The organism is Duganella caerulea, assembly GCF_040362985.1.
GTDB lineage: Bacteria > Pseudomonadota > Gammaproteobacteria > Burkholderiales > Burkholderiaceae_D > Rugamonas > Rugamonas vulcania.
Window position 1 is genome coordinate 1 of record NZ_BPWJ01000001.1, and the last position, 114,227, is coordinate 114,227.

93 protein-coding genes (1 of these 93 running past the window's edge) are annotated in these 114,227 nt (G+C 66.1%); 56 read left to right on the plus strand and 37 right to left on the minus strand.

Annotated features, from left to right (window positions below; translation table 11 throughout):
• The 3 genes from ACUJB0_RS00005 to ACUJB0_RS00015 all read left to right on the plus strand — a co-directional run.
• Positions 1-590: TolC family protein (locus tag ACUJB0_RS00005; RefSeq protein WP_444843388.1), on the plus strand; the 590-nt coding region annotated here is incomplete at its 5' end.
• The gene (locus ACUJB0_RS00010) at positions 587-1,744 is read left to right on the plus strand and encodes an efflux RND transporter periplasmic adaptor subunit (RefSeq protein ID WP_444843389.1); all 1,158 of its coding nucleotides are present in this window, start codon (positions 587-589) and stop codon (positions 1,742-1,744) included. The genes ACUJB0_RS00005 and ACUJB0_RS00010, both read left to right, overlap by 4 nt.
• Positions 1,734-4,823 (plus strand): efflux RND transporter permease subunit, encoded by a 3,090-nt coding sequence (locus ACUJB0_RS00015; RefSeq protein WP_444843390.1) that lies wholly within the window; start codon positions 1,734-1,736, stop codon positions 4,821-4,823. The genes ACUJB0_RS00010 and ACUJB0_RS00015 overlap by 11 nt, the downstream gene beginning before the upstream one ends.
• A 58-nt stretch (positions 4,824-4,881) precedes the next feature.
• Here the strand turns inward: ACUJB0_RS00015 and ACUJB0_RS00020 are convergent, their stop codons facing one another.
• The 4 genes from ACUJB0_RS00020 to ACUJB0_RS00035 all read right to left on the minus strand — a co-directional run bounded on the left by ACUJB0_RS00020 (position 4,882) and on the right by ACUJB0_RS00035 (position 8,491).
• Positions 4,882-5,250 carry a YXWGXW repeat-containing protein gene (locus ACUJB0_RS00020; protein ID WP_444843391.1) on the minus strand — a complete coding sequence of 123 codons (369 nt, stop codon included), beginning with the start codon at positions 5,248-5,250 and terminating at the stop codon, positions 4,882-4,884.
• 151 nt (positions 5,251-5,401) lie between these two features.
• Positions 5,402-5,929, minus strand: coding sequence for a glycine zipper 2TM domain-containing protein (locus ACUJB0_RS00025; RefSeq protein WP_444843392.1), 528 nt, complete (start codon positions 5,927-5,929; stop codon positions 5,402-5,404).
• Positions 5,930-6,749: 820 nt separating this feature from the next.
• Positions 6,750-7,655, minus strand: coding sequence for an alpha/beta fold hydrolase (locus tag ACUJB0_RS00030; protein ID WP_444843393.1), 906 nt, complete (start codon positions 7,653-7,655; stop codon positions 6,750-6,752).
• A gap of 44 nt (positions 7,656-7,699) precedes the next feature.
• Entirely contained in the window at positions 7,700-8,491 is a 792-nt protein-coding gene (locus tag ACUJB0_RS00035; protein ID WP_444843394.1) for an SDR family NAD(P)-dependent oxidoreductase, read from the minus strand.
• A 145-nt stretch (positions 8,492-8,636) separates the two neighbouring features.
• Here ACUJB0_RS00035 and ACUJB0_RS00040 point away from each other — a divergent pair, with 145 nt between their 5' ends.
• The 4 genes from ACUJB0_RS00040 (at position 8,637) to ACUJB0_RS00055 (ending at position 14,351) form a co-directional block, all read left to right on the plus strand.
• Positions 8,637-11,606 (plus strand): sensor histidine kinase, encoded by a 2,970-nt coding sequence (locus tag ACUJB0_RS00040; RefSeq protein ID WP_444843395.1) that lies wholly within the window; start codon positions 8,637-8,639, stop codon positions 11,604-11,606.
• A gap of 59 nt (positions 11,607-11,665) precedes the next feature.
• A complete protein-coding gene (locus ACUJB0_RS00045) occupies positions 11,666-12,292 on the plus strand; it encodes a response regulator transcription factor (protein ID WP_444843396.1) in 627 nt (208 codons plus the stop codon).
• Positions 12,293-12,406: 114 nt separating this feature from the next.
• Positions 12,407-13,621: a hypothetical protein gene (locus tag ACUJB0_RS00050; protein WP_444843397.1), complete on the plus strand. Its 1,215-nt coding sequence runs from the start codon at positions 12,407-12,409 to the stop codon at positions 13,619-13,621.
• Between the two features lie 19 nt (positions 13,622-13,640).
• Positions 13,641-14,351 (plus strand): hypothetical protein, encoded by a 711-nt coding sequence (locus ACUJB0_RS00055; protein ID WP_444843398.1) that lies wholly within the window; start codon positions 13,641-13,643, stop codon positions 14,349-14,351.
• A gap of 6 nt (positions 14,352-14,357) precedes the next feature.
• On the opposite strand, the gene ACUJB0_RS00060 is transcribed toward ACUJB0_RS00055, so the two are convergent.
• Together ACUJB0_RS00060 and ACUJB0_RS00065 are read right to left on the minus strand one after the other, a co-directional pair.
• Positions 14,358-14,753: a VOC family protein gene (locus ACUJB0_RS00060; protein ID WP_444843399.1), complete on the minus strand. Its 396-nt coding sequence runs from the start codon at positions 14,751-14,753 to the stop codon at positions 14,358-14,360.
• Positions 14,753-15,310, minus strand: a complete 558-nt coding sequence (locus ACUJB0_RS00065) for a tautomerase family protein (RefSeq protein ID WP_444843400.1) — start codon at positions 15,308-15,310, stop codon at positions 14,753-14,755. Before ACUJB0_RS00065 ends, ACUJB0_RS00060 begins: the two co-directional genes overlap by 1 nt.
• 72 nt (positions 15,311-15,382) lie before the next feature.
• Between ACUJB0_RS00065 and ACUJB0_RS00070 the strand changes: the two genes are divergently transcribed.
• The 10 genes from ACUJB0_RS00070 (at position 15,383) to ACUJB0_RS00115 (ending at position 25,797) form a co-directional block, all read left to right on the plus strand.
• On the plus strand, positions 15,383-15,997 hold the full coding sequence (locus ACUJB0_RS00070; RefSeq protein WP_444843401.1) for a TetR/AcrR family transcriptional regulator: 615 nt from the start codon (positions 15,383-15,385) through the stop codon (positions 15,995-15,997).
• Positions 15,998-16,115: 118 nt separating this feature from the next.
• Positions 16,116-18,035 carry a TAT-dependent nitrous-oxide reductase gene (gene nosZ, locus ACUJB0_RS00075; protein ID WP_444843402.1) on the plus strand — a complete coding sequence of 640 codons (1,920 nt, stop codon included), beginning with the start codon at positions 16,116-16,118 and terminating at the stop codon, positions 18,033-18,035.
• Positions 18,036-18,092: 57 nt separating this feature from the next.
• On the plus strand, positions 18,093-20,282 hold the full coding sequence (locus ACUJB0_RS00080) for a 4Fe-4S binding protein (protein ID WP_444843403.1): 2,190 nt from the start codon (positions 18,093-18,095) through the stop codon (positions 20,280-20,282).
• On the plus strand, positions 20,279-21,577 hold the full coding sequence (locus ACUJB0_RS00085; protein WP_444843404.1) for a nitrous oxide reductase family maturation protein NosD: 1,299 nt from the start codon (positions 20,279-20,281) through the stop codon (positions 21,575-21,577). The genes ACUJB0_RS00080 and ACUJB0_RS00085 overlap by 4 nt, the downstream gene beginning before the upstream one ends.
• Positions 21,558-22,514 (plus strand): ABC transporter ATP-binding protein, encoded by a 957-nt coding sequence (locus ACUJB0_RS00090; protein WP_444843405.1) that lies wholly within the window; start codon positions 21,558-21,560, stop codon positions 22,512-22,514. The genes ACUJB0_RS00085 and ACUJB0_RS00090 overlap by 20 nt, the downstream gene beginning before the upstream one ends.
• Complete coding sequence (locus tag ACUJB0_RS00095) at positions 22,498-23,322, plus strand: ABC transporter permease subunit (protein ID WP_444843406.1); 825 nt, start codon at positions 22,498-22,500, stop codon at positions 23,320-23,322. The genes ACUJB0_RS00090 and ACUJB0_RS00095 overlap by 17 nt, the downstream gene beginning before the upstream one ends.
• Positions 23,319-23,837 carry a nitrous oxide reductase accessory protein NosL gene (locus ACUJB0_RS00100; RefSeq protein WP_444843407.1) on the plus strand — a complete coding sequence of 173 codons (519 nt, stop codon included), beginning with the start codon at positions 23,319-23,321 and terminating at the stop codon, positions 23,835-23,837. Before ACUJB0_RS00095 ends, ACUJB0_RS00100 begins: the two co-directional genes overlap by 4 nt.
• A gap of 91 nt (positions 23,838-23,928) precedes the next feature.
• Positions 23,929-24,255, plus strand: coding sequence for a c-type cytochrome (locus ACUJB0_RS00105; protein WP_444843408.1), 327 nt, complete (start codon positions 23,929-23,931; stop codon positions 24,253-24,255).
• Positions 24,256-24,298: 43 nt separating this feature from the next.
• Entirely contained in the window at positions 24,299-25,324 is a 1,026-nt protein-coding gene (locus ACUJB0_RS00110; protein ID WP_444843409.1) for an FAD:protein FMN transferase, read from the plus strand.
• A gap of 86 nt (positions 25,325-25,410) precedes the next feature.
• On the plus strand, positions 25,411-25,797 hold the full coding sequence (locus ACUJB0_RS00115) for a VOC family protein (RefSeq protein WP_444843410.1): 387 nt from the start codon (positions 25,411-25,413) through the stop codon (positions 25,795-25,797).
• A 12-nt stretch (positions 25,798-25,809) separates the two neighbouring features.
• On the opposite strand, the gene ACUJB0_RS00120 is transcribed toward ACUJB0_RS00115, so the two are convergent.
• Positions 25,810-26,088: a helix-turn-helix domain-containing protein gene (locus ACUJB0_RS00120; protein WP_444843411.1), complete on the minus strand. Its 279-nt coding sequence runs from the start codon at positions 26,086-26,088 to the stop codon at positions 25,810-25,812.
• Positions 26,085-27,155: an HD domain-containing phosphohydrolase gene (locus tag ACUJB0_RS00125; RefSeq protein WP_444843412.1), complete on the minus strand. Its 1,071-nt coding sequence runs from the start codon at positions 27,153-27,155 to the stop codon at positions 26,085-26,087. Before ACUJB0_RS00125 ends, ACUJB0_RS00120 begins: the two co-directional genes overlap by 4 nt.
• A gap of 217 nt (positions 27,156-27,372) precedes the next feature.
• Here ACUJB0_RS00125 and ACUJB0_RS00130 point away from each other — a divergent pair, with 217 nt between their 5' ends.
• The 6 genes from ACUJB0_RS00130 to ACUJB0_RS00155 all read left to right on the plus strand — a co-directional run bounded on the left by ACUJB0_RS00130 (position 27,373) and on the right by ACUJB0_RS00155 (position 35,164).
• The gene (locus tag ACUJB0_RS00130; protein WP_444843413.1) at positions 27,373-27,993 is read left to right on the plus strand and encodes a response regulator; all 621 of its coding nucleotides are present in this window, start codon (positions 27,373-27,375) and stop codon (positions 27,991-27,993) included.
• Between the two features lie 99 nt (positions 27,994-28,092).
• On the plus strand, positions 28,093-29,772 hold the full coding sequence (locus ACUJB0_RS00135) for a sensor histidine kinase (protein WP_444843414.1): 1,680 nt from the start codon (positions 28,093-28,095) through the stop codon (positions 29,770-29,772).
• Entirely contained in the window at positions 29,769-30,134 is a 366-nt protein-coding gene (locus ACUJB0_RS00140) for an Hpt domain-containing protein (protein WP_444843415.1), read from the plus strand. Before ACUJB0_RS00135 ends, ACUJB0_RS00140 begins: the two co-directional genes overlap by 4 nt.
• Positions 30,131-32,350, plus strand: coding sequence for a hybrid sensor histidine kinase/response regulator (locus ACUJB0_RS00145; RefSeq protein ID WP_444843416.1), 2,220 nt, complete (start codon positions 30,131-30,133; stop codon positions 32,348-32,350). Before ACUJB0_RS00140 ends, ACUJB0_RS00145 begins: the two co-directional genes overlap by 4 nt.
• A 152-nt stretch (positions 32,351-32,502) precedes the next feature.
• Positions 32,503-34,650, plus strand: coding sequence for a putative bifunctional diguanylate cyclase/phosphodiesterase (locus ACUJB0_RS00150; RefSeq protein ID WP_444843417.1), 2,148 nt, complete (start codon positions 32,503-32,505; stop codon positions 34,648-34,650).
• Positions 34,651-34,759: 109 nt separating this feature from the next.
• A complete protein-coding gene (locus ACUJB0_RS00155; RefSeq protein WP_444843418.1) occupies positions 34,760-35,164 on the plus strand; it encodes a bacteriohemerythrin in 405 nt (134 codons plus the stop codon).
• A gap of 19 nt (positions 35,165-35,183) precedes the next feature.
• Here the strand turns inward: ACUJB0_RS00155 and ACUJB0_RS00160 are convergent, their stop codons facing one another.
• The 5 genes from ACUJB0_RS00160 to ACUJB0_RS00180 are packed head-to-tail and all read right to left on the minus strand — an operon-like array spanning position 35,184 to position 39,563.
• The gene (locus tag ACUJB0_RS00160) at positions 35,184-35,648 is read right to left on the minus strand and encodes a DUF4405 domain-containing protein (protein WP_444843419.1); all 465 of its coding nucleotides are present in this window, start codon (positions 35,646-35,648) and stop codon (positions 35,184-35,186) included.
• A gap of 3 nt (positions 35,649-35,651) precedes the next feature.
• Complete coding sequence (locus ACUJB0_RS00165; RefSeq protein ID WP_444843420.1) at positions 35,652-36,476, minus strand: FAD:protein FMN transferase; 825 nt, start codon at positions 36,474-36,476, stop codon at positions 35,652-35,654.
• Positions 36,473-37,009, minus strand: a complete 537-nt coding sequence (locus ACUJB0_RS00170; protein WP_444843421.1) for an FMN-binding protein — start codon at positions 37,007-37,009, stop codon at positions 36,473-36,475. The genes ACUJB0_RS00165 and ACUJB0_RS00170 overlap by 4 nt, the downstream gene beginning before the upstream one ends.
• A 1-nt stretch (position 37,010) precedes the next feature.
• Positions 37,011-38,324: a putative porin gene (locus ACUJB0_RS00175; RefSeq protein ID WP_444843422.1), complete on the minus strand. Its 1,314-nt coding sequence runs from the start codon at positions 38,322-38,324 to the stop codon at positions 37,011-37,013.
• 15 nt (positions 38,325-38,339) lie between these two features.
• Positions 38,340-39,563: a cytochrome-c peroxidase gene (locus tag ACUJB0_RS00180; protein WP_444843423.1), complete on the minus strand. Its 1,224-nt coding sequence runs from the start codon at positions 39,561-39,563 to the stop codon at positions 38,340-38,342.
• Positions 39,564-39,831: 268 nt separating this feature from the next.
• On the opposite strand from ACUJB0_RS00180, the gene ACUJB0_RS00185 reads away from it, so the two are divergent.
• From ACUJB0_RS00185 to ACUJB0_RS00195, 3 genes are all read left to right on the plus strand, one after another.
• Complete coding sequence (locus tag ACUJB0_RS00185) at positions 39,832-42,048, plus strand: TonB-dependent receptor (protein WP_444843424.1); 2,217 nt, start codon at positions 39,832-39,834, stop codon at positions 42,046-42,048.
• Between the two features lie 10 nt (positions 42,049-42,058).
• On the plus strand, positions 42,059-43,144 hold the full coding sequence (locus tag ACUJB0_RS00190; protein ID WP_444843425.1) for a metallophosphoesterase family protein: 1,086 nt from the start codon (positions 42,059-42,061) through the stop codon (positions 43,142-43,144).
• A 98-nt stretch (positions 43,145-43,242) separates the two neighbouring features.
• A complete protein-coding gene (locus ACUJB0_RS00195) occupies positions 43,243-44,007 on the plus strand; it encodes a substrate-binding periplasmic protein (RefSeq protein ID WP_444843426.1) in 765 nt (254 codons plus the stop codon).
• Here the strand turns inward: ACUJB0_RS00195 and ACUJB0_RS00200 are convergent.
• Positions 43,991-46,216 carry an ATP-binding protein gene (locus ACUJB0_RS00200; protein ID WP_444843427.1) on the minus strand — a complete coding sequence of 742 codons (2,226 nt, stop codon included), beginning with the start codon at positions 46,214-46,216 and terminating at the stop codon, positions 43,991-43,993. The genes ACUJB0_RS00195 and ACUJB0_RS00200 overlap by 17 nt on opposite strands.
• A 9-nt stretch (positions 46,217-46,225) precedes the next feature.
• A complete protein-coding gene (locus tag ACUJB0_RS00205) occupies positions 46,226-47,377 on the minus strand; it encodes a pyridoxal phosphate-dependent aminotransferase (RefSeq protein ID WP_444843428.1) in 1,152 nt (383 codons plus the stop codon).
• Positions 47,378-47,515: 138 nt separating this feature from the next.
• On the opposite strand from ACUJB0_RS00205, the gene ACUJB0_RS00210 reads away from it, so the two are divergent.
• A complete protein-coding gene (locus tag ACUJB0_RS00210) occupies positions 47,516-48,664 on the plus strand; it encodes a branched-chain amino acid ABC transporter substrate-binding protein (protein ID WP_444843429.1) in 1,149 nt (382 codons plus the stop codon).
• Positions 48,665-48,805: 141 nt separating this feature from the next.
• Here the strand turns inward: ACUJB0_RS00210 and ACUJB0_RS00215 are convergent, their stop codons facing one another.
• Complete coding sequence (locus ACUJB0_RS00215; RefSeq protein WP_444843430.1) at positions 48,806-51,049, minus strand: TonB-dependent receptor domain-containing protein; 2,244 nt, start codon at positions 51,047-51,049, stop codon at positions 48,806-48,808.
• Positions 51,050-51,201: 152 nt separating this feature from the next.
• Here ACUJB0_RS00215 and ACUJB0_RS00220 point away from each other — a divergent pair, with 152 nt between their 5' ends.
• The 4 genes from ACUJB0_RS00220 to ACUJB0_RS00235 all read left to right on the plus strand — a co-directional run bounded on the left by ACUJB0_RS00220 (position 51,202) and on the right by ACUJB0_RS00235 (position 54,441).
• A complete protein-coding gene (locus tag ACUJB0_RS00220; protein ID WP_444843431.1) occupies positions 51,202-51,591 on the plus strand; it encodes an OsmC family protein in 390 nt (129 codons plus the stop codon).
• A 95-nt stretch (positions 51,592-51,686) separates the two neighbouring features.
• Entirely contained in the window at positions 51,687-51,953 is a 267-nt protein-coding gene (locus tag ACUJB0_RS00225) for a hypothetical protein (RefSeq protein WP_444843432.1), read from the plus strand.
• Positions 51,954-52,003: 50 nt separating this feature from the next.
• Positions 52,004-53,032, plus strand: a complete 1,029-nt coding sequence (locus ACUJB0_RS00230; RefSeq protein ID WP_444843433.1) for a choice-of-anchor J domain-containing protein — start codon at positions 52,004-52,006, stop codon at positions 53,030-53,032.
• Positions 53,029-54,441, plus strand: a complete 1,413-nt coding sequence (locus ACUJB0_RS00235; protein ID WP_444843434.1) for a PA domain-containing protein — start codon at positions 53,029-53,031, stop codon at positions 54,439-54,441. The genes ACUJB0_RS00230 and ACUJB0_RS00235 overlap by 4 nt, the downstream gene beginning before the upstream one ends.
• Before the next feature lie 4 nt (positions 54,442-54,445).
• Here the strand turns inward: ACUJB0_RS00235 and ACUJB0_RS00240 are convergent, their stop codons facing one another.
• Positions 54,446-54,781, minus strand: a complete 336-nt coding sequence (locus ACUJB0_RS00240; protein ID WP_444843435.1) for a PilZ domain-containing protein — start codon at positions 54,779-54,781, stop codon at positions 54,446-54,448.
• Positions 54,782-54,921: 140 nt separating this feature from the next.
• On the opposite strand from ACUJB0_RS00240, the gene ACUJB0_RS00245 reads away from it, so the two are divergent.
• On the plus strand, positions 54,922-56,496 hold the full coding sequence (locus tag ACUJB0_RS00245; protein WP_444843436.1) for a RecQ family ATP-dependent DNA helicase: 1,575 nt from the start codon (positions 54,922-54,924) through the stop codon (positions 56,494-56,496).
• Here the strand turns inward: ACUJB0_RS00245 and ACUJB0_RS00250 are convergent.
• On the minus strand, positions 56,387-57,778 hold the full coding sequence (locus ACUJB0_RS00250; RefSeq protein WP_444843437.1) for an MFS transporter: 1,392 nt from the start codon (positions 57,776-57,778) through the stop codon (positions 56,387-56,389). The two genes, ACUJB0_RS00245 and ACUJB0_RS00250, sit on opposite strands and share 110 nt — an antisense overlap.
• Positions 57,779-57,856: 78 nt before the next feature.
• Between ACUJB0_RS00250 and ACUJB0_RS00255 the strand changes: the two genes are divergently transcribed.
• Positions 57,857-58,714, plus strand: a complete 858-nt coding sequence (locus tag ACUJB0_RS00255) for a LysR family transcriptional regulator (RefSeq protein ID WP_444843438.1) — start codon at positions 57,857-57,859, stop codon at positions 58,712-58,714.
• Here ACUJB0_RS00255 and ACUJB0_RS00260 read toward each other — a convergent pair.
• A complete protein-coding gene (locus ACUJB0_RS00260; RefSeq protein WP_444843439.1) occupies positions 58,711-59,625 on the minus strand; it encodes a LysR family transcriptional regulator in 915 nt (304 codons plus the stop codon). The genes ACUJB0_RS00255 and ACUJB0_RS00260 overlap by 4 nt on opposite strands.
• 132 nt (positions 59,626-59,757) lie before the next feature.
• Between ACUJB0_RS00260 and ACUJB0_RS00265 the strand changes: the two genes are divergently transcribed.
• The 3 genes from ACUJB0_RS00265 (at position 59,758) to ACUJB0_RS00275 (ending at position 63,743) form a co-directional block, all read left to right on the plus strand.
• Positions 59,758-60,489, plus strand: coding sequence for an SDR family NAD(P)-dependent oxidoreductase (locus tag ACUJB0_RS00265; protein ID WP_444843440.1), 732 nt, complete (start codon positions 59,758-59,760; stop codon positions 60,487-60,489).
• Positions 60,490-60,500: 11 nt separating this feature from the next.
• A complete protein-coding gene (locus ACUJB0_RS00270; RefSeq protein WP_444843441.1) occupies positions 60,501-60,713 on the plus strand; it encodes a 2-hydroxymuconate tautomerase family protein in 213 nt (70 codons plus the stop codon).
• A 228-nt stretch (positions 60,714-60,941) separates the two neighbouring features.
• The gene (locus ACUJB0_RS00275) at positions 60,942-63,743 is read left to right on the plus strand and encodes an eCIS core domain-containing protein (protein WP_444843442.1); all 2,802 of its coding nucleotides are present in this window, start codon (positions 60,942-60,944) and stop codon (positions 63,741-63,743) included.
• Positions 63,744-63,750: 7 nt separating this feature from the next.
• On the opposite strand, the gene ACUJB0_RS00280 is transcribed toward ACUJB0_RS00275, so the two are convergent.
• Both ACUJB0_RS00280 and ACUJB0_RS00285 read right to left on the minus strand, forming a co-directional pair.
• Entirely contained in the window at positions 63,751-64,416 is a 666-nt protein-coding gene (locus ACUJB0_RS00280) for a Crp/Fnr family transcriptional regulator (protein ID WP_444843443.1), read from the minus strand.
• Positions 64,413-65,132 (minus strand): helix-turn-helix domain-containing protein, encoded by a 720-nt coding sequence (locus tag ACUJB0_RS00285; RefSeq protein ID WP_444843444.1) that lies wholly within the window; start codon positions 65,130-65,132, stop codon positions 64,413-64,415. Before ACUJB0_RS00285 ends, ACUJB0_RS00280 begins: the two co-directional genes overlap by 4 nt.
• A gap of 139 nt (positions 65,133-65,271) precedes the next feature.
• On the opposite strand from ACUJB0_RS00285, the gene ACUJB0_RS00290 reads away from it, so the two are divergent.
• Positions 65,272-67,005 (plus strand): putative bifunctional diguanylate cyclase/phosphodiesterase, encoded by a 1,734-nt coding sequence (locus tag ACUJB0_RS00290; RefSeq protein WP_444843445.1) that lies wholly within the window; start codon positions 65,272-65,274, stop codon positions 67,003-67,005.
• On the opposite strand, the gene ACUJB0_RS00295 is transcribed toward ACUJB0_RS00290, so the two are convergent.
• The 4 genes from ACUJB0_RS00295 to ACUJB0_RS00310 form a co-directional block, all read right to left on the minus strand.
• The gene (locus tag ACUJB0_RS00295; RefSeq protein ID WP_444843446.1) at positions 66,995-68,158 is read right to left on the minus strand and encodes an esterase-like activity of phytase family protein; all 1,164 of its coding nucleotides are present in this window, start codon (positions 68,156-68,158) and stop codon (positions 66,995-66,997) included. The two genes, ACUJB0_RS00290 and ACUJB0_RS00295, sit on opposite strands and share 11 nt — an antisense overlap.
• 35 nt (positions 68,159-68,193) lie before the next feature.
• Entirely contained in the window at positions 68,194-69,375 is a 1,182-nt protein-coding gene (gene hmpA, locus ACUJB0_RS00300; RefSeq protein ID WP_444844217.1) for an NO-inducible flavohemoprotein, read from the minus strand.
• Between the two features lie 105 nt (positions 69,376-69,480).
• Positions 69,481-71,751, minus strand: a complete 2,271-nt coding sequence (locus tag ACUJB0_RS00305; protein WP_444843447.1) for a TonB-dependent receptor — start codon at positions 71,749-71,751, stop codon at positions 69,481-69,483.
• Between the two features lie 73 nt (positions 71,752-71,824).
• The gene (locus tag ACUJB0_RS00310; RefSeq protein WP_444843448.1) at positions 71,825-72,202 is read right to left on the minus strand and encodes a DUF2946 domain-containing protein; all 378 of its coding nucleotides are present in this window, start codon (positions 72,200-72,202) and stop codon (positions 71,825-71,827) included.
• 77 nt (positions 72,203-72,279) lie between these two features.
• Between ACUJB0_RS00310 and ACUJB0_RS00315 the strand changes: the two genes are divergently transcribed.
• Positions 72,280-74,349, plus strand: coding sequence for a TonB-dependent receptor family protein (locus ACUJB0_RS00315; RefSeq protein ID WP_444844218.1), 2,070 nt, complete (start codon positions 72,280-72,282; stop codon positions 74,347-74,349).
• A 7-nt stretch (positions 74,350-74,356) separates the two neighbouring features.
• On the opposite strand, the gene ACUJB0_RS00320 is transcribed toward ACUJB0_RS00315, so the two are convergent.
• From ACUJB0_RS00320 to ACUJB0_RS00360, 9 genes are all read right to left on the minus strand, one after another.
• A complete protein-coding gene (locus tag ACUJB0_RS00320) occupies positions 74,357-74,584 on the minus strand; it encodes a hypothetical protein (protein ID WP_444843449.1) in 228 nt (75 codons plus the stop codon).
• 156 nt (positions 74,585-74,740) lie between these two features.
• Positions 74,741-75,193, minus strand: coding sequence for a DUF29 domain-containing protein (locus ACUJB0_RS00325; protein ID WP_444843450.1), 453 nt, complete (start codon positions 75,191-75,193; stop codon positions 74,741-74,743).
• Between the two features lie 57 nt (positions 75,194-75,250).
• Positions 75,251-77,623, minus strand: a complete 2,373-nt coding sequence (locus tag ACUJB0_RS00330; RefSeq protein WP_444843451.1) for a hypothetical protein — start codon at positions 77,621-77,623, stop codon at positions 75,251-75,253.
• On the minus strand, positions 77,620-78,312 hold the full coding sequence (locus ACUJB0_RS00335) for a hypothetical protein (RefSeq protein ID WP_444843452.1): 693 nt from the start codon (positions 78,310-78,312) through the stop codon (positions 77,620-77,622). Before ACUJB0_RS00335 ends, ACUJB0_RS00330 begins: the two co-directional genes overlap by 4 nt.
• A gap of 100 nt (positions 78,313-78,412) precedes the next feature.
• A complete protein-coding gene (locus tag ACUJB0_RS00340) occupies positions 78,413-79,852 on the minus strand; it encodes a catalase (protein ID WP_444843453.1) in 1,440 nt (479 codons plus the stop codon).
• A gap of 75 nt (positions 79,853-79,927) precedes the next feature.
• Complete coding sequence (locus ACUJB0_RS00345) at positions 79,928-81,253, minus strand: chloride channel protein (protein ID WP_444843454.1); 1,326 nt, start codon at positions 81,251-81,253, stop codon at positions 79,928-79,930.
• Positions 81,254-81,316: 63 nt separating this feature from the next.
• Complete coding sequence (locus tag ACUJB0_RS00350; protein WP_444843455.1) at positions 81,317-81,841, minus strand: OmpA family protein; 525 nt, start codon at positions 81,839-81,841, stop codon at positions 81,317-81,319.
• A 114-nt stretch (positions 81,842-81,955) separates the two neighbouring features.
• Positions 81,956-84,130 carry an ATP-dependent helicase gene (locus tag ACUJB0_RS00355; protein WP_444843456.1) on the minus strand — a complete coding sequence of 725 codons (2,175 nt, stop codon included), beginning with the start codon at positions 84,128-84,130 and terminating at the stop codon, positions 81,956-81,958.
• Positions 84,131-84,133: 3 nt separating this feature from the next.
• On the minus strand, positions 84,134-85,267 hold the full coding sequence (locus ACUJB0_RS00360; RefSeq protein WP_444843457.1) for a LacI family DNA-binding transcriptional regulator: 1,134 nt from the start codon (positions 85,265-85,267) through the stop codon (positions 84,134-84,136).
• 191 nt (positions 85,268-85,458) lie between these two features.
• On the opposite strand from ACUJB0_RS00360, the gene ACUJB0_RS00365 reads away from it, so the two are divergent.
• The 7 genes from ACUJB0_RS00365 to ACUJB0_RS00395 all read left to right on the plus strand — a co-directional run bounded on the left by ACUJB0_RS00365 (position 85,459) and on the right by ACUJB0_RS00395 (position 92,534).
• Complete coding sequence (locus ACUJB0_RS00365; RefSeq protein ID WP_161086343.1) at positions 85,459-86,709, plus strand: Hsp70 family protein; 1,251 nt, start codon at positions 85,459-85,461, stop codon at positions 86,707-86,709.
• 25 nt (positions 86,710-86,734) lie between these two features.
• Positions 86,735-87,355 carry a 3'-5' exonuclease gene (locus tag ACUJB0_RS00370; protein ID WP_117010486.1) on the plus strand — a complete coding sequence of 207 codons (621 nt, stop codon included), beginning with the start codon at positions 86,735-86,737 and terminating at the stop codon, positions 87,353-87,355.
• 55 nt (positions 87,356-87,410) lie between these two features.
• A complete protein-coding gene (locus ACUJB0_RS00375; RefSeq protein WP_444843458.1) occupies positions 87,411-87,755 on the plus strand; it encodes a DUF2946 family protein in 345 nt (114 codons plus the stop codon).
• Positions 87,756-87,830: 75 nt separating this feature from the next.
• Complete coding sequence (locus ACUJB0_RS00380; RefSeq protein ID WP_444843459.1) at positions 87,831-89,348, plus strand: hypothetical protein; 1,518 nt, start codon at positions 87,831-87,833, stop codon at positions 89,346-89,348.
• 9 nt (positions 89,349-89,357) lie between these two features.
• Complete coding sequence (locus ACUJB0_RS00385) at positions 89,358-90,263, plus strand: metal ABC transporter substrate-binding protein (protein ID WP_444843460.1); 906 nt, start codon at positions 89,358-89,360, stop codon at positions 90,261-90,263.
• Complete coding sequence (locus ACUJB0_RS00390) at positions 90,260-91,042, plus strand: metal ABC transporter permease (protein WP_444843461.1); 783 nt, start codon at positions 90,260-90,262, stop codon at positions 91,040-91,042. Before ACUJB0_RS00385 ends, ACUJB0_RS00390 begins: the two co-directional genes overlap by 4 nt.
• 106 nt (positions 91,043-91,148) lie before the next feature.
• Positions 91,149-92,534: a tetratricopeptide repeat protein gene (locus ACUJB0_RS00395; protein WP_444843462.1), complete on the plus strand. Its 1,386-nt coding sequence runs from the start codon at positions 91,149-91,151 to the stop codon at positions 92,532-92,534.
• A 5-nt stretch (positions 92,535-92,539) separates the two neighbouring features.
• Here ACUJB0_RS00395 and ACUJB0_RS00400 read toward each other — a convergent pair whose 3' ends face one another.
• Complete coding sequence (locus ACUJB0_RS00400; RefSeq protein WP_444843463.1) at positions 92,540-94,360, minus strand: GGDEF domain-containing protein; 1,821 nt, start codon at positions 94,358-94,360, stop codon at positions 92,540-92,542.
• A gap of 164 nt (positions 94,361-94,524) precedes the next feature.
• On the opposite strand from ACUJB0_RS00400, the gene ACUJB0_RS00405 reads away from it, so the two are divergent.
• The 7 genes from ACUJB0_RS00405 (at position 94,525) to ACUJB0_RS00435 (ending at position 105,811) form a co-directional block, all read left to right on the plus strand.
• A complete protein-coding gene (locus ACUJB0_RS00405) occupies positions 94,525-95,169 on the plus strand; it encodes a methylamine utilization protein (protein WP_444843464.1) in 645 nt (214 codons plus the stop codon).
• Between the two features lie 14 nt (positions 95,170-95,183).
• The gene (locus ACUJB0_RS00410; RefSeq protein WP_444843465.1) at positions 95,184-97,601 is read left to right on the plus strand and encodes a putative bifunctional diguanylate cyclase/phosphodiesterase; all 2,418 of its coding nucleotides are present in this window, start codon (positions 95,184-95,186) and stop codon (positions 97,599-97,601) included.
• 129 nt (positions 97,602-97,730) lie between these two features.
• Positions 97,731-98,813 (plus strand): DUF5694 domain-containing protein, encoded by a 1,083-nt coding sequence (locus ACUJB0_RS00415; protein ID WP_444843466.1) that lies wholly within the window; start codon positions 97,731-97,733, stop codon positions 98,811-98,813.
• 157 nt (positions 98,814-98,970) lie between these two features.
• A complete protein-coding gene (locus tag ACUJB0_RS00420; protein ID WP_444843467.1) occupies positions 98,971-101,142 on the plus strand; it encodes a prolyl oligopeptidase family serine peptidase in 2,172 nt (723 codons plus the stop codon).
• Positions 101,139-103,631, plus strand: coding sequence for a zinc-dependent metalloprotease (locus tag ACUJB0_RS00425; RefSeq protein WP_444843468.1), 2,493 nt, complete (start codon positions 101,139-101,141; stop codon positions 103,629-103,631). Before ACUJB0_RS00420 ends, ACUJB0_RS00425 begins: the two co-directional genes overlap by 4 nt.
• 100 nt (positions 103,632-103,731) lie before the next feature.
• A complete protein-coding gene (locus tag ACUJB0_RS00430; protein WP_444843469.1) occupies positions 103,732-104,463 on the plus strand; it encodes a PEP-CTERM sorting domain-containing protein in 732 nt (243 codons plus the stop codon).
• A gap of 145 nt (positions 104,464-104,608) precedes the next feature.
• Entirely contained in the window at positions 104,609-105,811 is a 1,203-nt protein-coding gene (locus tag ACUJB0_RS00435) for an ammonium transporter (protein WP_444843470.1), read from the plus strand.
• Here ACUJB0_RS00435 and ACUJB0_RS00440 read toward each other — a convergent pair whose 3' ends face one another.
• Complete coding sequence (locus tag ACUJB0_RS00440) at positions 105,812-106,387, minus strand: helix-turn-helix domain-containing protein (RefSeq protein WP_117010498.1); 576 nt, start codon at positions 106,385-106,387, stop codon at positions 105,812-105,814.
• A gap of 159 nt (positions 106,388-106,546) precedes the next feature.
• Between ACUJB0_RS00440 and kbl the strand changes: the two genes are divergently transcribed.
• Genes kbl through ACUJB0_RS00455 form a run of 3 tightly spaced genes read left to right on the plus strand, consistent with a single transcriptional unit; the run spans position 106,547 to position 110,212 of the window.
• A complete protein-coding gene (gene kbl, locus ACUJB0_RS00445; RefSeq protein WP_161082741.1) occupies positions 106,547-107,752 on the plus strand; it encodes a glycine C-acetyltransferase in 1,206 nt (401 codons plus the stop codon).
• A 26-nt stretch (positions 107,753-107,778) separates the two neighbouring features.
• Positions 107,779-108,750 (plus strand): NAD-dependent epimerase/dehydratase family protein, encoded by a 972-nt coding sequence (locus tag ACUJB0_RS00450; protein WP_444843471.1) that lies wholly within the window; start codon positions 107,779-107,781, stop codon positions 108,748-108,750.
• Between the two features lie 43 nt (positions 108,751-108,793).
• Complete coding sequence (locus ACUJB0_RS00455; protein WP_444843472.1) at positions 108,794-110,212, plus strand: L-serine ammonia-lyase; 1,419 nt, start codon at positions 108,794-108,796, stop codon at positions 110,210-110,212.
• Here the strand turns inward: ACUJB0_RS00455 and ACUJB0_RS00460 are convergent, their stop codons facing one another.
• Entirely contained in the window at positions 110,213-113,341 is a 3,129-nt protein-coding gene (locus tag ACUJB0_RS00460) for a putative bifunctional diguanylate cyclase/phosphodiesterase (protein ID WP_444843473.1), read from the minus strand.
• A 189-nt stretch (positions 113,342-113,530) separates the two neighbouring features.
• Here ACUJB0_RS00460 and thrC point away from each other — a divergent pair, with 189 nt between their 5' ends.
• Positions 113,531-114,227, plus strand: partial view of a threonine synthase gene (gene thrC, locus ACUJB0_RS00465; protein WP_444843474.1) — the 5' portion only. The gene runs 782 nt beyond the window's last position; only the first 697 of its 1,479 coding nucleotides appear in the window; its start codon is at positions 113,531-113,533; its stop codon lies off the right edge, out of view.

The window sequence follows — 114,227 nt, forward strand, 5'->3', positions numbered from 1 at the left end:
CGCTGACCGCGCCGGACGCCGCGCCGCCGGACGACGCCGCGCTGGCGCGCCGCCCCGACGTCCAGGCCGCGCAAGACCGGCTGGAGGCCGCGCGCGCGGCGCGCAAGCTGGCGCTGGCCCAGCGCAGCAGCGACGTCACGGTCGGCGTCCAGTTCGAACACTATCCGGCCAGCGCCGCCAATCCCCAGGGCAGCGGCAACAGCTACGGTGTCGCGCTGCAGATTCCGCTGCAGTGGCGCTACGCCTACCAGGGCGAGATCCGCGCGGCCGAGGTGGCGCTGGACATCGCCGGCGAAAATCTCGAGAAGGCCAGGCGCCAGGCGCGCGCGGAGCTGCTGCTGGGCGCCGAACAGGCGCGCGGCGCGTGGCTGCGGCTGCGCCGCAGCGAGGACGAACTGCTGCCTGCCGCGCGCCAGTCCGCCGCCGCCGCCGAATACGCGTTCAACCGCGGCGCGATGGGCATCATGGATGTGCTCGACGTGCGCCGCAGCGAACGCGCGGCCCAGCTCGACGCGCTGGCCGCCCGCAACGATTACGCCAAATCCCTGGCGGCCTGGCGCGCCGCCCTGACTGAAAGTGCTTTGCCATGACGATCCACCTGACCCTGCGCAAGCTGGTTGCCGCACTGTTGCTGGGCGGCGCGCTGGCCGCCTCCCTGCATTTTGTCTACGCCTCGCAAGAACGGCCGGCGCCGGCCGCGCCGGCGCCGGCGCCATCCGGCCTGGTGCGTTTCGACGCCGGCGCGCCGCAGCTGTCGGCGCTGAAGATCGGCGTGGCCGCCTTGGCGCCGCTGCCGGTGTCGGAACCCGTCAACGGCCGCCTGGCCTACGACGACAACCTGACCGCCCGCATCAGCTCACCCATCGCCGGCCGCGTCACCGCGCTGCATGGCGAGCTGGGCGAACCGGTGCGCGCCGGCGCCGTGCTGGCTGTGATCGACGCGCCCGACCTGGGCACGGCGCAAGCGGACTGGGCCAAGGCGCGCGCCGACGAGCAGCGCAAGCGCCTGGCGCTCGAACGCGCGCGCGACCTGCTGCAGGCCGGCGTATTGCCGCGCAAGGACGAGGAGGCGGCCGACGCCGACTTCCAGCAAGCCCGCGCGGAAACCCTGCGCGCCGCCGCCCGCTTGCGCAACCTGCACGCCGACGGCGGCGGCGCCGAAGGCAGCTTCAGCCTGCGCAGCCCGGTGGCCGGCGTGATCGCCGAACGCCAGATCAATCCTGGCCTGGAGGTGCGCCCGGACCTGGCGGCGCCGCTGTTCGTGGTGACCGATCTGCACCGCCTGTGGCTGCTGGTCGACCTGCCCGAGCGCAGCGCCGCCGCGGTGCACGCGGGGCAGGCGGTTGACCTGGAGACCGATGCCTATCCCGGCCGCCGCTTCGCCGCCGTGGTGCAGCGGGTCGGCCTGACGCTGGACCCGGCCACGCGCCGCATCCAGGTGCGCTGCGCGGTGGACAACGCCGACCTCGCGCTCAAGCCGGAGATGTTCGCGCGCGTGAGCTTCGAGACCGACCGCCGCGGCGCCAGCGCCGTGCCGCTGCCGAACACCAGCCTGTTCATGGAGGGCATGTATGAATCGGTGTTCGTCGAAACCAGCGCCAACACCTTCGCCAAGCGCCGCGTGCACGTGGCGCTGCGCGGCCACCAGGACAGCTACATCGACAGCGGCCTGCGCGCCGGCGAACGGGTGGTGACCGAGGGCGCCTTCCTGCTCAACGCGGAGGCCGGCGACCATGCTCGCTAAGCTGATCGACTTCGCCCTCAAGCAGCGCGTGTTCGTGCTGATCCTGACGCTGGCCCTGCTGGGCTTTGGCTACCGCGCGTTCAGCAACCTGCCGATCGAGGCCTTCCCCGACGTCCAGGACGTGCAGGTGCAGATCGTGACCCAGTATCCGGGCCAGGCGCCGGAGGAGGTCGAGCGCGCCGTCACCCTGCCGATCGAGCGCGAGATGAGCGGCGTGCCGCAGCAGACGCAGCTGCGGTCGGTGACCATCGGCGCGCTGTCGGTGGTCACGCTGACCTTCGCCGACGGCACCGACGATTACTTCGCCCGCCAGCAGGTGCTGGAAAAACTGGGCAACGTCAGTCTGCCGCCGGGCGTGCAGCCGTCGCTGGCGCCGCTGACCACGGCGGTCGGCGAGATCTACCGCTACATCGTCGAGGCCCCGCCCGGCATGCCGATGAACGAGGTGCGCGCGCTGCAGGACTGGGTGATCCGCCCCAAGCTGCGCATCGTCTCCGGCGTGGCCGACGTGGTCAGCTTCGGCGGCACCGTCAAGCAGTACCAGGTGCTAGTCGAGCCGGCCGCGTTGCGGCGCTACGGCGTGACGATCGACCAGGTCAGCGCGGCGCTGGCGGCCAACAGCGCCAACGTCGGCGGCGGCACGGTGCGGCGCGGCGACGAGGGCTTGAGCGTGCGCGGCATCGGCATTGTCGCCAGCCTGGACGACATCGGCCGCATCATCGTCAGCGCGCGCGGCGGCAAGACCGTGCTGGTGTCGGATCTGGGCACGGTGCAGACCGGGTCGCAGCCGCGCTCCGGCGTGGTGGCCTACAACGGCAACGACAACGTGGTCGAGGGCATCGTCCAGATGAGCAAGGGCAGCAACGCCGCCAAGGTGGTCGGCGAGCTCAAGCTGGAGGTCGAGCGCATCAACCAGTCGCTGCCGAAAGGCGTGCGGCTCAAGATGATCTACGACCGCACCGAGCTGATCAACCACACCGTGCGCACCGTCGGCGAAAACCTGCTGGTCGGCGCGGCGCTGGTGATCGCCATCCTGATCGTCTTCCTCGGCAACTGGCGGGCGGCGCTGATCGTCGCCACCGTGATCCCGCTGTCGCTGCTGTGCGCCTTCATCATGCTGGACGCGCGCGGCATTCCGGCCAACCTGATTTCGCTTGGCGCGGTGGACTTCGGCATCATCATCGACAGTGCGGTGGTGCTGGTGGAGGCGCTGATGGTGCGCCTGGCGCTGCATGACCAGCAGGCGGCCAGCGGCCTGGCGCCGGCCGCCTGGCGCAAGCGTACGCTCAAGCAAACCGTGGTGGAGCTGGGCCATCCCATCCTGTTCGCCAAGGCCATCATTATTGTCGCCTTCATCCCGATCTACACCTTCCAGCGGGTCGAGGGCAAGATCTTCTCGCCGGTGGCGTTCACGCTCAGCTTCGCCATGCTGGGCGCGATCGTGCTGACCATGACGCTGGTGCCCACGCTGCTGGCCTGGACCATCCGCCGCCATCCGATGGAGGAGCGCCACAGCGCCTGGATGCAGCGCGCCACCGAGCTGTACCGCCGGGCGCTGACGGCGGCCCAGCGCCACCAGGGCTGGGTGATGGCGGGCTCAGGCACGCTGCTTGTGGCCACGCTGGCGCTGGCGCCGCTGCTGGGCAGCGAGTTCCTGCCCAAGCTGGACGAGGGCAATATCTGGCTGACCATCAGCCTGCCGACCTCGGCCGCGCTGGAGAAGACCGAGCAGGTCGAGCGCCAGGTGCGCGCCATCCTGCGCAGCTATCCGGAGGTGGGCGACGTGATCTCGCATGTGGGCCGGCCGGACGACGGCACCGATCCGAAAGGGCCGAACAACATGGAGATCCTGGCCGACCTGCGGCCGCGCTCGCAATGGCGCTTCGCCGACAAGGACAGCCTGATCGCCGACATTTCCGCGCACATCCGCCGGCTGCCGGGCGTGCCGACCAACTTCTCGCAGGTGATCGAGGACAACGTGGAGGAGGCGCTGTCCGGCGTCAAGGGTGAGATCGCCGTCAAGATCGCCGGCCCCGACCTGGAGGTGCTGACGCAGAAGAGCGAGCAGGTGGCGGCCATCCTCAGCCGCATTCCCGGCGCGGCCGACGTGGCGGCTGTGCGCATCGGCGGCCAGAGCGAGCTGGACGTGGTGATCGACCGCGAGCGCATCGCCCGGCTCGGCATCAACATCGCCGACGTGAACACCGCGCTGCAGGCCGCACTGGCGGGCAACGCCGTCAACACCTTCTTTGAGGGTGACCGCCGCTTCGACATCGTTGTCGGCCTCAAGCCGGAATACCGCGCGGCGGTGGATGACATCGCGGCGCTGCCGGTGCCCTTGCCGGGCGGCGCCGGCACCGTGCCGCTCGGTTCGGTCGCGCGCATCGGCTTGCGCCAGGGCGCGGCGCGCATCAGCCGGGAGGGCGGTTCGCGCAACGCCTCGGTCAAGGCCAACCTGCTGGGCCGCGACCAGGGCAGTTTTGTGGCCGAGGCGCAGCAGCTGGTGGCGCAGCAGGTGAGCCTGCCGCCGGGTTATACCTTGAGCTGGGGCGGACAGTTTGAAAACCAGCAGCGCGCCGTTAAGCGGCTGGCGGTGATCGTGCCGATCACCGTGCTGCTGATCTTCTCGCTGCTGTTCTGGGCGTTCCGTTCGGTGCGGCGGGCGATGCTGGTGCTGGCCATCGTGCCGTTCGCGCTGATCGGCGGCATTGGCGGCCTGGCGCTGGCCGGCCTGCATTTCTCGGTGTCGGCGGCGGTGGGCTTTATCGCGGTGGCCGGCATCTCGGTGCAGAACGGCGTGATCATGGTCGAGCAGATCATCGAGATCGCGCGCGGCAACGCGTCGCTGGCCGAGAGCGCGGTGCAGGGCGCGCTGGCGCGCCTGCGGCCCATCCTGATGACTGCCTTGATGGCGGGCCTGGGCTTGTTGCCGGCGGCGTTGTCGCATGGGATCGGCTCGGAGACCCAGCGGCCATTCGCGGTGGTGATCGTCGGCGGCATCGTCTCGGCGACGTTCTTCACCTTGCTGCTGCTGCCGCTGGCGTTTCCATATTTTAGCGATCGTGCCGAAACCGACTGAAGGCAGCGCCCCGATCCGGTCTGCCGCCTCGCGTGACACCCGAGGCGGGCCGGCTAACTTATCGCTCCCAGTGGCCTCGTGACCATTCCCACTCGTTGTGATGCCAACGCCAGTGCCCAGGAACCCAATAGTGGGCAGGGCTTGGTGCAACAGTGATTTGTTCAACGATGATAGCTGGCATTTGGCGGGCTGAACCCTGATACCAATGTCCCGGTTGCCACTGCCAGCCGTGGTCGTGCCAAGCCCAATGGCCTTGAATCCAGGCATATCCAGATGCAGGCGGCGGGGGAATCACTTCTTGGATAGGTGCTGGAACCTGGCGAACGATTGTGGGCTGATCATGTACCACTACACGCTCTTTGACGACGGTTGTGCAACCGCTCAAGGCGATGGTGACGGCCGCCGCATAAATCAATTTCTTAGTCATTTTCAATATCCTCGCTTCTTAGGTTTGTTGTGAAAAATTTTCGCGATTTTTTTTCGGACTGGAGGCCGGCGTATTTTGGGAGAGTAAGTGAAGTTTTCTTATATGGGCTGGTGATGCTCCTCACGTTCTTTTTAAAGTCGAGTCAATGTCATTAGTGGCCAACGGATTGGTTTTGTTTAGCGATTTCGTTGCCGACATACCCACCACCAATAGCGCCTGCGATGGCTGCCAGCGTGCGGCCGTTGCCGCCACCGACATGACTGCCTACGAGGCCGCCGACCAAGGCGCCAATACCGATGCCAAGCGGGCTGTTTTGCGCGACCGGAGCAGGCTGTTGCTGATAGGCCGGTGCTGGTCGGTAGTCCCGGGCTTGCTCAGTTTGGGCCAGCTGGGTGCGGTCGCCATCATAGGCGGCTGGGCTGCGATGAGGATGTTCGTGGCGGATGACCGTTTCATATCGAACAACCTCGCGTACGACGGGCTCTGGCGTGGACTGCTGTGCAACCGGGGCGTTACCGTTATTCGTCATTTCCGCTGCAGGAATTGTCGCGGCCGCACCATGAGAGTTAGGCAGAAGCCCTGCGATCGCGGCGGCCCCGACCAGGCTGACCAAAGTTAGCGAAACCGCGGCGGCGGCCATCAGTGGATGGATGCGATTCGAGGTAGCAGTAGTTTCCATTTTCATTCTCCGGTATGGCGCTGGCGTCGCGCTGATAAACATATAACGGCTGAACGAGCGAATGGGACGTATGGAAGCTGTATCCGGAGTAAGCGAATGTAACTTGGAAACGGTAGGAGATCCACGGGGCCGTGTATGGCGGTGAGAAAGACCACGACGGATTCTTGCCTGAGGACGCGCTGAAGATGGCGGTCTACTATGCAGCCCATCCGCGCGAGATTACGCTGGAGCACATACAGCAACACACCTCCCGGAAATTACTACTGTCAGACTGCGCGGAATATGGCTCATTGAGGCAATGCAGTTACTCGCCTGAAGACGTTGGCGCCGACGCCGCCGGTCTGCAATCGGTTACGGTTAGCTCTACCACAAGCGGTGTGCCGCGCGGTGGCTTCATCTTATGGCGATTTTCTGAAGTCCCTTGTATTTCCAGTGAAACCGTAGCTCAGTTTGTCGGCAACACAAGTGTTGCCCCCGTATTGCCGCCTACGTTTTACCAGCCCCCGGGAACACCGGGGCCGACGTCTCCAAGCCCGGAGTATCGCACCTACGAATCGAAGACCTGGGATCCGGCAGCAAGAGTGCAGACGGTAACGATGGACTGCCTCGAGATGATCTCATTGAACGCCCAACTTCCGAAGGAGTAATACCTGGTAGGAATTCCCACGCATCCTGCTCAGTTCGTACACGCTGCCATGTAGGAGGCTCAGGCGGCCGGGAAGCCCCCCCTTTTGGCTGGCAGTGTGCACAAATTTTCGGTTGAAAAAAAAGGCCTGTGAGACGCACTCACAGGCCTTTTTATTTGATGCGTCCCGCAGGGTCACTTCAGGAACTGCACCAGCTTCGGCACCACTTCCGCGGTCGCTTCCTCCATCAGCCAATGGCCGCTGTTCTTGATGACGACGCCTTCCACATGGGTGTCGACCAGGCGAGCCTGCTGGATCAGGAATTCGCCCGAGGCTTTTTCGCCGGTGAGCACCAGCATCGGCATCGTCAGCGGCGTTTTCATGTAGCCCTCGAAATCGACGGCATCCTGGGCGAAGGCCTTGAACACCTCGAAGCCCGCGCGCATGTGGCCGGGTTGCGCGTATTCGGCGGTGTAGAACTTGCGGTCGGCCTCGCTCAGGGATTTCGTTTTATCGGCGGCAAAGTCGTTCCAGAAATGCTCGAAGTAGGTGCGCTCCCGGCCTTTGACCAGCGCCAGCGGCGTCTCGCCATAGAAATGGAAGTGCCACAAATCGCGCAGCAGCCACACGTCCTTCCAGTTGCCGACGCCCGGCAGGAAGGCATCCATCAGCACGATCTTGCTGACTTCCTTCGGATACTGGGCCGCATAGGCGTAAGCCACCATCAAGCCGATATCGTGCCCGACGATCTTGGCCGACTTGATGCCCAGACCGGTCGCCAAGGCGTGCACATCCTGGGCCATCACGGACTTGGTGTAGGGGCCGGCGGGCAGCCCGGACTGGCCGAAGCCGCGCAGGTCCGGCGCGATCACCAAGTGGTCTTTCGACAGCTGGGCCATCAGCGGCAGCCACATGTGGCTCGATTCCGTATAGCCGTGCATCAGGATGATGGGATCGCCTTTCCCCGCGCTCAGGTAGTGCAGGCGCACGCCGTTCGCCTCGACAAAATTACTCTTGGGGGCTTCCGCGCGCGCCGGTCCGACGGCCGCGCAAAACAGCAGCAAGCCAATCTGCAGCAACTTGGTGATATTCCCTGACATGGTGTTCTCCTGTGGTTGAATCGATGGAATCTGTATGGCCTTCATCAGAAGGCGCTCTTGATGACGCCGCCGTCGACGCGCAGCGCCGCGCCGGTGGTGGCCGACGCGAGCGGGCTGGCCACGTAGGCCACCAGCGAGGCCACCTCCTGCGGCGTGCCGAAGCGCTTGATCAGCGAAGTCGGGCGCACGTGGTCGAAGAACTCCGCCTCGATCTGTTCGAAGCTCTTGTCGCTGGCGCGCGCCATGTCCGCGACGAAGTCGCCGACGCCGCGCGATGTGGTCGGGCCCGGCAGCACGCTGTTGACCGTGATCCCCGTGCCGGCGACCGCTTCCGCCAGGCCGCGCGATACGGCGAGCTGCGCGGTCTTGGTCATGCCGTAGTGGATCATCTCGGTGGGAATCTGCACCGCGCTCTCGCTGGAGATGAAGATGATGCGGCCCCAGTTCACCCGCTTCATCTCGGGCAGCACCAGGCGCGCGAGGCGCACGCCGCTCAGGACGTTGACGTCGAAAAAGCGCAGCCAGTCCTCGTCAGGAATATCCTCGAACGCCTTGGGCTCGAAGATGCCGAGGTTGTTGACCAGGATGCCGATGCCCGGATGCCTCCGGACCACTTCCTTGGCCGCGTCGGCCTGGCCGAGATCCGCCGCATAGCCGAGGACCGTGCCGTGCGTCTCCGCGCGCATGCGCTCCACGGCCTCGTCGACGCTGGCCTGCGTCCTGCCGTTGACGATCACGCTGGCGCCTTCCCGGGCCAGCGTGGAGGCGATCGCGTAGCCGATGCCGGCCGTGCTGCCGCTGACCAGCGCCAGCTTGCCGTTGAGCTGTAAGTCCATGTCGATTCTCCTTGCGAATGGGGGATGGGTTGATGCAAAGAGAATATCTGGACGTGGTGCGCAGACATACACCCTATCGGGTAGATATCTTCTATACAATCCTCAACATTAAAAGTTGCGAAACCATAACTAGTAATTTATCGGCATGATCATCACGCAATTACCTGGCTATTGCCGCGCAATCCTGGCTTGCTGCGTGCTGCTTTGCGGCGGCGCCTGGCCGGCGGTCTGTCGCGCGAACGGCGCTTCGCCGCCCGCCATCAACTTGCATCACACCAGCTGGAGCGCGCGCGACGGCGCGCCGGAACAGATACTGTCGATAACGCAGACTAGCGACGGCTGGCTGTGGCTGGGCGGGCCGGGCGGACTGTATCGCTACGACGGCATGCAATTCGAGCAGTTCGCGCCGGCCAACGCGGCTTTGCCGACCAAAAACGTCAGCCTGGTGAACGCGGTGCCGGGCGGCGGACTGTGGGTAGGCTATCGCACCGGCGGCGCCAGTTTTATACGGCAAGGGCAGACACGCAATTACGGTGTGCAGGACGGCTTGCCCGACCGTGCCGTCTGGGGCTTGGAGCAGGATGGCGGCGGACGTATGTGGGCGGCCACCTCGCAGGGCATGTTCTACCTGGAGCGCGACCGCTGGCAGAAGCCGGCCGGTTCATGGAGCTTGGCGGATGGCCGCTACAAAACGCTGATGCGCGACCGGCACGGCGTGCTGTGGGCGCAGGGCGATGCCGGCGTGTTTTCGCTCAAGCGGGGCGAGACGCGCTTCGCCAAGGCTGCCGTGGACAGCGGGACCGGCGTGCTGTTCGAGCTCCCCGATGGTAATGTGGTGAGCTGGGATGCGCTGCATGGCCGGCTCCATCAGCTGACCGGCGCTCGCCCGAATACGGTGTACCGGCAATGGGGCGAACTGGGCGATCCTGGCAGCCTGCTGATCGATCGCCACGGCGATCTCTGGGTGGGACAGCTGGAAGCGCTCGAATACCGCACCGCGCGGGGAACCGCGCTGGCGGCGCCTCGGCAGGGCTTGAGCGGTCGCGCCGTGGCCGCCATCTTCGAGGACCAGGAGGGCGATATCTGGACCTCGACCTCGAGCGGGATCGACCGGTTTCGCCACCGGCGCGCGACCAGGCTGGATATTCCGGAAGCGGCCGTCGGCGGCGCGCTGCTTGCCGCCGATGACGGCGGCGTATGGATCGGCAGCTATCATGTCGCCGCCAGCGCGAGCGGCCAGGTCACCGCCAGGCCGCTCTGGACGCAGACCGGTGGCGTCTGGGACAACATCCTGACCAGCCTGGCCCGCACCAGCGACGGCGCCATCTGGGGAGCCGGGTACGGTAACCTGCGGCGGATCCAGGGCAAGGACAGCCGGCTGGTGGACCTGCCCGTCGCGACTACCGGCGTGAGGGTGCAGGCGCTGCTGGCGGACCGGGACGACAGTGTGCTGGTGGCGCTGTTCCAGCACGGCTTGTATCGGCGCGCCCCGCAGGGACAGTGGCAAAAGATCGGCGACGAGGGCGAAGTCAATGTGATGGCCCGCTCGGATGCCGCCGGCCTCTGGATCGGCTACCATCCCGGCCTGCTGGTCCACGCGCAAGGCGCCACGTGGCGTCGCTACGGCCCGGCCGACGGCCTGATGCTGGGAACAGTGATGGCGCTGCATCTGCATGGCCGGCATGTCTGGGCGGGCGGCGAGAAGGGCCTGGCCCTGTTGGGGGAGGACCAGTTCAACCGCCTCACCGGCGTCGACGGCGAGACCTTCGACGGCATCTCCGGCATCGTCGAACTGGCCAACGGCGATCTCTGGCTGAACGCCTTTTCCGGCCTGTTCCGCGTCCCGGGCGCCGAGGTGGCCAAGTTCGAGCAGCAGCGCGATTACCGTGTGCGATACGAGCGGCTGGACCAGCTGGACGGCCTGGAGGGCAGTGCTCCCTACCTCAACCCCACGCCGTCGCTGGTGCTGGCGTCCGACGCGCGCCTGTGGGTAGCGCGCTCCACCGGCGTGTTCCTGCTGAATCCCGCCGAGCCGTTGCCGCCCGCGCCCAAGCTCCCCGTGATCATCAAGACGCTGGGGCCGCCGGGCGCCAGCCAGGTGCTGCGCCAGCCTGTGCGCTTTGCGCCGGGCCGCTCCGCGCTGCAGGTCGATTACACCGTGCCCGCGCTGGCGATCCCGGAGCGCCTTCGCTTCCGCTACCGCCTGCAGGAGGTCGATACGGCGTGGCAGGAGGCGGGCGCGCGCCGCAGCGCCTACTACAGCAACCTCGCGCCCGGCGATTACCACTTCAGTGTCGCCGCGACCGACTACAACGGCAAGTGGTCGGACGCGGTCACCACGGTGGAATTTTCGATCGCCCCGCTTGCCACGCAGACCTGGTGGTTCAAGGCGCTGTGTGCGGTCGGCCTGCTGTCGGCCGCCTACCTCGTGTATCGCTGGCGCATCGCGCGCCTGGGCCGGCAGATGGCTGTCCGCCTGCAGGAGCGCATCAACGAGCGCGAGCGGATCGCCAGGGAGTTGCACGACACGCTGCTGCAATCGGTGCAGGCGCTGGTGTTGCATGTGCATGCCGCGCTGATGAAATTGCCGGCGCGGGACGTGGCCCGCTTGCAGATCGAAACCGCGCTGCGGCAAGCCGACGAGGTGCTCGACGAGGGACGCGAACGGATCCGCGACCTGCGCGGCGAAGACGCCGCCAAGCTGAGTTTCGCGGACGCGTTGCTGGCGGCGGCGGCGCGCCTGCGGCCTGGCGATGCCGAGCCGGTTCGCCTGGTGGTTTCCGGCACCGTCCGCCGGCTCGACGCGACCATCTACGACGAGGCGCTGGCGATCCTCACCGAGGCGCTGGCGAACGCCTGCAAGCACGCCGGCGCTTGCAGGATAGAAGTTCAACTGCACTACGGCAGGCGGGCATTCCGCTGTATCCTGAGCGACAACGGCGCCGGCATCCCCGCCGACGTGCTCAGTGACGGCGGCCGCCGCAACCATTGGGGCATGCGCGGGATGTACGAGCGCGCGGCCGGGATCGGCGCCAGCCTGGCGGTGCGCAGCCGCGAAGGCAGCGGCACCGCGTGGCAATTGGACGTTCCGGCGGCGCTGGCATATACCCGATAGTGTGATGCGCGCCGCCGCCGCAGGTGGTACGTTCGCGCGACAGTTAAAGGAGCATAGTCATGGAGAATGGCCAGATCAGCGTCATGATCGCAGACGATCATCCCTTGATGCGCAGCGGGGTCGCCGCGGTGCTGTCGTCCAATCCGCGCTTCGCGGTGGTGGCCGAGGCGGAGGACGGCGACAGCGCCGTCGAACAGTATCAACGTTGGCGCCCGGACGTCACGCTGATGGATCTGCAGATGCCCGGACTGAACGGCATCGAGGCCACCAGCGCGATTCGCCGCATCGACCCCGAGGCCCGCATCATCATCCTGACCACGTACGGCGGCGACGTGCAGGTGGCGCGCGGACTGAAGGCCGGCGCGACCGGCTACGTGCTGAAGAACCTGGCCCGCACCGTGCTCAGCGACTACATCCTCTCCGTGCACGCCGGCCGGCGGCTGTTGCCGCCGCCGGTCGCGGCCAGCTTGGCGAACAGCTTCCAGCTCGACGCGTTGAGCAAGCGCGAGATCGAAGTGTTGCGCCTGGTGGGGGAGGGCAATTCGAACCAGCGCGTGGCCGACCAGCTGGGCCTGAGCGAGGACACCATCAAGGCCCACATGAAAGCCATCCTGCAGAAGCTCGATGCGCGTGACCGCACACACGCGGTGACGATCGCCGTGCGGCGCGGTTACTGGGAAAACTGAGGAAGGTTCAATACACGATAGGGCGAACTGCACACCAACTTATGGCGGAGCGACCGGCAAGATATCCCATGCCTATACTGCATTTTTGCCATCAAGTGAAAGGAAGGTATCGCCATGAACATCCAATGCCGCTTGTTGTTGAGTCTACTCTTCGCGGCCGGAGCCGTCCACGCGGCGCCGGCCATCCAGTCGGCCGGCAAGCTCAGTTTCGGTGACGCGCAGACGCTGTTTGTCGCCGACTGGAAGGGCGCACGCATCTTTGCGCTGCAAGTGCCCGCGCCCGCAGCCCCGGCCGGCAAGCCGTTCAATCTGATGGACGTCCAGGCGCCGATAGCGAAAGCGCTCGGCGTGGCGCCGGCCGCGCTGCGCTTCGAGGACCTGGCCGTGCAGCCGGACAGCGAACTGGCCTATGTGGCGCTGACCGTGCGCGGCGCCCACGGCCAGGGCAAGCCGGCCATCGTCAGCATCGACGCGGCGGGCAAGGTCCGGCGGCTGGACCTGGCCAAGGCTTCCGGCTCGGCCGCGATCACCGATGCGCCGACGGCCGACGTCACTTTCTGGCGCGACCTGCCGCAACAGACGCTGACCGTGACCGACATGCGCTACTACCAGAACAAACTGTACGTGGCCGGTCTGTCGAACCGCAGCTTCGCCTCGACCTTGCGGGTGTACGACTATCCGTTCAGCGGCAAGGCCAGCGCCACCACGGTGGAGATGTACCATCCGGTGCACAACCAGATCGAAACCCGCGCACCCATCCGCAGCATGACGGTGATGACCCTTGGCGGCGAGCCGACACTGGTGGCGGCCTACACCTGCACGCCGCTGGTGACCATCCCGCTCAAGGATTTGAAGGACGGCGCGCATATCGCGGCCCGGACGGTGGGGGAACTGGGCTGGGGCAGCGCGCCCAATGGGCTGGTGAGCTTCAAGGTGGGCGATGCGGAGTATGCCTTGCTGGTCAATTCGAGCCGCTCGGCCGACCTGCTGAGCGCCGCCGATCTTGCGGGCGCAGCCGCCGCGCCGGGCTTGAATACGCCGATCGAATGGCCGGCCAAGCCCTATCTCGGCGTCAAGGCGGTCATGGCTCCCTTGTCGGCCGTGATGCGGATCGATAATCTGAATCCGCAATTGCTGCTGGCCTTGCGACGCTCGGAGGCGGGTGGCGAGATGCAGCTGGTGTCGATACCCAAGGGTGGCTACCTGCGCCTGAGCGACTTCGTCAACGAGTACGACTTCCCGGATTACCGCTATCCGGACGGCGATAAATTCCGCGACTTCCATAAATATGCGCGCACCATCGAGGGCTATCCTGAACTGGCCCGCTAGCGCGGCTTGGCTGGCGCTTGTGCCAGGGCTGGCCCTGGCCGGCGCCAGCGTGACGCCGTCGGGACCGGAGGTGGCCGAGAACCTGCTGCGCATCGAGCTGCACTTCGACCAGCCGTTGACGGCGCCGCTGGACATGGCCCACGTCACGTTGCTCGACAGCGCCGGCGCGCCCATCCGCGACGCCTTCCTCGACCTGCCGCTGGCCGACCGCAGCGGCACGGAGGCCACGCTGCTGCTGCATCCTGGCCGCATCAAGCGCGGAGTCGGGCCCAATGTCGCGCTGGGTCCGGCCTTGCGCAGCGGCGAGTCGGTGACACTGCGCATCGACGATCCGCAGCTCGGGCGGCCACTGGAGCAGCGTTGGATGGTGATGGCGCCGCTGCGCCAGCGCATCAATCCGCAGCAATGGACGGTGCAAACGGCCAGGCGTGGCGGCCGGGGACCGTTGCGCGTCATCGTGCCTGCCGCGCTGGATGGCGCCGCCAGGGACCAGATTGCCGTGCAGGGGCCGGACGGGCTGCGGGTGCCGGGCGCCGCCACGCTCGCGGCGGGCGAGCGGGAATGGCGGTTCACGCCGGCGCGGAACTGGCGCCCCGGCACCTATCTGCTGCGCATCCACCCACAGCTGGAAGACCCGCAGGGGAATCGCCTGTGCTCGGCGTTTGAGGAGGGCGCGCAAAGCGCCCAGCGGTGCGACGCCGAAGGCAAGCTGGCCTTTGCGATTGATTGAGCGCGCTTAAACCGGACAGTTCAACATCCATTGAACCCCGAACTGGTCGGTCAGCTTGCCGTAGTAATCGCCCCAGACCTGCATCGCCAGCGGCGTGGTGACCGTGCCGCCTTCCGCCAGGCGCGCGAAGAGCTGCCCGGTCTGTTCGCGGTCATCCATCTGCAGGATGTGCGCGGAGCCGCGCATCGGCTCCGCGTCATCGTTGTCGGACGCGTAGAACAGCACGCCAGGCCCCTCGAACTGCGCGTGCATGATCTTGTTGCGCATGGCTTCGTTGGGCACAGGCATGCCGTTGACGCCGAAGCGCAGCACCTCGGTCACCTGGCCAAGGCCGCAGCGGGTGTAAAACTCCAGCGCCTGCTCGCAGGTCGTGGTGAAGAAGAGGTAGTTGGCAAGTCTCATCACGCCGCCTCGGGCTGCGCTTGCCCGCGGCGTTCCTCGGACGGGAATCCATGGGCCTCGCGCACACGCGCCTGCGCCGCCAGCAGGCTTTCGAAGTATTCCGATCGTTCCGGCGCGCCACCCACCACGTGGTTGATTTCGCGGATGCCGATGGTCTGGCCGCTCGCGCCCCAACTGCCGTTCGGCACCTCGTGCACAATTACCCAGTCGCTGGCGCGGTTCGGGAAGCTGCCATCCACATCCAGGGTGTTCGCTATAATCCGATTGATGGTTTCGTGCAGGGCAGTCTTATCCGCCTGGGTGCAGGCGCCCACCGGAAAGACGACATCGAACAGGAAGCGGCCGCCTTTGGGCGGACTCGTGTCGGGCTTGCCGCCGACGTACCAGGAGGTCTTGGGATCGACCTCGTCAAACACCACGTAAGCCAGCGAGCGGCCGGCGGGCGTATCGGCTCCCACTTCGGCGATCAGGATGGCGGAGGTCAGTTCCTCGGCCAGTTGGGCTTTTTGTGCTTCGGTGATGGCGCCGCGCTGGTGGGTGATTCTGAGTAGTGGCATGATCAGTATTCTCCAGGGGTTAGTTGAAAAGCAACTTCAGATTACATTACGATCGTAACACTGTCAATTATTATGTTGCGGTCGTCATATAAAGGATTTGAGATGGTTCGATATACGCAGGGACACAAGGAAGAGAGCCGCGCGCGGATCGTCGACGCGGCCGGGCGGGGCTTCAGGAGCCACGGCTACGGCGGCATCGGCGTCGACGGCCTGGCGCGCGAGGCCGGCGTCACGCACGGCGGGTTCTACGGGCACTTCAGCTCCAAGGCGGAGGCGTTCAAGGCGGCGGTCGTGTCCGGTTTGCAGTCGCTGCGGGCCGGAGTCGAGGCGGTGCGCGCGGAGCAGGGCAAGCACTGGATAGCCGCGTTCGTGGCGTTCTACATGGGCCCCAAGCGCACCTGTACCCTGGCTGACGCCTGCACCTTGCCGAGCCTGTCGGCCGAAATCGAACGGTCGGACCCTGCCATTCGCGAAGCTTATCAAGCCGAACTGCAAGGCGTGATGGAGTCTATCGCGGCGGGCCTGCCGGCGGGCAGCGACAGCGAGCGCACCGCGCAGGCCTGGGTGCTGCTGTCGCTGCTGGCCGGCGGCGTGACCCTGGCCCGCGCCGTGCCGGACCCGGCGGTTGCGGAACAGATCGCGACGGCGGTCCAGCGCGCCGCGATGCTGTTCGCCGAAGCGAAATAGCGATGCCGCTAGAGTGAGCCAGTACGAAATCCCATGATCCACATCATTCTTTAATCCGTGGTGTTACCCCGACAATATGCACTGTTGATCAATGACAACTGCATAGATTGGAGAACAGATGGATAGCAAGGAAAACGGCGTCGATAACGGTGCCGAGCAACGTGGACGCAGGGGGTTCCTGAGCAAGAGCGCGGCGCTGGGCCTGGCGGGCGTGACGCTCGGCCTGGTGGCCTGCAAGGAAGAGGCCGGCGCGGCCAAGGGCGGCGCGGCCGCTCCGCAGAAGGAAGGCGCGAGCAAGGAAATCGCCCCCGGCCAGCTGGACGAATACTACGCATTCATCAGCGCCGGCCATGGCGGCGAGGCGCGCGTGCTGGGCCTGCCATCGGGCCGCACGCTCAAGCGCATTCCGGTCTTCAACACCGACTGCATGGTCGGCTGGGGCGTGACCAATGAGTCGAAGGCGATCATGGGCACCAAGGCCGACGGTTCGCTGAAATACACCACCGGCGACACCCACCACGTGCACGGCAGCTACAAGGACGGCACCTACGACGGACGCTGGCTGTTCGTCAACGACAAGATCCACTCGCGCCTGGCGCGCATCCGCATGGACACGATGGAGTGCGACAAGATCGTCGAACTGCCGAACGTGATGGGCTTCCACGGCCTGTTCACCGACAAGTGCGATCCGGTCGACACCAAGATCAACTACACCACGCGCGTGTTCTGCGGCGGCGAATTCCACGTCCCGCTGCCCAACGACGGCCGCGACCTCGACGATCCGACCAAATGGGGTACGCTGTTCAGCTGCGTCAACGCCGAGACCATGGAACTGAAGTGGCAGTGCCGCATCGATGGCAACAACGACCTGGTCGCCACCAGCTACGACGGCAAGCTGGCCGCCTCCAACCAGTACAACACCGAGAACGCCGCCGACCTGAACGGCATGATGTCGGCCGAGCGCGACGCCTGCGTGTTTTTCAACGTCGAGCGTATTGAAGCCCTGGTCAAGGCCGGCAAGTTCACCACCATCGGCGGCTCGAAAGTGCCGGTCGTTGACGGCCGCAAAGCCGCCAACAGCGATCCGAAAACCGCCGTGACCTGCTACGTCCCGGTCGGCAAGAACCCGCACGGCGTCAATGCCAGCCCGGACGGCAAGTACTTCGTCTGCTCGGGCAAACTGTCGCCAACGGCCACCGTGATCGAACTGAAGCGCGTGCTGGCCTGGTTCAACGGCGAGCTCAAGGAACCACGCGACGCCGTCGTGGCGGAACCGGAAATCGGCCTGGGCCCATTGCACACCGCCTTCGACGGCAAGGGTAACGCCTACACCTCGCTGTTCCTGGACAGCCAGTGCGTCAAGTGGAACGTCGACGCCGCCATCGCGCAATTCAAGGGCGACAAGACGGCCAAGGTCATCATCGAGAAGATGGACGTGCACTACCAGCCCGGCCACAACTACTCGTCGATGGGCGAGACCAAGGAAGCCGACGGCAAATACCTCAACTCGGGCAACAAGTTCTCCAAGGACCGCTTCCTGCCGGTCGGCCCGCTGCATCCTGAAACGGAACAGCTGATCGACATCAGCGGCAGCAAGATGCACCTGGTGGCCGATCACACGGCTTACTCGGAACCGCATGACGGCATCATCGTGCGCCGCGACATCGTCAAGACGCGCCAGATCTACAACATGGACGACTTCCCGAACGCGGTCAAACCGGAGAACGCCGGCATCGAACGCCATGGCAACAAGGTCCATGTGCGCCTGATGTCGCAAGCGCCGGCGTACAGCATGCCGATCATCAAGGTGAAGAAGGGCGACGAAGTCACGCTGACCCTGACCAACCACGACAAGGTGGAAGACTTGACGCACGGCTGCGCGCTGCCGACCTACAACATCAACTTCATCGTCAATCCGCAGGAGACGAAGTCGGTGACGTTCAAGGCCGACCATGCCGGCGCCTTCTGGCTGTACTGCACGCACTTCTGCCACGCGCTGCACCTGGAAATGCGCAGCCGCTTCCTGGTAGAAGCCTGACGGCGGTGAGTGTTGCCGCGCCGCGCGCTGTTGCGCGTGGCGCGGCCTCCTGAGACTATGAGATCCACTACCTCCCTTATTCGTATCCTGCTGGCGTTGTTTGTCGCCTTGCTGTGCGGCGCGCCCGCCGGCGCGGCGGTCTACGACGCCGAACTGTCGCAAGGCCTGATGCACGGCCCCGACCTGTGCGCCAACGTGGCCTGCGCCGATGTGATGCCAGAAGCCACGCGCTTCTCGCAACGCATGGGCTCGCCCCAGTATGTGCAAGCCTTCCGCACCAAGCCCGGCAGCGCTGAACAGCTGATCGGCTATGTCTTCCTGTCGACCGACGTGGTCGATATTCCCGCCTACTCCGGCAAGCCCGTGGTCACGCTGATCGGCATGGACGTGCACGGCATCATCACCGGCGTGCGCGTGCTCAAGCATTCGGAGCCTATCCTGCTGGCCGGCATCCCCGAATCCGCGCTGCTCGATTTCATCCATCAGTATGTGGGCCGCCGTGGCGACGCCAAGCTGGAAATCGGCCGTGGCGGCGACGGCAGCGCGGGCCTGGACGCCATCAGCGGCGCCACCGTCACCGCGATCGCCGAGAATCAGGTGATCTCGCGCAGCGCCTACGAGATCGGCCGCCAGGTCGGCATCTTCACCACCGCCGCGCGGCCGCCGGCGCGTTTCACGCCCATCGACGAGCGCCTGAACTGGCGCAAGCTGGCGGACGAGGGCGCCGTCACGCACCTGCTGATTCCGGCTGCCGAGGTGGGCGTCGATCCCGCCGCCGGCCCGTACCTGGACCTGTATTTCGGCTACCTGAACACCCCAACCATCGGCAACAGCCTGCTGGGCGAGGGCGCCTACAAGCGCCTGATGCAGAGCCTGGGGCCGGACGAGCACGCCATCTTCATCATCGGCGAAGGCCAGACCTCGTTCAAAGGTTCGGGCTTCGTGCGCGGCGGCATCTACGACCGCATCCAGGTGCGCCAGGAGGCGCAGACCTTCACCTTCCGCGACACCGACTACCTGAACCTGTACCACCTGCAACCGGCCGACGTGCCGGCGTTCACCGAATCGGCGATCTTCATCGTGCGCTCGTCCGGCTTCAACCCGGCCTGGCCTTGGACGCTCGGCGTGCTGGCCAACAAGCGCGACGCGGCCGGCGTCAAGACCTTCGCCCGCTTCGACCAGCAGTACTGGCTGCCCGCGCGTTATCTTGAAGGCGGCCATCCAGAGGTCGTGGTGGCGCGTCCCGCCTGGCAAGCGATCTGGCTCGGCCGCGTGCCGCAGATCGTGCTGTTCATTGCGCTGCTAGCCGTCACCGCCGTGCTGTACGCGATGCGCGACCGCCTGGTGCGCGCCTCCACCCGCCGCCACAAGCCGTGGATCAGCCGGCCGCGCCTGGTGCTGTGGATCTTCAGCGTCGGCTTTGTCGGCTTCTACCTGAAGGCGCAACCCAGCGTGACGCAGGTGATGACCTGGGTGCATTCGCTGCTGCACCAGTGGAAGTGGGAGCTGTTCCTGTCGGACCCGTTCATCTTCCTGTTCTGGTGGTTCATGATCATCACCGTGCTGATCTGGGGACGCGGCCTGTTCTGCGGCTGGCTGTGCCCGTTCGGTTCGCTGCAACACCTGGCGCTCAAGCTGGGCAGCGTGATCGGGCTCAAGCGCTGGCAAGGGCTGCTGCCCAAGCGCCTGCATGATCGCCTCAAGTGGGTCAAGTACGTGATCTTCTTTGTCTTGCTGGGTGTATCGCTGTGGTCGATGGAAGCGGCCGAGCGGCTGGCCGAGATCGAACCGTTCAAGACCACCTTCCTGGTCGGCGTGTGGAACCGCACATGGCCGTTCTGGATCTTCATCGGCGGCATCGTCGGCGTGTCGATGTTCAGCGAGCGTCCGTATTGCAAGTACCTGTGCCCGCTGGGCGCAGGGCTTGCATTGCCTAGCCGCCTGCGGATGTTCGGCCTCAAGCGCAAGTCCGAATGCGAGACCTGCCACGCCTGCGCCGCCGGCTGCGGCTCGCACGCGATCGACTCGAAGGGCCGCATCGACCAGACCGAATGCATGTTGTGCCTCGACTGCATGGTGATGTACTACGACGACCATGCCTGCCCGCCGCTGGTCAAGGAACGCAAGCAGCGCACGGCCAAGGGCCAGGCGCTGACCCGGATCGGCGCGGACGGTTATTTCGTCTCGCTGGAAAGCCTGCGCGGCAGCTTGCGCGATGTTTCGGCCTCCGCCAAGGAGCAGCCGTGAACGGCGGAGGCAGGCCCAGGCCCAAGCCCGCGTTTGCGCTGGCGGCTGCGCTGTTGCTGGCGGCCAGCCTGGCGCTGTGCGCCGGCGCGGACGCGGCGGTGCTGCGGGTGCGCGCCGGCGAGTCGATCGCCGCGGCCATCGCCCAGGCCAAGCCGGGCGACACGGTGCGCGTGGAAGCGGGCCGCTACGTCGAGCACCTGCGCATCGACAAGCCGTTGACGCTGCAGGGCGAGGGCCACCCCGTCATCAGCGGCGCAGGCAGCGCCGACGTGATCCGCGTCAGCGCGCCCGGCGTCACGCTGGCCGGGTTGGTGGTGCGCGACAGCGGCATCGACCTCACCGCGCAGAACGCCGGCATCTACGTGCTGCCGGGCAGCCACCACGTGACCATCGCCGACTGCCAGCTGACCGCCAACCTGTTCGGCATCTGGCTGGAACGCTCGGACGACGCGCAACTGCTGCGCAACGTGGTGACCGGCCGCGCCGACCTGCAATCGGCCGCGCGCGGCAACGGCATCCAGGTGTACGACACGCGCGGCGCGCAGGTGATCGGCAACGAAATCAGCGTCACGCGCGACGGCATCTACGTCGACGTCTCGCGCGACGCGCTCTTCCGCGGCAACCGCATCCACCACGTGCGCTACGGCACGCACTACATGAACACCAACCACAGCACCTGGGAAGGCAACGAGGTCTACCAGAACCGTGCCGGCCTGGCGCTGATGGAGGTGCGCGACCTGATCGTGCGCCACAACATCGCCTGGGGCAACGCCGACCACGGCATCATGCTGCGCACCATCCAGGACTCGGTCATCGAGGACAACGTGGTGGCCGGCAACGACCGCGGCTTCTTCATCTACGACGCCGAATACAACATCGTGCGCCGCAACCTGGTGATCAACAACCGCACCGGCGTGCACCTGTCGGCCGGCTCGTCCAACAACCAGGTCGACAACAACGACTTCATCGGCAACGAGGAGCAGGTGCGCTTCGTGGCCGCGCAGGACGTGCAATGGGGCCGCACGGCCGGCAACTACTGGAGCAACTACGGCGGCTGGGACCAGAACGCCGACGGCATCGGCGACCTGCCGTACGAGGCCAACGACGTGGTCGACCGCCTCGGCTGGCAGTACCCGCTGATGAAACTGCTCAGCGCCAGCCCCGCGCTGCAGACGCTGCGTTTCGTCGCGCGCCAGTTCCCGCTGCTGCGGGCGCCGAGCGTGGTCGACAAGCATCCGCGCATGCGGCCCGCCTCCCTTGATTGGAAAAAATGGCATGACATCTACCCACGTTGAACCCGCCGGCGCCGCCGTGTCGCTGGCCGGCGTCGGACAGCGCTTCGGCGCGGTGACGGCGCTGCATGAAGTAACGCTCGACATCGCGCGCGGCGAAATGTTCGGCCTGATCGGCCACAACGGCGCCGGCAAGAGCACCTTGTTCAAGCTGATGCTGGGGCTGATCACGCCCAGCAGCGGCACGCTGCACGTGCTGGGCCAGCGCACCAGCGCCCCGGCGTTCCGCCAAGCGCGGCGCCGCATCGGCTACCTGCCGGAAAACTTCGTCACCTACGACAATCTCAGCGGCAGGGAAGTGCTGCAGCTGTTCGCCGACCTGAAGCGGGTGCCACGCGCCGCCTGCCCGGCGCTGCTGGAACAGGTCGGCCTGGCCGGCGCCGCCGACCGTCCGGTGCACGGCTATTCGAAAGGCATGCGGCAACGGCTGGGCCTGGCGCAAGCGCTGCTGGGCGAGCCGGACCTGATCTTCCTGGACGAGCCGACCAACGGTCTCGATCCGCAAGGCATCGCCGATTTCTACGCCATCCTGCGCGCGGTACGGGCGCGCGGCGCCACCATCGTCATCACCTCGCACATCCTGGCCGAGATCCAGGACCGGGTGGACCGGCTGGTGATCATGCACGGCGGGCGCATCGCCGCCCAGGGCACGCTGGCGCAGCTGCGCAGCGGCATGGCGTTGCGGCTGGGCGTGGTGGCGACCGTGGCCGAAGCGGACCAGACGGCCGCCGTGGCCGCCCTGGCCGCGCTGCCGGGCGACGCTTCCGGCGCGCCGACGCTCGAGCGCGAAGGCACGCGCTTCGACGTGCGCTGCGCCGCCGCGGACAAGCTGGCGGTGCTGGCCGCGCTGCTGCCGCACGCGCGCGACATCGCGCTGCACGAGCCCACGCTGGAACAGGTCTTCCTCGGTTATGGAGGTGCGTATGCCAGCTCCCATTGAATGGCGCCAGGTGTGGATCATCGCCGCCAAGGAATGGCGCGACCGCCTGCGCAACCGCTGGGTGCTGGCGGTGGCGGTGGTGTTCGCCGTGTTCGCGCTGGCGATCGCCTATTTCGGCGCGGTGCAGCAAGGGCAGGTGGGTTTCCACGGCGTCGACGCCACCATCGCCAGCCTGGCCAGCCTGGTCATCTACCTGGTGCCGCTGATCGCGCTGCTGCTGGGCTACGACGCCATCGTCGGCGAGCGCGAGCGCGGGGCGCTGGAGCTGCTGCTGTCGATGCCGATCAGCCGGCTCGAGGTCCTGTGCGGCAAATACCTCGGCCTGGCCGCCGCATTGACCACCGCCACCGCGCTCGGCTTCGGCGTCGGCCTGCTGCCGCTGTCGTCCGAGTTGACGGTGGGCGAGGGCGAACGCTACGCACTGTTCGTCGCCAGCGCTGTGCTGATGGGCATGGCCTTCCTCAGCATCGCCGTGCTGGTGTCCGTGATCGCCCGCGACCGTGTGCGCGCCAGCGGCGCCGCGCTGGCCTTGTGGTTCTTCTTTGTTCTGGTGTTCGACTTGCTGCTGATGGGCGCTCTGGTCCTGAGCCAGGGTGGCCTGAGCAGCGGCGCCTTCGCCGCGCTGCTGATGCTCAACCCCGCCGATGTGTTCCGGCTGCTGAACGTGTTCAGCTCGGACCAGGCGCAGGGCATGTATGGCCTGGCCACCGTCATGCCCCCGGCCTGGACCCAGCCGGCGGTGCTGCTGGCGGTGATGCTGGGCTGGATTGTCGTGCCGTTTTATTTTGCTCACAGGAGATTCCGATGAAACTTACCTATCGCCCGCGCTGGCGTTACTGGCTGGTTGCCGCCGCGTTGGCGGGTTGCGGCCAGATCGCCCCCTTGCCGCAGGCCCAGGAGCCGAGCGCGGACACCGCTTGCGCGCTGGATGGCATGCTGTTGCAGGACTATGCCGGCGCCAAGGGCCAGATCCGCTATGCCGATGGCAAGACCGACTATTTTTGCGATGTGATGGAGCTGCTGGGCGCGATGCTGGCGCCGGAGCAGCATCGCAGCGCCAACGCGCAGTACGTGCAGGACATGGGCGCGGCCGACTGGCATCACCCGCAAGGCAACTGGATCGCCGCGCGCGACGCGGTGTATGTGGTCGGCAGCCGCGCCCGTGGTTCGATGGGTCCGACCATCGTACCGTTCGCCCGGCAGACCGACGCCGCCTCGTTCGCCAAGCGCGACGGCGGCCAGGTGCTGCGCTTCGCCGATATCCGCGCATCGATGCTGAGTGCGGCCCGCACGGCCGCCGCGCATGCAGACATGGCGCATTGACGGCGCTCCCGATCCGGCCGGAGTCGGCCGGGATTTACGTCAGCGCGGCACGCCGCGCTGGTTCAACCACCCGCAACAAAGAGGTTTAAAAATGAAAGCAATCCAACTCTTCGCCGCGCTGCTGGTCGGCGCCGCCGCCACCGCCGCCAGCGCCGCAGCCCCGGCCGCAGCCGACAGCGCCAAGGGCGAGAAGATCTACAAGGCGACCTGCATGGCTTGCCACGGCGCCGGCGTGCTCGGCGCGCCCAAGTTCGGCGACAAAGCGGCCTGGGGACCACGTGTCGCCAAGGGCAAGCCTGCGCTGTACACCAACGCCCTCAACGGCTTCAAGATGATGCCGCCGCGCGGTGGCAATCCGGCCTTGAAGGACGACGAGGTCAAGGCCGTGGTCGACTACATGATCGCAAAGAGTAACTAACCGGTGGGGCGCCTTCCACGGCGCCCCGTCATCGGAGAACAGCATGTTGTGGAATTTTGTCAGGCGCGCCGCCGTGCTGGCGGCCGCGTTGTGGCTGGTGGCGGGCTGTGCGCGGCAGGAGCAGCGCCATGTCACCCAGGGCCATGTGTTCGGGACCACGGTGGAAGTGACGATCTACGGCGGCACGCGCCAGCACGCCGACGCGGCGGCGGCCAAGGTGCTGTCGGAGTTCGACCGGCTTCACCGCAAGCTGCACGCGTGGGAGCCGAGCATGCTCACCGGCCTGAACGCGAGCATCGAGCGCGGCGAGCCGTTCCAGGGCGACGAGGAGATGGTCAGCCTGCTCAAGTCGGCGACCAAGCTGTCGGCCAGTTCGGACCAGTTGTTCAACCCGGCCATCGGCCATCTGATACGGCTGTGGGGATTCCAGAGCAGCGATATCTGCGCCCACGCGCCGAGCGCGGAGGAGGTGCGGCGCTGGGTCGACGCGCGGCCCAGCTTGAGCGACCTGCGCTACGATGGCACCACGATTTCCAGCGTTAATCCGGCGGTGATGATCGACCTGGGCGGCTATGCCAAGGGCTATGCGCTGGACCGCGCCGCCGCCATCCTGCGCGCCGAGCATGTGCAGGCGGCGCTGGTCAATATCGGCGGCAATGTGCTGGCACTCGGCCAGCCGGGCGATCGTCCGTGGCAGGTCGGCATCCGCGATCCGCGCGGCACCGGCACGCTGGCCATGGTGACGCTGCACGACAACGAAGCCATCGGCACCAGCGGCGACTACGAGCGCTACTTCATGAAGGATGGCAAGCGCCGTCCGCACATCATCGATCCACGCACCGGCTATCCGATCGACCTGGTGGCGTCGGTCACCATCATCACCTCGGGCGGCAGCGATGTCGGCCTGCGCTCGGACGGCAACTCCAAGCCGCTGTTCATCACCGGACCGGCGGGGTGGGAAGCGATGTCGCGCCGCCTCGGCCTGAACGAGGTGATGATGGTCGACACCACGCGCCGCGTGCTGCTGACCTCGGCGATGCGCAGCCGCCTGGAAGGATCGGTCCAATAGTCTTGATCGGCCGCCGGCATGAAGGTATTATCGATGAGGCAATAACCGCGCATGACGCGCTGTTTGCCCATCTTTAGGAGCCCTACATGAAACGTGTCACCGGCATAGGCGGTGTGTTCTTCAAGTCACCGGACCCGAAGGCCCTGTCCGAGTGGTACCGAGTCCACCTCGGCGTGGATATCGGACCGTGGGGCGGTGCCGCGTTCGACTGGTCCGGCCCGGACAATCCGGGCGGCAAGGGCACCACCGCGTGGAACGTCTTCAAGGCCGACACCGACTATTTTGCGCCGAGCACGTCGAATTTCATGATCAACTACCGGGTGGCCGACCTGCACGGCCTGCTGGCCGCGCTGCGCGAAGAGGACTGCCGCGTCGAGGACAAGGTCGACGATTCCGAGTACGGCAAGTTCGGCTGGGTGCTCGACCTGGACGGCAACAAGGTCGAGCTGTGGGAGCCGCCCGAAGGCCAGTGACAACGGGCCGCCTCAGCGCATCTGGGGCGGAGTCTCCATCTGCTGGGCGTCCTGCACCATGCGGCGCAATTCGGCCACTGGAATGTTCGCCACTTCATGCAGGCGCAGCAGCAGGGCCGCGCTCACTTCCATGCGGCCGCGCCGTATCTTGCTGATGCGCGGCGGCGCGATGTTCAGGGCCTTGGCCAGCGCGGCGTCGTTCTTCAGGCTGAGATGGTCGAGGATGTTGTCGAGCAGCGGATGCGGGCAGCGCGCGGCGGCCGAGGTCAGTGGGGTTTCGTAGGCGTTCATGCGGCCTCCTTGAGTTGTTGTTGTGGGGATGGGGGGTGATCGTCGTAGCGCTGGCGGATGGCGGCCAGCGCCGCCTCGTCGCGGAACAGCGCGGCCACGCAGGCGGGGTCGAAGTGGCTGCCGCAGCCGGCGTCCATCGCGCTGCGCGCCTGCGCGAAGCTCCAGGCCGGCTTGTAGGGACGGGCCGAGGTCAGCGCGTCGAACACGTCGGCGGCGGCCACGATGCGGCCGTACAGCGGAATGGCTTCGCCGGCCAGGCCGCGCGGATAGCCGCTGCCGTCGAAGCGCTCGTGGTGGCTGGCGGCGATCAGCGCGCCGGCCTGCAGCAGCGGCGAGGCGCTGTCGGCCAGGATGTCGGCGCCGATTTGCGCGTGGCGGCGCATGATCTCCAGCTCGGTGCTGTCGAGCGGACCGGGCTTGAGCAGGATGGCGTCCGGAATGCCCAGCTTGCCGATGTCGTGCATCGGCGCGGCCGCGAGGATGCGCTCGCACTCGTCCTCCGGCAGGCCGAGGTTGCGGGCGATCAGCTCGGAAAAGGCCGCCATGCGCAGCAGGTGGCTGCCGGTTTCCGGGTCGCGGAATTCCGCCGCGCGCGACAGCCGGTAGATCGCCTCGCGCTCGCGCGCCGCGATGTCGGCCGTGGCCTTGCGCACCTCGTCGGCCAGCCTGGCCGCGTGGTGGGCCAGTTGCCGCTGGGCCCGGCGCAGCGCCAGCAGGTTGCCGACCCGGGCGTTCAGTTCGATGAAATTGACCGGCTTGGTCAGGAAGTCGTTGGCGCTCAGGCGCAGCGCCTCATGGCGGATCTTGTTCTGGGTGTCGGCGGTGACCATCACCAGCGGCGTCTGCTCCTTGCCGGGCAGGGCGCGGAAGCGGCGCAGGAATTCCAGGCCGTCGATCTCCGGCATCATGTAGTCCACCAGCACCACGTCGGGGTCGTGATCCGCGCACCAGGCCAGGGCCGCTGCCGGATCGCTCATCGATACCGGCGGACTATCGCACAACATTTCCAGCATGTGCCCGAACAATTCAAGATTGGCGGGATTGTCGTCGACGATCAGAATCTGCATGTTGGCTCTCCTGCTGGGAAATCGGGCTGGCGTGGACCGCAAATCCAGCGAATTTGATTGTTTGCCAAGGCGTTCGCCAAGTTGCCGATTCGGCGGCATAATGGGGATACAACCTTTGGCGCCAAGCATTGCGCTGAATTTTCACCGATTATATTGAATTCGGTAAAAATATGTTGAAATTGATTTTTTTATTTTTTGTTGTGAGGAATATGTGACGATGAAACGCAGCGATACCCCGGCGGACGAGGTGTGCACTACCCAGCGCGCAGCGGAACTGCTCGGGATTTCCGTATCCTCTGTGCAACAACTGGTGGAGTCGGGCGTGATCGAGGCCTGGAAGACCCAGGGCGGCCACCGCCGCATTCCCTTGTCGGCGGTGCTGCGCTACAAGGCCGCGCCGGCGGCGGACGGCGCCGCCCGGCCGGCGCGCCAGAGCGGCGAGGCCACGGTGCTGGTGGTCGAGGACAGCCCGCTGCAGCGCGCCGTGTACCAGCGCCAGTTCGCCATGTGGGACTTGCCGGTCAGCCTGACGTTCTGCGAGAACGGCTACCAGGCGCTGATGGAGATCGCGCGCCGGCGGCCGCAGGTGATGTTGGCCGACATCATCATGGACGGCATCGACGGCTATGAAGTGGTCAAGACCATCCTGGCCGATCCGCAACTGGCGGGCATGCATATCGCCATCGTCTCCAGCCTGACGGCCGAGGACCTGGCCGAGCGCGGCGGCGTGCCGCCCGGCGTGGTGTTTTTCGGCAAGCCGGTCAACTACGACGAGTTGCGCGGCTATATGCGGGCCTGCTGCGCGCAACTGCAGCGGGCCGCCCAGTACGACACCTAATCTAACGAATTAATTGAATTTGACAAATATTTGAGTTTCAGGCAGGATCGCTCCATACCAAAATTTTCCGTTGAGTAATTCTCAGGCGCGGGAGGCAGGATGTGGCAGAAGGTCATGGGGCGATTCGACGTGCGCTGGCTGTTGTGGAGCATCGCTCTGCTGCTGGTGGCCGGCGGCTGGACCTTGACGCTGCATCAGCTCGATGAGTCGAAGCGCCTGCAGATCGACGACGCCCGCCGCGACGCCCAGGCGCTGGGCCGCCTGTTCAACGAGCACGCGGCCCGCACGCTGGAGGCGGCCGACCAGGCGGTGATTTTCCTGCGCCACCGCTACGAGGTGGAGGGCGCGCGCCTGGACATCAAGCGCGAGCTGCAGGACGGCCTGGGGCCGGCCGACATCTTCAACCAGTTCAGCATCGTCGACGAGCACGGGAACGTGACGCTGTCGAGCATGCCGTTCAAGTCCACCAACGTGGCCGACCGCGAGCATATCCGGGTCCACATGAACAGCGACGAGGGCCTGCTGTACATCAGCAAGCCCATTCTGGGCCGGGTGTCGAACAAGTGGTCGCTGCAGCTGACGCGGCGCGTCAACTATCCCGACGGCCGCTTCCGCGGCGTGGTGGTGGCGTCCATGGACCCGCAGTATTTCACCCGCCTGTACCAGGACATCGACGTCGGCCGCCAGGGCTTGATCGCGCTGGTCGGCGCGGACGGCGTCATGCGGGTGCGCCGGGTCGGCAAGGACAGCAGCCTGGGCCAGGATATTTCCGCCAGCCCCCTGTTTGCCGCCATGCGCGCCCAGCGCCAGGGCACGACCACCGAAGCCGGCCCGGTCGACGGCCGCGACCGCATCTACGCCTTTCAGCGGCTGGAGCGCTTCCCGTTGTATGTGCTGGTCGGCATCGACCTGCGGGAATGCATGGCGCGCTACGACGCCAGCCGGCAGCGCACGCTGGCGCTGGCGGCGGGCGCCACCACGGTGATCCTGCTGTGCACGCTGGGCCTGCACATCCTGTTCGGCCAGCTCATCAGGAGCAGGGCGCGCGCGGTGGCCGCCAACCTCGCCAAGTCGCGCTTCCTGGCCAATATGTCGCATGAACTGCGCACGCCGCTGAACGGCATCCTGGGCTACTCCGAACTGCTGCAGATCGAGATGGGCGCCAGCCGCGCCGGCGGTTTCGCCGACGCCATCCACCGCAGCGGCCTGCGGCTGCTGGGCCTGGTGGAAGCGGTGCTGGAGCTGAGCGCGCTGGAGTCGGGGCGCGAGCCGCTGGTGGTCGAGCCCATGGTGATGGCCGATCTGCCGCAGCTGGCGTTGTCGCGCCATCGCGAGGCGGCGGTGCTCAAGGGCCTGGCGCTGAACGCCCAAATGGAGGCCGGCCTGCCCGCCGTGTGGCCGTGCGACCGCGTCAAGCTGCTGCGCATCCTCGACATCCTGCTGCTCAACGCGATTTCCGCCACCACGGCCGGCTCGGTGCTGCTGCGGGTCGCGCCAGGCCCCGGCGGCGGCCTGCGCTGCGAGGTGCGCGACACCGGGCCGGGCGTGCCGGAGGCCATGCGCCGCGCGATCTTCGAGAACTTTTCGCAGGCCGACGACACCGCCAGCCGCGCCAAGGAGGGCGCCGGCCTGGGCCTGGCGATCGCCAGCCGGCTGGCGTCGCTGATGCGCGGCCGCCTGCGCCTGCGGAGAAGCGACAGCGGCGGCGCCGTGTTCGTGGTCGAACTGCCGGCCCAGCGCCTGGAGCCGGACGGCGGCGGTCATCTGGAGGCCGCATGAGCGCCCACTACCGAGCCACCGCGCCGGGCGTGCTGTGGCAGGCCGCGGGCGCCGACCTGCAGACCTTCCGCGCGCTGGCGCAAACCTTCCTCGACCACGCGCCGCCGTTGCAGGCCAGGCTGGAGCAGGCCCTGCGGCTGGGAAGTCCCGCCGCGATCGCCGCCGCCAGCCATGCGCTCAAGGGCATGACGGTGCTGGTGGGGGCGGAGCAGCTGAGCGCGCTGCTGCAGGCGCTGGAACGGCAGGCGCGCGCCGGGGTGGCGCCGGCGCCGGACGCCGCGCTGGCGCCGCTGTTCCGCCAGGTCATGGACGAGGTGGCCCTCAGCATGGTCCGCTACGATGGCGCGGAGGATGGCCGATGACGCGCTGGTCGCTGCGGCGCTACTCGCCGCGCGCATGGTTGCGCGCGCTGCCGGAGGCCAGGCGCGCGCTGGCGTTGATCGGCGCCTCGCTGTTGCTGCTGCTGGCCGTCACCACGTTTGGCGTCGGCTACATCCTGCGCGGCCACGAGATCGACGACTGGCGCCAGGGGCTGGGCAACCTGTCGCGGATGCTGGCGGAGACCACGGCGCAGAGCATGGCGTCCGGCTTCGAGGTGCTGGACAGCACCACCGAGGTCGCGCAGGCGCTGCTGCGCGGCGGCGACGACGAGCACGCGCCGCTGCGCGCGCGGCAGCTGTTCCAGACGATGCGCGACATCGGCACCGGCCTGCGGCAGGTGGATGTCATCAGCCTGATCGATGCCCGGGGCGAGCTGCTCAATTTCAGCCGTTCCTATCCGGCGCCGGCCGTCAATGTGGTGGAGCGCGACTATTTCATCTGGCATCGCGACCACGCCAGCGCGGCGCCCTTCGTCAGCGCGCCGGTGCGCAACAAGGTCACGGACCGCTGGGTGTACTACCTGAGCCGCCGGCTCAACCACGCCGACGGCAGCTTCGCCGGCGTGGTCCTGGTCGGCATCTCGGTGGACTACTTCGTCGACTATTTCCGCCGCGTCAGCCTGGGCCAGCACGCGTCGGTCTCGCTGTACCGCGACGACTACACGCTGATGGCGCGCTGGCCGCAGGCGGAAAACCTGATGGGCACCAAGGTCGCCACCGGCGTCACGCAGGCGGTCATCGCCGACGGGCTGGACGCCGACGTGCGCATCACCCGCGCGCCGCGCGTGGCCGACGGCCTGCGGCCGGTGCTGCGCATGGGCGCGGTGCGGCGGGTGCACAACTATCCGCTGATCATCAACGCCACCATCACCGAGGACCTGCTGCTGGCGGGCTGGTGGCGCAACCTGAAGCTGCTGGCGGCGGTCGCGCTGGCCGGCACGCTGGGCCTGTTGGCCGCGTTCTGGCTGGTGGGACGCCTGCTGGCCCGGCGCGCGCGCGACGCCGAACAGGCGCAGGCCCTGCAGCGCCAAGCCGACGCCGCCAACCTGGCCAAGTCGCGCTTCCTGGCCATGATGAGCCACGAGATCCGCACGCCGATGGGCGGCGTGGCCGGCATGGCCGAGCTGCTGCTGGAGACCGGGCTGGATCCGGTGCAGCGCGGCTACGCGCAGAACGTCTGCCGCGGCATCGGCGAGCTGACCCACATTATCAACGACGTGCTGGACTTTTCCAAGATCGAATCCGGCCACATGCAGCTGGAGCAGCAGCCGTTCGATCCGGCCGCCCAGCTCGAGCAGGTGGTCGCGCTGCACCGCGCGGCCGCCGAGCGCAAGGGCCTGCGGCTGGAGGTCAGCGCCGGCACCGGCCCGTTGTGGGTGCGGGGCGACGCCGCGCGCCTGCGGCAGGTGCTGGGCAACCTGCTCAGCAACGCCATCAAGTTCAGCCCGTCCGGCGTGATCGCGCTGGAGTACTGCGCCGAGGTCGATGGCGCGCAGACCGGCCTGTGGCGCCTGCGCTACGCGGTCAGCGACCAGGGCATCGGCATCTCGGAGGCGGCGCAGGTGCGGCTGTTCGAACCCTACACGCAGGCCGACAGCACCATCAGCGGCCAGTACGGCGGCACCGGCCTGGGCCTGGCGATCTGCAAGCGCCTGCTGGAACTGATGGGCGGACACATCACCTGCGCCAGCCAGCCCGGCGCCGGCGCCCGCTTCGCCTTCGACCTGCCGGTGCGGCTGGCCCCCGGCGGCGCACCGGCCGCGCCCGCCGCGCCGCCGGCCGAGGTCAGCATGTCGCAACGGCGCATCCTGGTGGCGGAGGACAACGAGATGAACCGGCAACTGGCGCGGGTGCTGCTGGCCCGCCAGGGCTGGCAGGTGGACGAGGCGCCGGACGGCCAGCAGGCGCTCGACGCGCTGGCGGCGCGGCGCTACGACCTGGTGCTGATGGATTGCATGATGCCAGTGTTGGATGGCTACGACGCCTGCCGCCGCTGGCGCGCGCGCGAGGCGGCCGAGGGCCTGGCCCGCACGCCGGTGGTGGCGCTGACGGCCAGCGTGATCGAAGGCGACCGCGAACGCTGCGTCGCGGCCGGCATGGACGATTACCTGAGCAAGCCGTTCAGCGCGGCCCAGTTCCACGCCATGGTGATGCGCTGGGGCGGCGCCGGCGCGCCGGACGGCCTTGCCGAAAATTGATATGTATCAAATCTTTTATTGATTTGGATCAGTATCCTTGTGGAAACTATCTTGTATCGAGGCTACTCATGACCCACCACCAGAGACCACGAGCCACGTCACGCGCGGATGGCGCGCGTTGCGATTTTTCCTGCATCACGACGGAGGGGGCGTTGTCGGCGGCGTTGCGGCCGGCGTCGCCGGGGCCGGACGGCGCCTGCCTGGACGCCGCCTGCGCCGTGTTCGACGCGCTGCACGAACAGATCGCCGTGCTGGCCAGGGATGGTGCGGTGCTGGCCGTCAACGCCGCCTGGCGCCAGAGCGGCCAGCTGCTGCCGCTGCCGGGGCAGGCGATGCTGACGCCGGACATCGGCAGCGACTATCTGGCCGCCTGCCGCGCGGCCGAGGGCCTGGAGGAGAACGGCGGCATCAAGGCCGAGGCCGGCGTCGGCGCGGTGCTGGCCGGGCGCAGCCGCCAGTTCCAGATGGAGTACGCCAGCCACACGGCCGACCGGCAGCGCTGGTTCCGCATGACGGTGTCGCCGATGGCGCACAACTGGCAGGGCGCGCTGGTGGTGCACGAGGACATCACCGAGCGCCACCTGGCCGACGCCGACCTGCGCATCGCCGCCATCGCGTTCGAGTCGTCCGAGGGCCTGATGGTGACCGACAGCCGCGGCGTGATCCTCAAGGTCAACCGGGCCTTCACCCGCATCACCGGCTACACGATGGCGGAGGCGGTGGGCCGCACGCCGCGCATGCTCAGCTCGGGCCGCCACGACGCCGACTTTTACAAGGCCATGTGGACCACGATCGCCGAGCAAGGCAGCTGGGCCGGCGAAATCTGGAACCGCCGCAAGAACGGCGAGGTCTATCCCGAGCACCTGAGCATCGCGGCGGTGCGCGACCAGGAGGGCCACGTCAGCAACTACGTGGCGGGACTGAGCGACATCACCCTGAGCAAGGCCGCCAGCGACGCCATCCGCACGCTGGCGTTCTACGATCCGCTGACCCGCCTGCCCAACCGCCGCATGCTGCTCGAGCGGCTGCGCCAGGTGCTGGACGCGAGCAAGCTGCACGACCGCTACGGCGGGCTGATGTTCATCGACCTCGACAATTTCAAGACGCTCAACGACACGCTGGGCCACAACATCGGCGACCTGCTGCTGCAACAGGTGGGCGCGCGCCTGCAGGCCTGCCTGCGCCAGGGCGACACGGTGGCGCGCCTGGGCGGCGACGAATTCGTGGTGCTGCTGGAGGGCCTGGGCTGCGACGAGCCGGGCGCGATCGCGCACGCCGAGGCGGTGGGCGCGAAGATCCTGAGCGAGCTCAACCACCCCTATACGCTGGGCGCGCACCAGTGCCACAGCACGCCGAGCATGGGCGTGACGCTGTTCCACGACGGCTGGCCGGCGCAGCCGGAGGAGTTGCTGATGCAGGCCGACATCGCCATGTACCAGGCCAAGCAGACCGGCCGCAACGGCCTGCGCTTCTTCGACCAGAAAATGCAGGACAGCATCAGCAGCCGGGCGCGGCTGGAGGAAGCGCTGCGCCACGCCATCCTCGAGCATCAGTTCGAGCTGTACTACCAGGTCCAGGTGAACGGGACTGGCAAGCCGATCGGCGCCGAGGCGCTGATCCGCTGGCGCCTGGCCGACCGCAGCTTCATGGCGCCGGACAGCTTCATCCCGGTGGCCGAGGAGACCGGCCTGATCGTGCCGATCGGCCAGTGGGTGATCGACACGGCCTGCGCCCAGCTGCGGCAGTGGCGAAACGAGCCGGGCATGGCGCATCTGGTGATGGCGGTCAACGTCAGCGCCGCCCAGTTCCACCAGCGCGATTTCTGCGAGCAGGTGCGGGCCGCGCTGGAGCGCCACGGCATCGACCCGGCGCTGCTCAAGCTGGAGCTGACCGAGGGCATGCTGCTGGAGAATATCGAGGAAACCATCAACATCATGCAGCAGTTGCGCCACCTCGGCGTGCGCTTCTCGCTGGACGATTTCGGCACCGGCTACTCGTCGCTGCAATACCTCAAGCGCCTGCCGCTGAGCCAGCTCAAGATCGACCGCTCGTTCGTGCGCGACCTGGCCAGCGACAGCAGCGACCAGGCCATCGTGCTGACCATCATCGCCATTTCCCGCAGCCTGGGCCTGGACGTCATCGCCGAGGGCGTGGAGACCGCCGAGCAGGCGGCGCTGCTGGAGCAGTCGGGCTGCCACCGCTACCAGGGCTATCTGTACGGCCGGCCGCTGCCCGCCGACCAGTTCCGCGTGTGGCTGGCCAAGTGCACCGGCGTGCAGGAGCGCGCCGCGATCGAGTGAGGGCAGCCCCGGATTATTTGATCTGCATCATGGATTTGGCCGCGCCAACCGCCCATAGTCATGGTTGGCGGCGCAGCCTGCGCCGGCCCGAACCACAAAGAGGCATATCATGGAAGAAACCGGCTGGACCCCGGACATGGCGCTGGGCATACCGCTGTTCGACGAGGCGCACGAGGCGCTGGCAGAGCAGATCAAGACACTCATGCACAGCAAGGACCAAGACTTCGCCGCCGGGCTGGAGCAATTGGTGGACTGCCTGGAAGCCGACTTCCGCCATGAGGAAACGCTGATGGAGGCGATCGACTATCCCGCCCTGCACAGCCACCGCGAACAGCACGCGCGCGTGCTGAGCAAGCTGAGCCAACTGGACCTGGACGACCTGAAAAACTGCCGCAGCACCGTCGGCCTGGTGCTGCCGTGGTTCCATGCCCACCTGGCCACGGCAGACACGGCGCTGGCCATCGCGCTGCAGATGAGCGGCCTCAATCTGGACGACGCGGCCAAGGCCAACTGACGGCTGGTTCTGACGGCGCTCAGGGGTGGTGCACGGCGCGGCGGCCCAACACCACGTGCGCCACGAACAGCAGCGCGGCGGCCAGCCCGATGGCCCAGTGGATCGCCGACCACACGGGTCGGTCGCTTTCGCCCGCGAGATAGTACAGGCCGAAGCCGCTGGCGGTCAGCAGCGCCATCGCGCCTATCATGCCCCAGCCGGTCGCCAGGTTGCGGCCGGCCTTGAGCGCGCGGCGGATGTGCGCATTCATCAGGCTGCCGATGAAGAACAGCATCGCCATCGCGGCGGCGCCATGCAGCTTCATCGACCACGGTTCCAATGGATTGACGGTTTCGCCGAATTGTCCGACAGGGCGGAAGAAGTAGCGCGCCAGCAGCCATGCGGCGCCGCTCAGCAGCAGCGCGGCGAAACTGGCGTAGATGCAGCGGCGGTGCCAGCGCTCGACGCGCAGGTTGATGTGGGGACGGTGACGGTGTGTATGCATCGGCTAGATTATAAACGCTGCGGCATGCAATCCGGCCAGCGCGGGGTGGCGCGCATCGCCGCTGGCCAGCACCACCTTGGTCAGCGCGTCGGCGATGTCGCAGCGCGGCGCCCGCACCGACACGCTGGCGGGCGTCACCAGCGGCTCGCCGCTGCGGCCGTCGACCAGCGCGCTCACTTGCCGGCCGCCGTGGCGGCGCGCGGAAAAATAGGAGGCCGATGTCGCCAGCGCCTCGTTGCGCAGCACCAGCTGGGCGCCGACGCGCTGCGGCGCCTGCGGATCGCGCACCGCCACCGGCCAGTTACGCTCGCCGAAGGCGCGCAGGTCGCCGCCGGCGTTGACGCAGCCGCTGGCGACGCCGGCGCGCTGCAAGGCCTCGACCGCGAGATCGACCGCGTAACCCTTGGCGATGCCGCCCAGGTCCACCCATCCCGGCGCCAGCTTGCACACCATCGGCGATTGCTCGCAGCGGTACACGGCCAGCGCCGGCTGGTACGGCGGCGAGTCCGCAGCGCCGGGGCGCGGCAGGCACCGCCAGTCCACCAGGCGCGGCGCGCAGGCGATGTTGAACAGGCCGTGCGACAGCTCCGTCATGCGCGCCGCCAGCTGCAGCACCCGCCACGTGTGCGGGTGCAGTTCCAGCAGCTCGCCCGGCGCCGCGCGGTTCAGGCGCGAGACGTCGCTGGCGGCGTCGTGAAAACTCATCAGGCGATGCACCAGCGCGATCTCGGCGAAGGCTTGTGTGATCGACTGTGCTTCCGCCTGCGGATCGCCATCCGCCGTGATATCGACCAGGGTGCCCAGCCAGGGCTGGGCGCGGCGCATCATTTTTTCAGCGCCACCTGGGCCACGGCGGCGATGCGCCGCACGCCGTCGGTCAGGTGGGTGCAGGAGAGGGTGGCGCCGCTGATGTTGGCGATGCCATCGCCCACCGTCAGCCCGCCCGTGCGCGCCGACTTGCCAACGAACTGGTGGCGCCAGGCCGGCAGGCGGATCTCGCCGCCGTGGCTCTCGCGATAGGTCAGGATCTCGATCTGGCGCACGGTGGCGTCGGGATTGAGGCCGACCGCGTACGAGATCAGCTCGAACTTGCCGATCACGTCGTCGAGCACCATGTAGCCCAGCAGCTGGTCGCCGCTGTAGGCGCCGACCACGCGCCAGTTGACCGAGCGTGCGGCCAGGCCGGCCAGCTTCTCCACCTGCTGCATCTGCGCCAGCGACAGCGCCAGGTCCTGCTGGCGGAACGCGGTCGCCTCCGGGAACATCAGCTTCTGCGCCTGTTCCGCGTTCAGGTACTGCGCCGCGAAGGCCGGCGCGCAGGCGGCGCACGCCGCCAGGGGGATCAAGTGGCGGTAGCGCATATCAGTACGAGAAGCCCATGCCCAGGTTCAGGCGGTCGCGCGACTTGTCCTCCTTGAACTTCTGGTAGTCCGCCTTCAGCACCACGCCTTCGCCGACCTTCAGGTTGGCGCCGACGGTGGTGACTTTCTCGTCAGGCGAGGCGGCCACGCCCAGGCCTTGCGGCACGGCGGCGTAGCTCTTGGCGGTGTTGAACTGCTCGTAGCGCACGAAGGGGCTGAGCGTGTAGTCGCCCACTTCCATCAGGCGGTACGCGGCCTGCGTGTACCAGCCGGCAAAGCTCTTCGGCACCGGGGTCGGATTGCCGACCAGCGTTTCGTTGAGCGCCTCGGTGTTGCTGATCTGGCCGCGCGCGTACAGCGCCGAAAGGTCCCAGCGGCCCGGCGTGTAGCGGGTGTGCAGGTCGACCATGGTGATGCGGGCGTCGTTGGCGGTGAAGCCGTCGGCCTTGTGGCCGGCCTTGCCGGTGAAGACGGAGCCGCCCACCAGCAGGCCGGGCACGCCGCGCCAGTTCAGCGCCGCGTGCACGCTCAGGTCGCGCGACTTGGCCTGTTGGCCTTCCTGGTGGATGGAGCCTAGCGGCGATTCGCGGCCGTCGCTGCCGGCGGCGTCCCACTTGCCCAGGTCGAAGCCGGTGGTGATGCCGGTGTCCCAGGTCAGGCCGCCGGCGGTGTCGCCGGACAGGCTCACGCCCACTTCGCGCCAGGTCGACGGGATGATCGCGGTTTCGACGAAGTTGCGCTCGACGCCGTAGTAGGCGGTCGGTTCGTGGTTGGTGTTCAGCAGGCCCATTGGAATCAGGTACAGACCGACCTTGCTGCGCAAGCCGTTGCCGAATTCGCGCTCGACGTACAGCTGTTCGACTTCGCTCTCGCCCTTGTCGTCGGCGGAGACCACCGCGTGCTCCCATTCGAATTCGGCCACCATCTTGGTCTTCTGGTCGAAGCGGTGCTCGACGCCGATCACGGCGCGGCGCACGTCGGCCTGCGCGCCGCTGGCGTTCTTGGTCGGACGGTTGTAGTTGATTTCACCGTAGGCGCCGAAGATGGTCGATGGCGCGGAGGCTGCAACGGCGGGCTCCGTTACCGGTGCCGCTGCCACGGGCGCCGGCGCGGGCGCCGCCGCGGCGATGGCTTGCTGGCGTTGTTCGACCGCTTCGGTTTTCTTGACGCTGGCTTTCAGTTCGGCTTTCAGCTGTTCCAGCTCGGCGGCCATTTTTTCGATACGGGCCATCAGTTCGGCCTCGCCCGCGGTGGCGGCGAGCGGCGCGGCGAGGAAGGCGGCGGCGAGGGCGGTGGCGATCAGGTGTTTGTTCATGTCGGGTCTCTGGAATTAAGGGTTGGATTTGTAGCCGTCGGTCAGCGTGCCGAGGAAGGCCACGACATCGTCGATCTCGCTGGGCGACAGCGCCGGCGCCATGCCGGGCTGGCGGTTGTAGGGCACTTCGGTGGTGTTGACGTTCTTGCGGTACTCCGGCGGCAGGTCGTTAAACTTCTGCACCACGCCGTCGGCGCCGGTCGGATACCACTCTTCAGGATTGGTGTCGCGCCGCACGTAGAACGCCACCACGTCCTTCAGGTTGTCGAAGGCGCCGTTGTGGAAGAAGGTCTGGCGCGTGGCCACGTTGCGCAGCGTCGGCACCTTGAAGGCGCCGCACAAGTCGGTGCGCGCGGTCAGGTCGGTGCGGTCGGGGCCACACAGGCCAAGGTCGAAGTAAGTTGGATCGGCGGTCGCCGCCAGCTTCTTATTGCGCGGCACGCCGAGGTTGTCGAAGGTGAAGTCGGTGAACAGCGGCGGCGCGCCGTTCGCTCCGCGCGCGCTGGTGTGGCAGCCGATGCAGTTGCCTTTGGTCGGATCGTTGAACAGCGCCAGGCCGCGCAGCTCCTGGTCGGACAGCTTCACTTTACCGGCCAGGAATTGGTCGTACTTGGAATCGAAGGGATGGAATTCCGGCGCCTCCAGCTGGAACGCCTGCAGCGCGAAGGTCATGCGGCTGAAGGCCTGCTCGGCGTTGTCCAGGATCGCGGCGCCGAACTGCGCGCGGAACTGCTCGACGTACGGCGCCTTTTTCAGCTTGTCGACCACATCCTGCTTGCTGGCGTTGGCCATTTCGTGCGGCGCCACGAACGGGCGTTCGGCTTGTTCGGCCAGGCTTTGCGCGCGGCCGTCGCGGTCGATGCCGCCGGTCGGCGTGCCGTCCTTGGCGAAGAAGAAGGCCGGGTTCTGGTTCAGGTAGCGCAGCGACGGCGCGGCGCGGAAGCCCTGCACGTCGCCATTGGCGCCGCCCAGTTGCGCGGACAGGTTGTTGGTTGGCCCGTGGGCGTGGTCCGGGCTGTGGCAGGTCGCGCACGACTGCTTGCCGGAGGCGGACAGCGACTGGTCCTTGAAAATCAGTTCGCCCAGCTTGGCGGCCTGACTGAGGCCCGCCTCAACCACGGGCGGCGTCGGGGACGGGGCTGCGGCGGAGGAAGAACCGCCGCCACCGCTGCACGCCGCCAGGCTGGCCAGCAGCAGCGCCGCGGGAAGAAGGAGGGCGCGGGAATATGGTGTACGCATGCGTTTTCAGCTAAATGGGAATGACAACAATTCGCATTATCGCCGATGCGTTGGTTTTATGCCAATCGATCAACGGTTGGTGTGGTTTATTTTTCCTCTTGGATATTGAATGCGCATGAATTTCATTCATGTTTGCGGCTTTAATTCTGCGTTAATGAACGCCCTGCTAGGGAAGGCACCGGCGCAGGCTTATCAAAGCGATTCATACTGTTGTCACAATAGTTTCTTAGACTTTCCGGTTTTTACACCCCGCAAACTGGAAAGCCAAATGAAGAATCCGAAGCAGCACTTGATCTTGTCGACCATGTCGGCCCACGTTCTGGCGGCGCTGGCCTTGATGTCCGGTGGCGTGCAGGCGCAAACCGCCGCGCCCTCCGACGATGTGCCGGTATCGAACACCGCGCTGGATTCGGAGGCGATCAAGAGCCGCGTGGTGATCACCGGTTCCAATGCCGCCAACCGCGCGCCGGTGCAGGCGTCGCTGCAGGCCACCCAGCCGCAGTCCATCATCACCGCGACCTTCATCGAGCAGGCGGTCACGCCGCTGGCGGACTTCAACGCCGTCGCGCGCATCGCGCCCAGCGTCGGTTCGGGGCTGTCGTCGAACGGGCCTGGGCTGGGCGAATCGAAGGTCACGCTGCGCGGCTTCCAGGACGGCGAGTACAACATCACCTACGACGGCATCCCGTTCGGCGACACCAACAACCCGACCCACCATTCGACTTCCTACTTCCCGGCGCGTATCATCGGCGGCATGGTGATCGAGCGCGGACCGGGCAACGCCAGCAACCTGGGGCAGGCCACCTTCGGCGGTTCGATCAACCTGTTCTCGAAGGAGCTGTCGAACGACTTCCGCTTTTCGCCTTACGCCACCTACGGTTCCTGGAATACGAAGATCCTCGGCGCGGAGATCGACTCCGGCCAGCTGGAGCGGTTCGGCGACGCGCGCATGATGTTCAACGCCTCGCGCCTGACCAGCGACGGCTACCAGACCTACAGCAGCGTCAAGGAAGACAACTACCAGTTCAAGCTCCAGAAGCCGATCGGCAAGGACACCATGCTGACGGTGTTCTCGACCTATAACAAGATCCACAGCTATGTGCCGGACAAGGCGGGCGTCACGTTGAACCAGGTCGCGCTGTACGGTAAAAACTACTCGCTCAACAACGACAAGACCAGCCAGAACTACTTCGGCTACAACTACAACGACAAGCGCACCGACTTCGAGTACATCCGCCTGCAATCGAACCTGGACGGCGGCTGGGGCATCGACAACACGCTCTACACCTACGCCTACGACAACAACACCTTCTCCGGCCAGGACGCCAGCGGCGCCACCGCCAACGGCACCAAGTCCGGCGCGGCCGGGAACAAGAACGTCCCCGGCTACAACAAGCTCAATTCCTATCGCGTGAACGGCGACATCTTCAAGCTGACCAAGCGCCTGGATGCGGGCTTGCTGCGCACCGGCGTCTGGCTGGAGAACTCGGACACCGACCGTCACACCTTCGACCTGGATTGGACGCTGAACGTGCCCAATCCGAAGGAGGCGACCGCGCCGAAGGATGTCTCGTACAACCAGAACTCGTCGTGGAAGCAGTATCAGCCCTTCGTCGAATTCGAATGGGCGGTGGCGCCGCAATGGACGGTGACGCCGGGGATCAAGTACGTCGACTTCAAGCGCTCGCTGGACGCGGTGGTCAACCAGGGCACGCGCATCGCGACCAAGGCCGACCAGACCTACAACACGACCTTGCCGTTCCTGACCGCGAACTACGCCGTGAACAAGGAATGGTCGGCCTACGCCCAGGTGGCGCGCGGCTTCCTGGTGCCGGACCTGTCGATGTTCTACGTGAATAACCCGAACCTGAGCACGCCCAAGCCGCAGACCTCCACCAACTACCAGCTGGGCACCGTGCATCAATCGGGCCGCCTGACCTTCGACGCGGACGTCTACTACATCGACTTTAACAACAAGATCGCCTCGACCGGCACCGGCAATGACCTGGTCTACTACAACCAGGGCGGCGTGGTTTACAAAGGCATCGAAGGCGCGGCGACACTGTACATCGGCAGCGGCTTCTCGCTGCACGCCAACGGCTCGGTCAACAAGGCCGAGGCCAAGGACACCGGCCTGCAAATCGCCAAGGTGCCGAAATCGACCGCCGCACTGGGCCTGCTGTACAAGGACCACGGCCTGTATGGCTCGCTGATCGCCAAGACCAACGGCAGCCAGTACGCCAAGGACGGCGAGCCGGCCGCCTACCAGATCGGCGCCTACACCGTGACCGACTTCACGGCCGGCTACCGCTGGCACGTAAGCGGCGGCGTGGTCAAGATGCTCAAGCTGCAGGTCGGCGTCAACAACGTCTTCAACAAGCAGGACGCGACTTCGATCTCGGCCAGCAGCAAGGGCGCGGCGTTCGACCAGTACACCTTCGTGCCGGAGCGCAGCTGGACGGTCTCGCTCAATGCCGACTTCTAAGGCGGCGGGCATGCGCTTATCCACGATGCTGTGCGGCGCCGCGCTGATGCTGTGCCAGGGCGCCGCGCTGGCCGCCAGGCCCGATCCGGTGGTGATGTCGTTCGCCACCGTGGGCGACTCGCGCGCCGACCTGGCCAGCGCCGAAACGGCGCAGGACAAGGTCTACCTGCAGAACACGCGGGCGCTGTCGCGCATCCTGCGCGAGATCCAGGCGGCGCGGCCGAAAGCCTTGTTCTTCAACGGCGACATGATCATGGGGTACACCGCCGACAAGGCTGCGATAGCGCGCCAGTACGCCTACTGGCGCGGCATGACGGCGGGCCTGATGGAAAGCGGCACGTACGTGGTGCCGGTGACCGGCAACCACGAGATGCAGTTCAAGGCCAAGGACGCGGCGGGCAAGACCACCAAGACCGCGCGCCTCGAAAACGAGGAGCTCTGGCGCGAAAGCATGGGCGACCTGATACTGGATACGGCCCGCTGGAAAGCCGTCACAGGCATCGAGGCCACCGCCTTCGACGCCGCCAACGCGCCGCCGGCCGATGGGCCGGATGGCAACCGCACCAGCCAGTCGCAGCTCACGTTCTCCTTCGATGCGGGCGGCAGCCACTTCGCGGTCATCGACACCGACCCTGTCGGCAACGACGGCCACGGACCGGCCCACTGGCTGGCCGAGGACTTCCGCCAGGCCAAGGCACGCGGCGCCAAACGCTTCTTCGTGTTCGGCCACAAGCCGGCCTACACCTACTACTTCAAGGATGGCCTGGAGAAGGACGGCATGGACATCCATCCCGACAACGCTCAAGCGTTCTGGCAGGTGATGGAGGAATACGGCGGCGCGTATTTCTGCGGCCACCAGCACATCTTCAACGCGCAGCAGCCGGCGCGCGCCAGCGGCGGCAAGGCGTGGCAGGTGATGGTCGGCTCGGGCGGCTCGCCGTTCAGCGCCAAGCCGGGAGACAGCGGCAACCCGCAGGACAGGACGTATGCGTGGGCGCTGGTGCGGGTGCGTGCCAGCGGCAAGGTGCGCATCGAGGTGCATGGCTTCGATGAACACTACGGCAAAACACGGCGTCTGAAAACCATCGACTTCTGAGCCGGGGCACCGGCAAATTAGTGACGATCCTGCAACGTAGCGCTACAATGGGCTGATCGCAGCCACCGCCGCCAGCCAGCGGGCCTATTGTGTTACGCATGCCGATTCGGGTTTATGTGCTCAGCGCGATGCTGTCCTTGCTGTCGACGGCGGGGGATGGCTTGGCCGCCACTGAAATCCGCACCGCGGCGCAGCAGGGCACCGAGCCGAAATTCCAGAGTTCAGGCGACGGGCACGTGGCCGGCATCTGCATCGACATCATGCGCGCCGTCGAACGGCTGGACTCCGGCCTCAGATTCACCGGCGACCAGACTTGGCAGCCCTTGCCGCGTATTTACTCCTCGCTTGACCGTGGCATGCAGGATGCATCCTGCGGGCTGTCGCGCAACCCGGAGCGGGAGAGGAAATACCTGTTCATCGGCCCGGCGCTGTTCACCATCCGCTACCACCTGGTGGCGCGCATCGACGACACGGCGGTTGTCGGCAACTGGGACGACCTGCGCCGCCTGGAACCGGACAACGTGGTGCTGGCCAATCGCGGCTTCGCCGGCGTGGGGATACTGGAGCAGGCCGGCGTGACCCGGATCGACGCCGGCGCCGGCGATCCCAAACTCAATCTGCAAAAGCTGCTGGCCCACCGGGGCCGCTTTTTCTTCCACCGCACGCCGGGCCTGAAGTCCTTGCTGGAGCGCGCCGGCGTCGCGTCCAAGGTCAAGATACTGCCGGCCGAGATGGCCGCCAGTCCCTTGTACTTCATGGTGTCCCGGCGGTTCGATCCCGCGCTGGCCGAGCGCCTGCGCGCCGCCTTGCAGACGCTGGAAAAAAGCGGGGAGCTGGAACGGATCGCTAAGTCGTGGGAATAGGCGACGCCAGTCCGGCGATCAAATGCAGCAGCGCCTCGACATCGACCGGCTTGACGAAGTAGTGGTCGAAGCCCGCCTCGCTGGCCTGGTCGCGGTCCTCGCGGCTGCCGTAGCCGGTCACCGCCACCAGCGTCGACCCGGCCGTCTGCGGCAAGGCGCGCAGGCCGCGCGCCAGGTCGTTGCCGCTGACGTCGGGCAGGCCGATGTCGAGCAGGCACAGTTCCGGCGCCTGGCGCTGGGCGATCTCCAGCGCCTCCAATGCGGTGTGCGCGACCAGCACCTCGTGGCCCGAGGCGTCGAGCAGCAGTTGCAGCGTTTGCGCGGCGTCGACGTTGTCGTCCACCACCAGCACCCGCAGCCTTTTGCCGCCGCCTTTCGCCACCCGCGCCGGCGCGGCTGGCGCATGCTGTCCCGGTCCGCCGGGCAGGGTGATGGTGAAGGTACTGCCTTGCATTTCACCCGCGCTGTCGGCGGCGACGCTGCCGCCATGCAGCTCCACCAGCGATTTGACCAGCGCCAGTCCCAGTCCCAGCCCGCCCTGCGAACGGTCCGGATTGCGGTCGGCCTGGGCGAACAGCTCGAACACGCGGGCCCGCAACTCCTGCGACATGCCGATGCCCGAATCGCTGATCATCAGCCGCACCACGCCCGGCCCGCCGCGCACCGCCAGCTTGACGCTGCCGCCGACCGGCGTGTATTTGGCCGCGTTGTTGAGGACATTGACCAGCACCTGCACCAGCCGTTTGTGGTCGCCCTCGATCCGCTGCGGGATCTCGGGCAGCGACAGTTCGAAATGCTGCTGCTTGGCCTGGAACAGCGGCTCCGCCTGTTCGACGGCGTCGGCGACGACATCGGCCACGTTCAGCGGCGCGCGCGTGAGCGTCACCAGCCCGCGCGTGACGCGCGAGACGTCGAGCAGGTCGTCGACCAGGCGCGTCATGTGGTGCACCTGGCGCACGATGATGCCGGCCGTGCGCGCCACGGCCGCCTCGGTGGCGTGGCCGCTTTGCAGCAGCTGGGCGCCGGCGCTGATCGGCGCCAGCGGGTTGCGCAGCTCGTGCGCCAGCATCGCCAGGAATTCGTCCTTGCGCTGGTCGGCCAGGCGCAGCTGGCGTTCCGCGTTCAGGTGCTGCTGTTCCTTGGCCTGCAGCGCCTCGGCCATCGCGTCCAGCGCGCGCGCCAGTTCGGAGATCTCCTCGTTGCCGTAGACGATGCCGCTGCGCGCGCCCAGCGAGCCGGAGGCGATGTTGTTGGCGGTGGTGGCCAGGCGCTTGACCCGGCGCAGCACCAGCACGTCGCCGACGAACCACGCCGCCAATAGCGCCAGCAGCACGGTGACGGCCAGCGCCGCCATGTCCATCAGCTGGTCGCGGCGGGCCACGGCGGTGATGTCGGCGGCAGGGATGCCGATGGTGACGGTGTAGTCGGACAGGCCGTTGTTGCCGACGCGGGCGAAGCGGTGCAGCCGCTCGATGCCGTCCGGGCCAGTCAGCAGCACCGGCTTGCCCGGCTCGCCGGACATGGCGGTGCGCATCTCGGGCCACACCATCTGGCCGTACCACTGGTCGGGATTGGGCTTGCGCGAAATGATCTTGCCTTCGGAATCGGCGGTGAGCAGCAGCGATCCAGGCGGCAGCTTGATGTCGGCGACGAAGCGATCGAGCTTGGTCAGATCCAGCGCGGCGAACACCACCGCCTTGACCTGGTCGTTCTCGCCCATCAGCGGGTAGGTGAGGTTGATGGTGTGCTTGCGGATCACGCGGCCGAACACATAGCCGCCGGCGACAAAGCGGCGCAGGTGGACGGCGCGGCGGAAGTGCGCGCGGTCGGCCAGGTTGACCGGCGCGTCCGACGGGATGGCGCTGCAGGTGACGTCGCCGTTCAGCTGGATCAGGCCGAGGTTGGCGTAGTCCGGATTCTGGCGCTGGATGTTGGACAGCAGACGGCTGCAATGGGCCTGGTCGCCGTTCAGGTCGGGGATGCTGGCCAGGTCGCGCAGGATCTGGCGCGCGCCTTCGATCGACTGCGCCTCGTTGGCGGCGGCCAGGTTGGTCAGGCGCTGCAGGTTCTCTTCCGCCACTTCGATCGCGTGTTCGCGTTCGCGCACGCCGCCGACCAAGGTCATCACCGCGATCGGCGCGATCGCCAGCGCCACCAGCAGGATCAGGCGGCTGCGCAGGCTATTGAGTTGAAAGAGAAGAAATGCCATGCTCGGTGCTTACCGGCTCCGATAGCGTGCGTTGCCAAAGCGGATGATCGCCTGGACGCCGCGCCTCAGCGTGGCGATGTCGTCCGAAATATAGCCGATGCGGATGAATCCTGGCGCACCCAACGCTTCGCCCGGCATCAGCGCCACCGAATGCTCGCTCAGCAGCTGTTCGGCGAACTGGTTGCTGTCCATGGTCAGCGCGGAGATGTCGCCCCACAGGTAGGGGCCGGAGGCCGGGCGGTGCATGGTCAGCCACGGCAGGCCGTGCACCAGGTCCAGCACCAGGTCGCGGCGCTGGCGGTAGTCGGCCAGCATCGCGGCCGGCTCGCCCGATTCGAAGGCCGCGGCCAGCGCCAGCTGGATCAGCATCGGCGCGGCGGCGGTGATCGGGCCCTGCAGCGTCTCCATCGCGGTGACGACGTGGGCCGGCGCCACCGCGAAGCCGGCGCGCCAGCCCATCATCGCGTAGCTTTGCGAGGCGGAATACAGGGTGACGATGCCGATGTCCTGCCAGTCCGGGCGCGCGGCCAGGCTGATGTGGGCGCCTTCGAAGATCAGCTTTTCGTAGCTCTCGTCGACGATGGCGCGCGTGCCCGTGCGCTTCAGCCAGGCGGCAATGCGCTCGATCTCGTCGCCGCTCAGCACGCCGCCGGTGGGGTTGTGCGGGTTGTTGATGATCAGGATCTTGGCCGGCGGCAGGCTGGCCAGGAAGTCGGCGGTGACGGTGGCGGGCAGGTCGACCAGCACCGGCACCAGCCCCAGCAGCTTGCAGGTGGTGACGTAGGCCGGCCAGTGCGGCTTGAAGATGATCACGGCGTCGCCCGGATCGGCCATCACGTACAGCGCCTGGTACAGGGCCTGCTTGGCGCCGTTGGTGACGATGACCTCGTCGGCCGTGGCGGCGATGCCGTTCTCGCGCACGACCTTGGCGGCCAGGCGGGCGCGGATGCCGGCGTCGCCGCCGACCGTGGTGTAGGGCAGGGCCGGCTGCGACAGGGCGTCGCGTGTGGCCCGCAGCACCGGATCGGGCGCCGGGAAATGGGAAATCGCGATGGAGAAGTCGATGACATCCTCGCCGCGCGCTTTCATGGCGTCGACGCGGCCGTGCATGGCGGTGGTGGCCAGCGGCCGGGAGCGGGCAATTCGTTGTGAAAGTTCCATACTAGTGTCTCTATGGCAAATTTTTTATTTTGTCATTTTACTTCAGATACGGAAGTCGGTACGCACGGATGGCGTCGTTATTTGCCGGATGGTATTCTCGTGGAATTTACCAACTAGGGCATACGGAATCTTATGCGGATGATAACAAGTAAACTGGTCCCGGCGCTCGCGCTGGCGTGCGCGGCCACAGGTGCGGCTCAGGCGGAGGATGTGATCCGGATCGGCCACGTGGCGGCCACGACCGGCGCCATCGCCCACCTGGGCAAGGACAACGAAAACGGCGCCCGCATGGCGGTGGACGAGCTCAACGCCAAGGGCGTGGTGATCGGCGGGAAGAAGTACAAGATCGTGCTGCAGGCCGAGGACGACGCCGCCGATCCGAAGCAGGGCACGGTGGTGGCGCAGAAGCTGGTCGATGCCAGGGTCAACGGCGTGATCGGCCATGAGACCTCGGGCACGACGATACCGGCCTCGCGCATTTATCACGACGCCGGCATACCGCAGATCTCGCCGTCGGCCAGCAATCCGCAATACACGCGGCAGCACTTCAACACCGCCTTCCGCAACATCGCCAACGACGAGCAGCTGGGCGCCGCGCTGGCGCGCTACGCGATGCAGAACGTCAAGGCCAAGCGCATCGCCGTTGTCGACGACCGCACCGCCTACGGCAAGGGGCTGGTCGATGAATTCGTCAAGAACATCAAGCGTGGCGGGGCCGCCTCGGGCACCAGCGTGGTGTCGACCCAGTACACCAACGACAAGGCCACCGACTTCAGCGCCATCCTCACCGCCATCAAGGCGACCAAGCCGGACATGGTGTTCTTCGGCGGCATGGACGCGGTGGCCGGGCCGATGCTGCGGCAGATGAAGCAGTTGGCGATCCCGATCAAGTTCATGGGCGGCGACGGCATGTGTTCGGATTCGGTGCCGCGCCTGGCGGGCGACGCCATGAGCGACGGCCAGGTGATCTGCGCCGAGGCGGGCGGGGTCGAGCCGTCGCAGGAAAAGGGCATGGCCGATTTCCGCGTCGCGTACAAGAAGAAGTTCGGCATCGACGTGCAGACCTACTCGCCGTACACGTATGACGCGCTGATGACGATGGTTGAAGCGATGCAGAAGGCGGGCTCGCCGGACCCGGCCAAGTACCTGCCGGTGCTGGCCAAGATCACGCACAAAGGCGTAACCGGCAACATCACCTTCGACGAGCGCGGCGACGTGCAGGACGGCGTGCTGACCATCTACACCTTCCGCAACGCCAAACGCGAAAAGCTCGCCGTAGTTAAATAAAGCAATTTGGGGTCAAGTCTGACATTCGGACACGAGCTCTGCCGTAGAGGCCTTCTACGGCAGAGCTCGTGTCCGAATGTCAGACTTGACCCCAATTTTGTGTCCGGATGTCGGACTTGAGCCTCACTTTATTTGGCGGGCTCAGCCTTCGGATGGGCCGCGGCCGGGGCCGCCTGGCCCGGGGCCTTGTGGCGGGCCGAAGCGTGGTTCGGTGTGGTTGTCGGCGGCGGTCGCCGGGCCGCCGATGCGGTATGACAGGCCCAGGTAGAACACCCGGCCGTCAAAGCGGCGCGTGCTGGTCTCGCGCAGCGTGGCGCTGTTGATGACCGTTTCCATCTTGTTGGTCTTGAACAGGTCGGTGACCGTGCCGACCAGGCTCAGGCGTGGCGTCACGGCCTGGCGCACGCTCAGGTTGAAGGTGTGGTTCGGCGAGCGGTAGCCTTGGCCGGACAAGGTCTTGCCTTGCATTTGCAGGGCCATCTGCACTTGCGTGGCGGCGCTGTACGCATAGTTCAAGCGCACGCGCCCGCTCAGCGAGTTGGCGCTGCGCGTGACCAGCGCGCCGCTGTCGTCCTGCGTGGTCTGCTGGCTGCGCGCCAGGTTGCCGCTGGAGTTGAGCGTCAGCGACGGGGTCAGCTTGCCGCTGACCGTGAACTCCAGCCCGCTCGAATGGCTGCCTTCGCCGTTCTGGCGCGTGGTCAGCAGCACGTTGTTGGCGATGAAGGTGCGGTAATCGACGATGGCGTCGGTGTCCTTGCGGTAGTAGCCGCGCAGATTGGTCTCCAGCGCGCCGAACTTGGTTTCGTAGCCCACTTCGAACGAATCGGTCTTGGTCGGCTTGAGCATCGGATTGCCGGACGAGACGTTGAACTCGTCGCGGTACACCACGTAGGGATTGAGGTCGTTGGCGTTCGGCCGGCGGATGCGGCGCGCGTACGCGAAGCGCATGTTGGCCGTCTCGGTCGCCTTGTAAGTGGCGAAGAAGCTCGGGATCAGGTTGGTGTAGTTGTTCTTGGCCTCGACCCCGCTGGTGATCTGGTGGATGTCCATGTCGGTGTACTCGGTGCGCAGGCCGGCCAGCGCGCCCCAGCGGTCATTGAGCTTGAGCTGGTAGGAGCCGTACAGCGCGACCACGGTCTCTTCCAGGTCGAAGCGGTTGCTGCGCGCCGGATTGACCATGGCCACCGAGGTCAGCGGATTGATGTCGGTGTACAGCGTGTCGAAGTTGTTCTTGTTGGTGGCGACCTTGTAACCGGCCTTGAGACTGCCGCCGGCCAGCGGACGCTCGTAGTCGCCGGTGAAGTCGACGATGTGGGTGCTGTTGTCGTTGCGCTGGTTGGCGCGCGTGTTCGGGAAGCCGCCGGCCGCGTAGTCGTTGGCGTAGGCGCTGTTGCTGTCGTTCTCGGAGGCCGATACGCGCAGGTCGATCTTCAGCGTCTCGTTGGGCAGCGCGCCCTTGTGGTCGTAGCGCCCGCCCCAGCTGAAGTTCTTGGCGTCGCCGTCGCGCGCGGTGGTGCGCACGTAGTCGGTGGCGGGGAAGCCGGCGGTGGCGCCGTTGATGTAGTGGTCGATGCCATGCTGGTCGTTGCCGCGCCCCATGTAGTTCGCGCTGGCGGTCAGCGTGTCGTTCTGGTCCAGGTTGTAGCTGACGGTGCCGTTGACGCCGCCCATGTCGTTCAGGCCGGCGCCGGATGAGGTCTGGCTGCTGTGGACGAAAGCGCCGGTGGCCGGGTCGAGCCGGTCGCGGCTGACGACGGCGGTGGAGTTGCGGCCGTCGTGGCGCACGTTGACGCCGCCCTGGAAGCCCCACGGTCCCTCGTTGTAGCTGCCGGACGCGGCGCTGTTGTAGCGGCCGGCGTAACCGGCGTTGGCGTTGACGTTGGCGAAGCCGCCCGGCTTGCGGTTGCGGCGCATCACCAGGTTGAGGATGGGGCCGCCGCCGGCCTCGTTGCCGAACTGCGCGCCGGGGTTGTTGATCACCTCGACCGATTCGACGTCGTCGGCGTTCATCGCCTGCAGCGTGGCGCCGCGGTTGTCGCCCTGCAGCATGGCGGACGGCTTGCCGTCGACCAGGATCTGCACATTGGTGCTGCCGCGCAGCGTGACCGTGCCGTCCGGATCCACCGCCACCGACGGCACGTTGTTGAGCGCGTCGGCGGCGGTGCCGTTGCTGCTGCTGATGTCGGACTTGACGTCGTACACCTGGCGGTCGATGCGGTTGGTCGGCCGCTCGCCGGCCACCGTGACCGACGGCACCACCGGCGTCGCTTCCTTCGGCTTGACCGAGGTGGTGGGCTTGGCTTCCGCCTTGGCGGCTGCGGCCTGGTCTTGGGCGAGGGCGGTCAGCGGAGCGGCGAGGCAGGCGGTCAGGAATATCTTGTGCATGGTGAATCGGGCCGGTGCGATGGCGCCGTCGAGTTCGTCGTTTAAAGGGTTGCTATTTTAATTGGAACTCAATCGATAATAATTGCTATTTACAATACTTTACTTGGCACCGGGAGGAGCGGCTAAAATAGCGCTTCACACAGGAGAATCCCATGGCACGCGGCACCGCCCACATCGGCAAGGACAGTTACCAAACCACGATAGAAGTCAGCGGCCACAAGCTGGTCGGCGACGAGCCGGAGCGCAACGGCGGCCACGATACGGGGCCGGCGCCTTACGATTTCGTGCTGGCCGGCCTGGGCGCGTGCACCGCGATCACGCTGCGCATGTACGCCGACCGCAAGCAGTGGCCGATGGACGCGGTAGACGTCGCCCTGCAACTGACCCGCGACGACCAGGGCGCGATGATGGTCAAGCGCACGCTCTCTTTCACCGGCGCACTTGATACGGAGCAGAAATCCCGCATGGCCGAAATCGCCGAGAAGACGCGGGTGACGTTGACGCTGAAGGCCGGCATGGTGATCGACACCACCGTCAACTGACGGTCAGCCGCGCCAATGCGCGGCCTGCCGTGTTGGTCCTGACTTAAGCAGCCATATCGACTATATTAAGAAGAAATGGTCGACGAGGTGATGTCATGATGCTGAATCGCGAAGAGTTTGAGAAGGCGCTGGCAGTGTTGTGCAGCGATGGCTTGGCGCGGATGGATCCCCAGCTGTTGCTTAGGGTTGCTGTTACGGTTTGGTATCTTCGTCGAGGAACTGCTTCCCTACCAAACACGCCACTACGCCGCGACCATCTGAGCGGCAATCTACCCCACCCACCATCCGGCGACCACGCCGGATTTTTTTTCGCCAGCGCGGGAACCGGCCAGCCGCGCACCGGTCTAATCAAGGCAAGTTGAGCCGTGCCACCGAGGTTTTCCGATTCGACCTTCTCTTCATGGGGATAGATATGGACTTGATTAAACGCTGGGCGGGGCTGCTTGCAGTCGCCGCTGGTTGTACCGTCTCCGCATCCGCCGCGCCGTTGCTGAACGAGGGCTTCAACGACATCAGCAACCTGGCCGCCAACGGCTGGGTGTTCGTGAACAACAGCTCGCCGCCCGGCAGCACCGCGTGGTTCCAGGGCGTCCCCACCGTGTTTCCGGCGGCCACCGGCGCGGCCGATTCCTATATCGCCGCCAACCTCAACAACGCGGCGTTCGGCGGCGCCATCAGCAACTGGCTGCTGACGCCGCAGCTGGCCTTGTCCAACGGCGAGTCGCTGAACTTCTCTCTGCGCCTGCTGGGCGAAGGCTTCCTCGACACGGTCGAAGTCTACCTCAGCACCAACGGCGCCAGCACCAGCCTGGGCGGCTTCAATCTGCTGACCGGGTTCGACTCGGCCACGGACACCGGCTGGCTCGACCATTCCCTGCTGGTCGGCGGCCTGGCAGCGCCGGCCACAGGACGGTTTGCCTTTCGCTACGTCGTCGACGACACCAGCGTCAACGGCGACTACATCGGCATCGACAATGTCAGCGTGAACGCGGCGGCGATCCCGACGCCCGGCACCGTCGCGCTCATCGTGCTCGGCCTGTGCGCGCTTACCGGCGTGTCCCGCAAGCGCAAGCCGGTCAGCTGGCTGGCGGTGTCCGGGCTGGCGTTGATGGGAACGACAGTGCAGGCGCTGCCGGAGGATGGGGTGATGACTTTTCCTCACGTGAACGTGGTCACGCGGCAGGCCGCACCGCAACCGGCGGCGGGGCTGGACGCCAGCGGACTCAAGGCCTACAAGGACCCCGCCACCGGCAAGCTGGGCAATCCCACACCCGAACAGTCCGCCGCACTGGACGCCGCCATCCGCGCCAGCGCAGCCGGGCCGAAGGCGCGTGCCGCCGCGCCCAGGATGATCCACCCGCCGCACGGCGGCGTCGGCATGGTGCTGGACACTTCGCACACCGCATACGAGCAGGCGCCCGTCCAAGGAGAGAAAAAATGAAACGCACCGTGACAGCCTTCATCGCGGCGGCGGCGCTGCTGTGTTCGTCCCTGGCGTGGGCGGCCGCGACCATCACCATCGTGAACGGCGACCCCGACGGCGTCGGCTTCAACGACGCCACGCCCGTGGCCCCGGTCGGCGGCAACGCCGGCACCACGTTGGGCGCGCAGCGCCTGAACGCCTTCCAGGCCGCCGCCAGCAAATGGGGCACCACCTTGACCAGCAGCGTGCCGATCCGCATCCTCGCCACCTGGGAAGCGCTGCCGTGCAACGACGGCGGCGCGGTGCTCGGCTCGGCCGGCGCGCTCGAAGTGTTCTCGGACTTTGCCGGCGCGCCGGTGGCCAACGCCTGGTTCAGCAAGGCGGAGACCAACAAGTATCTGGGCACGGACATCGATCCCGACTCGGCCGACATCCGCGCGCGCTTCAACGTTAATCTGGGGCAGCCGGGCTGTTTCACCGGCGTGCCGTTCTATCTCGGGCTGGACAACAATCACGGCCCGCTGGTCGACCTGGTGACGGTGCTCGAACACGAATTCGCCCATGGCTTCGGCTTCCAGACCTACACCGACTCGGAAACCGGCGAGCAGCTGGCCGGCATCCCCAGCATCTGGGACTACTTCCTGCTCGACACCAGCACCGGCAAGCTGTGGAAGGACATGAGCGATGCGGAACGGGTGGCGTCGGCGCTCAAGTCAGGCAAGCTGGCGTGGAACGGCGCCATCGTCAACCAGGCCGCGCAGACGGTGCTGCAGCAAGGCACGCCGGTGCTGACGGTGCTGGCGCCGGCCAGCATCGCCGGCATCATGCAGGTCGGCACGGCCAGCTTCGGGCCGCCGCTGGCCAGCCCCGGCGTAACCGGCGAGGTGATGCCGGTGATCGATGCGCCTCCCGGCCAGGGCCTGGCCTGCGATCCGCTATCGCCCGCCAATGCGCTCGCCGTCAGGGGCCGCATCGCGCTGATCGACCGCGGCACATGCACCTTCGTGGTCAAGGTCAGGCACGCGCAGGATGCCGGCGCCATCGGCGTCATCATCGCCGACAACACGGCCGGCGCGCCGCCGCCCGGCCTGGGCGGCACCGACACCAGCATCGTGATCCCGGCCGTGCGCATCACGCTGGACGATGGCAAGCGGCTCAAGTCCGCGCTGGCGACGCGTTCGCGCACGCACTCCGGCGTGTTTGCCAACCTCGGGGTGAACCTGGCGATCCGCGCCGGCACCGATGCGGCCGGCCGGGTGCTGATGTACGCGCCCGATCCCAACCAGCCCGGATCGTCGGTGTCGCACTACGATGTCAGCGCGTTCCCGAACCAGCTGATGGAGCCGTCCATCAACGGCGACCTGACGCACGAGGTGACGCCGCCGCGTGACTTGACCTTCCCGCTGCTCAGGGATATCGGCTGGTAGAAAGTTAGTTGGCGGGCGCGCTGGTGACGTAATCGACGATCAGGTCCGCCGCTTCGTCGGGAATGGTCAGGAAGCGCGCCCCGTTGCGGTAGCGGCCATGCGTGCCGATCAAGGCGCTGTGCAGCACCGTCAGCGTGACCTTGTTCTGGACCGGGCTGCCGGGAAAGCTGAAAGTCATCACATAACTGGTGTCGAGCGGCATTGCGTGGTCGCTGAGGAACGCCACGCCCATGCGGGAGATGTCGATGATCTGTGTGACGGCGGTGTTTTGGCCGTCCATGTCGCTGATGTGCGCGTCAACCTGCAGCAATCGTCGTACATGTTCTCGTCTAGGGTCCATCAATTCATGCCAGGAAAAAACGTCAGTATGACAGATTTGGACGCCTGCGATTGCAAGCCGGCGTGCGCTGTCGTACATACCGCGCGCATGCCGCTGGCTAATCTGTCCTGACCGGGGGCATCCCGCTGAACGGAGAGATGATGGCAAGCCCGCAAACCAAGCAAAAACGTCAGGTTGCCGAAGTGCTGCGCAAGGTGTTCGGCATGCAGGCGCTGCGCGATGGCCAGCGCCAGGTGATCGACAGCGTGTTGGCCGGACGCGACACGCTGGCCGTCATGCCGACCGGCAGCGGCAAGTCGCTGTGCTACCAGCTGCCGGCCTGCCTGCTCGATGGCGCGACGGTGGTGGTGTCGCCGCTGATATCGCTGATGAAGGACCAGGCCGAGAAGCTGGAGGAGGGCGGCATCGCCAGCGCGGCGCAGATCAACAGCAGCTTGTCGCGCGGTGACGAACAGGCCGCGCTGGAGGCGATCGCGCGCGCGGGCAAGGACGTGATCTTCTGCACCCCGGAGCGGCTTGCCACGCCCGAGTTCCTGGCGCTGCTCAAGCGCGGCGGGGTCTCGCTGGCGGTGGTAGACGAGGCGCACTGCATTTCGCAGTGGGGTCACGATTTCCGGCCGGCCTACCTGGAGATCGGCGCGGCGCTCGACGCGCTGGGCAGCCCGCAACTGCTGGCATTGACCGCGACCGCCACCGATGAAGTGATCGCCGATATCCGCCGGCAGCTTGGCCGCCCGCGCATGGAGGTCGTCAACACCGGCATCTACCGGCCCAACCTGCGCTACCGCGTGCGCCAGGTGACCAACCCGGAGGAGCAATACGCGACCGCGCTGCAACTGGTGCGCGACAGCGCCGGCGTCGGCATCGTCTACGCGGCCACCGTGAAGGCGGCCGAGGAAATGCACGCGCTGCTGCGGGAGGCCGGCGAGAGCGTCGCGCTCTACCACGGCAAGCTGCGCGCCGCCGAACGCAGCGACAACCAGAACCTGTTCATGAGCGGCGAACGGCGCGTGATGGTGGCGACCAACGCCTTCGGCATGGGCATCGACAAGCCGGACACGCGCTTCGTCATCCATCTGCAGGTGCCGGCCAACCTTGAGGCCTACTATCAGGAATCCGGCCGCGCGGGCCGCGATGGACTCGACGCCGATTGCACGCTGTTGTACCACCATGCGGACAAGCGCCTGCAGCAGTACTTCCTGAGCAAGCACTATCCGTCCGCCGATGAAGTGAAGGCCGTCTACGAGGCCGCCGTGGCGCTGGGCCAGGCGTCTTTCAACGAGGTGGAATTGAAGTCCTTGCTGGAGCAGATGCCGGCCGGGCAGCTGAAGGTCTGCCTGAAGATGCTCAAGGACGGCAAGCTATTGAAGCGCAACCGCAAACTGGCCTATGTGCTGACGGGCGGTGCGCCCAAAGCCGCGGACTTCGAAGCGATGGCGCAGGTCTACGCCGACAAGCATGAGCGCGACCGTGAGGGCCTGGAGCAAATGGTGTCCTACGCGCAGAGCGGCTACTGCCGCTGGAAGCTGTTGCTGGACTATTTCGGCGACCGTCCTGCGGACTTTGAACGCTGCTGCCGTTGCGACAATTGCCTGTCGCCGCCGACTATCCAGGACAGTCCGCAATCGATCGAAGCGGCGCCGGCGCCGGACGGCGGATACACGCCAGCGCCAGCAACGCCGCCAGCAACAGCAGCGCTGCCGATATCCCCATAGCCAGCCGCATGCCGCTGAGGCCATTGCGGTCGGCCGCCACCAGCGCGCCGAAGATCGCCACGCCCAGCGCGCCGCCGACCTGGCGCGCCGTGTTCAACACAGCGGAAGCCGTGCCGGCCTGGCCGCGCGCCACGCCGGACAATATCGACGTGGTCATCGCCGGCACGCCCAGGCCCATGCCGGCCGGGATCAGCGCCAGTCCGGGCAGCATTTGCAGGAAGGTGGCGTCATTCGAGATGCCCCACCAGCCCAGCAGCGCGTAGCCGCCGGCGCCGATGGCCGCACCCAGCACCATCGGCATGCGCAGCCCTGTGCGTGGCGCCATCCATCCGCTGACGATGTTGGACAGGATGAAGGTGGCCGTCAGCGGCAGGAACACCAGCCCCGCATGCAGCACGCTGAAGCCGCGCACCTTTTGCAGGTAGAAGCTGAGCACAAAGATCACGCCGTAGTACGAAAAATTCATCAACACGCCGAACAGCACCGCGCCGGAGAAGGGCGCGCCGCGGAATAGCCCCAGCGGCAGCATGGGCGACCGGCTGCGCGCCTCGACGCCGATGAACAGCGCGCCGGCCACCACGGCCGCCGCCAGGCCGGCGCGCACCATCCAGTGCGACCATCCCAGCGCCTCGAATTCGATCACGGCGCCGATCAAGCCTGTCAGCGCGACGATCGCGAGCAGTTGACCGGCCAGGTCCAGCGAGCGATGCGGATCGCGTCCGGCCAACGCCGGCACCACGCGCCGCGTGAGCCAGAACCCGGCCACGCAGATCGGCACATTGACCCAGAAGATGCTGCGCCATCCGGCCAGCGACAACAGCAGCCCGCCCAGCACCGGCCCGGCGGCGATCGACAGGCCGCCGGAGGCGGTCCACCAGGCGATGGCTTTGGCCAGCTTGGTCTTGTCGTCGGCGTAGGTGGCGTTGAGGATGGCGAGTGAACTGGGCACCAGCAGCGCCGCGCCCACGCCTTGCAGCGCACGGGCGAGATTGAGGGCGGTGGCATTGGGCGCCATCGCGCAGGCCAGCGAGGCCGCCGTGAACAGCGCGAATCCAGTCAGGAAGGTGCGGCGCGAACCGAACTTGTCGCCCAGCGCGCCGGCCGAGAGCAGGAATACGGCGAAGCCCAGCGTGTAGGCGTCCACCACCCACTGCAGGGCCGCCACGTCCGCGCCCAGGTCGCGGCCAATCTGCGGCAGCGCGACGTTGACGATGGTGACGTCCAGCTGGACGATGATGAAGGCGAAGCTGCAAGCAAGCAGGATGGCGCGGTCGGTTTTCATGCCTGAACTATAGGATGGTTTGACTATTTAAAAAAATGAATAATAATGAAGCCATCTATCTCATTTTAAGAATCGACCATGGAACTCTCCGCCCTGCGTATTTTCAAGGCGGTCGCCGAGGAGGGCAGCGTCACGCTGGCCGCCTCGCGGCTGAACCGCGTGCAGTCCAACGTCTCGGCGCGCTTGACGCAGCTGGAGGAGTCGCTGGGCGTGCCGCTGTTCCATCGCTCCGGCCGCAAGCTGCAAATCACCGCGGAAGGCACACGGCTGCTGGCCTATGCCGACCGCCTGCTGCAACTGGCCGACGAGGCGCAAGCCGCCGTGCAGCCGGACCAGCGCCCGTCCGGCCAGCTGCGTATCGGCTCGATGGAGACCACCGCCGCCGCGCGCCTGCCGCAAGTGCTGGCCGCCTTCAACCGCAAGCATCCGCAAGTGGACCTGATCCTGGACACCGCGCCCACCGACCAGCTGCTGGACGGCGTGTTGAAGCACCGGCTGGACGTGGCGTTGGTGGCCGGTCCTGTGTCGCATGCCGAACTGGCGCAGCAGCCGGTGTTTGAAGAGGAGCTGGTGCTGATCACCTGCCACGGCCATCCGCCGGTGGCGTCGCCGGACGATCTGGTCCGCCGCACCCTGCTGGTGTTCCGTAGTGGCTGTACCTACAGGCGCCGTTTGGAGGCGTGGTTCGCGGAAGGCGGCGTGGCGCCGGCGCGCGTGTCGGAATTCGGCACCTTCGAGGCGATCCTCGGCTGCGTGGCCGCCGGCATGGGCGTGGCGCTGATGCCCAGGGAAGTGCTCAACCAGCGCAAGCTGGCCAGGACAATACGCCAGCACGAACTGCCGCCGGAAATCGCGCGCGTGGAAACGCTGCTGGTCTGGCGCAAGGACGTGCTGCACCATCCGGCCCGAAGCGCCTTCGCGGACAGCCTGGCCTAACGGCGCGCCACCTTCTCGACCAGGAAGTCGACAAAGGTGCGCACCCGCAGCGACAGGTGGCGCGCGTGCGGATACAGCAGGAAGAAGGGCCGCGACGTTCCGCCGTGTTGCGGCAGCAGTTCGACCAGGTCGCCGCGCGCCAGGTCCTGCTCGATGATAAAGCGGTAGGTATGCGTCAGGCCCGCGCCCGCGCGCGCCAGCGTGACGGTGCCCAGTATGTCCTCCGAGCAGATCAAGCCGCCGTTGGTGGCCATGTCGATCGCCGCGCCATCCCGCATGAACTGCCACGGAACCCGCTTGCCGGTGCTGGGCAGTTCGAATTGGATGCATTCGTGCTTGTCCAGATCCTCCAGCTTGCGCGGCTTGCCGTGGCGCTTCAGGTAGGCGGGTGAGGCGGCCAGCACCAGCTCCGCGTCCTCCAGTTTGCGCGCGATGAGGTTGGAGTCGGCCGGCGCGCGCCCGCGTATCGCCAGGTCGTAGCCCTCGTCGGCGAAGTCGATGTTGCGGTTGCTGACGTGGATATCGAGCGTCACCTCCGGGTACTTCCTGCGGAACTCTCCCATCAACGGCAGCAGGCGGTAATGCGCGTAGGGCGTCGGCGCGCTGATACGCAGCACGCCGGCCGGCTTGGCCTGCGCGCCCGTGACCTGGCGCTCCGCATCCGTCAGTTGGGAGAGCGCCTGCCGGCATTGCTCAAAGTAGATGCGGCCGCCGTCCGTCAAGCGGATCTGGCGCGTGGTGCGCACGAACAGGCGCACGCCCAGCCGTTCCTCCAGCCGGGCGATGGAGCGGCTGACCGCCGCCGGCGTCACCCCGGCCGCCGTGGCGGCGGCGGTAAAACTGCCCAGTTCCGCCGCAAAGCAAAACAGCTCGATGCTGCCCAGCAGGACGTCGTCGAAATAGCGCTTCATGGCGGCCTTATTGATTACATGGTGTATCAATTATCTTGCATCGCGACGCATTTATCAACGCAGGAGTCATAAGTATAGTGATCTGCATGGCGTCGTTGAACGCCCCAACCCAGAACCTGAAGGATTACCACCATGAAAACAGTCATCGTCACCGGCGCATCGAGCGGTATCGGCTTCGCCATCGCGGAGGCTTACCTGAAACGCGGCTACAACGTGGTCGGCAACGCCCGCTCGCTGGACCGCCTGCAAACGGCCGCCGCGCAATGGGGCAATCCGGCCAACTTCCTGCCTGTGGCTGGCGATATCGCCGATCCAGCCACCGCCGCCAACCTGTTCGCCCGCGCGGTCGAGGCCTTCGGCAAGGTGGATGTGTTGATCAATAACGCCGGCATCTTCATCGCCAAGCCGGTCGCCGACTACACGCAGGAAGAGGTGAAGTCCATCGTCGATACCAACCTGTTGGGATTTTTCTACCCGTCGCAGGAAGCGGCGCGGCACATGAGCGCCAACCGCTCCGGCCATATCGTCACCATCACGGCCAGCATCGCGATGCAGCCGACCACCAAGGTGCCTGCGCTGCTGCCGATCCTTATCAAGGGCGGCCTGAACAGCGCGACGCGCGGCTTGGCGCTGGAGCTGGCCGGCTCCAACGTCAAGGTCAACGCGGTGGCGCCCGGCGTGATCGATACGCCGATGCACGGCAAGGACGAGGGCACCCGAAACTTCCTGAAGGCGCTGTCGCCGAGCGGCGAAATGGGCGGCGTGCGGGATGTGGTGGAGGCGGTGCTGTACCTGACCGAATCGGGCTTCACCAGCGGCGCCGTGCTGCCGGTCGATGGCGGCGCCACCGCCGGCACCTGGTAAGGAGCCGCGCCATGCCCTACGTGAATATCCGCGTGACCAATGAAGGCGTGACGGCGGCCCAGAAGCTGGAGCTGATCGAAGGCGTCACCGACTTGCTCAGCCGCGTGTTGAGCAAGGATCCTGCCACCACCTTTGTGATCATCGACGAGGTCGAAACCGACAACTGGGGCCTGAACCGCGAGAGCATCACCATGCGCAGGCGACGCCCCAAGTCGGCGGTGTGAGCGGACCTTGATTCCGCTCACGCGGAGTGGATTTTCGAGAGATTGTGGCGCCTAAAACGAGTCCAAAATGGACCCGCCACCTTCGACGAAAGGTCCACGATGCAAGCCTCCGTTTCCCCCGCAACCAAGGGCGCCGCTCCGGCTTCAAGCCGTGGCGTGCTTCAGCGTAAATGTTCGTGCGAAGCATCTGGCACCAGCTGCGCGCGCTGCGAGGGATCGCGCCCTCCAATGCAGCGCAAGCCCAGCGGCCCGCCTGCCGGCCCGGGTGTGCCGGCGGCGGTCGACCGCGTGCTGGCCTCGCCGGGCCGGGCGCTCGACCCGTCCAGCCGGGCGACGATGGAGCGCGGCTTCGGGCGCGACTTTTCCCACGTCCGCATCCACAGCGGCGAGGCGGCGGCCGAGTCGGCGCGCGCGGTGCAGGCGCATGCGTACACGGTGGGCGACCATATCGTGCTTGGCGATGGCGCCGGTTCCTTGCATGGCGGCAGCGGCCGCGATCTGCTGGCGCACGAGTTGGCGCATGTGGTGCAACAATCGGGCGGCGGAAGTGGCGACCATCCGTCTGCGCTGGAGCAGGAGGCGGACCGTGCCGCGCAAGCGATCGGCGGCGGCGTGCCGTTCGAGGTGCGGGGCAGCGCCGCGCCGTCCGTGCAACGCAAGGCCGACGACTCGACCACCGAATTTCTGAAGCAGAAGGCCATCGAAGGCGCGTTGTCCGCCCTTGGCCTGAATTCCACGGCCTTTAAGTTGGTGGGCGCCGGCATCGGCGGCGCCATCGAGGGTTTCCGCACGCAATGGACCGACGGTGGTACCGGCCAACGCCTGGGCAAGCATCTGTCGGAGTTTTCCCTGAAAGATGTGCCGGCGTTGTTGAGCGGCTACGTCCAAGGCGTGATCCAGGGCGTGGTCAGTCCGATTACCGACCTGTTCTCCTTGTTTGTGCTGATGGAGCAGGGCCGCGATTTTGCCGCCAAGCTGGCCGAGAGTGCGCTGTTTGGCAAGAGCGGCCAGCAGGCCGAGCTGGACGCGATCCTGCAATCGATAGCCGAGCTTGTCGCGCCGATGCGGGACGTGGTGAAGGAAATGAAGAGCCATCCGCTGGCCACGCTGAAGTCGCTGCTGGAGTTCGCCTCGTCGCAAGGCTCGATGATGGCCAAGATGGAGGACATGGCCACCAAGGCCGGCCTGAGCGGCGGCAAGGCCATCGCCCTGTCGCTGGAGGAGCCTTGGGAGAAAAAGGAGAAGAAGGAAGAACCCAAATTCAGCATCTGGAAGCAGCCTGCGCAGTGGGCCAACCAGAAGCTGGAGCAGGCGGGCGAGGCTTTGCTGTCGGGACCCTGGGGGCGTGTCGGCAACAAAGCGGGCTATGCGCTCGGCTTCGCGGTGGTGCAGATCGTGCTGCTGGTGTTCTCGGATGGTATCGGTAATTTCATCGCGTCCATCGGCCGTGGCATGAGTACCATCGCCAAGGCTGGTAGCTTCCTTGGCAAGACGCTGGAGGGCGTGGGCAAGTTTGTGCAGGCGGCCGGCGCCGGCATCCGCGCGGTCGAGGAAGCGGTGGCGGCGGTGATTGGCTTCCTTTCCAAGCCGCTTCTGCCGGTGCTGGAACCGTTGATGAAACCGTTCAGCAAGGTCATGGACCGGTTGTCGAAGTTCCTGCGCAAATTGTTTGGCGTGGCGGAGAAGGAGTCCGCCCATCTGGCCGCCACCGCTGTCGCCAAGACCGAAGGCGCGCTGGCCCATGCGCCCGCGCCGCCGCACGCGCCTGCGGCCGCACCGGCGTCGCCACACGGGCCTGGCACCGCGCCCAAGCCGGCGTCGCACGCGGCAGATGTCCATGCCGGAAAAGCCGCGCCGCCACCCGATGCCGGCGCGGCCAAGGCGGCCCACGTGGACGCGGCTCCTGCGCCCAAGCCGCATGCGGATACGCCGCCAGCCGCCACGCCGCATGCGGACGCGCCGCCAGCCGCCAAGCCCAAGACGGCCGACAAGCCACATGCCGACGCCGATGCCGCCGTCCAGCCCAAGCCCGGCCCCGCCGACGGCCGCGGCAAGATCATGGCCGACGAGCCGGTGGACGGCCACCACCTGCGGGTGCGCGAAGGCGGTGAGATCGAGCTGTGCAGCCCGGAGCCATGCCCGCTGCTGGAGCACATCTACGGCGACATCATCGGCGGCAGCGTACCGATGAAGGCCGAGATGAAGGCGATCCAGGCGCTGCGCAAGTCCAACCCCAAGCTGGCGGCCAAGCGCACGGCCGCGCTGAAGAAACAGCTCGACGCCATCGCCAGCAAGCACGCGCCGGACCCGAAGGCGCTGGACAAGGAGTACGAAGGGTTCATGGACTGGGTCCGGGAGGAAGGCGGCGATCCATCCAAAATGGTGAAGCGCCGTCCCGGCAAGACCTCTGGCTCGACCGCGCCGGCCGGCGATCCGCTGGCGCAGGACCTCGGCTTCGACATCGACGAGATCAAGCCGGTGGGCGGCAAGTTCGACTTGCAAGGCAAGCCGGTGCCGTTCGACGAGCGCATGAAGGCCGCCACCGCGCTGGAGAACCGCGAGATCAAGGACTCGCTGACCAACCAGCGTACCAAGGGCGTGCGCCGCGACCCGCGTGACGCGGCGCGCCTGGCGCAGGAGCCGAAGGTGGTGTCGCTGAAGCCCGGTTCCGGCGGCAAAAAAGCCTCCGGCAACGAACACCTGGCGTTCTTCGACCGGCGCCTGGACGAGATCGAAGAGTTCCGCGTGGTGCACGACAAGGTGCTGCGCAAGGTGCAGCAGGAGCCAGGCTTGACACCGGGCGAAGTGAAGGAGAGGCTGAACGCCGGCATACGGGAAGAGTTCAAGCACCCGACCACGCCGGAGGGCGAGATCATCGCCGGCGCCATCGAGCGCGGCGGCTTCGGCTACGTGGAAGTGACCGCGCCGAACGGCAAGAAAATGACGGTGCTGCGCGCATTGACCGAGCAGGAGCTGACCAGCCGTGGCTACGTGTTCAGCAAGCAGGGCGGCTGGATCAAGGCCAAGTGAAGCGCATTCACTCTCCTTGCGCGGTGATGGCCAGCGGCGCGCCCTCGGCCAGTTGCTCCAGCGCCGCCCGGCACTGCACCACGAAGCCGCGCTGGCCCAGCGATATCCAGCCGTTGCGTTTCAGCGCGCTGAGCGTGCGGCTGACCGTGGCCGGCGTCAGGCCCAGATAGTCGCTGATGTCCTGGCGCGACATCGGCAGCGGCGAGTGCATCTCCTGCGACGGCGCTTGCGGCGCCGGCCCCGCGCGCTGCAGCAGGAACATCACGATGCGCTGGCAGGCGCCGGCGCTGCGCAGGATGGCGGCGGCCAGTTGCTGACGGTCGATCTCGCGGCTCAGCATCGCGCTGAACAAGTCGCAGCTGTACGGTTCCTCGTCCATCAATTCGGCCAGGTGGCGGTACTCCACCACATCGACCTGGCAATCGGTCAGCGCCACCGCGGACGCGTGCCGGTATTGCTCACCGATGGTGTCGACGCCCAGCCAGTCGCCGGGGCGCGCGAACTCGATGATGCGCTGCATGCCGTCGTCGCAGGTCTGGTACAGCTTCAGGTGGCCGCTCCGCACGAAGTGCAGCGCGCCGCCGACTTCCTCTCCCTGGCGGAACAACTGCTCGCCGCGTCCCAGCGTCAGCTGGCTGCCAAGCGCCCACTGGGTCAGTTCCAACGATGTCATGGCGTCACCAGCCCTGGCGATGCCGCATGGCCGAGCGCCATGTGGTGCAGCGCGTCCATGTCGAGCAGCTTGATATCGCGCCGGCGCAGTTCGAACAAGGCGCGCTTCTTGAACAGCAGGAGCAGACGGCTGACGCATTCGGCGGTCACGCCCAGGTAGCTGGCGATATCGCAGCGCGACATCGGCAGGCGGAATTGTTCAGGCACGTGGCCGTAATCGGCGCGGCGCTGCGACAGCGACAGCAGCAGGTCGGCCATGCGCTGCTCGGCGTGGGTGTTGCGCAGCATGAGGGCGGCGCGTTGTTCGCGGCGGATCTCGCGGCTCAGCAAGGCGTGCAGGCTGGCGCGCATCACCGGGCGGCGGCGTCCCTCGAAGGCGTGGCGGTTCCAGTTGATGCTGCACACCTCACTGTCCTCCAGTGCGATGACGGTGTTGGCGTGTGCGCGCCGGTCCAGCGCATCCAGGCCGAGGAAGTCCGGCGCCAGCGCGAAACCGATGATTTGTTCCGGTCCCTTGGTGGCGGCCCGCAGCACCTTGAAGCTGCCGGAGCGGATATTGAAGATATGGTCGCTGACCGCGTCGCCCGCGTGATAGAGGGCGGCGTGGCGCTCGATGCGGATGCGTTGGCTGGCATCGCGGTTGCCCGCCGCCGCGCCCACGCACATCATCCGGTGTTCACATTCGCTGCAGTTGTTGCGCTCGATTGAGGTGCTCATGTTTTCCTACTTCTACTTTTTTGTACGATGAGATCATGGTAGAGATGTGTAACTGGCGTTTCCTTGATCCAGATCAATTAATTTCTTGATTAGGATCAGTAACCTTCCCTTACTTGATGGATAGCACCAAAGGCACTACATGACTCTTACCTCGAGCGCGCGCGCACCGGCGCAGATCGCCGCTCCCGATACCGATGCGGCGTTGCGCCTCGCCGCGACCGTGTTCGAAGCCGCGCAGGGCATGATGGTGACCGACGCGCGTGGCCGCATCATGCGGGTCAACCAGGCCTTCGTGCGCATCACCGGCTACAGCGCGGAGGAGGTGCTGGGGCAGACGCCGAACCTGCTGAGCTCCGGCCGGCACGTGCCCGGCTTCTATGCGTCGATGTGGGCCGCCATCGTCCGCGATGGAAAATGGGAGGGCGAGATTTGGAACCGCCGCAAGAACGGCGAGGTCTATCCCGAACACCTGAGCATCACCGCCGTGTACGACGAGGATGGCAAGATCACCAACTATGTCGCTTCGCTAACCGACATCACTCTGAGCAAAGCGGCCAACGATGAAATCCGCAGCCTGGCCTTCTACGATCCGCTGACGCAGCTGCCGAACCGCCGGCTGCTGCTGGACCGCTTGCGGCAGGTGCTATCGGCCAGCAATCACCACGACCGCTATTGCGCGCTGATGTTCATCGACCTGGATAACTTCAAGACCCTGAACGACACGCTGGGCCACAACGTCGGCGACCAGCTGCTGTTGCAGGTGGCCGAGCGCCTGCAATCGAGCCTGCGCAAGGGCGACACCGTCGCGCGCCTGGGCGGCGACGAGTTCGTGGTGCTGGTGGAGGGCCTGAGCAGCGGCGCGGAGGAGGCGGCCGGCGAGATCGAATCGCTCGGCGCCAAGATACTGGCGGCGTTGAACCGCCCCTACGAACTGGGAAACCACAACTGCCGCAGCACGCCGAGCATTGGTGCGACCTTGTTCCACAAAGGCCAGCCGCCGGAGCCGGATGAGCTGCTGATGCAGGCCGATATCGCGATGTACCAGGCCAAGCAGGCCGGCCGCAACGGCATGCGCTTCTTCGACCGGCAGATGCAGGACCGCATCAGCGAGCGCGCGAAATTGGAGAACGATTTGCGGCACGCGATGGAGCGGCATCAGTTCGCGCTGCACTACCAGGTGCAGATGGACGCGCACGGCAAGGCGCACGGCGCGGAGGCGCTGCTGCGCTGGCGGCGCGCGGATGGTTCATGGGTGCCTCCCGCAAGCTTCATTCCGCTGGCCGAGGAAACCGGCCTGATACTGTCGATAGGCCACTGGGTGCTGAACGCCGCCTGCGCGCAGATCAAGGAATGGCAGTCGGTGCCCGGGATGGAGCAGCTGATCCTGGCGATCAACGTCAGCGCGCAGCAGTTCCGGCAGCCCGATTTCGGCGATGTGGTGCGCGCTGCGGTGGAGCGCCACGGCATCGATCCGCGCTTGCTGAAGCTGGAGCTGACCGAGGGCGTACTGCTGGAGAAGATCGAGGAAACCATCTCCTGCATGCACGCGCTGCGGGGGATCGGCGTGCGTTTCGCGCTGGACGATTTCGGCACCGGCTACTCGTCGCTGCAGTACCTGAAGCGCCTGCCGCTGAACCAGCTGAAGATCGACCAGTCATTCGTGCGCGACCTGGCCAGCGACAGCAGCGACCAGGTGATTGTGCGGACCATCATCGCGATGGCGCGCAGCCTGCAGCTGGACGTGATCGCCGAGGGCGTGGAGACGGAAGCGCAGCGGGTGCTGCTGGAGGAACTGGGTTGCCGCCAGTACCAGGGCTACCTGTACAGCCGCCCGGTGCCGGAGCCGCAGCTGCGGGCGCTGATCACGGGATGACTTCGAACAGCAGCAGCTGCGTGACCTGGTTCTTGCCGAAGTTATCGTCGGAGATCAGCACCAGGCTGGCGTGGCCGTTGGCCAGCGTCGGGCCGAAGGACATGCCTTCCAGGTTGTCCACGATCGGCAGCTTGAGCTGGTTCACGTCGAGCACCAGCCGCTTGCGCACCGGCTGATAGCTGGCGCCCCGCAGCGACGGCAGCTGCCGGATGTCCGATGCGCCGTCCGTGTCGATTTCGAACACGCGCACATAATCCTTGTATTTGCCGTCCGCGCCCTGCACGCCGGAGCGCTCCATCGCCAGCAGGCGCGTGTCGCTCAAGGCCACGATTTCCGAAATGCCGTTGTCGGCGAACTTGCCCTTGCCAGGCGTGGCTGGAATGGCGCCGAGCGGATAGGCGAACTGCCCCAGCACCTTGCCGTCGCGGGCGAAATGGGTAATGCGGTTGACCGCCCCCAGTTCGGGCGTCGGCGCCTCGCCATCCTGGTAGAGCGGGCCTTCCATCGACACCCACAACGTGCCGCCATCCGGCGCGAAGCTCAGGCCCTCGAAACTCAGGTTGTTGCGCGGCCCGGTCTTGTGGTCCGTCGAGACGCTGAACAATGCCGGCAACGGCATCGTCGACAGATAGTGGCCATCCCGCGCGGCGTGGCGCACGAAGGGATCGAGGCCCAGGCCGACGTCGCCCTCGCTGGCGTACCAGATGCTGCCGTCGCGCGGATCGACGCGGATGGTCTCCAGGTCCGGCACGACGCCGCCGCGAACCTTGTAGTCTTCCTTGGATGGATAGCTGCTGCCGTCCGGCTGCAGCAGGACCGTCACGCCGGTCAGTTCGACGGACTTGAATGCCTGTGCATCGTAGGCCAGGCGCGCGCTGTAGTAGCGGGCGGGGTTGTTGGCGGAGCGGTCGTCGCTGATGATGACCCATTCGCCGCTGGCGGCGTCATAGTCGATGCCGGAGAGGCCGCCGACCATGGTGTTCTGGAACTGCTGGCGCCAGGGCAGCCGCTGTTCGCCGATGAAGCGCAGGCTTGCTATCGACGTGGGCGGCGCCTTGGTCGCGGTCAGCGGGGCGCAGGCGGCCAGGATGAAAGTGCAGGCGATGATCGATGCGGCCTGGCGCCACATCGGGAAGAAAATATTCTTGTTCATCGCCGCAGTATAACGCGGCCGGCGCGCCTGGACGATCAGGCCAGTGCTTCGGCGGGGCCAAAGAACTCGTAGTAGGTCTGCGATTGTGGCACGCCCAGTTCCTGCAGGTGCGACTTGATCGCCTTCATGAACGGCGTCGGGCCGAGGAAGTAGGCTTCGACGTCGCGTGTCTCCGGCATCCAGGCGTTCAGGCGCTGCTGGTCGATGTAGCCGGTGGCGTGCGGCTGCGGGCCGCTGTCGTTGGCCGCTTCGTAGCAGTAGAAACGCTGCAGCTGCGGGTGCTGTGCCGCCAGCGCGTCGACTTGGTCGCGGAAGGCGTGCACGTTGGCGTGGCGCGCCGCGTGGATGAAGTGGATGCTGCGGCCGGTGGTCAGCGCTTCCGTCAGCATCGCCAGCGTTGGCGTGATGCCGACGCCACCGCTGATCAGCACCAGCGGCTTGTCGCTGTCGGCCAGTGTGAACTCACCGGCCGGCGGCACCAGTTTCAGGCTGTCGCCAACGCCGACATGGTCGTGCAGGTAGTTGGAGACCGCGCCGCCCGGCTCGCGCTTGACGCTGATGCGGTAGGTGCTGCCGTTGCTGGCGGCGGACAGCGAATACTGGCGGCGCTGTTCTTCGCCGTTCACGTCGACCACCAGGCCGACATACTGGCCCGGCGCATGCGCCACGACCTTGCCGCCGTCCGCCGGCTGTAGGATGAAGGAGGTGACTTCATCGCTTTCCGCCGTCTTCGACACGACCTTGAATTCGCGCGTGCCGCTCCAGCCGCCTTCCGCCGCCGCGTTCTTGTCGTAGATGCTTTGCTCGGCGCCGGCCAGGATGTCGGCCAGCTGTCCGTAGGCCGCGCCCCACGCGGCTATCACCGCGTCGGTGGCGACTTCGGCGCCCAGCACTTCGCGGATCGCCTTCAGCAGCGAGGCGCCCACCATCGGATAGTGCTCGCGCTGGATCTGCAGCGACACGTGTTTGTTGATAATGGTCGATACCAGTGGGCCCAGTTGTTCGAGCCGGTCGATATTTTTCGCGTACATCAGCACCGCGTTGGCGAGCGCGCGCTGCTGGTTGCCGTCCACCTGGTTGGCCTGGTTGAAGAACGGCTTCACCTGCGGGAAGTCGCGGAACAGCGTCATGTAGAAATGACGGGTCAGGGTCTCGCCGCCTTGTTCGAGAATGGGAACGGTGGCGCTGATGATGGCTTTTTGTTCGGTGCTGAGCATTTTGCTGTCCATGTGTGGTTTCGACGTAAAGAAGTATATCACATGAATCTTTAAAGTGTCAGCGCAGGCGCAACCGAAAACCGGCGGCGCCTGCGAGGGACTGGCTTACAGATCGAACTTCAGTTCCGCCACGTAGGTCCGTTGTGGATACGGATGGAAGTTCCAGTACTTGTAGTTGTTGAGGTTATCGATGCCCACCGCCGCGCTCCAACGCTGGTTGATGCGGTAGTGGATGCGCACATCGGTGGTGAAGTATTTGCTCGCGCCCATGTAGGCGAAGCCGTTGGGGTCCGTGTTATCGAGCGTCGAATACTGGCTGCCGCTGTAGCGCGCGGCCAGCGTCAGCGCCAGCTTGTCGTTCGGCGCGTAGGTGGCCATGCCGGTGGCGCGCCATTCCGGAATGCGCGGCTGCCATTTGCCGACGCTGGCCTGGAACTTGTCGTTGCGGTCTATCTTCGAATCGGTCCAGGTGGCGCTGGAGTTCAGCGTCAGGCCGCGGACCCAAACGTCGTCCGCCGTGTAGGCCACTTCCAGGCCCTTGGTGTTGATGCGGTCGACGTTCTGCACGGTGCTGACCACGGAGCCGGCCAACGTATTGGTCTGCGAGTACAGCGCGTCCTGGGTGCGTTCGCCGAAGGCGGTCAGGCGCAGCAGGCCGGCGGCGAGGCGGCGTTCCGCCGTCAGCTCGGTGGTCCACGATTTTTCAGGCTTCAGGTTCGGATCGTTGTTGATCAAATCGCCGGCCGCGTTGATGCCGCCCTGGTAAAGCTCGGACACCGTCGGCATGCGCACCGCGCGGCCCAGCGAGGCTTTCAATACCCAGTCGTCGCTGGCCTGGTACGCCAGCGCGGCTTTCGGCGACACGAAGTTCCCGCTGCGCTCCGGGTGCGCCGCGGTCGTGGCGCGGTTGGAGGTGGCGCCATCGTGCGCGGTCCAGCGCTCGAAGCGCACGCCCAGCACCGTCTTCCACAACGAGGCGAAGCGCCAGCAGTCCTGCGCATACAGGCTGTTGATTTCGGTCTTGCCGGTGAAGGCGGCGTTGCGCTCGCCCGGCGCGCCGTCGATCCAGTTGCTGGCGGCGTTCTCGATGCTGGACAGTTTGTAGGCCTGCCGCTGGTAGCCGAATTCCGTGATGTGCTCCACGTTCGGGCGCCATACGCCCTTGCCGGATAAGGTGTTCCAGCCGGTGCCGCCCTGGTTGACGATGCGTCCCGCACCACCGGACAGCGCGGCCGGCATCGTCACGGTGGCGGCGCGCAGCACGTCCTTGTCGTAGTCGTACAGGCTGGCCGCGATCTCCCAGTCGAACACGCCCTTGGTGTGGGACTTGACGGTCAGGCCGTGCATCACGTGCTGGATGTCTTCGTTCGACAGGTTGAAGTCCGTCGGCGCCAGCGTGTAGCCGCGGCCTTCGATGTTGACGGCGCCGCTGTAGACCGGATTGCCGGCGGCGTCGCGCAGATAGGTTTGCGGACGGCCCTTCGAATCGTTGCGCCACAGGCCGAAGGTGTAGGAGGCGCGCACCGTCGGTGAAATATCGTAGGCCAGCTTGGCCTTGAACTGGTCCTGCACCGTGTGGTACTGCGTGGCCGTGCCGAGGATGAGCCACGGGTTGTTGCCGCGGTCCAGGCCCGCGACCGCGCCGGTGACGGGGATGCCCGCGCTGCCTGGCTTGCCGGCGGACGTTGCCTTGGTCGGGAAGGTCAGCGGCTGGCCGTCGCTGTCGGTGTGGCCCACGTCCACGTACCACGACCAGCCGCCCTGGCGGTCGCCCAGCGAGATGCTGGCTTGCTTGCCCTGGTAGTTGTCGCTGGTGTTATACAGCTTGAACGGCTGGTGGGTCAGCGCCAGCTTGGCGTGGGCCTCGAACTTGGTCGGCATGCGGGTCATGTAGTCGACCACCGCGCCGACCGAGTTGCCGCCGTAGGCCGCGGAGAAGGGGCCGTACAGCACGTCGACACGCTCGACCTGCTCGGGGCTGACCATGCCCCAGCGCGGCGCGAACGAGGCGCCGTTGCCGAGATAGTTGGACAGCAAAATGCCATCGGCGTACACCATCGAGCGGGCGCTGTTGCCGGTGCCGGAGGCGCGGGTGGACAGCACGGCGTGGTTGTAGTCGCCGATGTAGCGCTTGCGCACCAGGAGGCTGGGCAGGTATTTCAGCGCGTCCTCGGCGTCGGTGGCGTTGATGGATTGTTCGATGTCGTGGTGCGTGATGCCCTCGATGGTGGTCGGGATCTGCGACGGCAGCGAGGTCGGACGGTTGCCGACGATGGTCACGGTGCCCAGCATGTGGATGGGCGCTTCCTGGGCGCAGGCGAGGGTGGAGAAGGCGGCAAGCAGCGCCAGCGCCATTGGCGTTATGGTCGTTTTCATGATGTTCCTGATGTGGGGATGTTGGCCGCCTCCGCGGCTTATGGCGGCGGGTGGCGGCGGTTACGGCTGACGATCAGGAACGGGTGGGCGGTCCGCGCGGCTTGGCGGCGGTCCAGCTGTGCAGCGGACGTGGTGCGCTGAAGAACAGCGGCGGGTAATGGTCATGGCCGCCGACGACGGCGAAGCTGGCCGTCACTGGCGGCAGCAACGCGTAGGTGCCGCCGTGCGTGACGCAATACGGGCAATGCTCCATCGCGTGGTCGGCGGCCGGGGTGGGGGATTTCTTGACGGTGTCGGTGGAGCAGATCTCGCCGTAGCCGAACGGCGAGGCCGGGCTCATCGCCCTGGAGATCGACGGCGCGAGCGCGCTGAACAGGACGGCCAGCAAGGCGATCCAGATGTGCAGCGTTCGACGGCGCGCGAAATTGAACATGGGCAAATTATAGCGCATCCAAAAAACCGCGTACTTTCATTTGAGAATGAGAAGTGTTATCATTTGCATTGTTGAAACGCACCTTCTTGTACACCATGCCGCTGACCGCCATTCCATACCAACGATCCCTTATTGCCGTCGCCGTCGCCTTGCTGGCGGTTCCCCTCCATGCGCAGGAAGCCGCCGGGCCGATCGAATCGATCCAGGTCTCCGGCAGCTGGCTCGGCTCGGGCCTGCAGAACAGCGTCAAGAACTTTGCCGGCGCCCGCACCGTGATGAAGAAGGAAGACATCGACAACACCGGCGCCGCCGACATCGGCGACGTGATGCGCCGCATTCCGGGCGTGCAGTCCACCGACAATTCCGGCTCGGCCGGCAGCGCGATCTCGCTCAACATCGGCGTGCGCGGCCTGACCGGGCGCTACTCGCCACGCTCGACCGTGCTGCTGGACGGGATACCGCTGGCGGTCGCGCCGTATGGCCAGCCGCACCTGTCGTTCGCGCCGGTCAGCCTCAACAACATCGAATCGATCGACGTGGTGCGCGGCGGCGGCGCGGTGCGCTACGGCCCGCAGAACGTCGGCGGCATCATCAACTTCCGCAGCCGTTCCATTCCGGATGCGCCGGGCGTGAGTGGCGACGCCTCGTTCCGCTACAACGACTTCGGCCATGGCGGCCAGAACCGCCAGTACAGCGCCTTCGTCGGCACCCAGCAGGACAATGGCCTGGGCGTGGCGGTGCTGTACTCGGGCATGGCCGGCAGCGAATGGCGCGCGGGCAGCAATGAAAAGGTCAACGACCTGGCGCTGAAATTCCGCTACCATCTGACGCCGCACAGCGAATTGAACGCCAAGCTGTCCTACTACGAGGTCAACTCGCGCACGCCGGGCGGGCTGACGGTGGCGCAGTACAACGCCGATCCGTTCCAGAACACGCGGCCGACCGACTTCTGGAGCGGCGACCGCCGCAGCGCGGACATCGGCTACCTGAACACCTTGTCGGCCACGCAGGAGTTCGAGGTCAAGGCCTACTACAGCGACAGCTTCCGTCAAAGCTCGCTGATCAACGCGGCCAAGACCCAGCTGACCTGGCAGCCGCGCAATTACGAGGTGCTGGGCCTGGAGCCGCGCTACACGCAGCGCTTCGCCACCGGCGGGCTGACGCACGACGTCACGGTCGGCTACCGCTTCCTGCGCGAGCGGGGCGACGACAACAACTACGTCCAGACCGTGTCCACCGGCGCCAGGGGCGCGACCTCGACCTTCACCAACAGCACCGACGCGCACGCAGTCTACGTGGACGACCGCATCGCCGTGGGCGCATGGCGCATCACGCCGGGCCTGCGCTACGAGCACATCTCGTCCGAGCGCAACGACCTCAGCGCCAAGTCGGTGTTCGAGAGCGACAACAACAAGGCGCTGCCGTCGCTGAACGTGGCCTATCTGCTGAACCGTTCGCTGACCGTGTTCGCCAACTACACCACCTCGTTCGGCCCGGTGCAGAACACCCAGCTCAATTCGCAGACCCCGGCCAATCCGCTCAAGCCGGAGCTGGCGAAGACCGCCGAACTGGGCGCGCGCTGGAAGACCGGCGCGGCCAGCGCCGAAATCACCGCCTTCAAGCTGAAGTTCGACAACCAGATCCTGCAGGTGCCCGGCACCGTGCCGGCCGTGTTCCGCAACATCGGCGCCACCAATCACGACGGCATCGAAACGGCGGCCGACTACACCTTCGACGACGCCGGCGCGCTGGCCGGCCTGAACGTCTACGCGAACTACACCTACACCAAGGCGATCCAGGATTCGGGCGTATCGTCGGGGATGGATGTGCCGTTCTACTCGCGCAACACGGACACGCTGGGAGCGCGCTACAGCCTTGGCGCATGGACCGCCAACCTGTCGACCACGCATCAAAGCAAGCAGTATTCGGACACCGCCAACACGGTGGCTGAGGCGACCAACGGCAGCAACGGCGTCGTGCCGGGCTTCCGTCTGTGGAACGCGCAATTGACGTGGAAGATGCCGGGCAAGCCGGGCTATGAGGTGATGGCCGGCGTCAACAACATCGCCGACCATCGCTATTACACCCGCAACGTCGACGGCAACGCCGGCCGCATGGTGGGCGCGCCGCGCATGGCCTACGTGCAGCTGCGCGCCAGGTTCTGAGGAGAGGTTAGTGCAGCACCCGCTGCGGGGGCTGCACGCTGAAGCCGGTGTAGTTCAGGAATGGCGCGGCCGACATGGCCTCCGCCTGGTCCAGTTTGCGCTGGACCAGCTTGTGCCAGGCGCCGGCCCACCGGGCCGCCAGCTGGGATTCTTCCGCCGAACGCGCACACAGCGTTCGTTCCACGGCGATTTTCTGTCTGTGCAGGGCGTAGGTGGCAGATATCAGAGTAGTCATGGTGGCGGCGAGACTGGCAAGGGTTAATTAGTATGCGGCCCTATTTTGCCCCGCCCGCCGGGAATTGAATGTGCGCCAGTTCACCCAAGACGATGGGAATCTGGATTTAGATGCCAAAAAGACAGATTGTGTTGCGTTTTTACATCACTACGTCCGCTAGGGCATGAAGTCTTGATCCAGGATCTGTTCGATGGAGTAGGGATTTGCGGCCGGGAAGGCTCCGGGCGGCAGCCCGGTTTCGGCGACGGCCATTCTGACGGCCACATCATAGCTTTCGTAGACATATTCCGGCAATGCGGGGCGCATGCTCGGGCTGTCATCCAACAACTGTGCCAGGCGGGCGCGTTGCTCGATGAGCGTGGCGCGCCACTTGTTTTGCGGATGTTCCGGCTGAAACTGGCATTTGAGCAGGTGCATGATCAACACCCTCAACCGATTTTTCAGCGCTCTGGTTTCTCTCTTTTTCATGCCATGGAGCTCCGCGACCAGGTTGTCCACATCCAGTTCGGAGAACCTGTGATCCAGCAGCAGGTGGATTTGTGCGTCTATCCATAGCGCCAGATCGTCGTCATAGCTCGGGTGATCGCGGGTTTGGAGCAGGGTCTGCATGTCGCACCTCCAGAGTCGTCAGGCTAATCCTATGCCGCTTCCCGCGTTTGATGCCACTCAATAGAAATACGGTGTCTTGCGTGCCCATTCATTGTTCTTGTAGCGCTTGTGCAGCAGGGTGAACGCGCTCTTCGACAGCGTCTTGGCGTCGGCGTCCAGGCAGCCGCCGCGTGTCGACTGCACCGTCACGTACAGCAGCCATGGCAGCTCCGGGTCCGCCGGCACGGCGGTCGCGCGCTGCATGACGTAGTCGCCGATGTAGCCGGTGGCCGTCTTCAGGCCGGCGAGCTGCGCCAGCTCCTGGTTGCGCGCGGCGCTGTTGCCCAGCTCCGGCATCGGCAGCGTGTGTTCGGCGTCGGTGTTCTCGCCGTAGCTGGCGCCGGGCTTGGCGGGCAGCTTGCACCACAAGTCGGCCAGCGTCTCGTCCGGGGCGCGCACCTTGATCTCCGCGGTGGCGCCGCTGTACATCGGCGACAGGCCATACTTCAAGGCGTTCAGCAGCATCCAGTAGCGGTGCTCCGGCGTGCCCGCCAGTTTGCGGTACTTCTCCATGACCGGCGCCAGTGCCGGCGCGGTCTGCTCGATCTGCCGGGCCGCGTTCAACGCCGCGTCGTCCTGTCCCAGCAGGTCGGAGCGCATCCACGCGGCCACGGCGATCTGCGTCCGTATCGGCTTGGACAGATTGGCGTTCGCGGCCAGCGCCGACAGGTCGGCCACCGACAGGCCGCTGTTCAGCCATCGCGTGCCGTCCGCCGCGATGTCCACGCGGACCTTGTCGGCGCCGCCGTCCTCTCTGGCCTTGGCCTGCTCGCCGGTGTCGGGATCGAGATCGCGGCTGGCCGTGCGCAGCAGATAGTTGGCGGCGTCCGCCGGCGACAACGCCACCGCGAAGCGCTCCTGCAGGAACTGGTTGCGCGCGCTGCTCGAATTGCTGGCCGCCAGCGCGGGGCCTGTCAACGCCGCATCGCCCACGGCGCGCGCCTTGTCGGCCTGGCTGCTCAAGCGGTAGTGGCGGGCCAGCGCGTGGCGCATGGTCAGGTATTCGGGCGTGCCGGACGCCACCTGCTGCGCGGCCTTTTCCAGTTCCGGCGTCAGCTTCTCGGACAGCATGACGGCGGCCAGCAGCCACACGCGCGCCTGCGCCTTGTTGCCTTCCTTGGCGTAGCGGTTCCACAGGTCGACCGCGTGCGCGCGCTCCACCGCGCAGCTGCGCTTGGCGTTGTATTCCTCGCATTGCTGGAGGGTCTGCAGCCAGTCGATGAAACCGGCGCTGGCGCGCAGGGCGGGGCGGTTGTCGGGTTGGTCGGCACCGGGCGGCTGCAGCAGGTCGTTGGCCAGCACGCGCCAGTCGCCCAGGTGATCGTCCTGGTACGGATTGGCGCGCGGATCGTCCAGCAGCTTGCTCAGCTCCGCGAAGCGCAGCGTTGGCGTGAGTCGCACCTGCATGCTGCGCACGATGGCGCGGGTGGCCTCATGCAGCGACGCCAGCTCAGGATTGGCGAGGATATGATCGGCGCTGGCCTGTATCGCCGCCAGCTTCTTCTGCGCCGCCGCCAGGCGTGCCGCCGCGGCGGCCGGACTTTCGCGCTTGGCGTCGAGCCGCTCCTGCCACGCCGCCTGGTCGGCGTTCGGGCCCGGGACATACGTGGCGGCGCGCGCTTGCGAGCGCAGGCTCAGATACTCGCCCCACTGGCGCAGCGGGTGCTTGTCGGTGGCACCGATCTTGGCGTACAGGCTGGTGCTCAAGGCGTAGTTCTCGCCATAGAAGGCGGCGGAGGCCAGCTGATATTGCTGCACCTGGCGCCAGTACAGCGCTTCCGTTGCGGGCAGCTCGGCGGGCGCGGGGATCACGCGTTTGGTTTCATCGAAGCGGTTGCGTGGCGCGTCCACATCGTCGCCGCAGAATTTGAAGACCTGCCGCTGCGTCGCCACCCACGCGTTGAGCCGCGCCGGCGTCGCATCGGGACGGCGCGCCAGGTCGTTCAGCGTGGACGTGGCGAAGGTGTAGCCGCCGAGCGGACAATTCAGGTAGCCATTGGCCATGCTGTCATCGGCCTTGGGCGCGACGGGCGCCTGCTTCAACGCGGCGCCGACGGCGGCCAGCCAGGCGCCATAGACCTTCTTGCCCTCGGTCGCATCGACCCAGCCGCCGTTGCGGCTGCCGATGGCGCGCAGCAGGCCGCCCTGCGGATTGGGCACGGACTTCAAGCCGTCGGCGCCCAGTTGCACGGTGCGCCAGGCGGTGTACAGGTACATGCGGTCGTAGCTGGGCAGCAGCACGCCCAGTTCGCCGGACTGATAGCGGTTCAGCGCGATATCCGGCGCGCTGCGGCTGACGTAGGGATCCCACGGGCCGCCACTGCTGGCGGCGGCGTGGGCGCAGGCCAGCAGCGCCGAGGCGATGACGAGTGGACGAAGAGAGTGGATCATGGCGAGCTCCTTGAAAGCGGCGGCAGGTCCGCACCGTCGCGCTTCCACGCGTAGCGGTCGAACCAGTAGGTTTTGCGATAGCGCGCCGTCACTTGCGGCGCGAAGGGTTCTTGCGGCGAGAAGCCGGCGCTGCCCGCGCGGCAGCTGGCGTGCAGCGTGGCGGGCGATTGTTCGACGATGTCGCGCATGGTGGCGCTGTCCCGGCCCATGCGGAAGAACATCGGCACCACTTCGTCGGCGGCCAGTCCGTCCAGCCAGGCCGGCGAGCGGCACCACCAGGCCAGCGCGGTCACGCTCAATTTGATCTGCGGCGGCAGCGCGCCGCGCAGCTGCCGCACCAGCGAGCGATAGAACTCGCGCTGCGACGGCTTGGCTTCCATGTCCAGCTGCACCCAGCCGGAGGTGCTGTCGGCGGCCGCGTCGAGCAGCGCGTGCACGATGATCGCGCGGCTGGCTTCAATATCCAGTGGCGGATTGACGGTGCTGACTTCGACATGCAGCACCGGCGTGACCCGCGTGGCGGCGGGCATCGCGGGCTGGCGCATGCGCGGACGCGTGCGCACGGCGTCGCCGGTCAGCAGGATATGGCGTTGCAGGACCGCTGCCTCGGTGGTGGACCACGACGGCAGCAGGGCTTCATCCCACAGCCAGGCGACTGCTTGCGCGTGCGCGGCGCAGGGGCAAAGCAACAGGGCGCTGAGGACAAGGCGAAGAAAAAGGGAGGGCATCGGAAAACGGGGCGACAAGGTGCCCCATTTTACCGATGTTTATTATTTGCGCAAGATTGATTTATTTACCTTCGAGGGCGCTGATCGCGGCCATCACGCCCGCGCCGTAGGCCGGATCGGCCTTCGTGCAGTGATCGATGTGCCGTTGCTGGATCGCCTTCGATACGCCGTGGATGGCGCGCGCCGTGTTCTCGAACAGCAGTTGCTTCTTCTCGGCCGTCAGGAGGCGGAACAGATTGCCCGGCTGCGAGTAGTAGTCGGTGTCGACGCGATGATCCCAGTGGCCGGCCGCGCCCTCCAGCGACAGCGGCGGTTCGGCGAACTGCGGCTGCTGCTGCCATTCGCCGTGGCTGTTCGGTTCATACGAGGTGCTGGCGCCGTGGTTGCCGTCGGTGCGCATGGCGCCGTCGCGGTGGTAGCTGTGGAACGGGCATTTCGGCGCGTTGACCGGAATCGCGTGATGGTTCACGCCCAGGCGGTAGCGGGCCGCGTCGCCATACGAGAACAGGCGCGATTGCAGCATGCGGTCCGGCGAGAAGCTGATGCCGGGGACCACGTTGGCCGGCGAGAAGGCCGACTGCTCGACCTCCGCGAAGTAGTTCTCCGGATTGCGGTTCAGTTCCAGCACGCCGACGTCGATCAGCGGATAGTCTTTGTGCGGCCAGACCCTGGTCAGGTCGAACGGGTTGTACGGCACCTTGGAGGCTTCGGCTTCCGGCATGATCTGCACCGCCAGCTTCCAGCGCGGGAAGTCCTTGTTCTCGATGGCGTCGAACAGGTCGCGCTGCGAGCTTTCGCGGTCGCGGCCCACCACTTCAGCCGCCTCGGCGTCGCTGAAGTTCTCGATGCCCTGCTGGCAGACGAAGTGGAACTTGACCCAGAAGCGCTCGTTCTTCGGGCTGATGAAGCTGAAGGTGTGGCTGCCGAAACCGTGCATGTGGCGGTAGCCTTTCGGGATGCCGCGATCGCTCATGACGATGGTGATCTGGTGCAGGGCTTCCGGCAGCAGGGTCCAGAAGTCCCAGTTGTTTTCGGCGCTGCGCAGATTGGTTTTCGGATCGCGCTTGACGGCGTGGTTCAGGTCCGGGAACTTGAGCGGATCGCGGAAGAAGAACACCGGCGTGTTGTTGCCGACCACGTCCCAGTTGCCTTGCTCGGTGTAGAACTTGACGGCGAAGCCGCGGATATCGCGTTCCGCGTCGGCCGCGCCACGCTCGCCGGCCACGGTGGAGAAGCGCATGAAGATGTCGGTCTTCTTGCCGACCTCGGAGAACAGCGCCGCGCGCGTGTACTGGCTGATGTCGTGGGTGACGGTGAAGGTGCCGAAGGCGCCCGAGCCCTTGGCGTGCATGCGGCGTTCCGGGATGACCTCGCGCGCGAAGTGGGCCAGCTTTTCAAGATGCCATACGTCCTGCAGCAGGGCCGGGCCGCGCGGGCCGGCGGTCTGGATGTTTTGATTGTCGACGACCGGCGCGCCGGCTGCGGTGGTGAGGTTCTTCATGGCGTTCCTTCAGCGGAGTTGAGGGTGAATGGAAAACGCCAGCATAACCAAGCGCGGCCCGCCGCGCAGCCCCCATTAGGGAGAGTGCGCCGCAGGAAGACGCAGCATCTGCGCCTGCGCCAGGGTCGGGTACAGCGGTGGACTGAGTACGCGCGCCACGGTGCGCGCCATCATGGCGCAGGCCATCAGGCTAAGCACCATCGCGTGGCCGTCCACCATCTCCATCACGATGATGAAGGAGGTCAGCGGCGCCTGGGTCGCCGCGGCCAGGAAGCCCACCATGCCCAGCGCGATCAGGGCGCTGGCCTGGGGATAGGCGAGTAACTGGGCGACGTCGTTGCCGAGCGCCGCGCCGATCGCCAGCGAGGGCGCGAAGATCCCGGCCGGTACGCCGGACCACGCGGTCAGCCACGTGGCGACGAATTTGAAGAAGAAAAAGATGGCGGGGCTGTGGCCGGAGCCGTCGATCATCGCCCGCGTGTGGCTGTAGCCGCTGCCGTTGACGGTGCCGCCCGACAGCAGGCCGATGCCGGCGATGGCCAAGCCGCAGCCGGCGGCGAAGATCACCGGCCAACGCAGCCGCATCCGGCTGAACCAGTCCGGCGAGGTTCCGCTCAGGGACGCCAGCAGCAGGCGCGAAAACAGGCCGCCCGCCAGGCCGCTCAGCAGCGTCACCAGCAGGCCTGGCATCACCAGCGACAGGTCGATGCCGGCGGCGTGGATCATGCCGAAGTAGGTGGCGTTGCCGTTGACCGAAACCGCCATCAGGCCGGCCAGCACGATGGCGGCCATCAGCAGGCCGCTGCTGCGCTGCTCGGGTGTGCGCGACAATTCCTCGATGGCGAACATGACGCCGGCCAGCGGCGTGTTGAAGGCGGCCGCGATGCCGGCCGCGCCGCCCGCCACCAGCAGCCCGTGGGCGGTGACGGCGCTGCGCTCCGGCAGCCAGCGGCGCGCGGCCAGCATGACGCCGGCCGCGACCTGCACCGATGGCCCCTCGCGGCCCAGCGACAGGCCGGCCAGGAAGCCGGCGGCGGTCAGCACCAATTTGGCGGCGCTGAGTTTGAGCGAAACGAATAAACCCAGTTGGTGGCTGGCGACGCTGGGTTCCAGTCCCGCCATCACCTGCGGGATGCCGGAACCGGCGGCGCCGGGCACGTAGCGGCGCGTCAGCCAGACGATGGCGGCGGTGGCCAGCGGTGTCCACAGCAGGGGCGCCCACCAGTACAGCGCGCACAGCGCCAGGAATTGTTCGAAGGCGTGCTCGGACAGCCAGGTAAAGCCGACCACCACCAGGCCGGCGAGGGCGGCGAACGCCACCACCAGGCTGCGTGAGCCCCAGACGCGCCAGTCGCTGAACTCCTTGCGGAAAGCGCGGCGGATATTGTGCTTGGTCTGCATATGTTGAAACCGGACGCCCAAATAAAAAACGCCCGGCTTGCGGCCGGGCGTTGAAGGGGATGCTTACTTGCTTGGGTAGACGATGTCTGCGCGGCGGTTCTGGGCGCGGGTGGCGTCGTCCTTGCCGGAGGCTTTTTCTTTACCGTAGCTGATGGCTTCCATCTGGCCGTCTTTCGCGCCTTGTACTTTCAGGGCGGTGATCACGGCTTGCGCGCGGCGCTGGCCCAGGGCCAGGTTGTACTCTGCGCCACCGCGTTCGTCGGTGTTGCCTTCGACTTTGACGGAGACGTTAGGGTTCGACGACAGGAACTTGCCGTGGTCGGCGACCAGGGCGTTGAACTCAGGCTTGACGTTGTACTTGTCGAAGTCGAAGAACACGCTGCGGTTCTTGTAGATCGAGCTGTTTGGATCCAGGTAGGCTGGCAGGGACGCGGCGACTGGCGCGGCCACTGGAGCTGGTGCTGGTGCCGGCGCGGCTTTGACTGGCTCTGGAGCCGGTGCTGGAGCGACGACTGGTGCTGGGGTGCTGCAAGCGCTCAGAACAGCCAGTGCGCAGGATGCCAGCAGGATTTTTTGTTGTGCTTTCATGGAATACTCCCGAAATAGTTCAATTGTTTTGGACTTGCATGGGGTGTGAGGCTTGGACACCAGCCGCGAGCGACATTATATAAGGGTTTCCCTCAGAAGTATTGGCTTGCTGCATTATTTTTTTATCCAAGACGAGAAAGGGGTCAAATCCTTGCCCGCTTCCACGTACCAGGCCCGGCGCGTGATGTCGAACTGGGCGCCCAGCGCCTTGACCTGGTCCTTCTCCTGATAGGTGGCGGTCAGGTACTGGCGCGCGGCCGGGGCGGCCAGCGGCGCGGCCGGCCTGGCCTGGTTGCGGGTGATGGCCGCCTCGGCCGCCGCCGCCGATTTCTGCAGGCGCATCTGCGCGATGAAGCCGCTGCGCAGCGCGACTTCGGCCGGCGAGAGCAGCGTCAGGCGCGCGCGGGCGCGGGTGGCGCCGACGTAGAACAGGTTTTCCTCCTCGGCTTTGGGCTGGGTCGGGTGCGGGAATTCGTCGGCCTGCAGGAAGGGCAGGATCACGTGCTCGAACTCCTTGCCCTTGGCGTTGGCCACGCATTCGATCAGCACCGCCTTGCGGTCGCGCTTGCGGCGCACGAAGGCTTCGCGCGCGTTGAGCGCGGCCCAGAACTCGGCCAGCGTGTGGCCGGAGGCGGCCGCCGCGTCGAGCAGGCCGGCCACCGATTTGTTGACCACGCCCGCCTCGTACGGCCGCACGAAGATGCGGCGCGCGGTCGCCACCAGCTTGACGCGCTCGCACACTTCCGTCAGCACTGCCGCCGCCGGCGTGGCCGGATCGACCTCCGACAGCCAGGCGATGGTTGCGATCACGGCCTGCTTGGTGGCCAGGCTGGCGACGTCGCGGTAGTTCGGCTCGTCGCCGTCGCGCTGCTCGTCGTCGATGTGGAACAGTTCTCCCAGCAGCGCCGGGTCCTTGATGATCTGAGCTTTGAAGTTGTCCATGCGCCGCGCCGAGAAGCGCATCTCGCTGAAGGCCAGCATGGCGTCGACGATGGCGGTGCGCACCTGTTCCGATTTGACGGCGCCGAAATCCTTCAGCGCGATCGCCAGCATCCCGCGCAGGAACAGGATCTCGTCGCGCTGCAGGTAGCCGGCCATGGCGGGCGTGCGGTAGTCGATGTCGGCCTCGATCAGCGCGTTCTCGATCGCCATCGACTGGTGGCGGTCGCGGATCAGGATGGCGCAGCCGTCGAGCGCGTGGCCGTCGGCCTTCCATAGCCGGATCGCGGCCACGGCCTGCTGCGCGCAGGCGGCGGTGCTGTCGTAGTGGGCGTGGCGGATCTCGGTGTGCAGCGGCAGGCTCGATTCGACTGGCTTCTGCTTGAACTCCGCCATCGCGTAGGCCAAGTGCGGACCGTGGCGGTAGGTGTAGGTCAGCGGGTAGCGCACCAGTTTGGGATAGTTCTGGCCGAAGCGGCGGTTCAGATATTCCTCGCTGGCGCCCAGCTTGGCGTGGATCACCTGGTCCTTGTCGCCGGCGCCGACGAAGAAGCACTGCGGCCTGGCGATCAGCGCGTCGAGGATCTGGAAGGCCGCCTCGTTCAGGTCGTGCAGCTCGTCGCACAGCACCAGCCGGTAGTCGGGGAAGTGCTCGGCCAGGCGCGCGCCCGCCTGCAGGTTGCAGGCCAGGTCGTAGGTGGCGTCGAACGGGCCGCGGAACACCGCGCCGGCGCCGCCGTCCAGGCGCAGGGTTTCGTATTCCACCGTGGTCAGGTAGTCGGTCAGCGGCACGCCCATTTGCTCGGCGATGTCCTCAAGGCCCATGTATTCGACGTCGGCGGCCAGCGCCATCGTCGCTTTCAGTTGCAGCTGCACGTCGAGGAACTGCGCCAGCGCGATGCTGTGGGTCTGCAGATCGAGGCCTTCCAGGCGGCCGGCGTAGCGCTCGGCCACGCGGTCGATCGCGGCCAGCGCGTAGTCCTTCAGCTGGCGCGCCTCGGCGCATTGCCGCAGGCCGTCGCCGTCGATGCTGTCGAGTTGGAACGCGGCGAAGTCCTCGAAGGTCAGCACCGCGACGCGGCTGGCCAGGGTGTGCGGTACGCCGACATCGAGCAGGCGCTGGCGCATGACGTCGCGCGCTTCCGGCGTGAAGGTCAGCGCCAGGATCTGTTCCGGCGCCAGCTTGCGCGCCAGCGCCTCGCCGATGCGCAGCGCCAGCGTGGTGGTCTTGGCGGCGCCGGCGTTGGCGTCCACCAGCACCACCTTGTGCTGCGCCAGCTGGATGGCGGTTTGCTCGGGTGTGGGAATCAGGCCTTGCGGGGTGAAGCGGGGAGGATTGGCATCGTTCATCCGCTACATTATAGCGACCGGCGTGCGGGTGCCGGTGACGGATGCCGTCGCTGTCGCCGTCGCGGGCGGCTTCGGGTGCAGGCGCGCGGTGGCGCCTTCGATGAACTGGGCGCTGAACAGGCGCCGTTCCACCAGCGTTTCGCGGCTGTCGATGACGGCGCACAGCAGGTTGGCGGCGGCGGCGGCCATCTTGGGCATGGGCTGGCGCAGCGTGGTCAGGTTGTAGCTCAGCCAGTTGGACGGCTCGACCGCGTCGAAACCGGCCACCGACAACTGGCCCGGCACGTCGATGCCCAGCTCATGGCGGGCGCAATCTAGGCAGCCGATGGCCATCACGTCGCTGCCGCACAGGATGACGTCCGGGACGCCGCCCATTTTCTCGATCAGCGCCTTGAGGCCGGAGGCGCCGCTGTCGTAGTCGTACTCGCCCGGCACGATGACCGGTGGCGGCAGGCCCAGCTCGGCCAGCCGTTCGCAGGCCCCGCGGCGGCGCTCGCCGGCCACGGTGGTGTCGGTGGTGCCGCCGATGATGCCGAAGCGGCGGTGGCCGGCGGCGGCCAGGCGCGAGACCAGCGTGCGGCCCGCTTCCAGATGGTCGCAGGTGACGGTGTTGACCGACTGGTTGCGCAGCGTGCGGTTGAACAGCACCAGCGGCATGCCGCGCCGTTCGAATTCGGCCACGTGTTCGTCGGACATGCGGGCGGCCACGATCACGCCGTCGACCTGAAACTGCCAGACGTCGTTCAAAACGCGGTCGACATCGGCCTCGCGCGCCAGCGGGAACAGCAGCACGCGCTTGCCCAGCGTGCTCAGATGCTGGCTCAGCTCGGCCAGCAGTTCCGGGTAGTAGAGATTGGACTTGTTGGTGATCAGCACCGCCACCATGTTGGAGCGGCGCGTGATCAGGCTGCGGGCGGCGGCGTTGGGGATGTAGTCCAGCAGCGCGGCGGCCTTCATCACCCGCGCGTGGGTGGACTTGGATACGCTGGCGCCGGGCTTGAAGCAGCGCGACACGGCCGATTGCGACACGCCGGCCACAATGGCCACGTCGTACGAGGTGACGCGGCGGGCTTCACGGGCGATGTTGGCTTTGTGTTCAGTCGCGCAGACTTGGATGGTCGGCTTGGTTTTGGTCATCGTCTCTGGCCTGCAGGCTGCGGCTTGCTTATTTATTAGTGAAACCAGCATAATCAAAATCTTACTCAAAAGCAATAATAATCGTTTTTCTTTCAAGAAATATTCAGTTAGGTGTGGCCTCCCTGCAATTTTTCCTGAGGGCGCGGGATTTCTGCTAAAATAACGCCCCTTTATTCACGTGAAGGGTCGACATGGCCAATGCTTGCGGCGTCGATTTTGGCACGTCAAATTCCACGGTGGGCTGGGTGCGTCCCGGACATCCGGTGATGTTGGAACTGGAAGAGGGTAAGACGACCTTGCCGTCGGTGGTTTTCTTCAACGCCGAGGACGAAGAAGTCACCTTCGGACGTGCGGCGCTGGCCGAATATCTGGCCGGCTACGAGGGGCGTTTGATGCGCTCCATGAAAAGTTTGCTCGGCACCAGCCTGATCGACGGCCAGACCGAGGTGGGCGGCCGCGCGCTGCCGTTCCGTACTTTGCTGTCGCAGTTCATCGGCGAGGTGAAGCGCCGCGCCGAGCAATCGGCCGGGCGCCAGTTCACGTCTGCCGTGTTCGGCCGTCCGGTGCACTTCATCGACGACAGCAAGGAAAACGACCAGCTGGCCGAGGACACGCTGGCCGAGGTGGCCCGTTCCGTCGGCTTCAAGGACATCGCCTTCCAGTTCGAGCCGATCGCGGCCGCGTTCGACTACGAGTCGCAGATCACGCGTGAAGAGCTGGTGCTGATCGCCGACATCGGCGGCGGTACCTCGGACTTTTCGCTGGTGCGCCTGTCGCCCGAGCGCGCGAAGAAGACCGAGCGCCGCGACGACATCCTGGCCAACGGCGGCGTGCACATCGGCGGTACCGACTTCGATAAATACCTGAGCCTGTCTTCCGTGATGCCGCTGCTGGGCTACGGCAGCCGCCTGCGCAACAACAGCGAGGTGCCGTCCAGCTACTTCTTCAACCTGGCGACCTGGCACACCATCAACCAGGCCTATACCAAGAAGATGTGGACCCAGCTGTCGGACCTGCTGCGCGATTCGGCCGAGCAGGAAAAGCTTGGCCGCCTGCAGAAGCTGATCGACCAGCGCGCCGGCCATTGGCTGGCGATGAAGTCGGAAGAGGGCAAGATCGCGCTGTCCGACGCGCCGAAGGTCACGCTGGAGCTGGACCGCCTGTCGCCGGCCGTGACGCTGGAGCTGTGCCGCGAACAGTTCGACGATGCCATCGGCCACCTGGTCGGCTCGGTCGAGAGTACAGTGCTGAGCCTGCTGCGCGACGCCGGCGTGGCGCCGGCCGACGTGGACACGGTGTTCTTCACCGGCGGATCGAGCGGCGTGCGCATGCTGCGCGAGCGCATCGGCGCGCTGGTGCCGTCGGCCCGCAAGGTCGAGGGCGACCTGTTCGGCAGCATCGGCGCCGGCCTGGCGCTGGATGCCGTGCGCAAGTTCGGCTAACTGTTCGGACAACTAAAGGACCACCATGCTCGACCAACCCATCGTCATGCTCGACTTCGAGACCACCGGCCTGTCGCCCGACATGGGCGACCGCATCACCGAGGTGGCGGCGTTGCGCATCGTCGGCGGCAAGGTGGTCGACCGCTATGTATCGCTCATTAACTGCAATGTGCGCATACCGTCCTTCATCACCGGCCTGACCGGCATCACGCAGGCCATGGTCGATGGCGCGCCGCCGGTATCGCGGGTGGTGCCGGAGCTGCTCGACTTCATCGGCGGCGATGCGCTGTCGGCCCACAACGCCAGTTTCGACGACAAGTTCCTGCGCGCCGAGGCGGCCCGGCTGGGCCTGACGCCAGGCTACCAGGCGCTGGTGTGTTCGCTGAAGCTGTCGCGGCGTGTGTTCCCCAAGCTGCCGAGCTACAAGCTGGGCACGCTGTCGGACCAGCTGGGCATCCGCTTCAAAAGCGCGGCCCACCGGGCCGAGTCCGATGCGGAGGTGGCGGCCGAGGTGCTGATCCATATCGGCAAGCACATCGGCTCGACCTACGGCCTGGCCGGCGTCGACACCTCGCTGCTGGTGGCGATCAACAAGCTGGCGGCCGCCAAAGTGCACGCCTTCCTCGAAAAACAAAAAGTGCGCTAAAAGTCTGTGGCTCGCATTACAATACCGGCACTGATGTATCGATAGTTGGTATTTTGTGAACATACGCCGCAACTTCTTCTATGTGCTGCTGTCGCTTCTGCTGGTGTTCTCCCAGCAGATGGGGTACTCGCACGCGCTGTCGCACGCTTCGGCCGCGACCGGCGTGGTGCAGGCCGCGCAGCAGGATGAGGATGCCAGCAGGATCACCAAGCTGGGGCTCGATCACAATTGCGCGCAATGCCTGGCGTTCGCGCAGATCGCCTCCGCCGCCGATACCCATTTCTATTCCTTCCCGCTGGCCGCCAGTACGTCGGTGGCCGTGGTCCGCACGCCGGCGCCGCTCGATTGCCAGCGCACCGTCTGCGGCTTCCGATCACGAGCGCCGCCCGTCCTGTCCTGATCGCACACCCCTGGTCCGTCGCCACTGCCGCTTGAGCAGGGGCGCGGTCTATCGTAGCTATCCACAGGAAATCACATGTTGAAACACAGCGTACTCGCGGCCGCCCTGAGCGCCGCCGTGGCGGCCCCGCAGGCCTATGCCGCGGATAAAAAAGAACAGAAAGAACTGGCCGCCATCCGCGCGGAGATTCGCGAAATGAAGGCGGCTTACGAGGCGCGCCTGCAAGCGATGGAGGAGCGCCTGCAGCAGGCGCAATCGGACAGCGCCGCAGCCAAGGCGCAGCTCGCCACGATGAGCGGCGGCGCGCCGGCCGCCGGCGCGGGCTCGCCCGCAACGTCTGGCGCTGGCGCCCCGGCCGCCGCGCTCGCCACGTCCGCGACGCCGACCACCCCCGCGCCGGCCTACGTCGAGTCGCCCGCCGCGCCAGTCGCGACGGCCTCCGCCGGTGGCGTCAACCCGGCCAGCAACCTGTTCAATCCGAACATCTCGATGATCCTGGGCGGCACGCTGCAGAACCTGAAGCAGGATCCGTCCCAGTACCGCCTGCAAGGCTTCGCGCCGAGCGGCGGCGAGGTCGGCCCTGGCAAGCGTGGCTTCAGCCTGGGCGAATCCGAGCTGACCATGGCGGCCAACATCGATCCGCAATTCGCCGGCCAGCTGACCTTCTCGCTGAGCGGCGAGAACGAGGTCAGCGTCGAAGAAGCGTTTATCCAGACGCGCGCGATGGAGAACGGCCTGAACATCAAGGCCGGCCGCTTCCTGTCGGCCATCGGCTACCTGAACGGCCAGCACGCCCACACCTGGGACTTCGTCGACGCGCCGCTGGCGTACCAGGCCTTCCTCGGCGGCCAGTACAAGCCGGACGGCGTGCAGGCCAAGTGGCTGGCGCCGCTCGACCAGTTCCTGGAAATCGGCGCCGAGGCCGGCAGCGGCGCGGCCTTCCCCGGCAACGACCGCAACAAGAACGGCGCCGGCGCCGTCAGCGTGTTCGCCCACATCGGCGACGATATCGGCGCATCGTCCAGCTACCGCGCCGGCCTGTCCTACCTGCACACCGCCGCCGAAAAGCGCGCCTACGAGGACGAGGGCCTGACCAACAACTTCAGCGGCAAGTCCAACACCTGGATCGCCGACGCGATCTACAAATGGGCGCCGAACGGCAACCCGACCAACACCAACTTCAAGCTGCAGGGCGAGTACTTCCGCCGCAAGGAAACCGGCACGCTGAACTACGCGGTCGATACCGACGCGGCGGCCAGCGGCGATTATCGCAGCGTGCAGTCGGGCTGGTACCTGCAAGGGGTCTACCAGTTCATGCCGACCTGGCGCGCGGGCCTGCGCTACGACCGGCTGTCGTCCGGCTCGCCGCGCATCGGCCTGATCGACAGCGGCGCGCTGGCCTGGGCCAACCTGCCGATACTGCAAGCCTATGATCCCAAGCGCACCAGCTTCATGGTGGACTACAGCCCGTCCGAATTTTCGCGCCTGCGCCTGCAATTGGCGCGCGACCAGTCCCGTCCCGGCGTGACCGACAACCAGATTTTCCTTCAATACATCATGAGCCTGGGCACGCACGCGGCCCACTCGTTCTAAGGAGCAGGCATGAAACGCACACTCAAACATCTGCTGATCGCCGCCGCCTGCGTGGCGGCCACCTCGGCCCACGCGGCCGTCAACGTCCTGGCCTGCGAGCCGGAATGGGAAGCGCTAACCACCGAGCTCGGCGGCGACAAGGTCAAGGTCTCCAGCGCCACCAACGCGCTGCAGGATCCGCACCGCATCGAGGCGCGGCCGAGCCTGATCGCGCGCACCCGCAACGCCAACCTGCTGGTGTGCACCGGACTGGAGCTGGAGGTGGGCTGGCTGCCGGTGCTGATCCAGCAATCGGGCAACAGCAAGATCGCCGCCGGCCAGCCCGGCAACTTTGAGGCGGGCGCCTTCGTGCCGCGCCTCGACGTGCCGGGCAAGGTCGACCGCAGCGAAGGCGATGTGCATGCCGCCGGCAATCCGCACATCCAGCAGAACCCGCACAACATCGCGCTGGTGGCCGTGGCACTGGCCAAGCGCCTGGCCGAGCTGGACCCGTCCAACGCCGCCTACTACCAGGCGCGGCAGAAGGACTTCGCGGCGCGCTGGGATGCGGCCATGCTCAAGTGGGAGAAGCAGGCCGCGCCGCTGAAAGGCGTGGCCGTGGTCGAGCACCACAAGAACATGGAGTACCTGATGGGCTGGCTCGGCATGCATCAGGTCGGAACGCTGGAACCCAAGCCGGGCGTGGAGCCGAGCGCTGCCCATCTGTCCGAGCTGCTGTCGCAGTTGCAGCGCGCGCCGGCCAAGATGGTGATACGCGCCGCCTACCAGGATGGCCGCGCATCGCAGTGGCTGTCCGAGCACGCGAAGATACCGGCGGTGGTGCTGCCGTTCTCGGTGGGCGGCGACGACAAGAGCAAGGACTTGTTCGGCCTGTTCGATTCGACTGTACAACGCCTGATGGATGCCAATAAATGAACGCTGAATCGCTCGATCTGATGATCATCGCGCCGGCGCTGCTGGCTGGCCTGCTGGTGTTGCTGACCCACGTGCCGCTCGGCGCGCAGGTGCTCAAGCGCGGCATCGTGTTTATCGATCTGGCGATCGCGCAAATCGCCGCACTGGGCGTGATCGTCGCCGGTGCCGCCGAGCTCGATCCGCAGAGTTGGGCGGTGCAGGCGGCCGCCGCTGCCGCGGCCGTGTGCGGCGCGCTGTTGCTGACCTGGACCGAGAAGCGCTGGCCGGAAGTGCAGGAGGCGCAGATCGGCGTGATGTTCATCCTGGCCGCGACGGCGGGCTTGCTGCTGGTGGCGCACAACCCGCACGGCGGCGAGCATTTGCAGGACCTGCTTGCCGGACAGATCCTGTGGGTGCGTTACGACCAGCTGCTGCTGCCTGCGGTCGGCACGGTGGTGATCTGTGGGCTGCTGTACTTCCTGCGTGAACGCCTGAGCCGGCTTGGCTTCTACCTGATCTTCGCGCTGGCCGTGACGGCGTCGGTGCAGCTGGTGGGCGTGTACCTGGTGTTCACCAGCCTCATCGTGCCGGGCCTGGCGGTGCGCCATTATGTCGGCAAGAAACGGCTGGTGCTGGCGTATCTGATCGGCGCGGCGGGGTATGCCAGCGGGCTGGTGTTGTCCACGCTCTACGATCTGCCATCGGGCGCGCTAATCGTTTGGTGCCTGACGGTATTGGCGATTGTGGTGTACGCGTTCGGTCCGAAACCCGACGGCACGCGCCGGGCCGCGCACCACTAAAAACGATAACATTTTATCATGGTCCGTTTGAGCGCGGTCAAACTCTGGCCGGGACCGCGTTTTACACTTTAACCAACAATGTTGTGGTGTTGGCCAGAGGTGTACCATGAAGAATCAAAGCTCGGCACGGGCAGGTTACGACACCTTTTTATGGTACCGGGAGGCGGCTGAGCGCGGCAATCCCTACGCGCAGTTCAATCTGGCCTTGGTCTATAAAAAAGGGCAGGACGTCGCGCGCGACGAAGTGCGCGCCTTCTACTGGATGCTCAAGGCCGCCCAGCAGGGCCTGGCCTTCGCGCAGAATCACCTGGGCGTGATGTACTACAACGGCCGCGGCGTCGCCAGCAACGACAAGGAAGCCGTGCGCTGGTTTCGCGCCGCCGCGCTGCAGGGCGAAGTCTCGGCCCAGCAAAACCTCGGGCAGATGTACAAGAAAGGGCGCGGCGTGGCCCGCAACGACGAGACCGCCGTGTCGTGGTTCTACCGCGCCTCCGAGCAGGGCGTCGCCAGCGCGCAGACGCTGCTGGGCGAGGCCTACGTCCACGGCACCGGCGTGCGGCGCAACTACCCGTTGGCGCTGGCCTGGTTTCGCAAGGCGGCGCTGCAAAACGATGCCAGCGCCCAGCTCAATCTCGGTTTGATGTACAAGCACGGCCACGGCGTGGCGCGCAACGATGCGCAGGCGCTGGCGTGGTTCAAGCAGGCGGCGGCGCAGGAATGCGCGGTGGCCCAGCGGCTGGTGGGCGTGGCCTACGCGGAGGGGCAGGGCGTGCCGGCCGATCCCTTGCGCGCCTACGCGTGGCTGGTGCGCGCTGCCGAGCAGGAGGACGCGGACGCGCAATTCAACCTCGGCATCATGCTGGCCAACGGCAAGGGCGTGGAGCGCGACGACGAGCTCGCCTTCACGTGGTATCGCCGCGCGGCCGAGTCCGGTCATATGCTGGCCCAGTACAACCTCGGCGGCATGTATGCGCGCGGACGCGGCGTGGCGCGCGACGACCAGCGGGCGCTGGAGTGGTACCGCATGGCGGCCGAGCAGGGCGCGCCCAATGCCCAGTTCAACGTCGGCGTCATGTACGCCAACGGCCACGGCGTGGCCAAGGACGAGGCGCGTGCGGTGGCGTGGTATCGCTGCGCGGCCGAGCAGGGCGACGCCAGCGCGCAAAACAACCTGGGCGTGATGTATGCCAACGGCCTGGGCGTGGAGCGCGACGAGGAGGTGGCCGTGAGCTGGTACGGCAAGGCCGCCGAGCAGGGCCATGCGCTGGCGCAGTTCAACCTGGGCGGCATGTACGGCAGCGGGCGCGGCGTCGCGCGCGACGATCAGAAGTCCTGCATGTGGCTGACCTTGGCGGCCGAGGCCGGCGAACTGGCCGCCGCCAGCAACCGCAAGAATGCCGAACTGGACCTGACGCCGCAGGCGAGGGAAGTGGCGGCCGCGTCGGCCCAGCGCTGGCGCGCCGCGCACGCCACGCGCGCGCGGCCGGTGTGACCGCGTCAGGCCGTTTGCTGGCGGCGGTCCATGAACAGGCTGTTGCCGTGGATCTTCTTGGCCTGTTTCTTCGACTCCGCGGCGGCGGTGGCGATCTGATGATGCGTGTGGTACTTGTGCGGATCGACCTTGATCGCGCCTATCGATAAGCTCATCAGCGAGTAAAACACCTTCTTGCCCTGGCGGTCCTCGCTGAGGTAGCCGCCGCGCTCGCGGTCCTCGATGCTGTAGAAATCCAGCACATGCCGGCCGAACTCCTGCAGGATGACGTTGCAGCGCGCCTCCCAATCCTCGCTCTGGAACAGCACCATGAAGTCGTCGCCGCCGATGTGGCCGACGAAATCGCGGTCGGCGTCGGTGCGCTCGGCCAGCAGCTTGCCGGTCAGCTGGATCACATCGTCGCCACGGCGGTAGCCGTACACGTCGTTGAACGGCTTGAAATGGTCGAGGTCGAAATAGCAAACCCAGAAGCGTGCGCCGCTTTCCAGCAGCCGGTCAATGTGCTCGTTGATCGGCACATTGCCCGGCAACTGCGTCAGCGGATTGGCGTAGCGGGCGGCGGTGATCTGCATCTGCGTGATCTCGCGCATCAGGTCGTGGCCGGTACCCATGCCCAAGTAGCGGCCCTGGTCGGTGATGATGAAGCCGTTGAACAGCTGATGGGCGTCGGCCTGCGCCATGCGGAAGCTCAGGTCCTGCAGGCTGGTGTCCTTGTCGGCGATCAGCGCCTGGCTGTCCATGAACTGCTTGCAGGACTTCTTGCCGTACAGCTCGCGCTGGTAGGGCCGGGCGAAGTGGTCGATCATGTCGAAGCGGCTGATCAGGCCCAGCGGCATGCCGTCGTCCACCACCGGGATGATCAGCAGCTTGGGCTGGCGCACGAAGATCTCGTAGACCTCGTTGTTGCTCAGGCTGGACGGCACCGCCTCCACCTGATGCAGCAGCTTGGAGATGCTGGCGCCGTGCTTCTCGGCGCCGCGCTGCGGGTAGACCGCCACGCCGTGGCGCGCCAGCGCCTTGACCACCTCGGCTGGCGCCGTCCGGGCGGGCTGGGCGTGCGGCCGGCCCAAGTGGTAGCCCTGGCCGAAGGCGACGCCGACATCGCGCAGCACCAGCAGCTCGGCCTGGGTCTCGATGCCCTCGGCGATCACCAGCGTGTCGGACTTGTCCGCGATCTCCTGGATCGAGCGCACGAATTGCAGCTTGACCGGGTCGTGGTTGATGCCCTGAATGAAATGCATGTCGATCTTGACGTACTCGGGCCGCAGCTCCGACCACAGCCGCAGGCTGGAGAAGCCCTCGCCCAGGTCGTCGATGGCGATCTGGAAGCCCATGTTGCGGTAGTGGAGCACCGCGTCGCGCATCAGCTCGTAGTCGTAGGTCGGCTGGTTTTCGGTCAGTTCGATGATGACCCGGTCCGGGTTGATGCCGATCTGGTGGATGTACTCCAGCGTCTCGCCGTGGCGCGCATCGCGCTGCAGCAGGCATTCCGGGCTGACGTTGAGGAACAGCTTGCCCGGCAGGCCGAGCTCGGCGAAGCGCTCCAGCACCACGCGCCGGCACAGGTGTTCGACCTCGACCGTGAGCCCGTTGGCGCGCGCCACCTTGAACAGATTCATCGGCGCGTGCAGCGGGCTGTCGGACGGCCCACGTATCAAGCCCTCGTAGGCGATGATCTCGCCGCTTTGCATGTGGATGATGGGCTGGAACAGCGCGCTGAGCTGGCGGCGCACCAGGATGTCGAACAGGTGGGCGCGCAGCACCGCCTCCTCATCCTCGGCCTTGGGCTGAAGATAGCTGATGTTGGAGCTGAGTACGGAGTTCACGGTGAGCTTGGCCAAGTCGGTTTAACGGCTCGATATTAGTGTCTTTTTGTGACCGGTTGATGACTAGTGGAAATATTTTGCGGCAAACTGGCAAAAAGCGCTCCGTGGATCTTTTTCCAGGCGCTACAATCGGAGCTCAACCTTAAAACAAGACCAGGCCCGCCATGCTCCGTGTAGTCATCCGCCAGACCGTATTCCCCCTGATGCTGCTGAGCGCGGCCAGCGCGGGCGCCACCGGCGTCACCGTGCTGGTGCAGGACGCCGGCGGCAAGGCGCTGGCCGACACCGTGGTCTACGTGGAGCCGGAAAGCGGCCAAGCCACCGGCCGCGCGCCGGCGACGGCGGAAATCGAGCAGAAGGGCTTGAAGTTCCTGCCGCTGGTCACCGTGGTCCAGACCGGCGCCAAAATCTTCTTCCCGAATAACGACAAGGTCCGGCACCACATCTATTCGTTCTCGCCGGCCCACAAGTTCGACCAGAAGCTGTATTCCGGCCAGTCGGCCACGCCGCAGGTGTTCGACAAGGCAGGCACGGTGGTCCTGGGCTGCAATATCCACGACAAGATGCTGGCCTACGTGAAGGTGGTCGACACGCCTTACTTCGCCAAGACCGACGCCGCCGGCGCCGCACGCATCGAGCTGCCGGCCGGCGGCAAGTACGTGGTCAAGGCCTGGCACTACAACACTGTCGGCGGCGCCACGCCGGAACAGCTGGTGACGGTGAAGGCGGGCGACGCGCCGGCCAGCGCCGCCTTCAAGCTGCCGATGAAACCGACGGTGGCCGACGACGCCTCGTCGACCACTCTTTAAGGGACAGCCCGAGCATGCGCATGCGTTTCCGCAGCCTGGAGAGCCGGATCGTCACACTGTTCCTGGTGCTGATCGTGGCCGTGCAGGTGATCGGCCTGCTGGTGATCCAGCGCGGCATCGACAACAACGCGCGGATGTCCATCAGCAGCGAGTTGGCGAACGGCGCCAAGGTGTTCCGCCGCCTGCTCGACCAGAACGCCCAGAGCCTGCGCTTCGGCGCCCGCCTGCTGGCGCGCGACACGGCCTTTGTGGCCACCATCGGCAACAACGACGAGAACGACCGGAGCACCATCCTCTCGGCGCTGGACAACAGCGGCAAGCGTATACACGCCTCGCTGTCGATGCTGATCAACGCCGACCGCAAGATCAGCGTCGCCACCAACCTTGAGCAGGCGGCCGCGCTGGAGAAGCAGGTCGCCAGCATGCTCGATACCGCCGAATCCTCGGGCGGCGCCAACGGCATCGCCATCGTCGAGCACCGGCCCTACCAGATCGTGGTCATGCCCATCCTGGCGCCGACCACCATCGGCTGGATTGTGATGACCTTCCCGATCGACCGCCAACTGGCCACCGACATGCGCGAAGTCAGCGCCCTTGACACCACCGTGCTGACCCGCGACGCGCAGGGCAAGTGGCTGGCGGTCGGCTCGACCTTCAGCGGCGCCGTCGCGCAAACGGTGATCGACCAGATGCAAGCCATGGAAGCCACGCCGGCCGGCCCGTTCGACCTGACGCTGGACGCCGGCAAGTACAGCGCGCGCCTGCTGGCGATCGGCCAGGACGGCGGGCAGACCGCCAACGTGCTGCTGGCCCGCTCGATCGACGAGGCGACCGCCGAATACAGCCGGCTGGAACGCTGGCTGATCGCGCTGACGCTGGGCGGCATCGTGATCTCGGCGCTGGCCATCGTCTTCACCGCCAAGCGCATCGCCCAACCGATCAGCGAGCTGGCCGTCACGGCGAAGCGCCTGGAGCAGGGCGACTACAAAGGCCAGATCGACACCAGCCGCGAAGACGAAATCGGCGCGCTGGCCCATGCCTTCGACGCCATGCGCGAAGGGATCGCCAAGCGCGAACAGGAAATCCGCCGGCTGGCGTACTGGGACACGCTGACCAACCTGCCGAACCGTGCGCAGTTCGTGCTGCTGCTGAACGACGCGCTGGCCGATGCGGCCAGGCGCGAGGAAACCGTGTTCGTGCTGATGATGGACCTGGACCGCTTCAAGCACGTCAACGATGTGATGGGCCTCAGTTTCGGCGACGCCTTGCTACGCCAGGTGGCCGGCCGGTTGCAGCTGCTGCTGGCCAACCGGCGCCAGTCGTCGGCGCAGGTGGCGCGGCTGGGCGGCGACGAATTCGCCGTGCTGCTGCCGGCCTCCGACCGCGATTCGGCGCTGCGCATGGCCGAGGAGATCCTGCACGCGCTGGAGACGCCGCTGTCGCTGGAAGACCAGACGGTGGACATCGGCGCGGGCGTGGGCATCGCCGGTTATCCGGAACACGGCAGCGACGGCGAGACCTTGCTCAGCATGGCCGAAGTGGCTATGTACGCGGCCAAGCAGCGCAACGACGGCGCCGTGGTCTACGACGCGGTGATGGACAAGTCCAGCGAAAAGAGCCTGTCGCTGCTGACGGAACTGCGCAACGCCATCGAGCGCAACGAGTTCCGCCTGCACGTGCAGCCGAAGATCATGCTCGATACCGGCAAGGTGGTGGGCATGGAGGCGCTGGTGCGCTGGGTGCATCCTGAGCGCGGCAATGTGTTCCCCGACGAGTTCATCCCCTTCGCCGAGCAGACCGGCTTTATCCGCGTGCTGACGCGCTGGGTAATGGAGAAATCGGCGGAGCTGTGCCAGGAACTGGCGTCCAAAGGCTATCCGCTGAAAATATCGGTCAACCTGTCCACGCGCGACCTGATGGACCAGGACCTGCCGGCCAAGTTTGCCGAAACGCTGGCGCGCCACAAGCTGGGCCCGGCCTCGGTCTGCCTGGAGATCACCGAGAGCGCCATCATGGACGATCCGGTGCGCGCCCAGCACACGCTGGAGCGCCTGAGCGCCATGGGCTTCGATTTGTCGATCGACGATTTCGGCACCGGCTATTCCTCGCTGGCCTACCTCAAGCGCCTGCCGGTGAATGAGCTGAAGATCGACAAGTCCTTCGTGCTGAACATGGAGAACGACATCGGCGACACCAAGATCGTCCGCTCGACCATCGACCTTGGCCACAACATGGGCCTGCGCGTGGTGGCCGAGGGCATCGAGAGCGAGGCCGTATGGCGCCTGCTGGCGGAGCTGGGATGCGACCAGGGGCAGGGCTACTTCATGAGCCGCCCGATCCCCGGCGACCAGTTGATCGCATGGCTGGAGAAGTGGCAGGCGCCCGGCGCCATCGCGGCGACCGCACGCCACGAAATCGATATCGGCAGCTGATTCGCTCCGCACGCCCCATCCGGGATATTTGCATTTCGGTGGGCGGAATCTGCGGTACATCGCATAATCCGCGCACGCAAGCCGCGGCCTCCTTAAGCTGGCGCGATTCCATCTATTCCAGGAGGCCCCATGCAGCGTTTGTCCGCCGGTATTCTTGTTGTCGCCGCGCTTTGCGGTAGTGCCATCGCCGCCGAATCGCCCAGCCAGGAGTTCAAGCCCGGCGCGTTCAAGCTGCAGCGAGGCCCGCAGAACGAGCTGATGGTGCTGGGCACAGCGCACCTGTCGCAATTGCCGAAGTCCTTCGATCCCGTCAATCTGAGTGTGCTGATGGAGCGCCTGGCGGGCTGGCAGCCCAAGGCCATCGCCATCGAATCGCTATCCGGGACACAGTGCGCCTACCTGCGCAACTACCGCGAACGCTACGACGATACGATCAAGTCCTATTGCTGGGACCCGGCGCCGGCCGCCAGCGCCACAGGCCTGGACGTCCCCGCCGCGACCGCGCAAGTGGATCGCATGCTGACCACCTGGCCGTCGGCGCCGACCGCGGCGCAGCGCCGCAAGCTGGCGTCACTCTTCATGGCGGCGGGCGAACCCGCGTCCGCGATGGTGCAATGGCTGCGCCTCCCGGCCGGCGAGCAGCATGCGGGCGATGGCTTGAACGACAAGCTGGTGGAGATCCTCAACGGCCTGCGTCAAAAGCGCAATGAAACCTATCTGATCGCCGCGCCGCTCGCCGCCCGTTCAGGGCTTGAGCGGCTGTACGCGATGGATGACCACACCTCCGACTCCAATGTGGACGACGAAAAAGCCTACGGCGAGGCGATCATGAAAGCCTGGGACAACCCCGCCAACGCAGCCCGCAAGCGCCAGGACGAGGCCTTGCGCGGCGCGTTGACGACACCAGCCGGCGTGCTGGCGATGTACCGTGCCTACAATGCCGCCAGCGCCGCCGAACAGGTATTCCACACCGACTTCGGCGCCGCGCTGGAGGAGCCGTCGCCCAAGCATTACGGCCGTGGCTACGTCGCCTACTGGGAGACGCGCAACCTGCGCATGGCCTCCAACATCCGCGAAGCGATGAGCTATCTGCCCGGCAGCCGCACCCTGGTCATCGTCGGCGCGTCGCACAAAGGCTACCTGGAAGCGTACCTGAACCAGATGCACGACGTCCGCGTGATCAGCACCGACGCCATTCTGCGCGCCGAATAAACCACGCCGATAACGCTTTCCTATCATTGCTTATTTGTCACAAAGCAAGCTATGATTTACCACTGTACCCGCTGTAACGGCGGGTGCCAATGAGCCTTGGCGGCGCCGCAGCCCGGTCAGCCGCTTCCGAATATTCTTCGATCTTACGGACTTTCGCATGAAGCATTTGAAATGCGCTGCCTTGGCGGCCGCCGTCCTGCTGGCGCACAGCGCCTCCGCCCAAACCTGCGCCGTCGCCGGCCCCGGCATGAACTACCCCGTCACCCGCACCGTCGACCAGACCGACGACTACCACGGCGTCAAGGTGGCCGATCCTTACCGCTGGCTGGAAGACGCCAACAGCGACGAGACCCACGCCTGGGTCGAAGCGCAGAACAAGCTGACGCAGGGTTACCTGTCGCAGATCCCCGGCCGCGACGCGATCAAGAGCCGCTTGACCAAGCTGTGGAACTTCGAGCGTTTCAGCGTGCCGTTCAAGGAAGGCGGCCGCTATTTCTACAGCCGTAACGACGGCCTGCAGAATCAGTCGGTGCTGTACACGATGAAGACCCTGGCTGACGTGCCGCGCATGCTGCTCGACCCGAACACCTTGGCCGCCGACGGCACCGTCGCACTGGCCGGCCTGGCGGTGAGTCCGAATGGCCGCTACCTGGCCTACAGCACCGCCGCTTCCGGCTCCGACTGGAACGAGATCAAGGTGCGCGACATCGACAGCGGCAAGGACATCGAGGACCGCATCCAGTGGGTCAAGTTCTCCAACACCGCGTGGCTGCACGACGGTTCCGGCTTCTTCTACAGCCGCTACGACGAGCCGAAGGAAGCGACCAAGCTGGCCGACGTGAACTACTTCCAGAAGCTGTACTTCCACAAGATCGGCACTCCGCAAAGCGCGGACACGCTGGTGTACGACCGCCCGGACCACAAGGACTGGGGCTTCGGCGCCGAGGTCACCGAGGACGGCCGCTTCCTGATCATCTCCGCCTCGCAAGGCACGGAGAACAAGAACCGCGTCTACTACAAGGACCTGTCGCGCAAGGACGCCAAGGTGGTGCCGCTGCTGGAGGACTTCGATGCGGCGTATAACTTCATCGGCAACGACGGCATGGTGTTCTGGTTCCGCACCGAGCGCGATGCGCCGCGCGGCCGCATCATCTCCATCGACACCCGCAAGCCGGGTGTGTTGAACTGGAAGCAGATCGTCCCCGAAAGCTCGAACACCATGGTGTCCGCCTCCATCGTCAACAACCAGCTGCTGGTGGACTACCTGAGCGACGCCCACAGCCTGGTCAAGGTGTACGACCTCAAAGGCAAGCCGCTGCACGACCTGGAGCTGCCCGGCCTCGGCTCGGCGGGCGGCTTCGGCGGCAAACGCGGTGACACGGAGACCTTCTATTCGTACACCAGCTTCACCACGCCGACCACCATCTACCGCTACGACCTGAAGGCCAACAAGAGCAGCGTCTATCGCCAGGCCAAGGTGGACTTCGACCCGGCCGCGTTTGAAACGCGCCAGGAGTTCTTCACCAGCCGCGATGGCACCCGGGTGCCGATGTTCATCGTGTCGAAGAAGGGCCTGAAGCTCGACGGCAGCAATCCGACCTACCTGTATGGCTACGGCGGTTTCAATATCTCGCTGACGCCGTCGTTCTCGGTCGCCAACCTGGCGTGGCTGGAAATGGGCGGCGTCTACGTGATGGCCAACCTGCGCGGCGGCGGCGAGTACGGCGAATCGTGGCACGCGGCCGGCACCAAGCTGCAAAAGCAGAACGTGTTCGACGACTTCATTGGCGCGGCCGAATGGCTGATCGCGCACAAGGTCACGTCGCCGGCCAAGCTGTCCATCGGCGGCGGCAGCAACGGCGGCCTGCTGGTTGGCGCGGCGATGACGCAGCGTCCTGAATTGTTCGCCGCGGCGATCCCGCAGGTGGGCGTGCTGGATATGCTGCGCTTCCATAAATTCACCATCGGCTGGGCGTGGACTTCGGATTACGGCTCGTCCGACAACGCCGACGAGTTCAAGGCGCTGGTCAAGTATTCGCCGCTGCACAACCTGAAGAAGGGCACCTGCTACCCGGCTACCATGATCACCACCGCCGACCATGATGACCGCGTGGTGCCGGCGCACAGCTTCAAGTTCGCCGCCACCGCGCAGGCCGACCAGGCGGGCGGCGCGCCGATCCTGATCCGCATCGACAGCAAGGCGGGCCACGGCGCCGGCAAGCCGACCACCAAGCAGATCGAGGAAGTGGCGGACCGCTGGGGCTTCCTCAGCCGCGCGCTGAAGATGGACAGCGCCGTGGAGTCTGTCAAAGCGGCGGGCCAGCAGTGAGGGCCGCGCCAGCCGCCGGACCGCTGCTGTTCGCCATTCTGATGTCGGGCGTGGCGCCGGGGCTGGCCACCGCCGCCGATAGTACGGCCGCCGCGTCGCAGCCGGCGGTCAAGAAGATCGCCGATGTCACGCGCGGCATGCAATCGCAGCCTGGCTTCATCGACGTCTGGCGCGACACGGACAAGGGCAGGGTGCTGCTGTCCGTGTCGGCGCTGGAGCAGCCCTTTCTGTTATTGAGCTCCTTGCCGTATGCGCTTGGCTCGAACGACGTTGGCCTCGATCGCGGCCAGCCGGGCGAGATGCGCATGGTGCGCTTCGAGAAGCACGGCGCCAGGTTGTTCCTGGTGCAGCAGAACACGAACTTCATCGCCGCCTCGGCGGACAAGGACGAACGCGCCGCCGTCGCCGAATCGTTCGCCAGCGGCGTGCTGTGGTCCGGCGACATCCTCGCCAGCGAAGGCGAGCGGCATCTGGTCGACTTCTCCAGCTTCCTGCTGGCCGACCGCCACGGCGTCGGTGCGCGGCTGGCCGGGGCCAAGCAGGGCGTGTATCAGGTCGACTTGGCGCGCAGCGCGGTGCTGGCGGAGCAGGCCAAAGCCTTCCCCGATAACGTCGAACTGGAATCGCTGCTGACCTTTGCCGGGCCCGGACAAGCCGAGTATGTGCGCCAGGTCGCGGCGGACGCCAACAGCCTGTCGCTGCGCCAGCGCATCAGCATGGTGCGGCTGCCCGCCATCAGCGCCGGCGGCTGGCATCCGCGCAGCTACCATCCATATTCCGGCGGCTTCGACGCCACCTACTACGACTTCGCCACGCCGCTCGCCAGCAGCATCGACGTGCACTGGCAGGTGCGCCATCGCCTCGAGAAAACCGATCCATCGGCGGCGGTCAGCACGGTCAAGAAGCCCATCGTCTACTATGTCGACCGTGGCGCGCCGGAGCCTGTGCGCTCGGCGCTGATCGCCGGCGCGTCGTGGTGGGCCAGCGCCTTCGAGAAGGCCGGCTTCAAGGACGCCTATCGCGTCGAGCTGCTGCCGGAAGGCGTGGACGCGATGGACATCCGCTACAACGTGATCCACTGGGTGCATCGCGCCACGCGCGGCTGGTCCTATGGGAACGCGCTGGCCGATCCGCGCACCGGCGAGATTATCCGCGGCGCCGTCACACTGGGTTCGCAGCGCGTGCGGCAGGACATCCTGATCGCCGAAAGCCTGCTCGCCCCATACGGCAAGAACGCTCCGGCCGACAAGCAGAAACTGGCTGAGGCCATGGCGCTGGCGCGCCTGCGCCAGCTGGCCGCGCACGAAGTCGGCCACACGCTGGGCTTCGCCCACAACTTCGCCGCCAGCCGCATGGGCAATGGCTCGGTGATGGATTACCCGCACCCCATCCTCAAGCTGGACGCCAAGGGCAATGTCGATATCGCCGATGCCTACGGCGTCGGCGTCGGGCCGTGGGACGACTACATCGTCAAATACATCTACGGCGATTTCGGCAGCGGCGCGCAGGAGCAGGCGGCGTTGGCCAAGCTGCGCGCCGACGCGCGCGCGGCCGGCATGCTGTACTCCAGCGACCAGGACGACCGCTCGCCCGGCTCCAGCCACCCCGACGGCCTGCTGTGGGACTTCGGCGCCGACTCGATCAAGACCTGGGACCAGCTGGGCGCCGTGCGCCAGCGCGCGCTGCAAACCTTCTCTGCCGACGTGCTGCCCGACAGCCGCCAGCTCGGCGAACTGGAAGCGCGGCTGGTGCCGGTCTACTTGCTGCAACGCTATCAAGGCGAAGCGCTGGCGCGCCTGATCGGCGGCGGCGATTTCGATTACGCCAGCAGCGGCGACGTCAAGGCCGGCATCGCCAAGGCGGGCATCAAGGCCGTCGACGCATCGGTGCAGCGCCAGGCCTTGAACCGCTTGGCGGACAGCCTGCGCGCCGAATATCTTGCGCTGCCGGCCAATGTGCTCGACATCCTGACGCCGCCGGCCATGGGCCATGAGCGCGGCCGCGAATACTTCGCCACCCGCATGGACTCGGTGTTCGACGCCTTCTCGATCGCCGAGTCGGGCGCCGCGCAGACAGCCGGCTTCCTGCTCGATCCGGCCCGCATCAACCGCGTCGCTTGGCAGCACGCGCGCGACGCGCAGCAGCCGGGCGTGCAGGAAGTGCTGTCGCTGCTACTGCAAAAGACGTGGAAGCGCGAGCCGGTACCGGCATCGCTGGCCGGTGGCGAAGCGGTGCAACTGGCCGCCAACTGGGTCGTGGTCGACGCCACCCTGAATCTGCTCGACGGCGGCAAGCTGCATCCGCAGGTCGACGCCGAGGTGCGCCAGTCCGCGCGCGAGCTGGCGCAATGGCTGCAAAAGAACCCGGGCAAGGGTGTGACGGCAGACAGCCGCAAACAGGCGGCCCAGGTGATCACAGACTATCTGAGCGATCCCCGCAGGGTGAAGTTGCGCCACTTGTCGGAGGCGCCACCGGGAGCACCTATCTAAGTTTCGCCAATGTGGCCGGTAAACGTTGACTTTTGATTAATGGGGATGCATACTCAATAAAGTTATCAACGATGTAACTTTTAAAAGGGTATGGACGCTTATGAAATTTTCGACGAAGAAATTACTTGCGATACTGGCAATGGGAGCGTGCGCGGTAACCAGCTCAGCGCGCGCTTACAACCTGGTGGAAATCGACAGCGCCAAGGCGACGTACTTTTACGATTCCGACTTCTGGGGACTGGGCAACGTCACCCTGAGCGGCAGCACACTGAGATTTAAGCCGACCGGCTTCAGCGCGCACGTCGAGGTTACCGCGCCCGGCGACTTCCAAAAGGATGAACAGGTTTATCGCGGTCAGGCCAGCATTCTTGCCGTGGCCAAGAGTGGTTACCAGTTCACGCAGCAGACGCCCAATCTATCGTCCGCAAGGTATAACATCTCGCCCGACGGTGAGGTATTCGGGGCCTACCTGGCCGAAACCGACATTGCCCACGCCGGCACTTATACCGGAGGCATTTTTGTCCCGGACGGCAGCGCCGACGTCCGATCGGATAGCTTCGGCAGCGCCCTTAGTTCGCGCGGTGCGTCCCCGGTCGGCAACTTGTATGCTGGCGAACCGGAAATTGGGCTTACTGGCCCGAAAGCACTGTCGTTTGATACCATTTTCAGTCTGGAAGTCTACCGTCTGGATCCGGGTACGGCAGACATAGCGCTGAATTACGCCACCTACAAATTCACCATCGACCCGGTTCCCGAGCCGCAAACATACGCCATGCTGCTCGGTGGCTTGATCTTGTTTGGTGCGCTGGCGCGTCGCCGCGCACCAAAATAAGGCGTGTTTTGATGTGCACACGGCCGAATGGATAATATAAAACAACATTAAAACATAGACTTAAGATTTTGCACCAAATTGGAACGGAAATTGCTTTCCATGTTAGTTCTTTATTTTGTGTGCATTATTTTGGGGAGTGATTTTAATGTCTGGATACAAAGACGGCGCCGATGCCTTGTTTGTCTTGCTCGGCGCCATCATGATTTTGGCTATGCATGCCGGTTTCGCTTTTCTGGAGCTGGGCACAGTACGTAAAAAGAACCAAGTCAACGCGCTGGTGAAAATTCTGGTCGATTTTGCCGTGTCGACCATCGCGTATTTTTTCGTCGGCTACAGCATCGCTTACGGCGTCAACTTCTTCTCCTCGGCTGAGGTGCTGGCCGCCAAGAACGGCTATGAGCTGGTCAAGTTCTTCTTCCTGCTGACGTTCGCCGCCGCCATCCCGGCCATCATCTCGGGCGGCATCGCCGAGCGCGCGCGCTTCCATCCGCAGCTGATCGCCACCGCGCTGCTGGTTGGCCTGGTCTACCCCTTCTACGAGGGCATCGTCTGGAACCACCGCTTCGGTGTGCAGGAATGGTTGATGTCCGCCTTCGGCGCCGAGTTCCACGACTTCGCCGGCTCGGTGGTGGTGCACGCGGTCGGCGGCTGGATCGCGCTGCCGGCGGTGCTGCTGCTGGGCGCGCGCCGTGGACGCTACATGAAGAACGGCGCCATCGCCGCGCACCCACCATCGTCGATTCCCTTCCTGGCGCTCGGTGCGTGGATCCTGACGGTGGGCTGGTTCGGCTTCAACGTCATGAGCGCGCAGGCGCTGGACAAGATGAACGGCCTGGTGGCGGTGAACTCGCTGATGGCGATGGTCGGCGGCACGCTGGTCGCGCTGCTGATGGGGAAGAACGATCCCGGCTTCGCCTACAACGGCCCGTTGGCAGGCTTGGTGGCGGTGTGCGCCGGCTCGGACCTGATGCATCCGCTGGGCGCACTGGTCACCGGCGCCATCGCGGGCGCGGTATTTGTCTGGATGTTCACGCTGGCGCAGAACAAATGGAAGATCGACGACGTGCTGGGCGTATGGCCGCTGCACGGCCTGTGCGGCGCCTGGGGCGGCATCGCTGCGGGGATCTTCGGCCAGAAGGCGCTGGGCGGCATCGGCGGCGTATCGTTCGCCGCGCAACTGGGCGGCACCGCGCTGGGCGTGGCGATCGCGCTGGCCGGCGGCTTCGCCATCTACGGCGTGCTGAAAGCCACGCTTGGCCTGCGCCTTGATCCGGAGGACGAGTTCCAGGGCGCCGACCTCGCCATCCACCGCATCAGCTCCACGCCGGAGCGCGAATCTAACTGGTAATTACCGGTGTATGACCACCAGCACAGCCTTCGCCTCGGTCTTGCCGACGTTGCGGATGATGTGCTGCTGGTCCCCCGGGTAGCGCGCCGTGCTGCCCAGCTTTACCTTCTTCTTGTCGGTTCCGACTTCCACCTCCACTGAGCCGTGCAGCAGCGTCAGGTGCTCCTGCGCGCCCGGATCGTGTCCCTGCGACGCCAGTTCGCCGCCCGGCGCCAGCGTCAGTTCATACCACTCATATTTGCTGGCCAGTTCCAGCGGACCCAGTATGCGCAGCACGTAGCCGGCGTGATGGCCCGGCAGGGTGGGGATTTCGTGCGCGTCGATCACGCGGATGGTCTCCGTTTCCCGCTCGGCCGTCGCCAGCAGCTCGCCGATCTGCACGCCCAATGCATTGGCCAGCCGCCAGGTGATGGCGATGGTGGGATTGGCCTTTTCGCGCTCGATCTGGGACAGCATCGACTTGGAGACGCCGGCAATGCGCGACAGATCCTCCAGTGTCAGGCCACGGGCCAGCCGCAGCCGCTGCAGGGCGGCGCCGACTTCTGGAGGTGCATTGGTTGAAACAGGTGTTTTCATTGTTTTATTCGGCAGATGGGCTAAATTTCAAGTGAATCATTGCGCGCGCGTGGCTTGCGCTGTTCACTGGTGTTCTGTAATATTCGATATATTGAATTTGAGTTCGACATAACGGATTTCGCATAACGTAGTGAAATCGTACCACAGACAGGAACCATCATGACCAATCCAGCAAAAAGCACCTTCTTCAGCGGCCTGCAGCAAAACCTCGACCAATTGCGCGAGCAGGGCCTCTACAAGCCAGAACGCGTTCTGGCCTCGCGCCAGGGCGCGGAAGTGATGAGCGAAGATGGTCGAATGCTGATCAATATGTGCGCCAACAATTACCTGGGCCTGTCCGGCCAGGAGTGGGTGGCGCAGGCGTCCATCGCGGCGACCGAAAAATATGGTTATGGCCTGTCCTCGGTACGCTTCATCTGCGGCACGCAGACGGTGCACAAGCAGCTGGAGCAGGCGATCTCCAAGTTCCTCGGCACCGAGGACACCATCCTGTACGCGGCCGCCTTCGACGCCAACGGCGGCGTGTTCGAGCCGCTGTTCGACGAGAACGACGCCATCATCTCGGACGCGCTGAACCACGCCTCCATCATCGACGGCATCCGCCTGTGCAAGGCCGCGCGCTTCCGCTACGCCCACAACGACATGGCCGACCTGGAAACCCAGCTGCTGGCCGCTGCCGGCAAGCGCCACAAGGTCATCGTCACCGACGGCGTGTTCTCGATGGACGGCACCATCGCCCAGCTGGACAAGATCTGCGACCTGGCCGACAAATACGGCGCGCTGGTGATGATCGACGAATGCCACGCCTCCGGCTTCATGGGCAAGACCGGCCGCGGCACGCACGAGCACCACAACGTCATGGGCCGCATCGACATCATCACCGGCACCCTGGGCAAGGCCCTTGGTGGTGCGATGGGCGGCTTCACCTCGGCGCGCAAGGAAGTGATCGACATGCTGCGCCAGAAATCGCGTCCTTACCTGTTCTCGAACACGCTGGCGCCTTCGATCGCCGGCGCCTCGCTGGCCGTGCTGCAAAAGCTGTCGGAATCGACCGAGCTGCGCGACCGCCTGCACGAAAACACCGCCTTCTTCCGCAAGGAGATCGAGCGTATCGGCTTCACCATCAAGCCGGGTACGCACCCTGTAGTTCCTGTCATGTTGTTCGACGCACCTGTCGCGCAGAAATTCGCGGCACGAATGTATGAGCTGGGCGTTCTGCTCAGCGGCTTCTTCTACCCCGTGGTCCCGATGGGCCAGGCGCGCGTGCGTGTCCAACTGTCGGCGGCCCACAGCCGCGAACAGCTGGAGACCGTGCTCAAAGCATTCGAACAGGCAGGCCGTGAACTTGGCCTGCTGAAGAACTAAACATGAAAATCGTCAGGAACAATAATATGAACACTCAAGAACGCATCCTCGTGATCGGCGCCAACGGCCAGATCGGCAGTGAACTGGTGGAGGCGCTGGCCGCCCAGCATGGCGCGCAAAACGTCATCGCCGCCGACATCAGCCCGACCAATCTTTACAACGCCGCGCGCTACACCACGCTCAACGTACTGGATAAAGTCGCGCTGTCGGCGCTGGTCACGGAAGAAGGCATCACCCAGGTCTACCAGCTGGCGGCGATGCTGTCGGCCACCGGCGAAGCGGCTCCGCTGAAAGCCTGGACGCTGAACATGGACGGCCTGCTGAATATCCTGGAAGTGGCGCGGGAGCGCGGCGCCATCGGCAAGCCGCTGCGCATCTTCTGGCCTTCGTCGATCGCCGCCTTCGGCCCGAACACCCCGGCCGTCAATACTCCGCAAACCACGGTGATGGACCCGACCACGATCTACGGCATCAGCAAGCTGGCCGGCGAGCGCCTGTGCGAGTACTACTTCATCAAGTACGGCGTCGACGTGCGCTCGATCCGCTACCCGGGCATCATCAGCTTCAAATCGCCACCGGGCGGCGGCACCACCGACTACGCCATCGCCATCTTCCACTCGGCGCTGCGCGGCGAGCGCTATGAATGCTTCCTCGGCCCGCAGACCACGCTGCCGATGATCTACATGCCCGATGCGATCCGCGCCACCATCGAACTGATGGACGCGCCGGCGGCACAGGTGAAGGTGCGTTCGGCCTACAACGTGGCCGGCGTGTCGTTCAACCCGGAGCAGCTGGCCGCCGCGATCACGCGCGCGCTGCCGGACTTCAAGATCGGCTATAAACCGGACAGCCGCCAGGCCATCGCCGACACCTGGCCGCAAAGCCTGGACGACTCCACCGCCAGCGCCGACTGGGGCTGGAAAGCCCGCATCGGCGTCGACGAGATGGTCGCCGACATGCTGGCCAACGTCGATGTCCACCTGGGCAAAGCGGCGTAATTCAAGCACATATAAGACACACATAAAAAGAGAGAGACAACTGATGGACATGAGCGTATTCGACCTGTTTAAAATCGGCATAGGGCCGTCGAGTTCCCACACCGTGGGACCGATGGTGGCGGCCCGCCGTTTTCTGCTCGATAGCGCTCCGCTGGACGACGTCACTGGCGTCACCGCCGAGCTGTATGGCTCGCTGGCGCTGACCGGCGTCGGCCACGCCACCGACAAGGCGGTGATCCTCGGCCTGATGGGCGAGACTCCGCAGGACGTGGTGCCCACCAGCGTCGACTCTCAACTGGCGAAAGCCGAAGAAATGGGCGAGCTTTTGTTGTTAGGCTCCCACAAAGTGCCGTTCAAGCGCGGCACAAACTTGATCTTCCACATGGCCGAGTCGTTGGCCGAGCATCCGAACGGCATGCGCTTCACGCTGACCCGCGCCGACGGCAGCACCTTCAGCAAGGTGTACTACTCGGTTGGCGGCGGCTTCATTAAGGAGGCGAACGACTCGTTCGCCGGCGAAGCCCACCAGGCCGCGCCGATGGTGGGCAGCGCGCCCGCCGCCGCGATTCCCTTCGCCTTCGACACCATGGACCAGCTGCTGGCCCACGGCGAACGCACCGGCCTGACCATCCCGCAGATGCTGCGCGCGAACGAGAACGTCAAACGCACCGACGATGAGCTGAACGCCGGCATCGACAAGATCTGGCACGTCATGCGCGACTGCATCGCCCACGGTCTGGAGACTGCGGGCCAACTGCCGGGCGGCCTGCACGTCAAGCGCCGCGCCGCCAACCTGTGGAAGCAGGCCAGCGACGCCAAGGCCTCCGACAACCGTTCCAACGACCTGCCGCACGACGCGCTGCACCAGGTCAGCCTGTACGCGATGGCGGTCAACGAGGAAAACGCCGCCGGCGGGCGCGTGGTGACGGCGCCGACCAACGGCGCGGCCGGCATCATCCCTGCGGTGCTGCGCTACTACGCGGAAGACTGCAAACCGAGCGACCCGGTCACCGGCGTGCGCAACTTCATGCTGACGGCAGCAGCCATCGGCATGCTATGCAAGCGCAACGCCTCGATCTCGGGCGCGGAAATCGGCTGCCAGGGCGAAGTTGGCGTGGCGTGCGCGATGGCGGCGGCGGGCTTGGTGGCGGCGCTGGGCGGCACCAACAACCAGATCGAGAACGCGGCGGAAATCGGCATCGAGCACCACCTCGGCATGACCTGCGACCCGATCGGCGGCCTGGTGCAGATTCCCTGCATCGAGCGTAACGGCATGGGCGCGGTCAAGGCCATCACCGCCGCCTCGCTGGCCCTGAAGGGCGACGGCACCCACTTCGTCAGCCTCGATGAAGTGATCGAAACCATGCGCCAGACCGGCGCCGACATGCAGGCCAAGTACAAGGAAACCTCGCTGGGCGGCCTGGCGATCCACGTCATCACCGTCAACCACGCGGCTTGCTGATCAGAGATCCTTGGCGGCCATCTCCAGCGACAGCTGCTGGAACGCCGCCGGCTGCACCGGTTTGCTGAAGTAGTAGCCCTGCATTTCATCGCATTGCTGCGCGCGCAGGAAGGCCAGTTGTTCCGCCGTCTCCACGCCCTCGGCGATGGTCTTCAAACCGAGGCTGCGCGCCATGTTGATGATGGCGCTGACGATGGCCTTGTCCTCGGCGTCGGTGCTGATGTCGCGCACGAAGGACTGGTCGATCTTCAGCTTGTAAACCTTGAACTTCTTCAAATGACTCAGCGACGAGAAGCCGGTGCCGAAATCGTCGATCGACATCCGCACGCCGCGCTCGTGCAGCTCGTTCATGATCGCGATCGCGCCCTGCGGATCATGCGCCGCCACCGCCTCCGTCAGTTCCAGCTCCAGGTATTCCGGCGGCAGGCCTTCCTCGTCCAGTATCCGTGTAATGAGAGCCGGCAGTTCCCGGTTGCGGAACTGGATGGCGGACAGGTTGACCGCCATGACGATGGGCGGCAGCCCCAAATCCAGCCAGGTCCGCGCCTGGCGCACGGCCTGGCGCAGCACCCAGGTGCCGATGGACTGTATCAAGCCGCTTTCCTCCGCGGCCGGAATGAATTCAGCCGGCGACACCGTGCCAAGTTCCGGCGTACTCCAGCGCAGCAGCGCTTCCGCGCCGACGATGCGCCGCTCGATCAGCGACATCTGCGGCTGGTAGACCACGTGCATCTGCTCGCGTTCCAGCGCGTAGCGGAGCGCGTTGACCAGTTGCAGATGGCGCGCGGCCTTCTGCTGCATGGCGGCGGTGAAGAAGCGGAGCCCATGGCGGCCACCGTGCTTGACCTGGTACATGGCGGCGTCGGCCCGCTGCAGCAGGGTTTCCAGGTCGCCGCCGTCGGCCGGGTACATCGCCACGCCTATCGATCCGGTCACCTTCAGGTCGTGCGAGCCGACGCGGAAGGACTGGTCGATCAGGTCGAGCAGCTTGCTCGCCACGTCCGCCGCCTCGTCGGCCTCCACTCGCTGGAGTATGAAAATGAATTCATCGCCACCCAGGCGCGCCAGGACATCCTGCGCGCGCAGGCCGCCGCGCAGGCGCTTGGCCAGCTCGCGCAGCAGGTCGTCGCCGATGCTGTGGCCCAGCGAGTCGTTGATGTCCTTGAAGTGGTCCAGGTCCAGCATCAGCACCGCCATCGGCTCGCGGTTGCGCTCCGCCATGGCCAGCGCGAGGCGCGCGTGTTCCTGCAATTGCGCGCGGTTCGGCAAGCCTGTCAGGGGATCGTAGTGGGCCAGGTACTGTATGCGTTCGTCGGCCAGCTTGCGGTCGGTGACGTCGCGGGTGATCCCCAGCAGCAGGCGCTGGCCGGCGGCGCCGTCCATCGGCGCGGCGTGGGTTTCGAGCCAACGGATGCTTCCGTTGAGGCCTTGTATCTTGAACTCCAGCCGTCCGGGTTCGCCGCCGATCACGCGTTGGTGCAGCGCCAGGAACGCTTCCCGGTATTCCGGCACGATCAGTTCGACCGCGCCGTGCCGCTGCAATTGCTCCAGCGAGTCCGCGCCCATGATCGCCAGTCCGGCGGCGTTGATCTCCACCATCTTGCCGACGGCGTCGATCAGCATGATGCATTCGGGGTCGGTCTCGATGATGGTGCGCAGGTGCTGTTCGCTGGTGCGCAGCGATTCCTCGGCCTGTTTGCGGGCGGTTCGCTGGTCAAAGTTCATCAGTGCGAATTCAACGTCCAGCTGCATCTCCAGCAGCAGTGCGCGCACCTCGTCGTCGAAGGCATTGACGGTGTCGGCGTAGTGCGCGAATATGCCGACCACCCGGCCTTCGCGCCGCAGCGGTATCGCCGCCGACGCCCTCCAGTCGTAACGCGAGCCTACCTGATGCCAGCTTGCCGTTTCCGGCGCGTTGACGAAATCCTGGCACCAATGCGGTTCGCCGCTGCGGAAAGCCAGTCCTATCGGGCCGCGTCCCTGCGGCTGGGCCGCGTCCAGCGATACCTGCAGGTTCGCCAGGTATTCGGTGCCGCTGCCGGCCGAGGCAACCGGTCTTACCTGCCCGGATTCATGATCGATCATGCCGATCCAGGCCATCTTCATGCCGCCGTGGGTGACGACCGCCTGGCAAATCTGTTCGAATAATTCAGCTTCGCTGCGGCAGCGGACGATGGCTTGGTTGCACAGGCTGAGCGCGGAGTACAGCCGGCTGACCCGCCGCATGCGCTCCAGCGCGGCTTCGCGCTCGGCATCCAGCCGCGCCAGGCTTTGCTGCGTTTGCGCCAGCCATCCCCAGACGCTGTTGCGCGCCGCCGGCGTAACCACCAGCGCTTCGGCAAAGTCTCCCCGGCCCAGGCGCTCGATGCCGGCCCGCAGTTGGTCGACCCCGCAGCCCAGCGCCGCATCCAGGCCGCGCTTGGTGAGCCACAGGAGCAACACCAGCAGCAGTGCGATGAGCGCGAACGTGGCGCGGGCAATGTTGGCATCGTGCGTCGCATCGGCCACAGCTTCGCTGGTGCGCAGGTCCACACTGGCGTTGACTTCCCCGATCGGCCGCATGATGTCCGCCTTGGCGCGATGGTAGGCCGCGTCATACAGCATGGCCATGGCGCCTGGCAGCGCCTGCGGATCGCCGCCGGCCCGGATGGCGATGGCCGCGTGTTCGATGCCGGTCAATCGGTCGGAGTTCTGCTTGGCTTCCGCGAGCAGCGCCAGTTCCGCCGTGCTGAAGCCCGCGGCGCGCATCATTTCCAGCAGCGGGATGGCGGCGCCCGCGGCGCGCGGGCGCTGGGGCGGGTCCAGCACCAGGTCCCAATAGACGTTGTCGTAGTCCTGCGGACGCGGGGCGCGGCCTTCACGAATCTCGATGATTTCCTGATAATGCTGCCGATAGCGTTCTTCGCCGGTGACCACATAGCTGCGCGCCATGCGGGTCAGGTCGTCCGATGACTGTCGCAACTCTTCGAGGATTTTATGGGACTGGTAGCGCAGGGCATTGGCGCGGTCGATACGCTTTTCCGTCCACACGTAGACCGAAAAAGCCAGCGCGGCGACCAGCAGGAACCCCAGGCAAAGCCACAGATAAGAGGCGAAACGGTACGGCTGGCGATCGGCTGACGGGATCATTTCGTTACTTTTTTGAGAATGTGCTTCATAGTATAGGGTGCGGGCCAAGCACAAGGCCAGCTCCGCGCCCGGCGCAGATAGCCATAAAACAACGCGAATTTCACGGGAACCGGCGCGGCGCACTATAATATCCGCTCGCTTTGTACCGTTCTGCCTTTTATCCGTCAGCTCAACCGGACTTTCTAATCTATGCAATACGTGTCTACCCGCGCCGCCGCATCGGCCGCTTCGTCTTCTTCCCAACAATTCTCCGACATCCTGCTGGGTGGCCTGGCAGCCGATGGTGGCCTGTTCCTGCCGACCGCCTATCCGCAAGTGACCGGCGCCGAACTCGATGCATGGCGCCAGCTGTCCTACGCCGACCTGGCCTACGAGATCCTGAGGAAGTTCGCGACCGATATTCCGGAAGCCGACCTGCGCGCGCTGACCGCCAAGACCTACACCAAGGAAGTCTACAAAAACGCCCGCAAAGGCGAAAAGGCCAGCCAGATCACGCCATTGCGCGTGCTGGAAGAGGGCGCGAACGGCACCAAGCTGGTATTGCAGGCGCTGTCCAACGGCCCGACCCTGGCCTTCAAGGACATGGCGATGCAATTGCTGGGCAATCTGTTCGAATACACGCTGGCCAAGCACAACGCGCAGCTGAACATCTTCGGCGCCACCTCCGGCGACACCGGCAGCGCCGCCGAATACGCGATGCGCGGCAAGAAGGGCATCCGCGTGTTCATGCTGTCGCCGCACAAGAAGATGAGCGCCTTCCAGACCGCGCAGATGTTCTCGCTGCAGGACCCGAACATCTTCAACATCGCCATCGAAGGCGTGTTCGACGACGCCCAGGACATGGTCAAGGCGGTCTCCAACGACCTGCCGTTCAAGGCCAAGCAGA

Excerpts from the sequence above, each read along its gene's own strand:
- ACUJB0_RS00010 (WP_444843389.1), top strand. The coding sequence starts at position 587 with ATGACGATCCACCTGACCCTGCGCAAGCTGGTTGCCGCACTGTTGCTG.
- ACUJB0_RS00015 (WP_444843390.1), top strand. The coding sequence starts at position 1,734 with ATGCTCGCTAAGCTGATCGACTTCGCCCTCAAGCAGCGCGTGTTCGTG.
- ACUJB0_RS00020 (WP_444843391.1), bottom strand. The coding sequence starts at position 5,250 with ATGACTAAGAAATTGATTTATGCGGCGGCCGTCACCATCGCCTTGAGC.
- ACUJB0_RS00025 (WP_444843392.1), bottom strand. The coding sequence starts at position 5,929 with ATGGAAACTACTGCTACCTCGAATCGCATCCATCCACTGATGGCCGCC.
- ACUJB0_RS00030 (WP_444843393.1), bottom strand. The coding sequence starts at position 7,655 with ATGTCAGGGAATATCACCAAGTTGCTGCAGATTGGCTTGCTGCTGTTT.
- ACUJB0_RS00035 (WP_444843394.1), bottom strand. The coding sequence starts at position 8,491 with ATGGACTTACAGCTCAACGGCAAGCTGGCGCTGGTCAGCGGCAGCACG.
- ACUJB0_RS00040 (WP_444843395.1), top strand. The coding sequence starts at position 8,637 with ATGATCATCACGCAATTACCTGGCTATTGCCGCGCAATCCTGGCTTGC.
- ACUJB0_RS00045 (WP_444843396.1), top strand. The coding sequence starts at position 11,666 with ATGGAGAATGGCCAGATCAGCGTCATGATCGCAGACGATCATCCCTTG.
- ACUJB0_RS00050 (WP_444843397.1), top strand. The coding sequence starts at position 12,407 with ATGAACATCCAATGCCGCTTGTTGTTGAGTCTACTCTTCGCGGCCGGA.
- ACUJB0_RS00060 (WP_444843399.1), bottom strand. The coding sequence starts at position 14,753 with ATGAGACTTGCCAACTACCTCTTCTTCACCACGACCTGCGAGCAGGCG.
- ACUJB0_RS00065 (WP_444843400.1), bottom strand. The coding sequence starts at position 15,310 with ATGCCACTACTCAGAATCACCCACCAGCGCGGCGCCATCACCGAAGCA.
- ACUJB0_RS00070 (WP_444843401.1), top strand. The coding sequence starts at position 15,383 with ATGTTGCGGTCGTCATATAAAGGATTTGAGATGGTTCGATATACGCAG.
- nosZ (WP_444843402.1), top strand. The coding sequence starts at position 16,116 with ATGGATAGCAAGGAAAACGGCGTCGATAACGGTGCCGAGCAACGTGGA.
- ACUJB0_RS00080 (WP_444843403.1), top strand. The coding sequence starts at position 18,093 with ATGAGATCCACTACCTCCCTTATTCGTATCCTGCTGGCGTTGTTTGTC.
- ACUJB0_RS00090 (WP_444843405.1), top strand. The coding sequence starts at position 21,558 with ATGACATCTACCCACGTTGAACCCGCCGGCGCCGCCGTGTCGCTGGCC.
- ACUJB0_RS00095 (WP_444843406.1), top strand. The coding sequence starts at position 22,498 with ATGCCAGCTCCCATTGAATGGCGCCAGGTGTGGATCATCGCCGCCAAG.
- ACUJB0_RS00100 (WP_444843407.1), top strand. The coding sequence starts at position 23,319 with ATGAAACTTACCTATCGCCCGCGCTGGCGTTACTGGCTGGTTGCCGCC.
- ACUJB0_RS00105 (WP_444843408.1), top strand. The coding sequence starts at position 23,929 with ATGAAAGCAATCCAACTCTTCGCCGCGCTGCTGGTCGGCGCCGCCGCC.
- ACUJB0_RS00110 (WP_444843409.1), top strand. The coding sequence starts at position 24,299 with ATGTTGTGGAATTTTGTCAGGCGCGCCGCCGTGCTGGCGGCCGCGTTG.
- ACUJB0_RS00115 (WP_444843410.1), top strand. The coding sequence starts at position 25,411 with ATGAAACGTGTCACCGGCATAGGCGGTGTGTTCTTCAAGTCACCGGAC.
- ACUJB0_RS00120 (WP_444843411.1), bottom strand. The coding sequence starts at position 26,088 with ATGAACGCCTACGAAACCCCACTGACCTCGGCCGCCGCGCGCTGCCCG.
- ACUJB0_RS00125 (WP_444843412.1), bottom strand. The coding sequence starts at position 27,155 with ATGCAGATTCTGATCGTCGACGACAATCCCGCCAATCTTGAATTGTTC.
- ACUJB0_RS00130 (WP_444843413.1), top strand. The coding sequence starts at position 27,373 with ATGAAACGCAGCGATACCCCGGCGGACGAGGTGTGCACTACCCAGCGC.
- ACUJB0_RS00135 (WP_444843414.1), top strand. The coding sequence starts at position 28,093 with ATGTGGCAGAAGGTCATGGGGCGATTCGACGTGCGCTGGCTGTTGTGG.
- ACUJB0_RS00140 (WP_444843415.1), top strand. The coding sequence starts at position 29,769 with ATGAGCGCCCACTACCGAGCCACCGCGCCGGGCGTGCTGTGGCAGGCC.
- ACUJB0_RS00145 (WP_444843416.1), top strand. The coding sequence starts at position 30,131 with ATGACGCGCTGGTCGCTGCGGCGCTACTCGCCGCGCGCATGGTTGCGC.
- ACUJB0_RS00155 (WP_444843418.1), top strand. The coding sequence starts at position 34,760 with ATGGAAGAAACCGGCTGGACCCCGGACATGGCGCTGGGCATACCGCTG.
- ACUJB0_RS00160 (WP_444843419.1), bottom strand. The coding sequence starts at position 35,648 with ATGCATACACACCGTCACCGTCCCCACATCAACCTGCGCGTCGAGCGC.
- ACUJB0_RS00165 (WP_444843420.1), bottom strand. The coding sequence starts at position 36,476 with ATGATGCGCCGCGCCCAGCCCTGGCTGGGCACCCTGGTCGATATCACG.
- ACUJB0_RS00170 (WP_444843421.1), bottom strand. The coding sequence starts at position 37,009 with ATGCGCTACCGCCACTTGATCCCCCTGGCGGCGTGCGCCGCCTGCGCG.
- ACUJB0_RS00175 (WP_444843422.1), bottom strand. The coding sequence starts at position 38,324 with ATGAACAAACACCTGATCGCCACCGCCCTCGCCGCCGCCTTCCTCGCC.
- ACUJB0_RS00180 (WP_444843423.1), bottom strand. The coding sequence starts at position 39,563 with ATGCGTACACCATATTCCCGCGCCCTCCTTCTTCCCGCGGCGCTGCTG.
- ACUJB0_RS00185 (WP_444843424.1), top strand. The coding sequence starts at position 39,832 with ATGAAGAATCCGAAGCAGCACTTGATCTTGTCGACCATGTCGGCCCAC.
- ACUJB0_RS00190 (WP_444843425.1), top strand. The coding sequence starts at position 42,059 with ATGCGCTTATCCACGATGCTGTGCGGCGCCGCGCTGATGCTGTGCCAG.
- ACUJB0_RS00195 (WP_444843426.1), top strand. The coding sequence starts at position 43,243 with ATGCCGATTCGGGTTTATGTGCTCAGCGCGATGCTGTCCTTGCTGTCG.
- ACUJB0_RS00200 (WP_444843427.1), bottom strand. The coding sequence starts at position 46,216 with ATGGCATTTCTTCTCTTTCAACTCAATAGCCTGCGCAGCCGCCTGATC.
- ACUJB0_RS00205 (WP_444843428.1), bottom strand. The coding sequence starts at position 47,377 with ATGGAACTTTCACAACGAATTGCCCGCTCCCGGCCGCTGGCCACCACC.
- ACUJB0_RS00210 (WP_444843429.1), top strand. The coding sequence starts at position 47,516 with ATGATAACAAGTAAACTGGTCCCGGCGCTCGCGCTGGCGTGCGCGGCC.
- ACUJB0_RS00215 (WP_444843430.1), bottom strand. The coding sequence starts at position 51,049 with ATGCACAAGATATTCCTGACCGCCTGCCTCGCCGCTCCGCTGACCGCC.
- ACUJB0_RS00220 (WP_444843431.1), top strand. The coding sequence starts at position 51,202 with ATGGCACGCGGCACCGCCCACATCGGCAAGGACAGTTACCAAACCACG.
- ACUJB0_RS00225 (WP_444843432.1), top strand. The coding sequence starts at position 51,687 with ATGATGCTGAATCGCGAAGAGTTTGAGAAGGCGCTGGCAGTGTTGTGC.
- ACUJB0_RS00230 (WP_444843433.1), top strand. The coding sequence starts at position 52,004 with ATGGACTTGATTAAACGCTGGGCGGGGCTGCTTGCAGTCGCCGCTGGT.
- ACUJB0_RS00235 (WP_444843434.1), top strand. The coding sequence starts at position 53,029 with ATGAAACGCACCGTGACAGCCTTCATCGCGGCGGCGGCGCTGCTGTGT.
- ACUJB0_RS00240 (WP_444843435.1), bottom strand. The coding sequence starts at position 54,781 with ATGGACCCTAGACGAGAACATGTACGACGATTGCTGCAGGTTGACGCG.
- ACUJB0_RS00245 (WP_444843436.1), top strand. The coding sequence starts at position 54,922 with ATGGCAAGCCCGCAAACCAAGCAAAAACGTCAGGTTGCCGAAGTGCTG.
- ACUJB0_RS00250 (WP_444843437.1), bottom strand. The coding sequence starts at position 57,778 with ATGAAAACCGACCGCGCCATCCTGCTTGCTTGCAGCTTCGCCTTCATC.
- ACUJB0_RS00255 (WP_444843438.1), top strand. The coding sequence starts at position 57,857 with ATGGAACTCTCCGCCCTGCGTATTTTCAAGGCGGTCGCCGAGGAGGGC.
- ACUJB0_RS00260 (WP_444843439.1), bottom strand. The coding sequence starts at position 59,625 with ATGAAGCGCTATTTCGACGACGTCCTGCTGGGCAGCATCGAGCTGTTT.
- ACUJB0_RS00265 (WP_444843440.1), top strand. The coding sequence starts at position 59,758 with ATGAAAACAGTCATCGTCACCGGCGCATCGAGCGGTATCGGCTTCGCC.
- ACUJB0_RS00270 (WP_444843441.1), top strand. The coding sequence starts at position 60,501 with ATGCCCTACGTGAATATCCGCGTGACCAATGAAGGCGTGACGGCGGCC.
- ACUJB0_RS00275 (WP_444843442.1), top strand. The coding sequence starts at position 60,942 with ATGCAGCGCAAGCCCAGCGGCCCGCCTGCCGGCCCGGGTGTGCCGGCG.
- ACUJB0_RS00280 (WP_444843443.1), bottom strand. The coding sequence starts at position 64,416 with ATGACATCGTTGGAACTGACCCAGTGGGCGCTTGGCAGCCAGCTGACG.
- ACUJB0_RS00285 (WP_444843444.1), bottom strand. The coding sequence starts at position 65,132 with ATGAGCACCTCAATCGAGCGCAACAACTGCAGCGAATGTGAACACCGG.
- ACUJB0_RS00290 (WP_444843445.1), top strand. The coding sequence starts at position 65,272 with ATGACTCTTACCTCGAGCGCGCGCGCACCGGCGCAGATCGCCGCTCCC.
- ACUJB0_RS00295 (WP_444843446.1), bottom strand. The coding sequence starts at position 68,158 with ATGAACAAGAATATTTTCTTCCCGATGTGGCGCCAGGCCGCATCGATC.
- hmpA (WP_444844217.1), bottom strand. The coding sequence starts at position 69,375 with ATGCTCAGCACCGAACAAAAAGCCATCATCAGCGCCACCGTTCCCATT.
- ACUJB0_RS00305 (WP_444843447.1), bottom strand. The coding sequence starts at position 71,751 with ATGAAAACGACCATAACGCCAATGGCGCTGGCGCTGCTTGCCGCCTTC.
- ACUJB0_RS00310 (WP_444843448.1), bottom strand. The coding sequence starts at position 72,202 with ATGCGCTATAATTTGCCCATGTTCAATTTCGCGCGCCGTCGAACGCTG.
- ACUJB0_RS00315 (WP_444844218.1), top strand. The coding sequence starts at position 72,280 with ATGCCGCTGACCGCCATTCCATACCAACGATCCCTTATTGCCGTCGCC.
- ACUJB0_RS00320 (WP_444843449.1), bottom strand. The coding sequence starts at position 74,584 with ATGACTACTCTGATATCTGCCACCTACGCCCTGCACAGACAGAAAATC.
- ACUJB0_RS00325 (WP_444843450.1), bottom strand. The coding sequence starts at position 75,193 with ATGCAGACCCTGCTCCAAACCCGCGATCACCCGAGCTATGACGACGAT.
- ACUJB0_RS00330 (WP_444843451.1), bottom strand. The coding sequence starts at position 77,623 with ATGATCCACTCTCTTCGTCCACTCGTCATCGCCTCGGCGCTGCTGGCC.
- ACUJB0_RS00340 (WP_444843453.1), bottom strand. The coding sequence starts at position 79,852 with ATGAAGAACCTCACCACCGCAGCCGGCGCGCCGGTCGTCGACAATCAA.
- ACUJB0_RS00345 (WP_444843454.1), bottom strand. The coding sequence starts at position 81,253 with ATGCAGACCAAGCACAATATCCGCCGCGCTTTCCGCAAGGAGTTCAGC.
- ACUJB0_RS00350 (WP_444843455.1), bottom strand. The coding sequence starts at position 81,841 with ATGAAAGCACAACAAAAAATCCTGCTGGCATCCTGCGCACTGGCTGTT.
- ACUJB0_RS00355 (WP_444843456.1), bottom strand. The coding sequence starts at position 84,130 with ATGAACGATGCCAATCCTCCCCGCTTCACCCCGCAAGGCCTGATTCCC.
- ACUJB0_RS00360 (WP_444843457.1), bottom strand. The coding sequence starts at position 85,267 with ATGACCAAAACCAAGCCGACCATCCAAGTCTGCGCGACTGAACACAAA.
- ACUJB0_RS00365 (WP_161086343.1), top strand. The coding sequence starts at position 85,459 with ATGGCCAATGCTTGCGGCGTCGATTTTGGCACGTCAAATTCCACGGTG.
- ACUJB0_RS00370 (WP_117010486.1), top strand. The coding sequence starts at position 86,735 with ATGCTCGACCAACCCATCGTCATGCTCGACTTCGAGACCACCGGCCTG.
- ACUJB0_RS00380 (WP_444843459.1), top strand. The coding sequence starts at position 87,831 with ATGTTGAAACACAGCGTACTCGCGGCCGCCCTGAGCGCCGCCGTGGCG.
- ACUJB0_RS00385 (WP_444843460.1), top strand. The coding sequence starts at position 89,358 with ATGAAACGCACACTCAAACATCTGCTGATCGCCGCCGCCTGCGTGGCG.
- ACUJB0_RS00390 (WP_444843461.1), top strand. The coding sequence starts at position 90,260 with ATGAACGCTGAATCGCTCGATCTGATGATCATCGCGCCGGCGCTGCTG.
- ACUJB0_RS00395 (WP_444843462.1), top strand. The coding sequence starts at position 91,149 with ATGAAGAATCAAAGCTCGGCACGGGCAGGTTACGACACCTTTTTATGG.
- ACUJB0_RS00405 (WP_444843464.1), top strand. The coding sequence starts at position 94,525 with ATGCTCCGTGTAGTCATCCGCCAGACCGTATTCCCCCTGATGCTGCTG.
- ACUJB0_RS00410 (WP_444843465.1), top strand. The coding sequence starts at position 95,184 with ATGCGCATGCGTTTCCGCAGCCTGGAGAGCCGGATCGTCACACTGTTC.
- ACUJB0_RS00415 (WP_444843466.1), top strand. The coding sequence starts at position 97,731 with ATGCAGCGTTTGTCCGCCGGTATTCTTGTTGTCGCCGCGCTTTGCGGT.
- ACUJB0_RS00420 (WP_444843467.1), top strand. The coding sequence starts at position 98,971 with ATGAAGCATTTGAAATGCGCTGCCTTGGCGGCCGCCGTCCTGCTGGCG.
- ACUJB0_RS00430 (WP_444843469.1), top strand. The coding sequence starts at position 103,732 with ATGAAATTTTCGACGAAGAAATTACTTGCGATACTGGCAATGGGAGCG.
- ACUJB0_RS00435 (WP_444843470.1), top strand. The coding sequence starts at position 104,609 with ATGTCTGGATACAAAGACGGCGCCGATGCCTTGTTTGTCTTGCTCGGC.
- ACUJB0_RS00440 (WP_117010498.1), bottom strand. The coding sequence starts at position 106,387 with ATGAAAACACCTGTTTCAACCAATGCACCTCCAGAAGTCGGCGCCGCC.
- kbl (WP_161082741.1), top strand. The coding sequence starts at position 106,547 with ATGACCAATCCAGCAAAAAGCACCTTCTTCAGCGGCCTGCAGCAAAAC.
- ACUJB0_RS00450 (WP_444843471.1), top strand. The coding sequence starts at position 107,779 with ATGAACACTCAAGAACGCATCCTCGTGATCGGCGCCAACGGCCAGATC.
- ACUJB0_RS00455 (WP_444843472.1), top strand. The coding sequence starts at position 108,794 with ATGGACATGAGCGTATTCGACCTGTTTAAAATCGGCATAGGGCCGTCG.
- ACUJB0_RS00460 (WP_444843473.1), bottom strand. The coding sequence starts at position 113,341 with ATGATCCCGTCAGCCGATCGCCAGCCGTACCGTTTCGCCTCTTATCTG.